This window comes from Pseudomonas sp. TSO6, assembly GCF_056098905.1.
Genome location: NZ_JBLZWV010000061.1, coordinates 1 through 112004, shown reverse-complemented (window position 1 = coordinate 112004; position 112004 = coordinate 1). Strand labels below are relative to the sequence as shown.

The following is a 112004-nucleotide window of genomic DNA, read 5'->3' as shown; positions in this document are numbered from 1 at the left end:
ACAGGGCAAAAGCCAGCATGCCACCGGCCAGCAGTGCCGAGCCAAGGTTGGGCAGGATGATGTAGCGGAAGGTCTGCCAGCCATCGGCGCCCAAATCCATCGACGCTTCAATCAGGCTCTGCGAGGTGCGCCGCAGGCGGGCGATCACGTTGTTGTAGACGATCACCACGCAGAACGTGGCGTGACCGATCACGATGGTGAACACCCCGGGCTCTATCCCCAGGGACTTGAAGGCCGAGAGCAGGGCGATGCCGGTGATGATGCCGGGCAGGGCGATAGGCAGGATCAGCATCAGCGAAATGCTCTCTTTGCCGAAGAAGCTGCGCCGATACAACGCGACCGACGCCAGTGTGCCCAGCACCAGGGCAATCAGCGTGGCCAGGCAGGCCACCTGCAGCGACAGCTTGATCGCCTCCAGTACATCGGGCCGGGCGAAAGCCACACCGATCCACTTCAGGGTAAAGCCCTTGGGCGGGAAGCTGAACGCCGCGTCTTCGGTGTTGAAGGCGTACAGGAAGATGATCAGGATCGGGAAGTGCAGGAATAGCAGCCCGCCCCAAGCCGCCAGTCGCAGCCCTGTTGAAGCTTTTTCAGAGTGCATCGAAGGCCCCCAGGCGCTTGACGATGGACAGGTACACGGCAATCAGCACGATGGGCACCAGGGTGAACGCGGCGGCCATCGGCATGTTGCCGATCGCCCCTTGCTGGGCATAGACCATGCTGCCGATGAAGTAACCGGGTGGGCCGACCAGCTGCGGCACGATGAAGTCACCCAGGGTGAGCGAGAAGGTGAAGATCGAGCCGGCGGCGATGCCTGGGATCGAAAGCGGCAGGATCACCTGCACGAAGGTTTGCCCGGGCCGTGCGCCAAGGTCTGCCGAGGCTTGCAGCAGCGAAGGCGGCAGGCGCTCCAGCGAGGCCTGGATCGGCAGGATCATGAATGGCAACCAGATGTACACGAACACCATGAAGCGCCCCAGGTGGGATGTCGACAGCGTGCTGCCGCCCACCCCCGGCACGGCCAGCACCGCCTGCAGCAGGCCATCCAGGTGCAACTGCTGGACGAACCACTGGGCGACGCCGCCCTTTGCCAGCAGCAGGGTCCAGGCATAGGTCTTGACGATGTAGCTGGCCCACATCGGCATCATCACCGCGATGTAGAAAAACGCCTTGGTCTTGCCGCTGGTGAAGCGCGCCATGTAGTAGGCGATGGGGAAGGCCAGTACCGCGCTGGCCAATGACACGGCCACCGCCATGCCCAAGGTGCGCAGGATGATGTCGAAGTTCGACGGGTTGAACAGCGCGGCGAAGTTGCCCAGGGTCAGGTCCGGGGTCACCGCCATGGTGAAGTCGTCGAAAGTGTAGAAACCTTGCCACAGCAGGTTCAGCAACGAGCCCAGGTAGATTGCGCCGAACCATGTCAGCGGGGGGGCCAGCAGCAGTGCCAGGTACAGGTTCGGGCGCCGGTACAGCAGGTTGGACAGGCTGCGCAGTGTGCTCATGTCAGCGGGCCTCGGTTTCCTGCAGCACCGTCATGGCCTCGCGGGGCCAATGTGCCAGCACCCGTTGCCCGGGCTGCCACACTGGGGGCTGCGCTTGCCAGCGGTCGTTGGCCTGGCTCACCGCCAACAGCTGGCCGCTTTCCAGTTGCAGCTCGAGGCGTGTGGCGCTGCCCTGGTACTGAACATCGCGCAACAAGCCGCTGACCTGCACTTCATGGCTGGTCACCACCGGCTCGCCCAGGCGGATGTGCTCGGGGCGGATGGAGAAGGGCGCCGGGCTGCCGTTGAGCTGCATGGCCAGCTCGCCACGCACCACGTTGGAGGTGCCGACGAATTCGGCGACGAAGGTGGTAGCGGGTTTCATGTACAGGTTGCGCGGGGTGTCGACCTGTTCGATACGGCCGCGGTTGAACACCGCGACCCGGTCGGACATCGACAGGGCCTCGGTCTGGTCGTGGGTGACGAAGATGAAGGTGATGCCCAGTTGGCGCTGCAGCTTTTTCAGCTCGCCCTGCATCTGTTCGCGTAACTTCAGGTCCAGCGCGCCCAGTGGTTCATCCAGCAGCAATACCCGTGGCCGATTGACCAGGGCGCGGGCCAGGGCCACGCGCTGGCGCTGGCCGCCGGACAGCTGCGCTGGCTTGCGCACGCCATAGCCGGCCAGGGCCACCATGGCCAATGCTTCTTCGGCGCGGTTGTGGCGTTCGGCCTTGGCCACACCCTTTACCTTCAGGCCGTAGGCGATGTTGTCCAGCACGTTCATGTGGGGGAACAGCGCGTAGTCCTGGAACACGGTGTTGACGTCGCGCTGGTAGGGCGGCACGCCAGCTGCCTCGACACCGTGGATGCGGATCGAACCACTGGTGGGTTGCTCGAAGCCGGCGATAGGGCCAGGGCAGGCCAAGTAACTTTTAGCGCCCACCCATGATCGCAATGTAATCCTGGGTCCAGCGGCTATACGGCACGAACTTGCCCCCTTGGGCCTGCGGGGTTTTCCAGAAGGCAATCTTGTCGAAATTGTCGAAACCGTTGGTCTTGCACCCCTCGGCCCCCAGCAGCTCGCTGCCGGTGCACGCCGCCGGCACCGCCGGTAACGAGCCGAACCAGGCCGCTACGTCACCCTGCACCTTAGGTTGCAGCGACCAGTCCATCCACTTGTAGGCGCAGTTGGGGTGCTTGGCCTCGCTGTGCAGCATGGTGGTGTCGGCCCAGCCGGTTGCGCCTTCCTTGGGAATGGTCGAGGCCACCGGCTGGTTCTCGGCCTTCAGGCCATTGACCATGTAGCCCCAGGAGCTGGAGGCGACCACGCCTTCGTTCTTCACGTCGCTCATCTGCACCGTGGCGTCATGCCAGTAGCGGTGGATCAGCGGTTGCTGCTGGCGCAGCAGTTCCAGCACGGCCTTGTATTGCTCCTCGTTCAGCTCGTAGGGGTCCTTGATGCCCAGTTCGGGCTTGGTCGACTTCAGGTACAGCGCCGCGTCGGCTATGTAGATCGGCCCGTCGTAGGCCTGCACGCGGCCTTTGTTCGGCTTGCCGTCGGGCAGGTTCTGCGGCTCGAACACCACACCCCAGCTGGTAGGGGCCTGCTTGAAGGTGTTGGTGTTGTACAGCAACACGTTCGGCCCCCACTGATACGGGGTGCCGTACACCTGCTTGTCGACCACGTACCAGCCACCGTCCTGCAGGCGCGGGTCGATGTTCTTCCAGTTGGGGATCAGGGCGGTGTTTATCGGCTGCACGCGCTTGCCCGCGATCAGTCGCAGCGAGGCATCGCCCGAGGCGGTGACCAAGTCATAACCGCCCTTGGTCATCAGGCTGACCATCTCGTCGGAGGTAGCGGCAGTCTTCACGCTGACCTTGCAACCGGTTTCCTTTTCGAAGCCGGTCACCCAGTCGTAGGCCTTGTCGCTTTCACCGCGCTCGATATAGCCGGGCCAGGCAACGATATCCAGGCGCCCCTCGCCAGGCCCCAGGGCCTTGGGCGGTTCGGCAGCCTGCAGGCTGGCGCTGGCCAGCACGGCACCGGTCATGGCGCCGAGCAATGCGGTCTTGTGCACTGACATGGTGTTCCCTCTTTTTGGAGATCTTGTTCGGGGCAGTCATCAAGCAAGCGGTGAAGCAATCGTTATAAGCGTAGTGCGATCGCGCGAGGTATTGGCGATATCGAGTCTAGTTGGCTTTTTGCCAGCCAATGCAACATCCGGAAGCAAATCCGCGATGGCGTGCGTTCTGCCAAGCCTTACTCTGGCGGTTGAATCTTCTTGCGTGGAGACACATGAATGAACACTCGGGGCTTGCTTGATCAACTCCTCAAATCCGGCCAGCAGATGCTCGAAAAACAGGGGGGCGCCAACAAGTCCGGCAGCGCTGGCGGTGGGCTTGGCGGGCTGTTGTCCGGTGCCGGTGGCGGCCTGCTGGGTGGGGGCGCCCTGGGCCTGCTGCTCGGTAGCAAGAAAGCCCGCAAGTACGGCGGCAAGGCCCTGACCTACGGCGGCCTGGCTGCGCTGGGTGTGCTGGCCTACAAAGCCTACGGCAACTGGCAGGCCAATCAGCAGGGGGCCGCAGCCGAACCGCAAACCGTCGACCGCCTGCCGCCTGCCCAGGTCGAGCAGCACAGCCAGGCGGTGTTGCGGGCACTGGTAGCGGCGGCCAAGTCCGATGGCCATATCGACGAGCGCGAACGGGCGCTGATCGAGGGTGAATTTACCCGCCTGGACAGCGACCGTGAACTGCAGCACTGGCTGCATGCCGAGCTGAACAAACCGCTGGACCCGGCCGAAGTGGCCCGCGCCGCGCAAACACCAGAAATGGCCGCCGAGATGTACCTGGCCAGCGTGATGATGGTCGACCAGGAAAACTTCATGGAGCGTGCCTACCTGGACGAACTGGCCCGCCAGCTGCGTCTGGACCCGGGCTTGCGCCAGGAGCTGGAAAGCCAGGTACGGCTTGCTGCTGGCCAATAACGGGGGCTGCGTTGCAGCCCATCGCCGGCAAGCCAGCTCCCACAGGGTTATCACAACCTTCGACATTTCGCTGATACCTGTGGGAGCGGGCGTGCCCGCGAAGGGCTGCACAGCAGCCCCAGTGACATGTCCATCAGCAGCGATGCCTGTTTACCCCTCACTTCACCCGCAAATCTGTAAGGCCTCTGGGCTATACTTCAGCGATTTTTCCCGCTCGTTGTGAATTCCTGAGGGCTGAATGTGAAGAACTGGACCTTGCGCCAACGGATCCTGGCAAGTTTCGCCGTGATCATCGCCATCATGCTGCTGATGATCGTGGCCGCCTACTCGCGGTTGGTGGCCATCGAAACCGCCGAGGAGGCAGTGGGGACCGACAGCATTCCCGGGGTCTACTACAGCTCGATGATCCGCAGCGCCTGGGTCGACAGCTACGTCACCAGCCAGCAACTGGTGGGCCTGTCCAACCACCGTGAAATCACTTCGGCCGACATGGAGCTGTTCAAAAGCTTCGAAGACAGGCTGAAACAGCACATGGCCAGCTACCAGGCCACCATCCAGGACAAAGACGACCAGACCCGCTTCGAGAGCTTCGTGCAACTGGAGGAGAACTACCTCAGGATCGTCAATCAGGTGCTGGAGGCGTACCGCCAGCGCAACTACGCCGAAGCCGAACGGCTGATCATGGAGGTGCTGACGCCGGCCTGGGTGGAAGGGCGCAAGCACCTGAATGAAGTGATCGAATTCAATCGGGCGTCTGCCGAGTCCGCGACCAGCGAGATTGTCAGCGCCGTCAGCACGGCCAAAGGCAGCATGGTGGTTTCGCTGCTGCTGGCAATCGTTGCGGCCGCCATTTGTGGCCTGCTGCTGATGCGTGCCATCACCGCCCCCATGCAGCGTATCGTGCATGCCCTCGACAGGCTGCGCTCCGGCGACCTGAGCATGCGCCTGAGCCTGGACCGCAAGGACGAGTTCGGCGCCATCGAAAGCGGCTTCAACGAAATGGCCGAGGCGCTGGCCAACCTGGTGGCCCAGGCCCAGCGTTCGTCAGTGCAGGTAACCACGTCGGTGACCGAGATCGCCGCCACGTCCAAGCAACAGCAGGCCACCGCCACCGAAACCGCCGCCACCACCACGGAAATCGGCGCCACCTCGCGGGAAATTGCCGCCACCTCGCGTGATCTGGTGCGCACCATGACCGAAGTCACCTCCGCCGCTGATCAGGCTTCCAGCCTGGCCGGCTCTGGCCAGCAGGGGCTGGCGCGGATGGAAGAGACCATGCACCAGGTGATGGGCGCTGCCGACCTGGTCAACGCCAAACTCGGCATCCTCAACGAAAAGGCCAGCAACATCACCCAGATGGTGGTGACCATCGTCAAGGTTGCCGACCAGACCAACCTGCTGTCGCTCAACGCCGCCATCGAAGCGGAAAAGGCCGGTGAGTACGGGCGTGGCTTTGCCGTGGTAGCCACCGAAGTGCGCCGCCTGGCCGACCAGACCGCCGTGGCCACCTACGACATCGAGCAGATGGTGCGTGAAATCCAGTCGGCGGTGTCTGCCGGGGTCATGGGCATGGACAAGTTTTCCGAAGAAGTGCGCCGCGGCATGTTCGAGGTGCAGCAGGTGGGCGAGCAGCTCAGCCAGATCATTCACCAGGTGCAGGCCCTGGCGCCGCGTGTGCTGATGGTCAACGAAGGCATGCAGGCCCAGGCCACCGGTGCCGAGCAGATCAACCAGGCGCTGGCGCAGCTCAGCGATGCCAGTACCCAGACCGTCGAGTCGCTGCGACAGGCCAGCTTTGCCATCGATGAATTGAGCCAGGTGGCCGCCGGCCTGCGTGGCGGCGTGTCGCGTTTCAAAGTCTGAACGCGATGAACGACTTGCCACCGCACGCTGCATCCGCGCACAACGCCAAGGGCGCGTTGTACCTGCAGTTTCGCCTCAGGGAACAGCGCTTTGCCCTGAGCGTGCACGAGGTGATCGAGGTGCTGCCGCGCCAGCCGCTCAAGCCGATTGCCCAGGCACCTGCCTGGGTCGCGGGCATCCTCGCCCATCGTGGCCATCTGGTTCCTGTGATCGACCTTGCCGCGCTGAGTTTCGGCCAGCCGGCGGCGCAGCGCACCAGTACGCGCCTGGTGCTGGTGCATTATCGTGGCAGCCTGCAACTCGGCCTGATCCTGGAGCAGGCCACCGAGACCCTGCGTTGCCACCCGGACGAGTTCCAGCCTTATGGCGTGGACAGCGGCGAAGCCCCGTATCTGGGCCCGGTACGCCAGGATGAGCAGGGCCTGCTGCAGCGCATCGAAGTCAACGATCTGCTGCCTGATGCCGTGCACCACCTGCTGTACACGGATGAGCCGACAGGGATGCCGACATGAACGAACAGCGTTTCTTCCGCTTCTTGCGCGAGCGCATCGGCCTGGACGTTGAGTCGGTAGGTGCGCCCATGGTCGAGCGCGCGCTGCGTCAGCGTTGCGTGGCCGTGGGCGCCGTCGACCTGGACCATTACTGGCTGCGCCTGCAGCAGTTGGCGGATGAGCAACAGGCGTTGATCGAGGCGGTGATCGTCCCGGAAACCTGGTTTTTCCGTTACCCGGAGTCTTTTACCGCCCTGGCCAGCCTGGCACACAAGCGCCTGGCCGAACTGGCCGGGGCCCGCCCACTGCGCCTGCTCAGCCTGCCATGCTCGACCGGCGAGGAACCCTATTCGCTGGCCATGGCCTTGCTCGACGCGGGCATTGCGCCTGGGGCGTTTCTGATCGATGGCATGGATATCAGCCCCAGTTCGGTGACCAAGGCCGGGCAGGCCGTGTATGGGCGCAATGCGTTTCGCGGCAGCGACCTGGGCTTTCGCGAGCGCTACTTCGATGCCCTCGATGAAGGCCACCGCCTGCACGGTCGGGTGCAGCAGCAAGTCAGCCTGCAGGTGGGCAATGTGCTCGACCCCGCGCTGGCCAGCCGCGACGGCCTGTACGACTTCGTGTTCTGTCGCAACCTGTTGATCTATTTTGACGTGCCGACCCAGCAGCGTGTATTCGAGGTGCTCAAGCGCCTGCTGCATCCGCAGGGTGTACTGTTCATCGGGCCGGCCGAAGGCAGCTTGCTGGCGCGGCTGGGCATGCGCCCGCTAGGGATCGCCCAGTCGTTTGCCTATGTGCGCCAGGAGGGTGGCAATGCCCCGTTGGCAGTGGCACCCGTGCAACCCGCACGGCGCACCGTACCGCCGCTGGCCACGGCGGGTTATCCGCCACCCGGCGCGCCGCTGCCGCGCCCGCTGCGTGTACTGCCGATGGCGCCCAAGCCAGCGCCGGCCCGCGAGCATGCGCGTGAGGGCGCGAGCGAGCTGCTGGCCAGCATCGCCCGGCTTGCCAACGCTGGCGCCAGCGAGCAGGCGCGTGCCGAATGCCAGCGCTACCTGGGCCAGTTCGCGCCGTCGGCGCAGGTGTACTACTGGCTGGGGCTGCTCAGTGATACCGAAGGCGATGCGCAGCAGGCGCTGACCCATTATCGCAAAGCCCTGTACCTGGAGCCGCAGCACCCCGAGGCGCTGGTACACCTGGCGGCCTTGTTGGCGTCCCAGGGTGACCTGGCCGGTGCCCGGCGCCTGCAGGACCGCGCTGCACGGGTTGGCAGGGAGCCTGAACGATGAAGGGTGAAATGGCGATGCAGCTGCTGGCCGAAGATGACGCGCACATCGACGACTGCTGGAACCGCATTGGCGTGCACGGCGACAAGCAGTGCCCGCTGCTGGAGCGGCATGTCCACTGCCGAAACTGCGACGTGTATGCGGCTTCGGCCACCCGGCTGCTTGACCGCTACGCGCTGATGCAGGACCACCAGGCTGCGCCGGCGCAGCCAGTGGAGGAAAACACCGGTCGCTCCATGCTGCTGTTCCGCCTGGGCGAAGAGTGGCTGGCGCTGGCCACCGCCAGCCTGGCCGAGATCGCCCCGATGCAGGCCGTACATTCGCTGCCGCATCAGCGCTCGCGCCTGCTGCAGGGGGTTGCCAATGTGCGCGGTGCGTTGGTGCCGTGCCTGTCTCTGGCTGACTTGCTGGGTGTGCAGGCCGACACCGCCGAGCAACGCAGCGGTCGGGCCATGCCACGCATGCTGATTCTGGCGGCCGAGGGAGGGCCGGTAGTGATGGCCGTTGAGGAAATCGACGGTATTCACCGGCTAGACCCACTGCTGCTGGGCGGCGGCCAGGACGTCACCCGCTTTACCGCCGCAGTCCTGCAGTGGCGCGGCCGCAGCGTGCGGGTGCTGGACGATCAACACTTACTGTCTGCCGTGCAGCGGAGCCTTTCATGACCCCAGAGCAAATGCGCGACGCATCGTTGCTCGAACTGTTTAGCCTGGAGGCAGAGGCGCAGACCCAGGTCCTCAGCGCCGGCCTGATGGCGCTGGAGCGCAACCCTACCCAGGCTGACCAGCTTGAGGCTTGCATGCGCGCCGCCCACTCGCTGAAGGGCGCGGCGCGCATCGTTGGGGTGGATGCCGGCGTCAGCGTCGCCCACGTCATGGAAGACTGCCTGGTGGCGGCACAGGAGGGCCGCTTGCGCCTGAGTGCCGAGCACATCGACGCGCTGTTGCAAGGCACCGACCTGCTGATGCGTATCGCCACACCGGGCGACGTCGGGGCGCAGGCGACCCTGCCCGTATTCCTGGCGCAGATGGCCAGCCTGCTCGACCCAGGGGCTGTGGCCATGCCTGCCGTGCCGCCGCCAGTGCCCGTGCTGCCAGACTTGCCGCTGGCAACCTTGCCAGCCGAGCCTATGGCGTTGCCAGTTGATGCTTTGGAGTCCGACCCCGAACCTGCCCCGCGCCGCAAGGCCGGCAAACGCGGCGGCGAAGGTGCCGAGCGGGTGCTACGGGTCACCGCCGACCGCCTCAACAGCCTGCTCGACCTGTCCAGCAAGTCGCTGGTGGAAACCCAGCGGCTCAAACCTTACCTGGCCACCTTGCAGCGGCTCAAGCGCATGCATGGCCAGGGTATGCAGGCGCTTGATGGCCTGCGCATGCAGTTGGAGGACAGTGGCCAGGGCAGCGAGGTGCTCGAAGCCCTAACACAAACCCAGCGTCTGCTGGCCGAAACCCAGCAGATCCTGCAGCAGCAGGCCGCCGATCTGGACGAATTCGGGTGGCAGGCCAGCCAGCGTGCACAGTTGTTGTACGACACCGCCCTGGCCTGCCGAATGCGGCCGTTCGCCGATGTGCTGACCGGCCAGAGCCGTATGGTCCGAGACCTTGGCCGCTCGCTGGGCAAACCGGTACAGCTGGCGGTAGAGGGGGAAAAGACCCAGGTCGACCGCGATGTGCTGGAAAAGCTTGAAGCACCGCTGACCCACCTGCTGCGCAACGCGGTTGACCACGGCATCGAGCTGCCGGAGCGTCGCCTGCTGGCGGGCAAGCCAGAGGAAGGCGTGATTCGCCTGCGCGCCTCGCACCAGGCCGGCATGCTCAGCCTGGAACTGATCGACGATGGTGCCGGCATCGACCTGGAGCGCTTGCGCAGCAGCATTGTCGAGCGCGCCCTGTCGCCTGCCGACACGGTGGCGCGGATGAGTGATGCAGAACTGCTGACGTTCTTGTTCCTGCCCGGCTTCAGCCTGCGCGACAAGGTCACCGAGGTGTCTGGGCGCGGCGTGGGGCTGGATGCGGTGCAACACATGATCCGCGAGCTACGCGGCTCCATCGAGCTGACCCAGGTGGCGGGGCAGGGCTGTCGCTTCCATCTGCAGGTGCCATTGACCCTGTCGGTGGTGCGCAGCCTGGTGATCGAGGTGGGTGGCGAGGCCTATGCCTTCCCGCTTGCCCACATCGAACGCACGCTGGAAGTGACCACCGAGCAGATTGTGCAGATCGAAGGGCGCCAGCATTTCTGGCACGAAGGCCGGCTTATCGGCCTGGTGGCGGCCAGCCAGTTGTTGAACCGGCCTGCCGGCCAGGCGCAAGACGGCAGCCTGCGGGTGGTGGTGATCCGTGAGCGCGAGCAGCTGTACGGCGTGGCCGTGGAGCGGCTGATAGGTGAGCGGGTACTGGTGGTGATGCCGCTCGACCCACGGCTGGGCAAGGTGCAGGACATTTCTTCCGGCGCCTTGCTCGATGACGGCTCGGTGGTGTTGATCGTCGATGTCGAAGACCTGCTGCGTTCGGTGGAGAAACTGCTCAGTACCGGCAGCCTGGAGCGCGTCGAACGCGGGAGCAGCGGCGCCCGTGGTGTGGTGCGCAAGCGCATCCTGGTGGTCGACGATTCGCTGACCGTGCGCGAGCTGCAACGCAAGCTGCTGGGCAACCGTGGCTACGATGTGGCGGTTGCGGTAGATGGCATGGACGGCTGGAACGCCCTGCGCAGTGAGGACTTCGATCTGCTGATCACTGACATCGACATGCCGCGCATGGACGGCATCGAGCTGGTGACCCTGGTGCGTCGCGATCAGCGCCTGCAATCGCTGCCGGTGATGGTGGTGTCCTACAAGGACCGTGAGGAAGACCGACGGCGTGGCCTGGATGCAGGCGCCGACTACTATTTGGCAAAGGCCAGTTTCCACGACGATGCGTTGCTGGATGCTGTGGTGGAGCTGATCGGAGGTGCTCAGGGATGAAGATCGCCATCGTCAATGACATGCCTATGGCCGTCGAGGCGCTGCGTCGGGCGGTCGCCCTGGAGCCTGCGCACCAGGTGGTATGGGTGGCCAGCAATGGCGCCGAGGCGGTGCAGCGCTGCGCCGAGCAACTGCCGGACCTGATCCTGATGGACCTGATCATGCCGGTGATGGACGGCGTGGAGGCCACGCGGCGGATCATGGCCGAAACCCCGTGCGCCATCGTCATCGTCACGGTCGACCGCAAGCAGAACGTGCACCGGGTGTTCGAAGCCATGGGCCATGGCGCCCTCGACGTGGTCGACACCCCGGCACTGGGCGCTGGCGATGCCCGCGAAGCGGCGGCGCCACTGCTGCGCAAAATCCTCAATATCGGCTGGCTGGTCGGCCAGCAGCGCACGCCAGCGGCAAGGCCGGTGGCTACACCGCTGCGTGAGGCCTCGCAGCGTCGCGGGCTGGTGGCGATCGGTTCGTCGGCGGGTGGCCCGGCAGCCCTCGAAGTGCTGCTCAAGGGCTTGCCTGCAGCGTTTCCGGCGGCCATCGTGCTGGTCCAGCATGTGGACCAGGTGTTTGCTGCCGGCATGGCAGAGTGGCTCAGCAGCGCAGCCGGCCTGCCGGTGCGCCTGGCCCGTGAAGGCGAGCCGCCGCAGCCGGGCCAGGTATTGCTGGCCGGCACCAACCACCACATTCGCCTGCTACAGAATGGCCAACTGGCCTACACTGCCGAACCTGTCAATGAAATCTACCGGCCCTCGATCGATGTGTTCTTCGAGAGCGTGGCACGTTACTGGAATGGCGATGCGGTGGGCGTGCTGCTCACCGGCATGGGGCGCGACGGCGCCCAGGGCCTGAAGCTGATGCGTCAGCAGGGGTTTCTGACCATTGCCCAGGACCAGGCCAGCAGCGCAGTGTACGGCATGCCCAAGGCCGCCGCGGCAATCGATGCCGCAGTGGAAATTCGCCCGCTGGAACGCATCGCCGGGCGCTTGATGGACTTTTTCGCAAAATGACGAAATGTATTGAATCACGCCGCCAGAACGGCAGTGATCGGGTGAACAGGTATGAATGACTTACCGATCGAAGGTTTTGCCACCACCAACGAAAACTCGGCGATGGTGCTGCTGGTCGACGACCAGGCCATGATCGGCGAGGCGGTGCGGCGTGGTCTGGCCAATGAAGACAACATCGACTTCCACTTCTGTGCCGACCCGCACCAGGCGGTGGTCCAGGCCATGCGCATCAAGCCCACGGTCATCCTCCAGGACCTGATCATGCCTGGCCTGGACGGCTTGACCCTGGTACGCGAATACCGCAACAACCCGGCCACCCAGGACATCCCGATCATCGTACTGTCGACCAAGGAAGACCCGCTGGTCAAAAGCGCGGCGTTTGCCGCCGGGGCCAACGATTACCTGGTCAAGCTGCCGGACACCATCGAACTGGTAGCGCGCATTCGCTACCATTCGCGCTCCTACCTTACCCTGCTGCAACGCGACGAGGCTTACCGCGCCCTGCGCGTCAGCCAGCAGCAGTTGCTCGACTCCAACCTGATGCTGCAGCGGCTGATGAACTCCGATGGCCTGACCGGGCTGTCCAACCGCCGCCACTTCGACGAGTACCTGGAGCTGGAATGGCGGCGCGCCATGCGTGAACAGCAGCAGTTGTCGTTGCTGATGATCGATGTGGACTATTTCAAGGCCTACAACGACAGCTTCGGCCACCTGGCCGGCGACGAGGCCTTGCGCCAGGTGGCCGAGGCGATCCGTGGCTCATGCTCGCGGCCGACCGACCTGCCGGCCCGCTATGGCGGCGAGGAGTTTGCCCTGGTGCTGCCCAACACCTCGCCAGGCGGGGCACGCCTGGTGGCTGAAAAGCTGCGTCAGACCGTTTTTGGCCTTGGCATCCCGCACAGCGCCCCGGTGGCCGACTCGCACCTGACCGTGAGCATCGGCCTGGCCACCCAGACCCCGGCCGTCGGCAGCCACTGCCGGCAGCTGATTTCGGCGGCGGACAAAGGCTTGTACCAGGCCAAGAACAGCGGGCGTAACCAGGTCGGCATCGCCTAAGTCTCCAGGGCTTACGCCGTCTGTGTGGGAGCGGCCTTGTGTCGCGAAAGGGCCGCACAGCGGCCCCGGCAATATTTGCTGCGAAGCTGAAAACCTGGGGCCGCTGCGCGCCCCTATCGCGACACAAGGCCGCTCCCACATCGATCTACAGGCTACCGCCCGGCGGGTCTGCCGCCGTGCTGCGGACTCGGTTATACTCGCGGGCTTTTCACCGAATTCGTACGAGAGCCGCGCGCCCATGGAAATCCAACCGATTCTGAACACCATCAAGGACCTCACCGAGCGTTCCCAGTCCATTCGGGGGTATCTTTGACTACGATCACAAGCATGACCGCCTGATCGAAGTCAATCGCGAGCTGGAAGACCCAAACGTCTGGAACAAGCCCGAATACGCCCAGGAACTGGGCCGCGAGCTCGCTGCCCTGAAGCAGATCGTCGAAACCCTGGATGAACTGTCCGGTGGCCTGAACGACTGCCGCGACTTGTTGGACATGGCCGTCGAAGAAAAAGACGAAGCCGCTGTCGAGGACGTGACCGCCGAGCTGCAGCGCCTGGAAGAAGCCCTGGCGAAGCTTGAGTTCCGCCGCATGTTCAGCGGCGAGATGGACATGAACAACGCCTACCTGGACATCCAGGCCGGTTCCGGCGGCACCGAAGCCCAGGACTGGGCCAACATTCTGTTGCGCATGTACCTGCGCTGGGCCGACAAGCGCGGTTTCGACGCCACCATCATCGAGCTTTCCGAAGGTGAAGTCGCCGGCATCAAAGGCGCTACCGTGCACATCAAGGGCGAGTACGCCTTTGGCTGGCTGCGCACCGAGATCGGCGTGCACCGCCTGGTGCGCAAGAGCCCGTTCGACTCTGGCGCCCGTCGTCACACCTCGTTCTCGGCGGTATTCGTGTCGCCCGAGATCGACGACAAGGTCGAGATCGACATCAACCCGTCCGACCTGCGTATCGACACCTACCGCTCCTCGGGCGCCGGTGGTCAGCACGTGAACACCACCGACTCCGCGGTACGTATCACCCACGTGCCGACCAACACTGTGGTGGCTTGCCAGAACGAACGCTCCCAGCACGCCAACAAGGACACCGCCATGAAAATGCTGCGGGCCAAGTTGTACGAGCTGGAAATGCAGAAGCGCAACGCCGCTTCGCAAGCGCTGGAAGACAGCAAGTCGGACATCGGCTGGGGTCACCAGATCCGCTCGTACGTGCTCGACGCGTCGCGGATCAAGGACCTGCGTACCAACGTTGAACGCAGCGACTGCAACAAGGTGCTCGACGGTGATATCGACGAATACCTGGAAGCCAGCCTGAAACAGGGCCTGTAAGCTTCACTCCTGCTGAAAGACCCTCGCCTGCGGGCGAGGGCAATGAATTCCCTGATGGAAGATGTGACGACATGAGCGACCTCAAGACCGACTCGCAAGACCTGCAACAGGAAGAAAATGCCCTGATCGCCCTGCGCAAGGAAAAACTTGCCGCCGAGCGCGCCAAAGGCAACGCCTTCCCCAACGACTTCCGTCGCGACAGCTACTGCAACGACCTGCAGAAACAGTACGCGGACAAGACCAAGGAAGAGCTGGAAGCAGCCGCGATTCCGGTCAAGGTTGCCGGCCGTATCATGCTCAACCGTGGCTCGTTCATGGTTATCCAGGACATGACCGGTCGCATCCAGGTCTACGTCAACCGCAAGACCCTGTCGGAAGAAACCCTGGCCGCAGTCAAGACCTGGGACCTGGGCGACATCATCAGCGCCGAAGGCACCCTGGCACGTTCCGGCAAGGGTGACCTGTACGTCGAAATGACCAACGTGCGCCTGCTGACCAAGTCGCTGCGCCCGCTGCCCGACAAGCACCACGGCCTGACCGACACCGAACAGCGTTACCGCCAGCGTTACGTCGACCTGATGGTCAACGAAGAAACCCGCCACACCTTCCGTGTGCGTTCGCAGGTGATCTCGCACATTCGCAAGTTCCTCACCGAGCGTGACTTCCTCGAAGTCGAGACGCCGATGCTGCAAACCATCCCGGGCGGCGCGGCGGCCAAGCCGTTCGAAACCCACCACAACGCCCTGGACATGGCCATGTTCCTGCGTATCGCGCCGGAGCTGTACCTCAAGCGCCTGGTGGTGGGTGGCTTTGAGAAAGTGTTCGAGATCAACCGCAACTTCCGTAACGAAGGTGTTTCGACGCGTCATAACCCCGAATTCACCATGCTCGAGTTTTACCAGGCCTACGCCGACTACAACGACAACATGGACCTCACCGAGGAACTGTTCCGCGAGCTGGCGCAGTTGGTACTGGGCAGCACCGACGTGCCTTACGGCGACAAGGTGTTCCACTTCGGCGAGCCGTTCGTGCGCCTGTCGGTGTTCGACTCGATCCTCAAGTACAACCCGGAACTGACCGCTGCCGACCTGCAGGACGTTGACCGCGCCCGCGACATCGCCAAGAAGGCCGGTGCCAAGGTGCTGGGCCACGAAGGCCTGGGCAAGCTGCAGGTGATGATTTTCGAAGAGCTGGTCGAGCACAAGCTGGAGCAGCCTCACTTCATCACCGAGTACCCGTTCGAAGTGTCGCCGCTGGCTCGTCGCAACGACGACAACCCGGCCGTTACCGACCGCTTCGAGCTGTTCATCGGTGGCCGCGAAATCGCCAACGCCTACTCCGAGCTCAACGATGCCGAAGACCAGGCCGAGCGCTTCCTGGCCCAGGTGGCCGAGAAGGACGCGGGTGACGACGAAGCCATGCACTACGATGCCGACTTCGTGCGTGCGCTGGAGTACGGCATGCCGCCGACCGCCGGTGAAGGCATTGGCATCGACCGCCTGGTGATGCTGTTGACCAACTCGCCGTCGATCCGCGACGTGATCCTGTTCCCGCACATGCGTCCACAGGCCTGAGTGAATTGAACAAGCCGCCTTTCGAGGCGGCTTTTTCTTGCCTGAAGCTTTATTGTCTGTACTGGCTCCATCGCCGGCAAGCCAGCTCCCAAAGGTGCTGCATAGGTCCTGACTATGGTGCGGGCCTGTGGGAGCTGGCTTGCCGGCGATGAGGCCAGTGCAGGCCGCAGATGACTTGAACCGTGAGGTATCCCCCGTGACACCCGCCATGCCTGACCAAGGCGCCGCCGGCATCGCTACCGCCGTCGCCGAAAGCGTGCAATACCAAGGCCGCAAGACTGCCCGCCAAGGCAGCGAACAGCGCCGCCAGCTGATCCTCGACGCCGCCATGCGTATCGTCGTGCGCGATGGCGTGCGCGGTGTGCGCCACCGTGCGGTAGCCGCCGAGGCCGCTGTGCCGCTGTCGGCCACCACCTACTACTTCAAGGACATCGAGGACCTGCTCACCGATACCTTCGCCCAGTATGTCGAGCGTAGTGCCGCCTACATGGCCAAGCTGTGGGCCAACACCGAAGTGGTACTGCGCCAGTTGCTGGCCCAGGGTGACGGCAGCCCGGCGGCACGGGCGCGGCTGGCTGACGAAGTGGCGCGCATGACTGCCGACTATGTTCAGCGGCAACTGCTGAACCGCCGCGACTTCCTGATGGCCGAACAGGCCTTCCGCCAAGAGGCGCTGCTGTGCCCACGCCTGGCTGAGCTGGTGCGTGCCCACGAGCAGATCCTGCTGCACGGCACCCGTCAATTGCTGCAGGTGGTGGGGTCGCGACAACCAGAACAGGACGCCCAGATGTTGACGGCGATTATCGAGCAGATGGAATATCAGGGCCTGCTCAAGGATGCGAACGCGCAAGTCGATGGGCAGATGCTCGCTATGCTTACCCGATACCTGCAGCTGGTGCTGGCATCGGCCTGAGCCGAGACCGATTTTTCAAGGAGAACCTGATGAAAGCCTGGCGTGTGGTGTTGTTGACTCTGTCATTCCTGCTGCTGGGCGGTTGTCTGGTGACCTTCCATGAGCCCTTGCCCAGCAACCAGGCGGCGCCCCAGGCGCTGCTCGGCAAGTGGAGCAGCAAGGACGCCTGGGGCGAGCCGTTGAAGCTGACCATCAGCCGCAGCGGCGGCGGTGCCTACAAGGCGGTGGCCACGGCCAAGGGCAAGGCCCCTGAGGAATACGTGTTCACCGTGTCGCGCCACGGCAACCGCTGGTACCTGTCGGCCGGCGTGCCCAAACGCCTGGGGGGCAACTTCCTGATCGGCGGTTTCGACATCGTCGAGGGCAAGGAGCTGGTGGTCTACAACCTGGATGTCGAGCAGGTGCAGCAGGCGGTGGACAAGAAGGAACTGACCGGGCGCAGCACCGAGGTGCCTGAAGACAACGGCGACGGCGTGCTGATCGATAGCCCCTCGGCGCGGGTGCTGGCGTACCTGGACGACCCGGCCAACTCCGACCTGTTCGTCGAAGTGGCGCGGTTCCAGCGTACTGGCAAGTAGTTACCTGTGCCGGCCTCTTCGCGGCTAAAGCCGCTCCCACAGGTACTGCACCAGGCTTGAGACCTGTGCGGTTCCTGTGGGAGCGGCTTTAGCCGCGAAGAGGCCAGCACAGGCAACACAAGGCTTGGCTCATTGTTGCAATAAGGAGTCCCCAGTGGACGAATACCAGCAAACCATCCGCGCCCTGTCCGACCGCATCGTTGCGGCGCAGACCCCGATCCGGGTGCTGGACGCGGTGAAATGGGACGAAAACATTCGTCAGGGCTTCCTCAAGGCCAAGGGCAAGGAGCCGCCGGCCGTCGACCGTGCCTATTACCAGTCGCGCCCGCTGGCGTTCGACTCCGGCGCGGTCAAGGCCGAGTTCCAGGGCATCGAGCGTGACATCATCCGCCAGCTAGGTCAGTTCAACCCGGTCGGGCAGATCATGAAGCGCATGTGCCGTGAGTACCGCATGGTGGTGCGCATGCTCGAAGCGCGCGGTACCGAGGACTTCGGCCTGATCTCCCAGGAGCTGTATGGCGCTGCCTCCGACGCCTTCCATGCCGGTGACCCGACCCTGGCCGACCTCGGTCTGATGCTGTCGGATTACCTCAACAATATCGATGGCCGGGGCGACCTGAAGGACGAGCCGAAGAACCTCACCGCCAAAGAGGCGGTGGAGATCCTCCAGCGCCGGCTGAACAAGGTGTTCGGCGAGGCCGAGGAAACCATCCGCGTGTTCGAGTCCGACGGTATCGTCGCCGATGCCGCGGCCGGTGCCGACTACATCAAGGTGCGCGCCGATGCCATGTTCAACGCCCGCGACGTGCGCGCCCTGGAGGTGCACGAAGGGCTGGTGCATGTCGGTACCACGCTCAATGGCCTGAACCAGCCGATCTGCACCTTCCTGGCCAAGGGCCCGCCCTCGTCGACGGTGACCCAGGAAGGCCTGGCCATCCTCATGGAAGTGATTGCCTTCGCCTCCTACCCCAGCCGGCTGCGCAAGCTCACCAACCGCACTCGCGCCATCCACATGGTCGAGGAGGGCGCCGATTTCCTCCAGGTGTTCGATTTTTTCCGTGGGCAAGGCTTCGAGATGGCACAGAGCTACAGCAACGCCAGCCGGGTGTTCCGCGGTTCGGTGCCCAATGGCCTGCCATTCACCAAGGACTTGTCCTACCTCAAGGGCTTCATCATGGTTTACAACTACATTCAGTTGGCCGTGAAGAAGGGCAAGCTCGAACAGATCCCGTTGCTGTTCTGTGGCAAGACCACCCTGGAAGACATGCGTACCTTGCGCCAGCTGGTGGAGGAGGGCCTGGTTGCGCCGCCCAAGTACTTGCCCGAGCAGTTCCGCGACCTTAACGCGCTGTCGGCCTGGATGTGCTTCTCCAACTTCCTCAACCACCTGAGCCTGGACCGTATTGAAGCCGACTACGCGAACATTCTCTGAGTGCTGCCGCCTGCTGGCCTTGGGCTTGGTCCTGCTGGGCCTAGGCGGCTGCAGCAGCCTGCTGTTCTACCCCGAGCGTGGTCAGGCCTTTACGCCTGAGCGGGCCAAGCTGGCGTACCGCGATGTAACGTTGACCACAACGGATGGCATCCGCCTGCACGGTTGGTGGTTGCCGGCCAAGGCCGGGGTCGAGGTCAAAGGTACGGTACTGCACTTGCACGGCAACGGCGGCAACCTGCCGGGGCACCTGGGTGGCAGCTACTGGCTGCCGGAGCAGGGCTATCAGGTGCTGATGATCGATTACCGCGGTTATGGCCTGTCGCAGGGGGCGCCAAGCCTGCCAGAGGTGTACGAAGACATCGCCGCCGCCATGGCCTGGCTGGACCAGGCGCCCGAGGTAAAGGGCAAGCCCCTGGTGCTGCTGGGGCAAAGCCTTGGCGGCGCCATGGCCATTCATTACCTGGCGGCCCACCCCGAGCAGCGCCAGCGCTTCAGTGCCCTGGTGTTCGATGGTGTACCGGCCAGTTACCGTTCAGTCGGGCGCTTTGCCCTCAGCACGTCGTGGATGACCTGGCCGTTGCAGGTGCCGCTGTCGTGGCTGGTGCCGGACGGCGACAGTGCAATCCGTTCGATCGAGCAACTGAGCAGCCCGCCCAAGCTGTTCTTCCACAGCATCGACGACAACCTGGTGCCGATGGACAACGGTATTCGCCTGTACCAGCACGCGCCACCACCGCGGGTGCTGCAACTGACCCGCGGTGGCCACGTGCAGACCTTCGCCGACCCCACATGGCGCCAGGTGATGCTGCGTTTCCTCGACGACCCTAGCCATTTCAACGGCCTGCGGCGGCTTGCCGAAGTGCCCAATTTCCCTGACGAGAAGAACAAGCAATGAGTGAAGAACGCAACGCCATCCCGCTGATCCTGACCGGCGTCGGCAGCATCATCGTGACGGTGGGGGCCTTGTGGTACTACGGTTACCTGCATTTCGCCAAACCCGAGGATGCCCTGTTGCTGCAGGACTTCACCATGCTCAAGACCATCCCCGGCGAGGACTACAAGGTTTCGCTGGATCCGGCGCCGCAAGTGGCCCAGTGCGTCGATGGCGTGCTGGTGTTGTTCGACACCGAGCAGAAAGGCCTGACCGGCGTGCTGGTGGACAACCGCAAGCGTGCGGTGCGCTGCATGGGCGAGGAAACCCCGCAGCAGGTGAAGTGAGCCGGCCTTTTCAGCGCCTGTTCCGGCCCATTCGCGGCTAAAGCCGCTCCCACAGGGACCGCTTCAGTTTCGGGGTGGGGCAATACCTGTGGGAGCGGCTTTAGCCGCGAAGAGGCCGGTACAGGCAAAAAAAAGCCCCACGTCGAGCGCGGGGCTTTTTTTCAGCCAGCCAGCCTTACCGCTGAACCTGGCTCACCGAACGGGGTGCCACCGGTTGGTTGTCGTTGGAGATGGTTACCTCCACGCGACGGTTTTGCGCACGGCCCGAGTTGCTGCCGTTGTCCGCTACCGGGTACTCCTTGCCATAGCCCTGGGAGACGATGCGCGCCGGGTCTACGCCGGCACGTACCAGTGCCATGCGTACGCTGTTGGCGCGGCGCTCGGACAGGGTCTGGTTGTAGTTGGCCGAGCCGACGCTGTCGGTGTAGCCCTCGACAATCACCTTGCGCTCCGGGTTTTCCTGGAGGAACTGGGCCAGCTTGGTGACGTTCGGGTAGGCGTTGCTCTTGAGCTCGGCCTTGTTGAAGTCGAACAGCACATCGCCAAAGGTCACCAGCGTACCGCGGTCGGTCTGCTTGGCGTTGAGGCTGTCCTGCAGCTTGGCGATCTGCGCGTCGCGGGCATCCAGCTTGGCCTGTGCGCGTTGGGCCGAGGCATTTTTCAGCTCGCCTTCGGCGGTGCGCAGGGCAATGGTCTGCTTGGCCACTTCAACACGCTGGTTGGTCAGATAGGCCAGTTGGTCGACCTTCTTCTCGTCTTCACGGTCCATGTAGGCCTTGTCGGCCTTGTTCAGCCAGTCCTGGGCGTCCTTGGTCTCCAGTGCCGCGACCTTGCTCGATTGCGGATCGCTCTGCAGCGAGGAGAAGTTGGTGCGGGCCGATTCCAGGTTGGCGTTAGGGTCGTGCGAGCAGGCAGCAAGACCAACGCTGAGGGCCAGCAGGGCGGGAATCATGACGTGTTTGCGCATAGTGTTCATCCTTTGATCGAGTGCGAAGGCTAAGGTTGGCGGGGCAGGGCTCACTGAGCGCTGCGCAGGCCTTCCTCACGTACGTCCTGAACGCCCTGACGGGCATCCTGCACGGCCTTCTGGGCCTTGGCCGCCTGGGCCTTGCGTTCGGCGAGGCGTGCGTCCCACTCGGCCTGTTGGGCCAGGCGCTTGGCCTCGTCGTACTTCTTGTCGTGCATGGCGATTTCGGCTTGCTTGAACTTGTCCTGGGCCGCTTTCATTTCCACGGCAGCGAACTCGGTGCCACCCGCGCTCACGGCGGAGTTCACGGCGGATTGGGTAACGGCATACTGCTCGGTGGGCGGGTTGCCCGCACAGCCGGCCAGGACCAGGCTACTGCCCAGGGCCAGCGCGGCCAGCTTGAACCCGCGCACATGAGTAGATGACAGTTTGCTAGTGCGGGTCTTCATGGTGGTCAGCTCCATTGGATCACTCCTGATAACGACGATGTCCGTAGCAGTCCATCGCTTATTCCCTGACAAAACCGCGCGCTTCAGCTGAACGGTGCACGAGGGCAGTGTGCAGGGTTTTAGCGTGATGGCTATTGGCTCCGACTCGACCGTTTTTGGAATGGTTCAGAAAAAAGTGCACTGAACGAGGAATTATTTCTGACTGATCGGTCAGCGCGATTTGCCTGGAACTTTTGCAGGCAAAGGCGGTATTCCGGGCCTTGCCGAGGCCCGGAACGGTGGGGCGGGTGGTTATCTTTCGCTATCGTCGTCGGTGGTGCTCAGGCTGTGCAGGTGCTGTCGCGAGAGGGACAGAAAGCGCGGAGTAGAGCCGACATCCTCGTACAGCGGGTCACCTTCTTCATCGGTGGCGATGACTTGGTGACCCTGCACATAGGGGAAGCTGGCTTCCAGCTCTTCGAGGGCGGCCGCCACCAGCTCGCCGAGCAGTTCCTCGGCGGTGCGCTTGGGGTACATGTCGATCAGCGCGGCCAGGCGCGCCTCGGATTCCAGGTCCAGATGCAATACATGGCCCGTGCGGCTGAGAGTGCCGGCGGCATTTTGTTCCCAGTGCTGGGCGAGTTCACGGATTTTCATGATGACCTCTGTTGACGCCTGCTAAGGCTGCATTGCATGGGAGTGCTTGCTTTCACTTTAGTTTGCTTTGGCTGATCACGGCTTGCCATTGGCGCTCGGCTGGGGGCACTCTTCGGTAGAGTTGTGTACAAGAGTGCGCCAGAGCCGCGCCAAAGAGAGGGCCAATGACCGATATCGATGTGCGTTTGCGTGAAGATGTCCATGTGTTGGGTGAGCTGCTCGGCGAAACCATTCGCCAGCAGCATGGCGATGCGTTCTTGCAGAAAATCGAAGACATCCGCCACAGCGCCAAGGCCGACCGCCGCGGCCCCGGCGAGCAATTGACCTCGACCCTGGCCGACCTTGCCGAAGAAGACTTGCTACCCGTCGCCAGGGCCTTTAACCAGTTCCTCAACCTGGCCAACATGGCCGAGCAGTACCAGTTGATCCGCCGCCGCGACGCCGGCCAGCCCGAACCCTTCGAGGCCCGTGTGCTGCCCGAATTGCTGGCGCGCCTGAAGCAGGCCGGGCATAGCAACGATGCCCTGGCCCGGCAACTGGCCAAGCTCGACATCCAGCTGGTACTTACCGCACACCCCACCGAGGTGGCCCGCCGCACGTTGATCCAGAAGTACGACGCCATCGCCGGCCAGCTGGCTGCCCAGGACCACCGTGACCTGACCCCGGACGAACGCCATCAGGTGCGTGAACGCCTGCGCCGGCTGATTGCCGAGGCCTGGCACACCGAAGAAATCCGCCGCACCCGGCCGACGCCGGTAGACGAAGCCAAGTGGGGCTTCGCGGTGATCGAGCATTCGCTGTGGCACGCCATCCCCAGCCACCTGCGCAAGGTCGACAAGGCCCTGCTGGATGCCACCGGCCTGCGCCTGCCGCTGGAGGCCGCGCCAATCCGCTTTGCCTCGTGGATGGGCGGTGACCGTGACGGCAACCCCAATGTGACTGCCGCTGTTACCCGGGAAGTGCTGTTGCTGGCGCGCTGGATGGCCGCCGACCTGTTCCTGCGCGACATCGATGCACTGGCCGCCGAGTTGTCCATGCAGCAGGCCAGTGGCGCGTTGCGCGAACGGGTGGGCGACAGTGCCGAACCCTACCGCGTGGTGCTCAAGCAACTGCGCGACCGCTTGCGGGCGACGCGTGCCTGGGCGCATTCGGCATTGACCAGCAGCCAACCGGCCAGCGCCGAAGTGCTGGTGGATAACCGCGACCTGATTGCGCCGCTGGAGCTGTGCTATCAGTCGCTGCACGAATGCGGCATGGGCGTTATCGCCGAAGGGCCGTTGCTCGATTGCCTGCGTCGCGCCGTCACTTTCGGCCTTTTCCTGGGCCGCCTGGACGTGCGCCAGGACGCTGCCCGCCACCGTGACGCGCTGACCGAAATCACCGACTACCTGGGCCTGGGCCGCTATGCCGACTGGGATGAAGATCGCCGCATCGAATTCCTTCAGGCCGAGCTGAAAAACCGCCGCCCGCTGTTGCCCGCGCACTTCAGGCCGCAGGCAGACACCGCCGAGGTGCTGGCCACCTGCCGGGAAGTCGCCGCCGCGCCCGCTGCCTCGCTGGGCTCCTATGTCATTTCCATGGCCGGTGCCGCTTCGGATGTGCTGGCGGTGCAACTGTTGCTCAAGGAAGCCGGCCTGACCCGCCCCATGCGTGTGGTACCGCTGTTCGAGACCCTGGCTGACCTGGACAACGCCGGGCCGGTGATGCAGCGCCTGCTCGGCCTGCCGGGATACCGGGCCGGCCTGCGCGGCCCGCAGGAAGTGATGATCGGCTACTCCGACTCGGCCAAGGATGCTGGCACCACGGCGGCGGCCTGGGCGCAGTACCGGGCCCAGGAAAACCTGGTACGCATCTGCGCCGAACACCAGGTCGAACTGCTGCTGTTCCACGGCCGGGGCGGTACGGTAGGGCGCGGCGGTGGCCCGGCTCACGCAGCGATCCTGTCGCAGCCACCGGGTTCGGTGGCGGGGCGGTTCCGCACCACCGAGCAGGGCGAAATGATCCGCTTCAAGTTCGGTTTGCCGGGCATCGCCGAGCAAAACCTGAACCTGTACCTGGCCGCTGTGCTCGAAGCCACGCTGTTGCCACCGCCGCCCCCGCAACCGGCCTGGCGCGAGGTGATGGACCAGTTGGCTGCTGATGGCGTCAAGGCGTACCGCAGCGTGGTGCGCGACAACCCCGATTTCGTCGAGTACTTCCGCCAGTCGACGCCAGAACAGGAACTGGGGCGCCTGCCGCTGGGCAGCCGCCCGGCCAAGCGCCGGGCAGGCGGGATCGAAAGCCTGCGGGCCATCCCATGGATCTTCGGCTGGACCCAGACCCGGCTGATGCTGCCGGCCTGGCTGGGCTGGGAAACCGCGCTGAGCAATGCCTTGGCCCGTGGCCAAGGTGAGTTGCTAGCACAGATGCGCGAGCAGTGGCCGTTTTTCCGTACCCGCATCGACATGCTGGAAATGGTGCTGGCCAAGGCCGATGCGCAAATAGCCGAGGCCTACGACGAACGTCTGGTGCAACCGGACTTGCTTCCTTTAGGTGCACACCTGCGCGACCTATTGTCGCAGTCTTGCCAGGTGGTACTGGGGCTGACCGGGCAGCAGGTGCTACTGGCGCACAGCCCTGAGACGCTGGAATTCATCAGCCTGCGCAACACCTACCTGGACCCGCTGCACCGCCTGCAGGCCGAGTTGCTGGCCCGCTCGCGCAGCCGCGAAGCCGCTCTGGACAGCCCGTTGGAGCAGGCCTTGCTGGTGACCGTGGCGGGTATTGCCGCGGGGCTGCGCAATACCGGCTGAAGGTGTGCCCAAGCCAGCAGGGGTGAGTGGCGTGCAGGCCATGCACGGATAAGGGGAGGGTGGTTGCGCCGGGCGCAACCACATGCCCGGTCGGCCACAAGTGGCGCATTCCTGCAACTTTGGGACGCTTGTATGGCTGCCGGGCGCTGTGTATCTTGAGCAGCCTTCTGACCGTTTTATGGTCATACCCGATTTTCCGGACTTGGCCCTGGTTGCCGAATCCATTGAATTTCATAAAAAAATTTGAGGAGCACAAGATGCGCGTAATTCTGCTGGGAGCTCCCGGGGCCGGTAAAGGTACTCAGGCAAAGTTCATCACCGAAAAGTTCGGTATTCCACAGATCTCCACCGGCGACATGCTGCGTGCCGCCGTCAAGGCCGGCACCCCGCTGGGCCTGGAACTGAAGAAAGTCATGGATGCCGGCCAGCTGGTCTCCGACGAGCTCATCATCAGCCTGGTCAAGGAGCGCATCGCCCAGCCTGATTGCGCCAACGGCTGCCTGTTCGACGGCTTCCCACGCACCATCCCGCAGGCCGAAGCCATGGTCTCTGCCGGTGTCGACATCGACGCCGTGGTCGAAATCGCCGTGGACGACGAAGAAATCGTCGGCCGCATGGCTGGCCGCCGCGTACACCTGGCCTCGGGCCGTACCTACCACATTCAGTTCAACCCGCCGAAAGTGGAAGGCAAGGACGACGTCACTGGTGAAGACCTGATCCAGCGCGACGACGACAAGGAAGAAACCGTTCGTCATCGCCTGTCGGTCTACCACACCCAGACCAAGCCGCTGGTGGAGTTCTACCAGAAGCTGTCGGCCGCCAATGCCGGCAAGCCGAAGTACAGCCACATTGAAGGTGTCGGTTCGGTCGACGCCATCACTGCCAAGGTCCTGGCAGCCCTGAGCTGATCAGCGCCTGACGCCCCCCGACAACGGCCCGCTAGCGGGCCGTTGTCGTTTCCGGCCTGCGATCCACGGCCTGGCGCTCCTACAGGGACCGCGCCAGGCCACCTGCAAAGGCCGCACAGCGCCCCTTCGGGACACAACGCCGCTGCTGCTCTATACTGCCGCTCTTTTCATTCGCACCTGGATACCCGTTCGATGACCACCCTGCTGGCCCTGGATACCGCCACCGAAGCCTGTTCCGTCGCGCTGCTGCATGACGGCAAGGTAACCAGCCATTACGAGGTGATCCCGCGTCAGCACGCGCAGAAGCTGCTGCCGATGATCAAGCAGTTGCTGGCCGAATCCGGCGTTGCGCTGAATGCACTGGATGCCATCGCCTTTGGCCGTGGCCCGGGCGCCTTCACCGGCGTGCGCATTGCCATTGGTGTGGTCCAGGGCCTGGCCTTCGCGCTGGAGCGCCCGGTGCTGCCGGTGTCCAACCTGGCCGCGCTGGCCCAGGGTGCCTTGCGCGAGCAGGGCGTGCAGCAGGTGGCGGCTGCCATCGATGCGCGCATGGATGAAGTGTACTGGGGCTGCTACCAGGCCACGGCCGGCGAAATGCGCCTGGTCGGCCGCGAGGCGGTGTTGCCGCCCGAACAGGTAGCGCTGCCGGCGGGCAGCAGTGGCGAGTGGTTCGGTGCCGGTACCGGATGGGGCTATGCCGAGCGCCTGGCGATACAGGTGGCGGCCAGCAACCCTGGCGCCTTGCCCAATGCGCTGGACATTCTCAGCCTGGCTACCTTCGCCTGGGCTCGTGATGAGGCAATCGTTGCCGAGCAGGCGCAACCGGTCTATCTGCGCGATAATGTAGCTACGCCCAAGAAGCACTGAGTGCTGTTCGTCGGTTATCGCCGATCACTCTAAAACCTTTTGCGCGATCTGTGGTCCAGTTATCAGTCAAGCATTAGCGACGGAACCCTGATGCTGCTAAATTGCCATCATTGGTCCTGAGTGCTCATGCCATGCGTATCGACGGTTTCTCATCGCAGTCCTACCCGGTCAAGCGCACCCCGCGCAAGGCACCGGCGCGTGACGAGGCCATCGATGATGCCGAGCTGATAGATGACAGCCAGGGCGCCCCCGTGGATGCCACCGCCCGCCGCCGCAGCGGTGGCCTGCCAGCCCGCCAGCAAGACATGGTCTTCCCCCGCGCCCGTGACCGGCGCACCGCCACTGCCTTGGCCAGCTACCTGAGCACCGCCGGTTTCACCGACTGGGACATGGAAGTACTGGGGCTCGACCTGTACATTTAGTGGATGAGTCCACCACCACTGCCTTACTTTCTCGGTTGCCCGTCCTGGAGCGAAAACGCCTGGCGCGACTACCTCTATCCCGCCGACGCCACCAGCAACGAAATGCTTGGCCTCTACAGCCAGGTGTTCAACGCCGTCGAGGGCAATACCACCTTCTATGCACGCCCCGCCCCCGGCACCATTGCCCGCTGGGCGCAGGTGATGCCCGGGCACTTCCGTTTCACCGCCAAGTTTCCCCGGGACATCAGCCACGAGGGTGACCTGCGTGATCAACTGGAGCCTGCCTTCGACTTCACGCGGCTGATGGCACCGCTGGGCAAGCGCGTTTCGCCGTACTGGCTGCAGTTGCCGGCCCAGTTCGGCCCGGGGCGCCTGGGCGAGCTTTGCCACTTCCTCGACGAAATCGGCTTGCCGGTGGCCGTGGAAGTGCGCAACCAGGCCTTCTTCGCCAAGGGTGAAGAAGAACGCCTGCTCAACCGCCTTCTGCACGAACGTGGCGTGGAGCGCATCTGCCTGGACCCGCGTGCGTTGTTTAGCTGCACCTCGCGCGACCCTGCCGTGCTGCATGCGCAGTCGAAGAAGCCCAAGGTGCCGCCCCGCCCGGCGGCCTTCAGCCAGCACCCACAGGTGCGCTTCATCGGCCACCCGGAGCTGGAGGCCAATCACTCCTTCCTCAGCCCCTGGGTAGAGAAAGTCGCCGACTGGATCGAAGAAGGCCGCAACCCCTACATATTCCTGCACACCTCGGACAATCGCCTGGCTGCGGCGTTGGCCCAGCATTTCCATCAACGCCTGATGGCACGCCTGCCAGGTCTTGCACCTTTGCCGGAATTGCCGCGCGCGCCCGAGGTCGAACAACTGGGCTTACTCTGACCTTTCCCTGACTGCCGGAGGTTGAACCATGGATGTGCAAACCCTGCGAGCCGAAGCCTTCAAGGCTTTACACGAGCATGAAGGCGCGTTCGTCATCCCCAACCCGTGGGATGCCGGCTCCGCCAAGCTGCTTGCCAGCCTGGGTTTCGAGGCGCTGGCCACCACCAGTGCCGGCCTGGCGTTCAGCCTGGGCCGGCCAGACGCCGAAGGCGCCTTGAGCCTGGACGATACCCTGGACAATGCCGGCGAGATCGTCGATGCCACTGCGTTGCCAGTGGCCGCGGACCTTGAGAACGGCTTCGGCGACATGCCTGAAGATTGTGCCCAGACCATCTTGCGTGCGGCCGAAATCGGCCTGGTAGGTGGTTCCATCGAAGATGCCAGTGGCCGCAGTGATGCGCCCATCTATGACCTGGGACTGGCCGTGGAGCGCGTACGCGCCGCCGTGCAGGCTGCGCGTAGCCTGCCATTCCCTTTCACCCTGTGCGCCCGGGCAGAAAACCTGCTGCATGGCCGCATGGACCTCGACGACACCATCCTGCGCCTGCAAGCCTATGCCGAGGCCGGCGCCGATGTGCTCTATGCCCCCGGGCTGCGCACCGTCGAAGAAGTCCGTGCGGTGGTACAGGCGGTCGCCCCGCGGCCGGTGAATGTACTGATGGGCATGGCGGGTGTGCCGCTGAGCGTGAACCAGTTGCAGGACCTGGGCGTGCGGCGCATCAGCGTCGGCTCGTCGCTGGCCCGTGCTGCGCTGGGGGCCTTCCACCGTGCCGCGCTGGAAATTCGCAACGAGGGTACGTTCGGCTACGGTGAGCAGGCACTGTCGTTTGCCCAGCTCAACGACCTGTTCCGCCGCTGATGCGGGCAATGCTGGCGCTGCTGGCCGGCCTATTGGTGCTGGTCGGCCTGGCCTGGCACTTCGGCTGGCGCCTGCCTGCCGTGTGGAACCCCTGGGCGCCGCTGGACGTGCGCCAGCCGCCCAACCTGCTGACGCCGTACAAGCTTTCACGCCTGCGCGATGACCCGGCCTTGTGCCGGCAGGCACTGGAAACCAGCCAGCTGCGCTACCAGGCGCAAGCCGACAGCCCGGCCTCGGCCAACTGCCCATTGCAGAACGTGTGGCGTATCGAGGGCGGTCAGGCGCGGCTAAGCAGCAGCTTCCTGGCCAGTTGCCCGCTGGCGGTGGCCTACGCGCTGTTCGAGAACCATGGCTTGCAGCCGGTGGCGCAGCGTGTGCTGGGCCAACCAGTGACCCAGGTCGATCACCTGGGCAGCTTTGCCTGCCGCAATGTCTACCACCGCAAGCAGGGTCGCCTGAGCCAGCACGCTACGGCAAATGCGCTGGACATCAGCGGCTTTCGCCTACAGGACGGTCAGCGCATCGTGCTGGCGCGCGACTGGCAGGCGGGTGGGCAGAAGGCAGAGTTCTTGCGGCAGGTGCAGCAGGCGGCTTGCGAGAGCTTCAGCACGGTACTGGGGCCGGATTACAACGCCGCGCACCACAATCACTTCCACCTGGACATGGGGCGCTGGCAGATCTGCCGTTAGCTTCAGGCGTGAACGCGCACGTTGTTCAGCACCACCGGGCGCGCCCAGTGGATGTCGAACTCCAGGTCGTTTTGTTGTTTGGCCAGGGTGGCGTCGTCGAACGGTTCGGGTGCCGGGTCCAGCAGGTTGGTCTCGAACTCGGCAATGGGCAGGAACAAGGACCGCGGGGCAGGGCCCGGGCCGGGCTCGGCAATCGGATGGCCCTGGCTCATCACCACCGGGCGCATCCAGCTGTTGCTGGTGTCGAGCTGGCGCTGCTGTTCAATCAGTTCCATGGCACTGAACGGCTCAGGCGCAGGCGGCAGCAGGCTGGCTTCAAGCTCTGCCTTGGGCAAGAACAGCGGCTCGGGCGGTGTTACCTCGGTGTCCAGCACCGGGCAGGCGCGCTGGGCGTCGATCAGGGCCAGCGCACGGGCGCCGCCTATGGGTTCGCCGCTGTCGTGGTCGTACTGCACGAACGACTGGCTGACGCTGTCTACGGGCTCTTCCTGCTGCTCGGCCATGGCCCGGGCAAAGAAATCCTGCCACAGGTGGCTGACGCCCCCGAGTGCCTGGGTGTTGTGCTGACTGTAGTTGCCGACAGGCGACAAATAGGTCAAGCCGATAGGAAGAGTATCTGACATGGCAGTCGCGCGCGTTGTGCTCTGGCAGAATAGCGGGATATTGCCTGTATCGGCCGTGGCTGCTGATTCATTAAGGCTTGGTTTGATTTTTTAGGTGTGGACGATGGAAGAGCAAGGCACGGGTATCAGGGTCGAGGCGATGTCGGCTGAGTATGCGGAGCAGGCCAAGGTGTGGGCTGAACGCCTAAGCCTGCCGCTACAGGACGAGAGCGCCGGCTTCGCCGTGCAGGTGGGCGCCGAGGGTTTGCAGATCCAGCAGCTTGGGCCGCAGGCACCAGGGCCGGTGCGGGTGGACTTTGTCGAAGGCCAGGCCGCGCACCGGCGCCAGTTTGGTGGTGGCAACGGGCAGATGATCGCCAAGGCCGTGGGCATTGCCCAAGGTGTGCGGCCACAAGTGCTGGATGCCACGGCAGGCCTTGGCAAGGATGCGTTTGTGCTGGCCAGCCTGGGCTGCCAGATGACCCTGATCGAGCGCCAGCCGCTGATTGCCGCGCTGCTGGAAGATGGCCTGGCGCGGGCGCGCTCGGATGACGAGGTGGGCCCGATCGTCGGGCGCATGCGCCTGCTGACCGGCAACGCCATCGAGCGCATGCGCGCCTGGGAAGGCGAAGCGCCGCAGGTGATCTACCTCGACCCGATGTTCCCGCACCGCGACAAGAGCGCCCTGGTGAAAAAGGAAATGCGCGTGTTCCGGCCCTTGGTGGGGGACGACCTGGATGCTCCGGCCCTGCTCGAAGCGGCCCTTGCGCTGGCCAGCCACCGGGTGGTGGTGAAGCGCCCGCGCAAGGCGCCGATTATCGAGGGGCCGAAGCCGAGCCATAGCCTGGAGGGCAAGTCGAGCCGGTATGACATATATCCGAAGAAGGCGTTGAAGGCCTAATCCTGACGCAGGCGTCTCAGACGTTCTAGCAGCTCTTGGTCTACCTGATCTTCCGGAATGGAAGGGTCAATGGTTGTAGGGCTGCTAAGTATTTTTTTAGCTAGATTACTGGTAGGACCGGCATGGACTGGAATGTGCCCATGCAGTTCTCGCGTAAGGTGGGTAGTGTCATAATTAAAACGCCCGTTTTTGTCCCGTGACAAAAGGCCCAGTCTTGCGCGTTGCTGATCAAGCTTGTTTATTTCATCGAATGCGTGTTCTGTTGTACGGGGAAGGCCATTAGTAAGTCCGCCGTCTAGCTTACTCTCAGCTCGGAGTTGGCGCTTCTTGATAGAATTTGACAGCGCATTGTATTCATTTTTAGATAGGTTAGGGCTCGCTTCATTCAGGCGTGGAGCCAGTTTTTGGTACGAATAGCCCTGATTAAACCGTTTGAACAGCCCTCGGAAAAATCTGCCGGTAGGGTCCACCCTGTTGATGGGGTCGTTGCCGCAATAAGCATAGGTGTTAAGGCCACCTCTTGCGAACGGCGACAAACTGTCCGGACTGAGAAAGCGCATCAGCCCTGGATTGAACAGACGGTGACCATTACCCAGCAAGTAGCCTATGGCAGGGGGTAGCCAAGTTTGCCCGGTAAAGCGAGACAGTATCTGGTGAGCGGCCGGTAAACTATCATCGCCATAAGGGCTGTAGGCAATGTCCGTTTGGCTTCCTGCATGGGCGGTAACTGTTGACGCTTGGGCATCGGTGGCCAAAAGCTGTGTTTGCGTGGATTGGCTGTTCGTTTCGCACAGGTTCTGGTTATTTGCGCTGACAACTGAATAATGAGCACTCCCTGAGTGCACTGTCGAAAGTTTGCTGACCTTATAGAAGAGTTTAAGTGTTTGCGTGGACATGGTGGTGCGCTCATGGGGGGCTACATGAGAGTGTGTCAAGAGGATGCCTGGTCGGATACTGGCAAAAATGTCAGGTAGTACGCCGGTGGGGGCGCGGTCAATGGCATACGCGCGCCTACAAAGTGACCGCGTGTGCCAGAAGATGCTTTCAGGGTTGGTACGCTCGCAAGAATACCCCCACCACTTCGCGCACATGCGCCTCGGCCTCGTCGCCCTCCAGCGGCCCCGCGCACCCCAGCAGCAAGCGGTAATCCGGTGCCCCCTTGACCAGGCAGAAGAAGTGCTCCGCCGCACGCAGCGGGTTGTCGATGCGCAACAGCCCGCGCTCATCCGCGCCGCGCAGCAGCGCTTCCATCCCCGCCAGCACGCGCTTGGGCCCGGCTTCGTAGAAGTATTCGCCAAAGCTTGGGTCCAGGCTGCCCTGGGCCATGATCAGGCGGCTGAGCTTGACCGCTTCGTCGCTGCTGATCAGTGCCTGGAAGCCACGGGCAATGGTCAACAGTACCTCCTCCACCGGTGCCCCCTCGGGATACTCGAACAGCAGGTCAGGTAGCTGGATCTGGCAGGTGGCCATGACTGCCGAACAGAACAGGGTCTGCTTGTCGGTGAAGTGGCTGTACACGGTGAGTTTTGAAACACCTGCCGCCGCAGCGACCGCATCCATGCTGGTGTTGGCGTAACCAAGGCTGAGGAACAGGGCCTTGGCCGCTTCGAGAATCGCCTCGCGCTTGACCAGGTCCTTTGGCCGGCCTGGGCCGATGGGTGCGTCGTTGGGCATTGTGGTCTGCATCTTGTTGAAGGATCACCATCTTAACGGGTCGGGCGCGATCCGGCTAAAACCAGGTCACATTGCCTGCTGTCTGCCAGCGGACAGTTGCTCGACAGTGATGTCTTTGCTCAGGCATCAGTGCTGTTTGTTTTCGTGCAACATAACCTGGCCAAGCTGCTGGAGCGCGGCAGGTTAGACGGCATCTCCATTGCCGAGGTGATCGGCATCTACGATGTGCTGGGCGGCAATGGTGACGCGGCCATCCGCCAGGCGGCGCAGGTGGGTCGAGCTGCTGGTACCCGAGCTGCAGCAACTCGGCGCCGACAAGACCGAATGCGACCCCAGCCGCCAGCACGAAACACTCTGAAATAGTCGGGGCCGGTGTCGTCGCGGCGAGCGAACAGGGGGGGGATTTTTGGCGCCTGTGAGATCGAGCGCCGCCCGCGCGGCGCATCGCGAGCTGCGCTCGCTCCTACGTTTGTTTCGGGCCAGTAGCGCCTGTGACAGGCGCGCGCGACCGCCTTGTTAGTGCGACGGGATATCCAGCCAAACTCCAAAGCGTTCGCGCATAAATACAACAGGACTAACTGGCCCGAAACAAAGGTAGGAGCGAGCGCAGCTCGCGATGCGCCGCGCGGGCGGCGCTCGATCTCTCAGGCGCCAAAAGACTCCAGCCGTACCCCTGAAAAACCACAGCAAACCCTTCCCGGCACCGGCGGCCTGATTTAATATACTTTCCAGTACAAATATTCGAAGTGCCCTCCGCGAAAGGATTCATCATGTTGCGCCATGCCTTGTCCATCGCCTTGCCCGCCGTTGCCGCGTTGCTACTGACGGCATGCGGTCAGGAAGCCACCCCGCCTGCCGCGCCGCGTCCGGCGCTGGTGGTGCAGCCGCAGCCGGCCGAAGCGGCTGCCGACAGTTACCCCGGCGAAGTACGTGCGCGCTTCGAGCCGGACCTGGCCTTCCGCATTGGCGGCAAGGTCACCAAGCGCCTGGTGGAGGAGGGGCAGCGGGTCAAGGCCGACCAGCCGCTGGCTGAGCTGGACCCGCAGGACGTCCGCCTGCAACTGGAAGCCAACCGCGCCCAGATGGCGGCTGCCGAGGCCAACCTGGCGCTGGTGCGCGCCGAGCGTGACCGCTACCAGAAGCTGCTGGACCGGCAGATGGTCAGCCATTCCCAGTTCGACAATGCCGAAAACCTGTACCGCGCCGGCCTTGCCCGGCTGAAACAGGCCAAGGCCGAGTTCGACGTGGCTGGCAACCAGGCCGAATATGCCGTGCTGCGCGCGCCGCAGGCCGGGGTGGTTGCCAAGCGTCAGGTCGAAGTGGGCCAGGTGGTTGCCGCCGGGCAAACCGTGTTCACCCTGGCCGCCGATGGCGAGCGCGAAGTGGTGATCGGCCTGCCGGAGCAGCAGTTTGCCCGCTTTGCGGTGGGCCAACCGGTGAGCGTGGAGCTTTGGTCGCACCCGCAAGAGCGCTTCCAGGGGCGCATCCGCGAATTGTCGCCAGCCGCCGACCCACGCTCGCGCACCTTCGCTGCGCGCATCGCCTTTACCTCGACTGCCACGCCGGCGGAACTGGGCCAGAGTGCCCGGGTGTTCATCGCTCACGAGGGGCTGATCCCGTTGGCAGTGCCGCTGTCAGCGGTTACTGCGGAAAACGGCCAGGCCTATGTGTGGCGGGTCAACAAGGACAGCCGCCTCGAGCGGGCCGTGGTGCGCCTGGGGGCGTACGGCAGCGACAGCGTGCCAGTGCTCGAGGGCCTTGCCCCCGGCGACTGGGTGGTCGCCGCCGGTGGCCATGTACTGCGTGAGGGCCAGGAAATACGCCCTGTGGACCGCAGCAACCGTGTTGTGAAGCTGACGGCCAAGGAGTAAGTCCCGATGGGTTTCAACCTTTCTGCCTGGGCGCTGCGCAACCGCCAGATCGTCCTGTTCCTGATGATCCTGCTGGCGGCCATTGGCGCCATGTCCTACACCAAGCTCGGCCAGAGCGAGGACCCGCCATTCACCTTCAAGGCCATGGTCATTCGTACCCTGTGGCCGGGCGCCAGCGCCGAGGAAGTGTCGCGCCAGGTCACCGAACGTATCGAGAAGAAGCTGATGGAAACCGGCGAGTACGAGAAGATTGTCTCGTTCTCGCGCCCCGGCGAATCGCAAGTCACCTTCATGGCCCGCGACTCGCTGCATTCCAAGGACATCCCCGAGTTGTGGTACCAGATCCGCAAGAAGGTCGCGGACATTCGCCACACCCTGCCACCGGAGATCCAGGGCCCGTTCTTCAACGATGAGTTCGGCACCACCTTCGGTAATATCTATGCGCTGACCGGTAAGGGCTTCGACTACGCGGTGCTCAAGGATTATGCAGACCGCATCCAGATCCAGCTGCAGCGGGTCAAGGATGTGGGCAAGGTCGAGCTGGTGGGCCTGCAGGACGAGAAAATCTGGATCGAGCTGTCCAACCTCAAGCTGGCCACCCTCGGCGTACCCCTGGAGGCTGTGCAGCAGGCCCTGCAGGAGCAGAACGCGGTGAGCACCGCCGGCTTCTTCGAGACGCCCAGCGAGCGCCTGCAACTGCGGGTGAGCGGGCGCTTCGACAGCGTCGAGCAGATTCGCCAGTTTCCCATCCGCGTAGGTGACCGCACGTTCCGCATCGGCGATGTGGCCGAAGTGCACCGTGGCTTCAATGACCCACCCGCGCCACGTATGCGCTTCATGGGCGAGGATGCCATTGGCCTGGCCGTGTCGATGAAGGACGGCGGCGACATCCTGGTACTGGGCAAGGCCCTGGAAGGCGAATTCGAGCGCGTGGCGCGCAACCTGCCGGCCGGCATGGAGTTGCGCAAGGTCTCGGACCAACCTGCGGCGGTCAAGGCCGGTGTGGGCGAATTTGTCCAGGTGCTGGTGGAGGCGCTGGTCATCGTGCTGCTGGTGAGCTTCTTCTCGCTGGGCCTGCGCACCGGCCTGGTGGTGGCGCTGGCCATCCCCCTGGTACTGGCCATGACCTTCGCCGCCATGCACTATTTCGGCATCGGCCTGCACAAGATTTCCCTCGGCGCGCTGGTGCTGGCGCTGGGCTTGCTGGTGGACGACGCGATCATTGCCGTGGAAATGATGGCGATCAAGATGGAGCAGGGTTACGACCGGCTCAAGGCAGCCAGCTATGCCTGGAGCAGCACTGCCTTCCCAATGCTGACCGGTACCCTGATCACTGCGGCAGGCTTCTTGCCCATCGCCACTGCTGCTTCCAGCACTGGCGAATACACCCGCTCGATTTTCCAGGTGGTGACCATCGCCCTGTTGACCTCGTGGGTGGCGGCGGTGGTGTTTGTGCCGTACCTGGGCGAGCGCCTGCTGCCAGACCTGGCCAAGCTGCACGCTGCGCGTCATGGCAAGGACGGCCACGCGCCAGACCCTTACGCCACGCCGTTCTACCAGCGTGTGCGGCGGGTGGTGGAGTGGTGCGTGCGGCGGCGCAAGACGGTGATCCTGCTGACCATCGCGGCCTTTGTCGGCAGTATCCTGCTGTTCCGCTTCGTGCCCCAGCAGTTCTTCCCGGCCTCCGGGCGCCCGGAGCTGATGGTTGACCTGAAGCTGGCCGAAGGCGCCTCGCTGGCCAATACCGCCGAGCGGGTCAAGCAATTGGAGGCACTGCTCAAGCAGCAGGACGGCATCGATAACTACGTGGCCTACGTGGGCACCGGCTCGCCGCGCTTCTACCTGCCGCTGGACCAGCAACTGCCTGCAGCCAGCTTTGCCCAGTTCGTGGTGCTGGCCAAGTCGATGGAGGACCGCGAGCGCTTGCGCAGCTGGCTGATCAGCACCGTGGACCAGCAATTCCCCGACCTGCGTGCCCGGGTCACGCGCCTGGAAAACGGCCCGCCCGTGGGCTACCCGGTGCAGTTCCGGGTCACCGGCGAGCATATCGAGAAGGCCCGTGCGCTGGCCCGCGAAGTGGCCGACAAGGTGCGCGAGAACCCGCATGTGGTGAACGTGCACCTGGACTGGGAAGAACCCAGCAAGGCCGTGTTCCTCGAAATCGACCAGGACCGCGCCCGCGCCCTGGGCGTGAGCACCGCGCACCTGGCCAGCTTCCTGCAAAGCTCGTTGACCGGCACCACGGTCAGCCAGTACCGCGAGGACAACGAGCTGATCGAGATCCTGCTGCGCGGCACCCAGCAGGAGCGCGGTGACCTGGGTAACCTCGGCAGCCTGGCGTTGCCGACCGACAATGGCCAGAGCGTGGCGCTGTCGCAGGTAGCGACCCTGGAGTACGGCTTCGAGGAAGGCATCATCTGGCACCGCAACCGCCTGCCCACGGTGACCGTGCGCGCCGATATCTACGACAAGGAGCAACCGGCCACGCTGGTGAAACAGATCGAGCCGACCCTGCAGGCGATACGCGCCAAGCTGCCGGACGGCTACCTGCTGGAAGTGGGCGGCACGGTTGAAGACTCCGAGCGTGGGCAGAAGTCGGTGAACGCCGGCATGCCGCTGTTCGTGGTAGTGGTGCTGAGCCTGCTGATGATCCAGCTGCGCAGCTTCTCGCGCACGGTAATGGTGTTCCTCACCGCACCGCTGGGGCTGATTGGCGTGACCCTGTTCCTGCTGGTGTTCCGCCAGCCGTTCGGTTTTGTCGCCATGCTGGGCACCATTGCCCTGGCGGGCATGATCATGCGCAACTCGGTGATTCTGGTGGACCAGATCGAGCAGGACATTGCGGCAGGGATGGAGCGTTGGCAGGCGATCATCGAAGCCACAGTGCGGCGCTTCCGGCCAATCGTGCTGACTGCGCTGGCGGCGGTGCTGGCGATGATCCCGTTGTCGCGTAGCGTGTTCTACGGGCCGATGGCGGTGGCGATCATGGGTGGCCTGATCGTGGCCACGGCGTTGACCCTGTTGTTCCTGCCGGCGTTGTATGCGGCGTGGTTCAGGGTGAAGAAAACCTGACTGACCTCACCGCCCCTGTACGAACAGCCTTGCGCTGCGAAGAGGCCGGTGCAGCAAATGAAAATTCATCTTGCTGTCCCGGCCTCTTCGCAGCACAAGGCTGTTCGTACAAGGGTACTGCGGCCGTTGCGGATCAGAGGGCGCCGAAGACCTTCTTGGCCAGGCTGGTAGCGGCCTGCGCCGGGTTCTGGCGAATGCTCTGCTCCTGCTTGCCAATCATCTCGAACAGGCCGTCCAGCGCCTTCTCGGTCACGTAGTTCTCGATGCTGGCGCTCTTGGCGTCGACCACACCCAGTGCCACCGCCTGCCCGGCGAAGTTGTTGTACTGCTGGGCCAGGCCGACCTTGTCGGTGGCTTGCTTGACGATTGGCAGGAACTTGGCGCGGATCTGCTCGCGGCTGCTCTTGTTCAGGTACTGCGTGGCCGAGTCGTCACCGCCGCTGAGGATGCCTTTGGCATCGGTCACGCTCATGTTCTTCACGGCATCGACCAGAATCGCCTGGGCCTGCGGCACGGCGGCTTCGGCGGCCTTGTTCATGCTGGCTTCAAGGGCATCGACCTGTGCACCTTTGCCGAACATCTTCATGGCCTTGGCCGCTTTGCCCAGGTTGCCCGGCAACTCGATGCGCACGTCGGGGTTATTGCTGAAACCGCCCGGGGTGCTCAACTGCTTGACGGCCAGCTGCGCACCCTGGGTCAGGGTATCTTTCAGGCCGCCAGTGGCGTCTTTCTGGCTCAGGTCGCCCAGCGACAGGGCCAGTGCGCTGGCCGACAGCAGCAGGCCGGCGCACAGGGTGGAAAAACGCAGGGAAGTGCGGATCATGAAGCTTTCCTTGTAAACAGATGAATACGGGTGTCAGCGAACCTGGTCGACCTTGATGCGTACAGTTTTCGGGTCACTGCCGTCGAGCATGACACCATGGTGTTCGGTGTTGATGAACAACAGCTTGCCATCCAGCTCGATGCGCGCACTCACCGCATAGCGGTGGCCGGCTTTGACCTGGGCTGGGTCGTAGCTGAGGTGGAACGGCAGCGGCACATTGCCTTTGACCGGGCCGGCCTGGCGGGCGAGGGTCACGGCAGGGGCGTCCATCAGCGAAACATCCTGCAGCTCCACGCTCAAGGTAGCCGCAGGCGGCAGGGCGATACGCTGCAGGTAGAAGACTTCGCCGTCCAGGCTGGCCTGGGTGGATGGGCTTTGGCTGGAACAGGCTGCGAGCAGGGATGCGCAACACAGCATAAAGAGCTTTTTCATGGAATCTCCATAGGTCCTTGGAGCTGGCTTGTGGCCAACCCCAGGGACTTTAGCGGATTTTCCCGGTAGATGAACCGTTAGAGGGTCGAAGTTTCCAGGCCATCGTCACGGTGCAGGGCCACCTGGCGGATCGACAGGCGCAGCTCGGCCGACAGCACACGCTTGGCCACGCCCTCGGCCAGCTCGGCGAGCTTGTCGTGATAACCCAGCTTGCCTTGCCCGTCTGCATGCACCACGCCTTGCTGGAGCAGGGTCTGGATGAAGTGGCGGAACAGCGTCTTGTCGAAGAACTCAGGTGCATTCAGGCCATGCAGGATCGACAGGCGCTGGGCCATCATCACGCAGAGGTCTTCCAGCGCTTCGGCGCTGAGTGTGTTTTGCCCGCTGTTGAGCAGCAGCGAGGTGGCCATGTAGAAGCGCTGCAGGGTCTGGGTGATGGTGCGGGCGAGCAGGGTCAGCAGCACGAACTGCCGCGAGCTGGGCGCCGGGCGTACGTACACGTCGTTCTCCTGGCGCAGCAGGCCTTGCTCGACCAGCGCGGCCAGCCATTGGTCGATCACCTCGTCCAGTTGCTCTGGCGTCCAGCGCAGGAACAGTTCGGCCTGCAGGTATGGGTACAACGCGTGCACATACTGGCCCAGCAGTTCGCGGCTCATGCGCGAGCTGCTGAGGAAGAAGCTGGCCAGCAGCGCCGGCAGGGCGAAAATGTGCAGCACGTTGTTGCGGTAATAGGTCATCAGTACCGCATTGCCCTCATCCAGGTAGAGGATGCGGCCCAGGGCGTCCTTCTGCTCGGCCACCAGGTTCATGCTGCGCACGTGTTCGATCAGTGCCTGGCCGTCGCCGTCGGGCAGGGTGGTGTGCGGCGAGTAGGGCACCTGGTGCAACAAGGCCAGGTAAAGGTCGAGCACGCGGGTCAGGGCGCGTTCGTCCAGGGCCAGGCGGCTGGTGGACAGCAGCGCCAGGGCCACTAGGTTGACCGGGTTGATGGCGGCCGCCTCGTTGAGGTGACGGGCCACGGTTTCGCCCAGGCGGGTAGTGGCGGCGTTGAGCCAGGCCGGGCGGTACTGCGGGCCGTGATCCTGTTCACGCCAGCCGGGGTGTTGCTCATCGAGGAAACCGGCGAGACGGATCGGTTCACCGAAGTTGACGTAGACCTGGCCAAAGCGCTGCCTGAGCGCGCCAAACACCTTGAAGATGTCGAACACCGACTCCTTCTTTTTGCTGGCACCGCGCAACTCGCCCAGGTAGGTGCGGCCTTCGAGCACGCGCTCGTAGCCGATGTACACCGGCACGAACACGACCGGCGTGCGTGACGAGCGCAGGAAGCTGCGCAGGGTAATGGCCAGCATCCCGGTACGCGGCTGCAGCATGCGCCCGGTACGCGAGCGGCCACCTTCGACGAAGTACTCGACCGGAAAACCTTTGGTGTACAGGGTATGCAGGTACTCGTTGAACACGGCGGTGTACAGCGGGTTGCCCTTGAACGTGCGGCGCATGAAGAAGGCGCCGCCACGGCGCAGCAGGTTACCCACCACCGGCATGTTGAGGTTGATGCCTGCGGCCACGTGCGGTGGGGTAAGGCCGTTGCGGAACAGCAGGTACGACAGCAGCAGGTAATCGATGTGGCTGCGGTGGCACGGCACGTAGATCACTTCGTGGCCGGGTGCTATGCCCTGAACCTGTTCGATATGGTTGACCTTGATGCCGTCGTAGATCTTGTTCCAGAACCAGCTGAGCACCACTTCGAGAAAGCGGATGACCGTGTAGGTGTAGTCCGAGGCGATCTCGTTGCCATAACGCAGTGCCTGTGCTTCGGCCTTGGCCAGCGGCAGGTTCTCGCGTTGGGCCTCGTCGGCGATGGCCTGGCGCACCTGCGGGGCATGGATCAGGCCTTTGACCAGGTTGCGCCGGTGCGAGATATCCGGGCCGATGACGGCGGTCTTGAGGTTGCGAAAATGCACGCGCATCAGGCGCTGGGCCATGCGCACGGTGCGCTCGTGGCCCTTGTTGTGCTGCACCAGTTCGCGCAGGTGGATGGGCGCGGAGAACTGCACCCGGGTCTTGCGCCCCAGGATCAGCACGGTCAGCAGCCGGCGCAAACGCCCGGTCACCGCCCAGCTGTCGGCGAACAGCAGCTTCCATGGGCTGGACTCACTGGCCGGCGTCTGGCCCCAGAACACGCTGACCGGGATGATCTGCGCATCTTCTTCGGCATGCTGGCTGACGGCAGCCACCAGGCGCTCAAGCGTGGGCGGGGCGCCGCTTTTGTCCTGGCGGCCAAGCCAGTCCGGGTCGGGGGTCAGGTAGAAGAACCCGGCCGGCTCCTGCAGCGGGCCGACAGCCACCGGCAGCACCGGGCGCGGCAGCCCCGCCTTGGTGCACTCGTGGTCGAGCACGGCCAGGTCGGTGAGCGCGGGCGAGGGCAGCGCATAGAACACCGGCCGACTGCGGTCGAGGTTGAGGGACATGGAAGACTGGTTGATGGTCTCGGAGCGCACCCACAGGTACAACAGGCGACGCAGGCCGCCGAAGATCAGGCGGTGCAGGGGGGAACGGGTCATGGGGTGAGTGCCCTGGGTGTGATTTTCAGGTGAGTATCCAGCTATTTAGTCTGCCGTATCGGCGTAAGTTCAGCAAAAAACGGCCAACGGCGGGACCGTCATCAATTTTTTTTGTTCTGTGTCATATACTCGGCCTGCCACTTGCAGGATATTTCAGCAAGCGGCGTTGGCACGGGGCCGTGAGCTCATGCCTACAAGGCGATCTTCACAATAAAAATCCGGAGTAGTTCAGATGTCGTCTCGTGAGACTGGGAATGTAAAGTGGTTCAACGATGCCAAAGGCTTTGGCTTCATTCAGCGCGAAGGTGGTGCGGATGTGTTCGTCCATTATCGGGCGATCCGCGGTGAGGGGCATCGTTCCCTGGTCGAGGGGCAGCGGGTTGAGTACTCCTGCGTGCAGGGCCAGAAAGGCCTGCAAGCCGAGGACGTAGTAGGGCTCTGAGCCTCAAGCTGTAAGCCTCAAGCTGCAAGTGACCGTGTACTTGCAGCCTGATGCGATCCGTCTTGGCGCTTGCAGATCAAAGCTTGTAGCTCAAGAAGTGCGCCAGGTGATTTCCTCTTCACCGTCGGCGCTGATGCGGACCCAGCGGTCGGCATCTTCTTCCCCGTCTTCCTCGACCCAGCCACCCGGCGCGCAGCGCACTTCCACACCCAGTGCGGCGAATGCAGCGCGGGCGCAGGCGATATCATCCGCCCATGGCGTCTGATCGCTTTCCAGGTACAGGCTGTTCCATTTCCCTACAGCCTTGGGTAGCCAGGTGACTGGAATGTTACCGGCCTTGCATTTGAACGTCTGGCCTTTCTGCTGCCATTCGCTGCACGGGCCAATCGCCTGGGCGAGCCACTCGGCAATCTGCTTGTGGTCGACGTCGGCGTCCTTCAGGTAGATCTCGATATCGGGTTGGCGCATAAGGGCTCCGGGTGTGCTCAGTCTTGGCGCACGAAATAGTCATAACGCATTGAAACCGTGACCTCGAACGGCTCGGGCTGGTCGATCACCCTGGCTCGTTTTTCGGCGCTGGCGCGCCACCCGTGCGGGGTCATCGCCAGCAGGTCGGCGCGTGCCTTGGGCACGGCCAGGCTCAGGCGGAACTCGAGCGTTTCGCTGTGGGCGTGGGCCATGCCTTCGGGGACGAGGGCCAGGTGCTTGTCGTCGGCGTAAGGGCGTACTTCATCGTACAGCACCTCGCGCAACTCCATCAGGTGGCCGCTGGTCGGGCCCACCCGCATCAGGCCACCGCCGGGGCTGAGCAGGCGCTTGGCCTCGGCCCAGTCCAGCGGGCTGAACACGCTGGCGATGAACTGGCAGCTGGCGTCGGCCAGCGGCACGCGGGCCATGCTGGCGACCATCCAGGTAACCTGGGGCGCGCGGCGGCAGGCACGCTTGACCGCCTCGCGGGAGATGTCCAAAGCGTAGCCGTCGGCAGCCGGCAGGGCCTGGGCCAGCAGCGCGGTGTAGTAACCCTCGCCGCAGCCGATGTCCAGCCAGGCGCCGGGCTGGCGCTCGGCGGCCAGCTCGGCCAGGCGGCGGGCTACCGGGGCGTAGTGCCCAGCGTCGAGGAAGTCGCGGCGGGCCTCGACCATGGCCTGGTTGTCACCTGGGTCGCGGCTGTTCTTGTGCTGCACCGGCAGCAGGTTCAGGTAACCCTGGCGGGCGCGGTCGAAGCGGTGGCCGGCCGGGCACACCACACTGTTGTCGAGCCGGCTCAGCGGCGCCTGGCAAAGGGGGCAGGCGAGCATCAGGCGAGCAACCGAACCAGAGTCTGATAGTAGATTTCGGTCAGCAGGTCGAGGTCGCTGGCCAGGATCCGCTCGTCCACCTGGTGAATGGTGGCGTTGACCGGGCCAAGCTCGACCACCTGGGTGCCCATGGTGGCGATGAAACGGCCATCGGAGGTGCCGCCGCTGGTGGATGGCTGGGTATCGCGGCCGGTGACGCCCTTGATGCTGTGTGCCACGGCGTCGAGCAGTTCACCAGGTTCGGTGAGGAACGGCAGGCCAGAAAGCGCCCAGTCGATCGACCAGTCCAGTTCATGCTTGTCGAGAATCGCCGACACCCGCGCCTGCAGGCCTTCGACAGTCGACTCGGTGGAGAAGCGGAAGTTGAACAGCGCGGTCAGGTCGCCCGGTACCACGTTGGTGGCGCCGGTGCCGGAATTGAGGTTGGAGATCTGGAAGCTGGTCGGCGGGAAGAACGCGTTGCCTTCGTCCCAGTGCTCGGCTGCCAGTTCCGCCAAGGCCGGGGCGGCCAGGTGGATCGGGTTACGTGCCAGGTGCGGGTAGGCCACGTGGCCCTGCTTGCCGCGCACGGTCAGCTTGGCACCCAGCGAGCCACGGCGGCCGTTCTTGACCACGTCACCCAGCAGGGTGGTGCTGGAGGGTTCGCCGACGATGCACCAGTCCAGGCGTTCGTTGCGTGCTTTCAGGCGCTCGACCACTGCCTTGGTGCCGTGGTGGGCCGGGCCTTCCTCGTCGCTGGTGATCAGGAAGGCGACCTTGCCGCGGTGGTTCGGGTAGTCGTGCACGAAGCGCTCGCTGGCGATCACCATGGAGGCCAGGCTGCCTTTCATGTCGGCGGCGCCGCGGCCGCAGAGCATGCCGTCAGCGTCGATCAGCGCTTCGAACGGTTCGTGCTGCCATTGCTGCACCGGGCCGGTGGGCACCACGTCGGTGTGGCCGGCAAAGCACAGCACCGGGCCGTCCTGGCTGCCGTGGGTGGCCCAGAAGTTGTCTACGTCTTCAATGCGCATCGGCTCGAGCTCGAAGCCCACGGCGCCCAGGCGTTTCATCATCTGCGCCTGGCAGTCGGCGTCGACAGGGGTGACCGAGGGGCGACGGATCAGGTCGCAGGCCAGTTGAAGGGTAGGCGAGAGCTCGGCAGGGGCCGTCATGGGGGACTCCGGGGCAAGGCAAGGCGGGGAAATCTGAGGGGCGTTATCTTATATCAAACCGAAGGGCCAATGGGGCCGCTTTGCGGCCCTGTCGCGACGCAAGGCCGCTCCCACAAGCGATCGCGGGTAATCTGGCTGCCGCGGTCCCCTGTAGGAGCGGCCTTGTGCCGCGAAAGGGCTGCAAAGCAGCCCCGGCAATCTCAAGCCTGTTGCGGCTCGGCAGCCTTCTCCACTGGCTTGGGCAGCGAAGACAGCAACGCCATCACCAGCGCCGCCACATAAGGCAACGACTGCACCAGCAGCATCGCCACCCAGAAGCGCATGTCCGAACTCGGTAGCCCCTGCACCAGGTAGATACCCAGCGCCGCGCCCCACAGCAGCAACATGATGAACAGCTCTTCCCGCGCTTCGGAAAGTGCCACCAGCAGCCCATGGCTGTCGGCATTCTTTGGCGTGCGGAAGAACGGCATGCTGCTGGTGAAGAAACCGTACAGCACCGCCTTGGCAATGGTATGCGACAGCGCCAGCCCGGCCAGGGCTGCGGCAAAGGCGTCCTTGAGGTTGACCCCCACTGCGCGGCGGTAAAGGAAGATGATCTTGCCGACCTTGAAGAAGAACAACGCCAGCGGCGGGATGGCGAAGATCATCAGCGGCGGGTCGACCCGGTGCGGCACGATGATCATCGCCGCCGACCACAGCAGCGCGCCTATGGTGAAGAAGATGTTCATGCCGTCGGCGACCCACGGCAGCCAGCCGGCCAGGAAGTGGTAGCGCTGGCCGCGGGTCAGCTCGCTGCCCTTGCCGCGCAGCAGTGCACTGGCGTGGTGCTTGATGATCTGGATGGCGCCGTAGGCCCAGCGGAAGCGCTGCTTCTTGAAGTCGATGAAGGTGTCGGGCATCAGGCCCTTGCCGTAGCTGTTGTGGGCGTAGGCGGCCGACAGGCCCTTCTCGAACACGCGCAGGCCCAGCTCGGCGTCCTCGCAGATGCACCATTCGGCCCAGCCCAGCTCTTCCAGTACCGTGCGCCGGGTCATGGTCATGGTGCCGTGCTGGATGATGGCGTCACGGTCGTTGCGGGTGACCATGCCGATGTGGAAGAAGCCCTTGTACTCGCTGTAGCACAGCTTCTTGAAGGCGCTTTCGTGCTGGTCGCGATAGTCCTGCGGCGACTGCACCACGGCAATTTTCGGGTCGGCGAAATGCGGCACCATGTGCTTGAGCCAGTTGCGGTCGACGCAGTAGTCCGAGTCGATCACTGCGATCACCTCGGCGTCCTTGGCCGTATGCGGGAGCAAGTAGTTCAGCGCGCCGCCCTTGAAGCCGGCCAGTGGCGCGACGTGGAAGAACTTGAAGCGCTCGCCGAGCTTCTCGCAGTGGGCCTTCAGCGGCTCCCATACGGCCGGGTCCTTGGTGTTGTTGTCGATCACCAGCACTTCGTAGTCGGGGTAGTCCAGCGCGGCCAGGGCGTCGAGGGTCTGCTTTACCATCTCGGGTGGCTCGTTGTAGCACGGCACATGCACCGACACCTTGGGCCGGTAGGCGCTGTCGGCCTGCACCGGCAGGAACTCGCGTCGGCGCTTGTGTATCCATACTGCCTCGGCCAGTTCATGGGCCTCGGTCAGCAGCACGATGAACACGCCCAGCGCGCCAAGGGCAAGCAGCACGCCCACGGTGAGGCTGAACCAGGTGCTGTATTGCTGGCTGTAGTCATAGGCAATCCACACCAGCACCGACCCGCACAGGAAGGTGATGAAGGTGAGGAATGTGCGGCCGCGCTGGCGCAGCGCCGAGCCGTCGATGAACAGCACCATCAGCGCAATCATCGCCAGCACCACCGACGCTACCGCCAGGGCACGCCACTGCGGGATCGCCACCACGGGGCCGTCGAAGTTGAATTTTTGCTGGCGCTCGGCGTTGTACACGCCCCAGTAGGCGCCCACCGAGCCTTCGTCGCTGGCCTTCCACGGCTGGTCATAGGCTTCGATGACGAAGTAGTTGTAGCCACGGCGGTTGAGGGTGTTGACCAAGGTGCGCAGGTAGATGGCCTGGTCGGCCTGGCTGGCATCGGCACCCCCGCGCATGCGACCGTTGCTCGGCCAGCCGACCTCCGACAGCAGCAGCGGTTTGCGCGGGAACTGGTGCTTCAGCTCACGGGCGCGGTCGAGCACGAACTCGACCGAATCCTTCATCGGCACGAATTCCCAGTAGGGCAGGATGTGCGCGGCAATCAGGTCGACGTGCTTGGCGATCTCCGGGTTTTCCTTCCAGATGTGCCATTGCTCACTGGTGGTCACCGGTACCTTGACGGCTGCGCGTACCCGGTCCAGGTATTTGATCAGGTTTTCCGGGGTGACTTCTTCCCGGAACAGCGCCTCGTTGCCGACCACTACCCGCACCACGCTGCGCGACGTGTTGGCCAACTGGATGGCCGTGGCGATTTCGCGTTCGTTGCGCTCCAGGTCCGGGCTGATCCATATCCCCAGGGTCACGCGCAGGCCGAATTCCTCGGCCAGACGCGGGATGTCGGCCTGGGTGCCCTCCACCGTATAGATACGGATGCTGTCGGTCAGTTTGCTCAACTGCTCCAGGTCCTGGCGCATCTCGTCGTCAGTGGGGTACTGGCCCTTCTGCGGGCTTTCACCCAGGCGGAACGGCGAATACGAAAAGCCAGAGATCTGCTCTGGCCAGGCGGGGGCGGAGACCGGGCGGTTGATCAGTGCCCAGAACCCGGTGAACAGCGCGGCGATGGCCAGCACCACAACCAGGTTCAGGCCGAATTTACGTGAAGACATTGTCGTCCATTTGTGTCGAAGTGATAGGACATTAAAGCAGGGTTGGTAGTGTCTTTCCTAACGATGCAGGCCATGGGCCCGCTGGCATATAATGCGCGCCGGTTTTTTGGGGTATGAACATGAGCACAGATGATCCACGCTTCGCCGGCGTTGCCCGGCTGTATGGCGACCAGGGGCTGCAACGCCTGGGCCAGGCCCATGTGGGCGTGGTCGGTATTGGCGGGGTTGGCTCATGGGTGGCCGAAGCGCTGGCCCGCAGCGGCGTGGGTGAAATTTCCCTGTTTGATCTGGACGACGTCTGCGTCAGCAACACCAACCGCCAGGCCCATGCCCTGGAAGGGCAGGTGGGGCGGCCCAAGGTGGAGGTCATGGCTGAGCGCCTGCGGGCGATCAACCCGGCATGCACGGTGCATGCGGTGGCCGACTTCGTCACCCGTGAAACCATGGCCGAGCACATCCACGAGCAACTTGACTGTGTAATTGACTGCATCGACAGCGTCATGGCCAAGGCTGCGTTGATTGCCTGGTGCCGGCGGCGCAAGATCGCCATCGTGACCACAGGTGGCGCTGGTGGTCAGATCGACCCGACACAGATCCAGATCGCCGACCTGAACAAGACCTTCAACGACCCGCTGGCCTCGCGGGTGCGCTCCACCCTGCGCCGCGATTACAACTTCTCGCGCAATGTCAGCCGCAACTATGGTGTGCCGTGCGTGTTCTCCAGCGAACAGCTGCGTTACCCCAAGGGCGATGGCAGCGTTTGCCTGCAGAAGAGCTTCGTGGGTGAGGGTGTAAGGCTGGACTGCTCGGGTGGCTTTGGCGCGGTGATGATGGTGACCGCGACCTTTGGCATGGTGGCGGCGAGCAAGGCGATCGAGAAGCTGGTGGCAGGTGCGCGGCGGCCTTCGGAACGTATCAAGCCTGAGTAATCATTCACAGGCCAACTCGGTCCTTGTAGGAGCGGCCTTGTGCCGCGAAAGGGGCGCGTAGCGGCCCCATTTCAGCCTCTCCACGAAGATTGCTGGGGCCGCTGGGCGGCCCTTTCGCGGCACAAGGCCACTCCTACAGGGAGCAGCGTATGCCCTGGATTTAGCGGGTAGACGCCAATTCTGCCATCCGCTGCAACACCGCATGCAGCCCATTGCTGCGTGACGGCGAGAGCTGGCGCTCTAGCCCCAGTTGGGTGAACCACTCGCGCAGATCAAGCCTGGCCAGCTCTTGACTGGTCAAACCCTGCACTCGCACCAGCAACAACGCCAGCAGCCCGCGCAACAAGCGTGCATCGCTACTGGCCTTGAACCGCCACTGCCCATCGACGAGTTCGGCCACCAGCCAGACCAGGCTTTCGCAGCCATGCACCCGGTTGGCTTCGGTCTTGTCAGTCTCGGCCAGTGGTTCCAGGCGGTCGCCCCACTGCATCAGCAGCCGGGCGCGCTGTTCCCAGCCCTTGCCTTGCTCAAACGCTTCCAGCGCCTGGCGCGCCTGTTCCGGCATGCTCATCGCAGCAACTCCAGGCCCTGATCAAGCGCAGCGAAGAAGCGCTGCAAGTCGTCGCTGTCGTTGTACAAGCCCAGCGATACGCGGATTGCGCCCTCCAGTCCCAGCCCTTGCAAGAGCGGCATGGCGCAGTGGTGTCCGGCACGCACGGCTATCCCTTGCTCGGTGAGCAGGTGGGCGATATCGGCGTTGTGCACGCCCTCGATGACGAAGCTGGCCAGCGCCGTCTGCGGTGCCCCCAATACCCGCACGCCCTCACGGTCAGCCAGGCCGCGCAGCAAATGCTGGTGCAGGCTGGTTTCGTGGGCTTCGACAGCCTGGGCGTCGAGGCTGGCCAAATAATCCAGGGTCGCCCCCAGGCCTATCACCCCGGCGATTGGCGGCGTACCCGCCTCGAACCCCAGCGGTGCGGGGCGGAAGCTGGCGCTCTGGTACTCGGCCAGTTGCACCATCTCGCCACCGAACTGCCAATGGCGCAGCAGCTCCAGCGCCCTAGTGTGGCCGTACAGCACGCCAACCCCATCCGGGCCGTACAACTTGTGGCTGGAGAACACATAGAAGTCGCAGCCCAGTTGCTGCACATCGTGGCGACCATGCACCACGCCCTGGGCACCGTCGACCACGGTCAGCGCGCCTTGTGCGCGGGCATGGGAAAGCAGGGCCGGCAGCGGTTGCCATGTACCCAGTACGTTGGACAGCTGGCTGACGGCGAGCACCCGGGTGCGCGGGCCTATCAGTTGCAGTGCCTGGTTCAGGTCGATGCGGCCAAATGCATCCAGCGGCAGTATCACCAGGCGCAGGTTGCGCCGGCGTGCCAGCTGTTGCCAGGGCAGCAGGTTGGCATGGTGCTCCAGCGCGCTGATGGCAATTTCGTCACCGGCTTCGAAGCGGTGCTCAAGGCCATAGGCCAGCAGGTTCAAGGCCGAGGTGGCACCGTGGGTGAACACGATCTGCCGTGAGTCCGCAGCATTCAACCAGGCGGCGACCTTGTCGCGGCTGGTTTCGAAGGCCTGGGTCGCCAGTGCACCGGGCAGGTGCTGGGCACGGTGTACGTTGGCCGCGCCATGGCCGTAGTAATGGCTCAAGGCATCGATCAGGGCTTGCGGCTTTTGGGTGGTAGCGGCGCTGTCCAGATAGGTCTGGTGCTGCCGTTGCAGGGCGGCGATGGCGGGGAAGTCGGCACGCCAGGGGGAGGGCTGGAACATGTTCACGGGGCCTGGAATGAAAATCGGGTCTGGCGTGGTGCCAGACCCGATCTTAACATTTCAAACGCCGAGCATGCTCAGTTGTGAGCGTGCAGGGCCTCGTTCAGCTCGATGGCCGACTTGTGGGTCTTGCACTCTACCGCGCCGTTCAGCGAGTTGCGGCGGAACAGCAGGTCGGTCTGGCCGGCCAGGTCGCGGGCCTTGACCACTTTGACCAGCTCGTTGTTTTCGTCCAGCAGGTTCACCTTGGTGCCAGCGGTGATGTACAGGCCGGCTTCAACGGTGTTGCGGTCGCCCAGCGGGATGCCGATACCAGCGTTGGCGCCGATCAGGCAGCCTTCACCCACCTTGATGACGATGTTGCCGCCACCGGACAAGGTGCCCATGGTCGAGCAACCGCCGCCCAGGTCGGAACCTTTGCCAACGAATACGCCGGCGGACACGCGGCCTTCGATCATGCCCGGGCCTTCGGTGCCAGCGTTAAAGTTGACGAAGCCTTCGTGCATGATGGTGGTGCCTTCGCCGATGTAGGCGCCCAGGCGCACACGGGCGGTATCGGCGATGCGCACGCCGGCCGGGACCACGTAGTCGGTCATCTTCGGGAACTTGTCCACCGAGAACACTTCCAGCAGCTCGCCCTTCAGACGCGCTTCCAGTTGCAGCTCGGCCAGTTCGGCCAGGTCGACCGCGCCCTGGTTGGTCCAGGCTACGTTCGGCAGCAGCGGGAAGATGCCAGCCAGGCTCAGGCCGTGTGGCTTGACCAGACGGTGCGACAGCAGGTGCAGCTTGAGGTAGGCCTCCGGGGTGGAGGTCAGGGCAGCGTCTTCGGCGAGCAGGGTGGCGACCAGCGGCTTGTGGCTTTCGGCCAGGCGGGTCAGCAGGGCGGCCTGGGCAGCATCCACGCCTTTCAGGGCTTCGGCCAGTTTCAAGGCCTGGCCGTTGCTGAAGGCGATGGCCTGGTTGCCACCTTCGTAACCGAGAACAGGGGCCACAGCGGCAACCAGCTCGGCGCTCGGGTTGAGCAGCGGTTGTGCGTAGAACACTTCCAGCCAGGCGCCCTGGCGGTTCTGGGAGCCGACACCAAAGGCCAGGCTGAACAGGGTATTGGACATGTGATTACCTCGTGCGAAATAGGGTGGGGGCTCAGGCCAGGGCAGCGGCGTACAGGTCCGGCTTGAAGCCGACCAGGGTGCGCGCGCCAAGGTCCAGCACCGGGCGTTTGATCATCGACGGCTGGGCCAGCATCAGCTCGACGGCCTTGGCCTGGTCGAGGTCTGCCTTGCTGGCGTCGTCCAGCTTGCGGAAGGTGGTGCCGGCACGGTTGAGGATGACTTCCCAGCCGTGTTCGTCGCACCAGCGGTTCAGGCTGTCGCGGTCGATGCCTTGGGTTTTGTAGTCATGGAATTCGTAGGCGATGGCTTTGTCTTCGAGCCAGGTACGCGCCTTTTTCATGGTGTCACAGGCTTTGATGCCGTAGAGCGTGTAGGTCATTGTGTACATTGGGGTTACAAGTCGCCCCAATCTCTCCGTTTTTCGATGTCAGTCGCGGGATTATGCGGGAACGATCCTCGCGGCGCCACGCCCGTGGCGCCCCTGTTTATTGATCAGGATGTGTTCAAGCGACCAGGCGCTGGACCGATCCGATGATCTCATCGCCGTGTTGCTGTTCGGCGGTGCGCAGATCGAAGGCCGTCTGCAGGTTGAGCCAGAACTCAGGGGTGGTGTCCAGGCAGATGGACAGACGCAGTGCCATGTCGGCGGAAACACCGCCCCGTTCGCGCAGGATGTTGTTGACGGTTGGCGTTGCTACACCCAACGCCCTGGCCAGAGCCGCGGCGCTGAAGCCCATCTCCTTCTGGAAGTCCTCCCGCAGGATTTCACCCGGATGGATTGGACGCATACCGTTCTTGAGCATGATGCACCTCAGTGGTAATCGACAATTTCAACGTTAATTGGCCCGTGTTCTGTCCAGGTGAAGCACAGCCGCCATTGGTCATTTACACGGATACTGTGTTGGCCGGCGCGGTTGCCGCTCAGTGACTCGAGGCGATTGCCAGGTGGCGACCTAAGGTCTCGCAACTCTGTTGCGGCATCGAGCATGGCCAGTTTGCGCTCCGCGACTGACTTGATAACTGACCAACGCCGTGTCTTTCCCGTAGTGAAGAGCGCTTCCGTGTCGGCACAGCTAAAGCTTTGAATCATGAGCTTGAACGCTTAACGTTATTCGTTAATATCGATTATACGACGGGATCGCTGTAGTTCAAGCCTTCATTAACGGGGCACGCGACTCGCAAGCCCCGGTCACATTAGCTGGGTATCATCATGTTACATATTCCCCCGTCACCTGCGACTATCGTGCAGCGGTCCCGAACTGTCGGTCGCCGCTAACATATTGTTCCAATGGCGATGTTTCGCCTTGCTATCGTTTCTGGTTCACAAAGGAAGCTTTCCCGGATGCAGTCCGCCTACACCGTCCTCATCCTGCTGACGCTGGTCAGCCTGTCGAAGCTGGTCGGCCGCATGATTCCGCTGCCCCTGCCGCTGGTACAGATCGCTGCCGGTGCCTTGCTGGCCCTGCCGACCCTGGGCCTGCACGTGGCCCTGGACCCCGAGTTGTTCCTGTTCCTGTTCTTGCCGCCGCTGCTGTTTGCCGATGGCTGGCGCATTCCCAAGCGTGAGTTGTGGCGCATTCGCGGGCCAGTGGTGGCGCTGGCCGTTGGTCTGGTGCTGTTCACCGTGGTCGGGGCCGGCTATTTCATTCACTGGCTGCTGCCGAGTATCCCCCTGCCGGTAGCGTTCGCCCTGGCGGCGGTACTCTCGCCGACCGATGCCGTGGCGGTTTCGGCCATCGCCCAGGACCGCCTGCCCACCCCGCTGATGCACATGCTGCAGGGGGAGGCCCTCATGAACGATGCATCGGGCCTTGTCACCTTCAAGTTCGCCCTCGCGGCGGCGATCACCGGGGTGTTCTCGCTGACTGATGCAAGCTTCAGTTTCGTCCTGGTGGCGCTTGGCGGCCTCGCGGTGGGTGTGGGCCTCAGCTGGCTGGTGGGCCGCCTGCGCGCCTGGATGATCGCCCGCGGTTGGGACGACCCGGCCACCCACGTGGTGTTCATGTTGTTGCTGCCATTCGCCGCCTACGTGCTGGCAGAGCGCCTGGGCGTGTCGGGCATCCTGTCGGCGGTGGCGGCCGGCATGATGCAAAGCTGGCTTGACTTGCTGCCGCGGCAGACCAGCACCCGCCTGCTCAACCGCAGCGTGTGGTCGCTGCTGGAGTTCGCCTTCAATGGCCTCATCTTCCTGCTATTGGGCCTGCAGTTGCCGGACATCATCAAGGCGGTGGTCAGCCACGAAGCCACCGTGTGGCCGACCCTGGCCTACCGATGCCTGGACGTGGTGGCGATCTTTGCTGCCCTGATCCTGCTGCGGTTCATCTGGGTGCAGAGCATCTGGCGCTCGATCGGCGTGGTGCGCCGCTGGCGCGGCAAACCGGCGCTGGTGCTGATGCCTACGGCGCGCTCCTGCTGGCTGCTGACCCTGGGCGGTGTGCGCGGTGCGGTGACCCTGGCGGGTGTGATGTCGGTACCGTTGCTGATGGGCGCGGGCAAGGCCTTCCCTGAGCGTGACTTGCTGATCTTCATTGCCGCCGGGGTGATCCTGCTGTCGTTGATCAGCGCCTGCATCGCGCTGCCGATATTGCTGCGCGGGGTGACCAAAAGCCCGGACGAGCGCTTGCACCAGGAAGTGCAGGAAGCCTGGCGGCGCACGGCCGAGGCGGCGATCCATGCCCTGGAGGCAGAAGAAGTGATCGAGGCCAATGCCCCGCAGGATGCTGCGCAGGCAACCTTGGCGACCGAGCTGAAGGCGCGCTTGATGGCTGAGTACCGGGATGAGCTGAACAGCTACAACGACAGTGCCGAAGCCAAGGCCCTGGCCGACCAGATGGACTTGCTGGAGCGGCGCTTGCGCTTGCGTGCGCTGAGGGCGCAGCGGCTGGAGCTGTATAACCTGCATCGCCAGCACCTGGTGGGGGATGAGGTGGTGCGGCAGGTGCTTGGGGAGCTGGATATGAGCGAGGCCAACCTGGGGCAGGTCAGGTAGACCCGCAGGGGGCCGCTTTGCGGCCCTGTGGGAGCGAGTTCACTCGCGAATCAGGCGACACGGTGTATGGCACCGGCTGCGCCGGTGTTCGCGGGTGAACCCGCTCCCACAGGTTCTGCACAGAATTAAAGCATTGCTGAATCAGCGGTTCTGCAGGAAGGCACGAATCCGCTCGGCCGCCTCGATGCATTCGGCCAGCGGTGCCACCAGCGCCATGCGCACACGCCCTGCGCCCGGGTTCACGCCATCCACATCACGCGACAGGTACGACCCCGGTACCACCGTCACATGCTGGGCTTCGAACAGGTCGCGGGTGAACTCGGCATCACACCCCGGCACCTTGGCCCACAGGTAGAAGCTGCCGTCCGGGCGCTGCACGTCCAGCACCGGCTGCAGGATGTCCAGCACGGCATCGTACTTGGCGCGGTACTGGTCGCGGTTCGCGCGTACATGCGCCTCGTCCTGCCAGGCGGCGATGCTGGCCAGCTGGGTTTGTACCGGCATGGCGCAGCCGTGGTAGGTGCGGTACAGCAGGAACGGTTTGATGATCTCGGCATCGCCAGCCACGAAGCCCGAGCGCAGGCCCGGCAGGTTGGAGCGCTTGGACAGGCTGTGGAACACCACGCAGCGCTTGAAATCACTGCGGCCGAGCTCGGTGCAGGCGGTCAGCAGGCCCGGTGGTGGCGCGTCTTCATCGAAGTAAAGCTCGCTGTAGCACTCGTCGGCAGCGATCACGAAGTCGTGTTCGTCGGCCAGGGCGATCAGCTTCTTCAGGGTGTCCATCGGCACCAGCGCGCCGGTGGGGTTGCCCGGCGAGCACAGGAACAGGATCTGGCAGCGCTTCCACACCTCGGCCGGTACGGCGTCGAAGTCAGGGTTGAAACCGTTGTTTTCCAGGCACGGCAGGTAGTGCGGGGTAGCCCCGGCCAGCAGCGCTGCGCCTTCGTAGATCTGGTAGAACGGGTTCGGGCTGATCACCAGGCCGTCATCGGCACGGTTGACCACCGCCTGGGTGAAAGCGAACAGCGCTTCACGGGTGCCATTGACCGGCAGGATGTGACGGTCGGCATCCAGCCAGCCGGCTGGCACGCCAAAGCGACGCTCGCACCACTGGCCGATCGCCTGGCGCAGGCCCGGCAGGCCGATGGTGCTGGGGTATACCGCCAGTTTGTCGAGGTTGTCGGCCATGGCCTGGGCGACGAATGCCGGAGATTCGTGCTTTGGCTCACCGATTGACAGGGCGATGGCGCGTTTGTCTGCCGCAGGCTTCCCGCTGCCCAGCAGGGCACGGAGTTTCTCGAACGGGTAGGGCTGAAGCTGGGTCAAGGCATGGTTCATCGGCGCAAGGTCTCGTCAATCGTCTAGTCGTTAAAAGGTCACGCGGGTAGGGCTGGCATCGCTGGCCTGGCCGGCCTGCAACTGCTGGACGATGGCCTCCTGCAGGCGGCTGCACAGCTGCGGGTCGGACAGCGGCTGGTTGTCGGCGTCAGTGATGAAGAACACGTCTTCCACCCGTTCGCCGAGGGTGGCGATCTTGGCGTTCTGCAGCGACAGGTCGAACTCCAGGAAGATCCGCCCCAGCCGGGCCAGCAGGCCTGGGCGGTCTGGTGCGGTGATTTCGAGGATGGTCACCGGCCGCTGGGCATCGTTGAGGATGGTCACCTGCGGCGGGAAGTTGAAGTGTTTGAGCTGGCGCGGTACCCGGCGCTGGATGATGGTCGGGTAGTCCTCGGGGTTGCGCAGCGCTTCGGTCAGGCCGTCGCGAATCTGCTTGACCCGCTGCGGGTTGTCGCCGATAGAGCCGCCGTCGTTGTCCAGCACGATGTAGGTGTCGAGGGTGAACTGGCTGCTCGACGTGATGATGCGTGCATCGTGGATGTTCAGGTTCAGCTGCGACATGGCCGCCACCGTCACGGCGAAGAAATCGTGCTGGTCAGGGGCGTAGATGAAGATCTGCGTGCCGCCTTCGAACTCGCGCTGGGTGGTTTCCTTGATCAGCACCAGCGGCCCGCCATCGGCCGGTTGCTGCAGGATCGCGTCCGTGTGCCAGGCCACATCGCCGGCGTTGTGCTTGAGAAAGTAGTCATCGCCCAGCTGCGACCACAGTTGCTCGACATCGTCCGGGTCGGTGCCCTCGCGTACAAGGATGTCCAAGGCTGCAGACTGGGTCTGGCGAATCTGTTCTTCGCGGTCCAGCGGGTTTTCCAGGCCGCGGCGCAGGGCGCGCTTGGTCTCGCTGTAGAGCTGGCGCAGCAGGCTGGCCCGCCACGAATTCCACAGGCTGGGGTTGGTGGCGTTGATATCGGCCACGGTCAGCACGTACAGGTAGTCCAGGCGCGTCTCGTCGCCCACGTGCAGGGCAAAGTCGTTGATCACCTGCGGGTCGGACAAGTCCTTGCGCTGGGCGGTGGTCGACATCACCAGGTGGTTTAGCACCAGCCAGACGATCAGCCGGCTGTCCCAGGCCGGCAACTGGTGGCGCTCGCAGAACTTCTGCGCATCCACCGCGCCCAGCTCCGAATGGTCGCCCTGGCGACCTTTGCCGATGTCGTGGTAGAGGCCGGCCAGGTAGATCAGCTCGGGCTTGGGCAGGCGCCCCATCAGCTTGCTTGCCAGCGGGAATTTCTCGGACACCGGCGTGTACTGCAGCTTGCGCAGGTGCTTGATGAGGTTGAGCGTGTGCGCATCGACCGTATAGATGTGGAACAGGTCGTGCTGCATCTGCCCGACGATCAGGCCGAACTCCGGCAGGTAGCGGCCAAGGATGCCGTAGCGGTTCATCCGCCGCAGGTTGCGGTGGATGCCGATTTCGCACTTGAACAGCTCGATGAACAGGCTGGTGTTGCGGATATCGGTGCGGAAGGTGTCGTCGATCAGGTGGCGGTGCTCACGCAGCAGGCGCACCGTATCGGCACGCACGCCCTTGATTTCGGGGTGCTGGGCCATCAGCACGAAGATTTCCAGCATGGCGAACGGTGTGCGCTTGAACACGTTCGGGTTGGTAGCCTCGATATAGCCGTCATGCAGGCGAAAGCGTGCATTCAGCGGCTGGGTGGTGCCGCTGTCTTCGTCGGCGAGGATGACCTCTTCGAAGTGCTGAATGATCAGGTCGCACAACTGGCTGATGCTCATCACCACCCGGTAGTACTGCTGCATGAACTGCTCGATTGCCCGCTTGGGGTTCTCGTCGCTGTAGCCCAGCAGTGCGGCGAGGCTGCGCTGGTGGTCGAACAGCAGGCGGTCCTCGGCGCGACCGGCCAGCATGTGCAGGGCGTAGCGCACTTTCCACAGAAAATCCTGGGACGAAGCCAGCAGTTCGTTCTCGCTTTCCAGCAAGAAACCTTCGCCGGCCAGCGCGTGCAGGTTCAGGGTGCCGTACTGGCGGCGGGCCACCCAGAGCACCGTCTGGATGTCGCGCAGGCCACCGGGCGAGCCCTTGACGTTGGGTTCGAGGTTGTACTCGGTGTCGTTGTACTTGTGGTGACGGGCCTTGAGCTCGGCGCGTTTGGCCAGGAAGAAGTCTTTGCTCGGCCACATGTGCGCGGTGCTGGTCACCTCCAGCATGCGCTGGCGCAGGGCTTCGGGCCCGGCAATGGTGCGGCTTTCCATCAGGTTGGTAATCACCGTCAGGTCGGCGCGGGCCTGTTCGGCGCACTCGTCGACGGTGCGCACGCTCTGGCCCACTTCCAGGCCGATGTCCCACAGCAGGGTGAGAAAACGCTCAATGGCGTTGCGGTACTGCTCGTGCTCGGCGGCGCCCAGTAAAATGAGCAGGTCGATGTCTGAATGCGGGTGCAGTTCACCACGCCCGTAGCCACCCACTGCGACCAGGGCGATACCGCTGTGGTCGCCCCAGTCGAACTGGTTCCAGGCCTGTTGCAGGATATTGTCGACGAGCCAGGCGCGGGCTTCGATCAGCGGGCGGATTTCGTCGCCACTACGAAAACGCTTGTCGAGCACCTCGCCGGCCTGGCGGATGGCTTTCTTGAAGGCGGCGATGGGGCTCGCCTTGAGGGCCAGTTCCGCCTGGAACTGGCCGCGATCGAACAGCTCGGGGTCCACCTGGGGCATCGCGTCACGTTCCTGTCGTCGGGTGGCCTGTCTCGGTGCGGTCAGGCCGAGGTGCGCGGGATGGTGTCGTCCTTGCGCAGGGTGAAGATCTCGTAGCCGGTAGCAGTCACCACCAGGGTGTGTTCCCACTGAGCCGAGAGCTTGCGGTCCTTGGTGATGGCGGTCCAGCCGTCGCCCAGCACCTTGGTGTCGGCCTTGCCCTGGTTGATCATCGGTTCGATGGTGAAGGTCATGCCTTCTTTCAGTTCCATGCCGGTGCCGGCGCGGCCGTAGTGCAGGATCTGCGGCTCTTCGTGGAATACCTTGCCGATGCCGTGGCCGCAGAACTCGCGCACCACCGAGAAGCCGTTCTTTTCAGCGTGCTTCTGGATCACTTCGCCGATATCGCCCAAGCGGCAGCCCGGCTTGACCAGCTCGATGGCCTTGTACATGCACTCCTGGGTAACCTTAGACAGGCGCTCGGCCCACACCGGCACGGTACCGACGTGGAACATGCGGCTGGTATCGCCGTGGTAGCCGTCCTTGATCACGGTGACGTCGATGTTCAGCGTGTCACCGTCCTTGAGCGGCTTTTCGTTGGGGATACCGTGGCAGACCACATGGTTGATCGAGGTGCAGATCGACTTCGGGTAGCCCTTGTAGTTGAGGGGCGCCGGGATGGCCTGCTGGACGTTGACGATATAGTCGTGGCACAGGCGGTCGAGCTCTTCGGTGGTAACACCGGGCTTGACGTGCTCCTCGATCATTTCCAGCACCTCGGCGGCCAGGCGGCCGGCGATGCGCATCTTCTCGATGTCTTCTGCGGTCTTGATGTTGACGGTCATTACAGGCTCTCTACGGCGCCGCACGCGGCGCGAACAAACGGGAAAGGCCGGATTCTAGCAGAGCAGGGCGGCATTCTGTCGGGATAAAGGCGGCCATGCTGCTGTCTACAGGAGGCATTCTGGCCTGTTTGGCGGGGCGCTGCAAAAACCGCTGACAGACGCAACCTCATTCGGGTTTCGTTCGCTCGCGGTCTGTGGTATAACATGCGCCGCTTTCGGGGACGACCCCGTGAGCTTAAACCCACACACGTGTCGACACGATGACCTGGGTGCCCCGGATTTTCGAATTTGCGGGTTGGTCATTGGGATGCGTGGAGGCCCAACCCGACTTATCAAGGAACTATCATGTCCCAAGTCAACATGCGCGATATGCTGAAGGCCGGTGTGCACTTCGGCCACCAGACCCGTTACTGGAACCCGAAAATGGGCAAGTACATTTTCGGCGCGCGTAACAAGATCCACATCATCAACCTGGAAAAAACCCTGCCAATGTTCAACGAAGCTCTGGCTTTCGTAGAGCGTCTGGCTCAGGGCAAGAACAAGATCATGTTCGTCGGCACCAAGCGTTCCGCCGGCAAGATCGTCGCCGAGCAAGCTGCTCGTGCCGGTTCGCCATACGTTGACCACCGCTGGTTGGGCGGCATGCTGACCAACTACAAAACCATCCGTGCTTCGATCAAGCGTCTGCGCGACCTGGAAACCCAGGCCGAAGATGGCACCTTTGCCAAGCTGACCAAGAAAGAAGCCCTGATGCGTTCGCGCGATCTGGAAAAGCTGGACCGCAGCCTGGGTGGTATCAAGGACATGGGCGGTCTGCCTGATGCCCTGTTCGTGATCGACGTTGATCACGAGCGCATTGCTATCACCGAAGCTAACAAGCTGGGCATCCCGGTTATCGGCGTTGTCGATACCAACAGCAGCCCGGAAGGTGTTGACTACATCATCCCAGGCAACGACGACGCCATCCGCGCCATCGAGCTGTACATGACTTCGATGGCCGACGCCATCATCCGCGGCCGCAACAACGTTGCTGGCGGCACCGAAGTCTATGTTGAAGAAGCGGCTGCACCTGCTGCTGAGTAATAGGCGCTAGCGTCTACTTGGCACGCAAAAAGGGGGCTTTGCCCCCTTTTTGCCACCTTGAAATCCTGCTGTCAGCAAGGGCCCCGCATTATGGGTTGGCTGAGATAACAACAGCGGATTCGCAGAATTTAACGCCCGTGTCGAGCGGGTGGAATGGTTGAAAAACTTTCCAAGAGGATTTTGAAATGGCAGCAATTACTGCAGCGCTGGTAAAAGAACTGCGCGAGCGTACTGGCGAAGGCATGATGGATTGCAAGAAAGCCCTGGAAAAGGCTGGCGGCGACATCGAAAAAGCCATTGACGACATGCGTGCCTCGGGCGCCATCAAGGCCGCCAAAAAGGCTGGCAACGTCGCTGCTGAAGGCGCTATCGCGGTCAAGGCCGACGGTAAATCCGCCGTTCTGCTGGAAGTGAACTCGCAGACCGACTTCCTGGCCCTGCAAGACGACTTCAAGAACTTCGTTGCCGAAAGCCTTGAAGAAGCCTTCGCCCAGAAGCTGACCGACGCTGCTCCGCTGATCGCATCGCGTGAAGCTGCTCGTGAAGCCCTGGTTGCCAAGTGTGGCGAAAACGTCAACATCCGTCGCCTGGTGCGCGTTGAGGGTGACGTTGTTGGTGCCTACCTGCACGGCAACAAGATCGGCGCTGCCGTCGTTCTGAAAGGCGGTGACGTCGAGCTGGCTAAGAGCATTGCCATGCACGTTGCAGCGTCGAACCCTGAGTTCCTGGATTCGTCGGAAATCTCCGCCGAGGCCATCGAGCGCGAGAAGAATGTCTTCCTGCAGCTGAACGCCGACAAGATCGCCGGCAAGCCGGAAAACATCGTTGAGAACATGATCAACGGCCGTATCACCAAGTTCAAAGCCGAAGCTTCGCTGAAAGAGCAGGCTTTCGTCATGAACCCAGAAGTCAAGGTTGGCGAGCTGGCCAAGAAAGCCGGCGCTGAAATCGTTTCGTTCACCTACTTCAAAGTAGGTGAAGGCATCGAGAAGCCAGTCGACGACTTCGCTGCTGAAGTTGCTGCTCAGGTAGCTGCTGCCAAGCAGTAAGACAGCCCCGTCTGTCGCCCCAAAGAGGCTGCCCGCTCACGCGCGCAGCCTCTTTGTCAAAGCGGGAGCGGTTTACGAGACCGTTGCTCGCTGACGCAGTCGCTGCGTCACGTTAGAGTTACATGCAGGCTCAAGCAGCCCGCCAGAATTTTTTACAAACGCCGCAGGAGAGATTCGCAATGGCTCAGCAGGGCAGTGGTCATCAGGCTCGCTATAAACGCATTCTACTCAAACTTAGCGGCGAGGCCCTGATGGGCTCGGAAGAGTTCGGGATCGACCCAAAAGTCCTGGATCGCATGGCGCTGGAAGTCGGCCAACTGGTCGGCATCGGTGTTCAGGTAGGTCTGGTGATCGGCGGTGGCAACCTGTTCCGTGGTGCGGCGCTCAGTGCAGCCGGCATGGACCGCGTCACCGGCGACCACATGGGCATGCTGGCGACCGTAATGAACGCCCTGGCCATGCGCGACGCGCTGGAGCGGGCGAACATTACCGCCATTGTCATGTCGGCTATTTCCATGGTTGGCGTGACCGATCACTATGATCGCCGCAAAGCCATGCGCCACCTGAACGCCAAAGAAGTCGTAATTTTCGCTGCCGGTACCGGCAACCCGTTCTTCACTACCGACTCTGCTGCCTGCCTGCGCGCCATCGAAATCGATGCCGACGTGGTATTGAAGGCAACCAAGGTCGATGGTGTATACACTGCTGATCCATTCAAGGACCCGCATGCCGAGAAGTTCGATCATCTGACCTACGATGAAGTGCTGGATCGCAAGCTGGGTGTGATGGATCTGACGGCAATCTGTCTCTGCCGCGACCACAAGATGCCGCTGCGCGTCTTCAATATGAACAAGCCCGGCGCCCTGCTGAACATCGTGCACGGCGGCGCGGAAGGAACCCTGATCGAGGAAGTTCAAAAATGATCAACGCTATCAAGAAAGACGCCCAAGACCGCATGGGCAAGTCCATCGAGGCGCTGGGTCGTCACCTGGCGGCGATCCGTACCGGTCGTGCCCACCCAAGCATCCTGGACAGCGTCAAAGTCACTGCCTGGGGTAGCGAAATGCCGCTGAACCAGGTCGCTGCGATCAGCGTCGAAGATGCCCGCACCCTGAAGATTGTCGCTCACGACAAGAACCTCAGCGCTGCCATTGAGAAGGCGATTCTTACCTCCGACCTGGGCCTGAACCCGTCCAGCGCCGGCACCACCATTCGCGTGCCGATGCCAGCCCTGACCGAGGAAACCCGCAAGGGCTACACCAAGCAGGCCAGCGGTGTGTGCGAGGATGCCAAGGTAGCCGTGCGCAACGTGCGCCGCGACGCCCTGGCCGACCTGAAGAAGCTGACCAAGGACAAGGAAATCAGCGAGGACGAAGAACGTCGCGCCGCTGACGAGATCCAGAAGCTTACCGACAAGTTCGTTGCCGAAGTCGATGCTGCCTTCAAGGCCAAGGAAAAGGACCTGATGGCCGTCTAAGGCCGGGGTTTCTTAATGGAAAAGACCAAGCCAGTGGCGCCGTCCTCGGTGCCGCGTCATGTCGCGATCATCATGGATGGCAACAACCGCTGGGCGAAAAAACGCCTGCTGCCCGGCGTTGCCGGGCACAAGGCGGGTGTCGACGCCGTTCGCGCGGTCATCGAGGTGTGTGCCAAGTCCGGGGTCGAGGTATTGACCCTGTTCGCGTTCTCAAGCGAAAACTGGCAGCGCCCCGCCGAAGAGGTCGGTGCGCTGATGGAGCTGTTCTTCTCGGCCCTGCGCCGTGAAGCCAAGCGCCTCAACGAGAACAACATCAGCTTGCGCATCATCGGTGACCGCTCGCGCTTCCATCCCGAGCTGCAGGCTGCCATGCGCGAGGCCGAGGCACTGACCGCCGGCAACAACCGCTTCATCCTGCAGATCGCGGCCAACTACGGTGGCCAGTGGGACATCGCCCAGGCCGCACAGCGGCTGGCGCGGGAAGTGCAAGCCGGGCACCTGCGCCCGGAAGACATCACCCCGGGTTTGCTGCAGACCTGCCTGGCGACTGGCGAGCTACCGCTGCCGGACCTGTGCATTCGCACCGGTGGCGAGCACCGCATCAGCAATTTCCTGTTGTGGCAGCTGGCCTACGCCGAGTTGTACTTCTCCGACCTGTACTGGCCGGACTTCAAACACGAGGCCATGCGCAATGCCCTGGCCGATTTCGCTTCGCGCCAGCGCCGCTTCGGTAAGACCAGCGAGCAGGTCGAGGCTGGAGCTCGTGCTTAATGCTTAAACAACGCATCATTACTGCGCTGATCCTGCTGCCGATCGCGCTGGGTGGCTTCTTCCTGCTCAACGGCGGGGATTTCGCCCTGTTCATCGGCTTCGTGGTGACCCTTGGCGCCTGGGAGTGGGCCCGCCTGGCCGGGCTGATGGCCCAGCCGCTGCGTATCGCCTATGCCGCGGTGGTCGCTGGCGCGCTGATGCTGCTGTACATCCTTCCGGAGCTGGCGCCCTGGGTGCTGGGTGCTGCGGTGATCTGGTGGGGGCTGGCCACCTGGCTGGTGCTTACCTACCCGCGCAGCAGCGAGCTGTGGGCCAGTGCGGCCTGCCGGTTGCTGATCGGCCTGCTGGTATTGCTGCCGGCCTGGCAGGGGCTGGTGCTGCTCAAGCACTGGCCGCTGGGCAACTGGCTGATCCTGTCGGTCATGGTGCTGGTGTGGGCTGCCGATATTGGCGCCTACTTCTCTGGCAGGGCTTTCGGCAAGCGCAAGCTGGCCCCGCAGGTCAGCCCGGGCAAGAGCTGGGAAGGCGTGTATGGCGGCCTGGCGGTCAGCCTGGCAATTACGTTGGCGGTCGGCATCAGCCGCGACTGGGGTTTCGGCCAGATCCTGCTGGGCCTGCTGGGTGCCGCGCTGCTGGTCATGGCCTCGGTGGTCGGTGACCTCACAGAAAGCATGTTCAAGCGCCGTTCCGGCATCAAGGACAGCAGCAACCTGCTACCTGGCCATGGCGGTGTACTCGACCGCATTGACAGCCTTACGGCGGCGATCCCGATTTTCGCCGTGCTGTTGTGGGCTGCCGAATGGGGTGTGATGTGAGCCGCCCGCAACGTATTACCGTACTCGGGGCCACCGGCTCCATCGGCCTGAGCACGCTGGATGTGATTGCGCGCCACCCTGATCGCTATCAGGTGTTCGCCCTCAGCGGGTATTCGCGGATCGACGAGTTGCTGGCCCTGTGTGTACGCCATCGCCCTGCGTTCGCGGTAGTGCCGAGCGCCGAGGCGGCCGTACGGCTGCGCGAAACCCTGGCAGCGGCCGGCTGCGCCACCGAGGTGCTGGAAGGCGAGGCCGGGCTCTGCCAGGTGGCTTCGGCAGCGGAAGTGGATGCAGTGATGGCAGCGATTGTCGGTGCCGCCGGCCTGCGCCCGACCTTGGCTGCCGTGGAGGCGGGCAAAAAGGTGTTGCTGGCCAACAAGGAAGCCCTGGTGATGTCCGGTGCGCTGTTCATCGAGGCAGTGCGGCGCAGCGGCGCCGTATTGTTGCCGATCGATAGCGAGCACAATGCGATCTTCCAGTGCATGCCCGGCGACTACGCTCGCGGCCTGAGCGCGGTTGGCGTGCGTCGGATTCTGTTGACGGCTTCCGGTGGCCCGTTCCGCGAGACACCGGTCGAGGCGTTGCTCGATGTGACGCCGGAGCAAGCCTGTGCGCACCCCAACTGGTCGATGGGGCGCAAGATTTCCGTGGATTCGGCCAGCATGATGAACAAGGGGCTCGAACTGATCGAGGCTTGCTGGTTGTTCGATGCCGCACCGGCCAAGGTCGAGGTGGTGGTGCACCCACAGAGTGTCATCCACTCCCTGGTCGATTACGTGGACGGCTCGGTATTGGCGCAGCTGGGTAACCCGGACATGCGCACGCCCATCGCCAATGCCCTGGCCTGGCCTGAGCGCATCGATTCCGGGGTGGCTCCGCTGGACCTGTTTGCCATCGCCCGTCTGGATTTCCAGGCGCCCGACGAACAGCGCTTCCCTTGCCTGCGCCTGGCGCGGCAGGCTGCCGAGGCCGGCAACAGCGCACCCGCCGTACTCAATGCGGCCAACGAAGTGGCGGTCGAGGCATTTCTTGAGCGGCGTATCCGCTTCCCGGAGATCGCGGGTATGATCGAACAGGTGCTCGATCAGGAGCCCGTTGTGCCGCTGCCGTCGCTGGACGCGGTGTTCGCCGCCGACCAGCGTGCCCGGGAGCTTTCCCGTGAGTGGCTGAGGCGTCACGGTCGCTGATGCAAGCCCGCCCAGGTTCGTGAGGGGGTTGGCATGATGCCGGCCCGCTGAACATCATTCGGAGATGGACATGACAGCGCTCTACATGATTATCGGCACCCTCGTGGCTTTGGGTGTGCTGGTCACTTTCCATGAATTCGGCCACTTCTGGGTGGCACGCCGCTGCGGCGTCAAGGTGCTGCGCTTCTCGGTGGGCTTCGGCACGCCGCTGCTGCGCTGGCATGACCGCCATGGCACCGAATTTGTGGTCGCAGCAATTCCGCTGGGCGGCTACGTGAAGATGCTCGACGAGCGCGAGGGCGAGGTACCGCCTGCGCTGGCTGATCAGTCGTTCAACCGCAAGTCCGTGGGCCAGCGTATCGCGATTGTCGCGGCGGGCCCGATTGCCAACTTCCTGCTGGCCATCCTGTTCTTCTGGGTGCTGGCGATGCTGGGTACCCAGCAGGTCCGTCCCGTGATCGGTACGGTCGATGCTGGCAGCCTGGCAGCATCGGCCGGGCTGACCGCAGGTCAGGAAATCGTTTCTATCGACGGCAAGCCGACCAACGGTTGGTCGGCGGTCAACCTGCAGCTGGTTCGTCGCCTGGGCGAAAGCGGCACGTTGCAGGTTGGCGTGCGCGACGAAGGCGCCACGGCCGAGCGCCAGCTGCAGGTCAAGCTGGACAGCTGGCTCAAGGGTGCTGACGAGCCGGACCCTATCCAGTCCTTGGGGCTGCACCCTTGGCGCCCGGCGATGGTGCCGGTGCTGGCCGAGATTGATCCGAAGGGGCCGGCTGCCGCTGAGGGCCTCAAGACAGGCGACAAGCTGCTGAGTGTCGATGGCGTGCCGGTGACGGAATGGCAGCAGGTTGTCGACAGCGTACGTGCCCGCCCGGACGCCAAAGTGGTCGTGCGTGTGGAGCGCGACGGCGCTGCCCTGGAGGTGCCGGTGACCCTGGCACGCAAGGGTGAGGGCAAGGCTGCCGGTGGCTATCTTGGCGCCGGGGTAAAAGGTGGCGAATGGCCTGCCAGCATGCTCCGCGAAATCAGCTACGGCCCGCTCGAGGCAGTGGGTGAGGGCTTGTCCCGTACCTGGAACATGAGCGTGCTGACCCTTGAATCGCTGAAGAAAATGCTGTTCGGGGAGCTCTCGGTAAAAAACTTGAGTGGACCGATAACCATTGCTAAAGTGGCGGGCGCTTCAGCCCAGTCCGGCGTGGGGGATTTCCTGAATTTCCTGGCCTACCTGAGCATAAGCCTGGGGGTTCTTAACTTGCTGCCCATCCCGGTACTGGATGGGGGGCATTTGCTGTTTTACCTGGTCGAGTTGGCGCGCGGTCGTCCGCTGTCAGATCGGGTGCAAGGTTGGGGGGTCCAGATCGGTATCAGTTTGGTCATAGGGGTGATGTTGCTCGCCCTGATCAACGATCTGGGTCGACTATAAAGCTTCGCTCAATTGCGAACCTGCCGCGTTGTCGCGGCAGGTTGTTTATTGCCAGTTGGAATAAAAGGACTTCATGAAACGTCTGCTGCTAACTGCGGTCATGTCCGCACTGATGATCGCTGAAGTTCACGCCGAGTCCTTCACCATCTCCGATATTCGCGTCAACGGCCTGCAGCGGGTTTCCGCTGGCAGTGTCTTCGGTGCCTTGCCGCTGAACGTCGGCGATCAGGCCGATGACCGCCGCCTGGTGGACTCGACCCGTTCCCTGTTCAAGACCGGGTTCTTCCAGGACATCCAGCTGAACCGCGATGGCAATGTGCTGATCATCAACGTGGTCGAGCGCCCGTCGGTGTCGAGCATCGAGATCGAAGGCAACAAGGCGATCAGCACCGAAGACCTGATGAAGGGCCTGAAACAATCGGGCCTGGCCGAAGGCGAGATCTTCCAGCGTGCCACCCTTGAAGGTGTGCGTAACGAGCTGCAGCGCCAGTACGTGGCCCAGGGCCGCTATTCGGCCGAGGTCGACGCCGAAGTCGTGCCGCAGCCGCGCAACCGCGTGGCGCTGAAGATCAAGATCAACGAAGGCACCGTCGCTGCCATCCAGCACATCAACATCGTTGGCAACAACGTGTTCGATGATGACACCCTGGGCCAGCTGTTCGAGCTGAAGACCACCAACTGGCTGTCGTTCTTCAAGAACGACGACAAGTATGCCCGCGAAAAACTGTCCGGTGACCTGGAGCGCCTGCGCTCGTACTACCTGGACCGCGGCTACATCAACATGGACATCGCTTCCACCCAGGTGTCCATCACGCCAGACAAGAAACACGTCTACATCACTGTCAACATCAACGAAGGCGAGAAGTACACCGTTCGCGACGTGAAGCTGTCCGGTGACCTGAAAGTGCCGGAAGACCAGGTCAAGTCGCTGCTGCTGGTGCAGCCGGGCCAGGTGTTCTCGCGCAAGGTGATGACCACCACCTCCGAGTTGATCACCCGCCGTCTGGGCAACGAAGGCTACACCTTCGCCAACGTCAACGGCGTGCCACAGCCGAACGACCAGGACCACACGGTCGACATCATGTTCGTGGTCGACCCGGGCAAGCGTGCCTACGTCAACCGCATCAACTACCGCGGCAACACCAAGACCGAAGACGAAGTGCTGCGTCGCGAAATGCGCCAGATGGAAGGCGGCTGGGCTTCGACCTACCTCATCGACCAGTCCAAGACCCGCCTGGAGCGGCTGGGCTTCTTCAAGGAAGTCAACGTCGAGACCCCGCCGGTGCCAGGCACTGACGACCAGGTCGACGTCAACTACAGCGTCGAAGAGCAAGCCTCTGGCTCGATCACCGCCAGCGTCGGTTTCGCCCAGAGCGCCGGCCTGATCCTCGGTGGTTCGATCAGCCAGAGCAACTTCCTCGGTACCGGTAACAAGGTGTCCATCGGCCTGACCCGTTCGGAATACCAGACCCGCTACAACTTCGGCTTCGTGGACCCCTACTTCACTGCCGATGGCGTCAGCCTGGGTTACAACGCCTTCTACCGCAGCACCGACTACGACGACCTCGACGTCGATGTGGCCAGCTATGCGGTGGACAGCCTGGGTGCCGGCGTCAGCCTGGGCTACCCGATCAGCGAAACCTCGCGCCTGACCTATGGCCTGAGCGTGCAGCAGGACAAGATCAAGACCGGTAAGTACACCGTTGACGAGATCTTCGATTTCCTTGACCAGGAAGGCGAGAATTTCCTGAACTTCAAGGCCTCGATCGGCTGGTCCGAGTCCACCCTCAACAAAGGCGTGCTGGCCACCCGTGGTCACTCGCAAAGCCTGACCCTGGAATCCACCATTCCGGGCAGCGACCTGTCGTTCTTCAAGCTCGACTACCGTGGCCAGCTGTTCCAGCCGATCAGCAACGACTACACCCTGCGCCTGCACACCGAGCTGGGCTATGGTGATGGTTATGGCAGCACCTCGGGCCTGCCGTTCTACGAGAACTACTTCGCAGGTGGCTTCAACTCTGTCCGTGGCTTCAAGGACAGCAGCCTTGGCCCGCGCAGCACCCCGAGCCGTGGGGCAGACGATCCCAACGGTAAGCCGGGTACTATCCGTGACCCGGATCAGGATCCGTTGCCGTTCGGCGGTAACGTGCTGGTACAGGGTGGTGTCGAGTTGCTGTTCCCGCTGCCGTTCGTCAAGGACCAGCGTTCGCTGCGCACCTCCGTGTTCTGGGACGTGGGTAACGTGTTCGACACCAATTGCGGCAACAAGCCTGATTGCGAGAAGGTCGGCTTCTCGGGCATGGCCAGTTCGGTCGGCTTGGGTGTGACCTGGATTACCGCACTGGGCCCGTTGAGCTTCAGCCTGGCAATGCCGGTCAAGAAGCCGGACGATGCCGATACCCAGGTGTTCCAATTCTCTCTGGGCCAGACCTTCTAAGGTCGGCCCTTGCTTAATGACAACGGTTTATCCAGGAGTGCATCGTGCGTAAATTGGCTCAACTGGCCGTAGTGGCCGCGGCGCTGGTCGCCACCCCGGCATTCGCCGAAATGAAGGTTGCCGTGCTGAACTATCAGATGGCCCTGCTCGAATCGGATGCCGCCAAGAAATACGCGGTCGATGCCGAGAAGAAGTTCGGTCCGCAACTGACCAAGCTGAAAAGCCTGGAAAGCAGCGCCAAGGGCATCCAGGACCGCCTGATCAAGGGCGGCGACAAGATGCAGCAGCAGGAGCGTGAGCGCCTGGAGCTCGAGTTCAAGCAAAAGGCCCGTGACTTCCAGTTCCAGTCCAAGGAACTGAACGAAGCCAAAGCCGTTGCTGACCGCGACATGCTCAAGCAGCTGAAGCCGAAGCTGGATGGTGCTGTCGAGGAAGTGATCAAGAAGGGCGGTTTCGACCTGGTCCTCGAGCGTGGTGCGGTCATCGATGTCAAACCTCAGTACGACATCACCCGCCAGGTCATCGAGCGCATGAACCAAGCCCGTTGATATGAGTGTGACCATGACGCTAGGCCAGCTGGCCGAGGCCCTCGGTGCCACCCTCAAGGGGCCCGAGGCGTTGCAGATTACCGGGCTGGCCACCTTGCAGGAGGCAGGCCCCGGTCAATTGAGCTTCCTCGCCAACCCGCAGTACCGCAAGTACCTGGATAACTGCCAGGCGGGTGCGGTATTGCTCAAGGCTGCGGATGCCGAAAGTTTCGCTGGCAATGCCCTGATCGTGGCCGACCCGTACCAGTCGTATGCGCGTATTTCCCACTTGTTCGACCCCAAACCCAAGGCTGTGGCGGGAATCCATCCCAGCGCCGTGGTGGCTGAGGACGCGCAGGTGGACGCCAGCGCCAGCATCGGGCCGTTCGCGGTGATCGAAAGCGGTGCGCACATCGAGGCTGATGTCTGCATCGGCGCGCATTGCTTCATCGGGGCGCGTTGCGTTGTAGGTGAAGGCGGCTGGCTGGCGCCGCGGGTGACGTTGTATCACGACGTCGTGATCGGCAAGCGCGTGGTCATCCAGTCGGGTGCTGTGATCGGCGGCGAAGGCTTCGGCTTTGCCAATGAGAAGGGTATCTGGCGCAAGATCGCCCAGATCGGCGGTGTCACCATTGGTGATGACGTGGAAATCGGCGTCAATACTGCCGTCGACCGTGGTGCGCTGTCCGACACGCGGATCGGCGACGGGGTCAAGCTCGACAACCAGATCCAGATCGCCCACAACGTGCAGATCGGTGACCACACGGCCATGGCCGCTTGTGTGGGCATTTCCGGCAGTACGCGCATCGGCAAGCATTGCATGCTGGCCGGGGGAGTGGGCCTGGTAGGGCACATTGATATTTGCGATAACGTATTTGTTTCAGGGATGACAATGGTAACCCGTTCGATCACTGAACCCGGTTCCTATTCATCCGGCACAGCCATGCAGCCTTTGGCTGACTGGCGCAAGAGCGCTGCGCGGATCCGCCAGCTGGATGACATGGCCAAGCGTCTTCAGCAGCTGGAAAAACGCGTCGATACCGTGACCTCAGGTGGCCTGCCGACATCAGAAGGCTGATACCATTCCCTGAGCAAGAGTGAACAGTCGCTAGCTGGCTCCTCTTTGGATTGCTAAAGGAGCGTGTGGTCAGCACCTGCGCTCCCTATTCTTATTACAGGCTTCCCCCCCGAAATGATGGACATCAACGAGATTCGCGAATACCTGCCTCACCGTTACCCGTTCCTGCTGGTGGACCGGGTGACGGATCTGGACTTCGAGGCCCAGAGCATTCGTGCCTACAAGAATGTCAGCATCAACGAGCCGTTCTTCAACGGCCATTTCCCGGCGCACCCGATCATGCCGGGCGTTTTGATCATTGAAGCCATGGCCCAGGCGGCCGGCATCCTCGGTTTCAAGATGCTCGATGCCAAACCCGCTGATGGCACCCTGTACTACTTCGTCGGTTCCGACAAGCTGCGCTTCCGTCAGCCGGTACTGCCGGGTGACCAGTTGGTGCTGGAAGCCAAGTTCCTCAGCCGCAAGAGCATGATCTGGAAGTTTGAATGCCGCGCCCTGGTCGACGGCAAACCGGTTTGCTCGGCACAGATCACATGCGCGGAACGCTCCCTATGAATTCGATTGATCCTCGGGCCATTATCGACCCGTCGGCCAAGCTGGCCGATGGTGTCGAGGTCGGCCCTTGGTCGATCGTTGGCCCCGATGTGGAAATCGGGGAGGGTACCGTTATCGGCCCGCATGTTGTGCTCAAAGGGCCGACCCGCATCGGCAAGCACAACCGTATCTTTCAGTTTTCCTCGATTGGCGAAGATACCCCGGACCTCAAGTACAAGGGTGAACCGACGCGCCTGGTGATCGGCGATCACAATGTGTTCCGCGAAGGGGTGACCATCCACCGCGGCACCGTTCAGGACCGTGCGGAAACCACCGTGGGCGACCACAACCTGATCATGGCCTATGCCCACATCGGCCACGACAGCGTCATTGGCAACCACTGCATCCTGGTCAACAACACGGCCCTGGCCGGCCACGTGCACGTAGGCGACTGGGCGATCCTGTCCGGCTATACCCTGGTGCATCAGTACTGCCATATCGGTGCCCACGCGTTTTCCGGCATGGGCACGGCTATCGGCAAGGACGTCCCGGCCTTCGTCACCGTGTTCGGCAGCCCGGCCGAAGCCCGCAGCATGAACTTCGAGGGCATGCGCCGCCGCGGTTTCAGCGACGAGGTGATCCACGTGCTGCGCCGTTGCTACAAGATTGTCTATCGTCAGGGCCTGACCGTCGAAGACGCGCTCAAGGAGCTGGCCGAAATGGCCGCGAAACACCCTGAGGTCGAACTGTTCCGTCAGTCGATCGTGAATTCCGCCCGCGGCATCACCCGCTGACATGGCCCCGCTTTGCGTAGCCTTGGTCGCAGGTGAGGCCAGCGGCGATATTCTTGGTTCAGGCTTGATGCGTGCCCTCAAGGCACGCCACCCCGACGTACGTTTCATTGGCGTTGGCGGCCCGTTGATGGAAGCCGAAGGCCTGCAATCATACTTCCCCATGGAGCGCCTGGCGGTCATGGGGCTGGTCGAAGTGCTGGGGCGCCTGCGCGAGCTGCTCAAACGCCGCAAGCTGCTGATCCAGACACTGATCGACGAAAAGCCGGATGTGTTCATCGGCATCGACGCCCCCGACTTCACCCTCAACATTGAACTCAAGCTGCGCCAGGTCGGAATCAAGACCGTGCACTACGTCAGCCCGTCGGTCTGGGCCTGGCGGCAGAAGCGCGTACTGAAGATTCGCGAAGGCTGCGACCTTATGCTGACGCTGCTGCCGTTCGAGGCGCGGTTCTATGAAGAGCAGGGGGTACCGGTGCGCTTTGTCGGTCACCCGCTGGCCGACACCATACCGCTTGAAACCGACCGCCCGGCAGCACGTGCTGCGCTGGGCCTGCGCGAGGGGCCGGTGGTTGCACTGATGCCTGGCAGCCGGGGTGGCGAGGTAGGGCGCCTGGGGGCGTTGTTCCTCGACGCCGCCGAGCGCCTGCAGCAGCAGGTGCCAGGCGTGCACTTCGTGCTGCCCTGCGCCAACGCCGCGCGGCGTGCCCAGGTCGAACAAATGCTCGAAGGGCGCCAACTGCCACTGACCCTGCTCGATGGCCAGTCGCACCAGGCCCTGGCGGCCTGTGATGCAGTACTGATCGCCTCGGGCACCGCCACCCTCGAAGCGCTGCTGTACAAGCGGCCAATGGTGGTGGCCTACCGCCTTGCGCCCTTGACCTACTGGATCCTCAAGCGCCTGGTGAAGAGCCCTTACGTGTCCCTGCCAAACCTGCTCGCCCAGCGTGAACTGGTGCCCGAACTGTTGCAGGACGCCGCCACCAGCGATGCCTTGGCCAACACCCTTGCGCCGCTGGTGCGCGATGGCAGCCAGCAGACCGAACGTTTCGACGAAATTCACCGCACCCTGCGCCGTGACGCCTCCAACCAGGCGGCCGAGGCGGTATTGGCCTTGCTCAAGGACCGCTGACATGCAAATTGGACTGGACTTCAACCTGGTCGAAGACCTGGTCGCCGGCGTCGACGAAGTGGGCCGCGGGCCGCTGTGCGGCGCGGTGGTGACCGCGGCGGTGATCCTTGATCCGGCGCGCCCGATCCTCGGCCTGAACGATTCGAAGAAACTCACCGAAGCCAAGCGCGAGGCGTTGTTCGACGAGATCTGTGAAAAGGCCTTGAGCTTCTGCATCGCCCGCGCCGAGGTCGACGAAATCGACCGCCTGAACATCCTGCAGGCCACGATGCTGGCCATGCAGCGTGCGGTGGAGGGTCTGCACATTACGCCGAAGCTGGCCCTGATCGATGGCAACCGCTGCCCGAAGCTGGCCGTGCCGGCGTCGCCGGTGATCAAAGGCGATAGCCAGGTGCCGGCTATTGCAGCTGCCTCGATCCTGGCCAAGGTAACCCGTGACCGTGAGATGAGCGCGTTCGAGCTGATCTACCCAGGGTATGGCATGGGTGGGCACAAAGGTTACCCGACCCCGGTGCACCTTGAAGCGCTCGCGCGCCTGGGGCCTACGCCCATCCATCGGCGTTCCTTTGCCCCGGTGCGTGCGGCCTGGGAAGCGCGCGAAGGGCTGCGAAGCAGCCCCAAAATCCCCGCCCATTTAAGCTACAATCCCGCCCTTGTCGTTAAGCACTGCTACAGGATCTTCCATGTCGGTTCCCTTCGTTCACCTGCGCGTCCACTCCGAATTCTCGCTGGTCGACGGCCTGGTGCGGATCAAACCGCTGGCCAAGGCGCTGGCCGGGATGAACATGCCGGCGGTGGCGATCACCGACCAGAGCAACATGTGCTCGCTGGTGAAGTTCTACAAGACTGCCATGGGTGCGGGCATCAAGCCGATCTGTGGTGCCGACCTGTGGCTGGCCGGTGCCGATCCGGAGGCGCCGCTGTCGCGCATCTGCTTCCTGGCCATGGACGCCAAGGGCTATCGCAACCTCACCGAGCTGATCTCGCGCGGCTGGACCGATGGCCAGCGTAACGGGTTGGTCATCCTCCAGCGTGAATGGATCGCCCCCGCCAGCGAGGGCCTGATTGCCCTGTCAGCGGGCAAGGAGGGCGATATCGGCATGGCCTTGTTGTCCGGCCGGCATGAAGAAGCCCAGGCCCTGCTGCAAGACTGGATGGGCATGTTCCCCGAGCGCTTCTACGTTGAAGTGCAGCGCACCAACCGCGCCCGCGATGAAGAATACGTGCACGCGGCGGTGGCCCTGGCCGACAAGCTTGGCGCCCCGCTGGTGGCCACCAACGACGTGCGTTTCATCAAGCAGGCGGACTTCGACGCCCACGAAACCCGCGTTTGCATTGGCGAGGGCTGGACCCTTGACGACCCGCGCCGCCCGCGTGGCTACAGTGACCAGCAATACCTGAAATCGTCCGAGGAAATGGCCGAGCTGTTCAGCGACCTGCCCGACGCCATCGCCAACACCGTCGAGATCGCCAAGCGCTGCAACATTCAGGTGCAGCTGGGCAAGCACTTCCTGCCCGACTTCCCCACACCGAACGGTATGGGCATTGACGACTACCTGCGGCTTGTGTCCCACGAAGGCCTGGAAGAGCGCCTGGCGGTGTTGTGGCCGAAAGACACCACACCCAATTACGAAGAGAAGCGCCAGGTGTACCTGGACCGCCTGAAGTTCGAGCTGGATATCATCATCCAGATGGGCTTCCCCGGTTACTTCCTGATCGTGATGGACTTCATCAAGTGGGCCAAGAACAACGGCGTGCCGGTCGGACCTGGCCGTGGTTCGGGTGCGGGCTCGCTGGTGGCCTACGTGCTGAAGATCACCGACCTCGACCCACTGGCCTACGACTTGCTGTTCGAGCGCTTCCTCAACCCTGAACGGGTTTCCATGCCCGACTTCGACGTCGACTTCTGCATGGATGGCCGGGATCGGGTGATCGAATACGTGGCCGATGCCTACGGGCGCAATGCGGTCAGCCAGATCATCACCTTTGGTACCATGGCCGCCAAGGCGGTAGTGCGAGACGTGGCGCGGGTGCAGGGCAAGTCATACGGGCTGGCCGACCGCCTGTCGAAGATGATCCCGTTCGAAGTGGGCATGACCCTGGAGAAGGCCTACGAGCAGGAAGAAATCCTGCGCGACTTCCTCAAGGGCGACGAGGATGCCCGCGAAATCTGGGACATGGCGCTGAAGCTGGAAGGCGTCACCCGGGGTACCGGCAAGCACGCCGGTGGTGTGGTTATCGCGCCGACCAAGCTCACCGATTTTTCGCCGATCGCCTGTGACGAAGAGGGCGGCGGCCTGGTAACCCAGTTCGACAAGGACGACGTCGAGGCCGCCGGCCTGGTCAAGTTCGACTTCCTCGGCCTGCGGACCCTGACCATCATCAAGTGGGCGATGGAGATCATCAACCGCGAGCAGGCCAAGAAAAACCTGCCAGATCTCAACATCGACTTCATCCCGCTGGATGACCGCAAGACTTACGAGCTGCTGCAAAAAGCCGAAACCACTGCGGTGTTCCAGCTTGAATCCCGTGGCATGAAGGAGCTGATCAAGAAGCTCAAGCCCGACTGCCTCGAAGACCTTATCGCACTGGTAGCGCTGTTCCGCCCGGGCCCGCTGCAGTCGGGCATGGTGGACGACTTCATCAACCGCAAGCACGGCCGAGCCGAGCTGGCCTACCCGCACCCCGATTACCAGTATGACGGCCTGCAGCCGGTGCTGGCGCCTACCTACGGCATCATCCTGTACCAGGAACAGGTGATGCAGATCGCCCAGGTGATGGCAGGCTACACCCTCGGTGGTGCAGACATGCTGCGCCGGGCCATGGGTAAGAAAAAACCCGAGGAAATGGCCAAGCAGCGTGGTGGCTTCATCGAAGGTTGCGCCAACAACGGCATCGATGCCGACCTGGCCGGTAACATCTTTGACCTGGTGGAAAAGTTTGCGGGTTATGGCTTCAACAAATCCCACTCCGCCGCCTATGGCCTGGTGTCCTACCAGACCGCCTGGCTGAAAACCCACTTCCCGGCGCCGTTCATGGCTGCCGTGCTGTCGGCGGACATGCACAACACCGACAAGGTGGTGGTGCTGGTCGAGGAGGTGCGCAGCATGAAGCTGCGCCTCGACGCGCCGGATGTGAACTTTTCCGACTTCAAGTTCACCGTCAACAACGATGGCCGTATCGTCTATGGCCTGGGCGCCATCAAGGGTGTCGGCGAAGGCCCGGTGGAAGCGATCGTCGAGGCGCGTGCCCAGGGCGGGCCGTTCAAGGACCTGTTCGACTTCTGTGAGCGCATCGACCTCAAGCGGGTCAACAAGCGCACCCTGGATGCGCTGGTGCGCAGTGGCGCACTGGACCGTCTTGGCCCGCACTTCCATGATGAGATCAAGGCCTACCAGGCCAACATCGACATCAACCGAGCAACCTTGCTCTCGGCACTGGGTGAGGCGATCAAGGCTGCAGAGCAGGCGGCTCACACCGCTGACAGCGGCCATGTCGACCTGTTCGGCAGCATGTTCGACGAGGTGGAAGTCGACGTCTATGCCAACCACCGCAAGGTGCGCGAGCTGACCCTCAAGGAGCGCCTGAAGGGCGAGAAGGACACCCTTGGCCTGTACCTCACCGGCCACCCGATCGATGAGTACGAGACCGAGATCCGCCGCTTCGCCCGCCAGCGCATCATCGACCTCAAGCCGTCGCGCGAAACCCAGACTATCGCCGGCATGATCATTGCCCTGCGGGTAATGAAGAACAAGAAGGGCGACAAGATGGGCTTCGTCACCCTGGATGACCGCTCCGGGCGCATCGAGGCTTCGCTGTTCGCCGATTCCTTCATGGCGGCACAGTCCTTGCTGCAGGCCGATGCGATGGTGGTCGTCGAAGGCGAGGTCAGCAACGACGACTTCTCCGGCGGCCTGCGCCTGCGGGTGAAGCAGGTGATGACCATGGAAGATGCGCGCACCAAGCTGGCGGAGAGCCTGCGCCTGAAGGTGGCACACGAGGCGCTCAAGGGCGACCGGCTGAAGTGGCTGGGTGAACTGATCACCCGCCATCGCGGTGCTTGCCCGATCACCCTGGAGTACACCGGCAGCGACGCCAAGGCCATGCTGCAGTTCGGTGAGCAGTGGTCTATCGACCCGGCCGATGGGCTGATTCAGGCGCTGCGTGACCAGTTCGGGCGTGAGAACGTCTTCCTGCAATATCGTTGAATCGACAAAAAATTTAATCTCGACCTGAATGCGCCTGATCCCTTAAGGTAGGGCGCCAAACGGATCAACCGGCCGGCCGCCTGGCCGTAGACCCAAGACGGATGACTATGAACCCGAATTTTCTCGATTTCGAACAGCCGATTGCCGACCTGCAAGCCAAGATCGAAGGCCTGCGCCTGGTAGGTAACGACAACTCGCTGAACATCAGCGATGAAATTGCCCGTCTGCAAGACAAGAGCAACACACTGACCGAAAGCATCTTCGGCAACCTGACCAGCTGGCAGATCGCCCGCCTGGCACGTCACCCGCGTCGTCCTTACACACTGGACTACCTGGAGCACATCTTCACCGAGTTCGAAGAGCTGCACGGTGACCGCAACTTCTCCGACGACGCCGCCATCGTCGGTGGTACCGCGCGCCTGGATGGCAAGCCGGTCATGGTCATCGGCCACCAGAAGGGCCGTGAAGTGCGCGAGAAGGTACGCCGCAACTTCGGTATGCCGCGCCCTGAAGGCTACCGCAAGGCTTGCCGCCTGATGGAAATGGCCGAGCGCTTCAAGATGCCGATCCTGACCTTCATCGACACCCCGGGTGCCTACCCGGGTATTGATGCCGAAGAGCGCAACCAGAGCGAGGCAATCGCCTGGAACCTGCGCGTGATGGCGCGCCTGAAAACCCCGATCATTGCTACCGTGATCGGTGAGGGTGGTTCTGGCGGTGCACTGGCCATCGGCGTGTGCGACCAGCTGAACATGCTGCAATACTCCACCTACTCGGTGATCTCGCCGGAAGGCTGCGCGTCGATCCTGTGGAAGACTGCCGACAAGGCGGCCGATGCCGCTGAGGCCATGGGCATCACTGCCGAGCGCCTGAAGAGCCTGAACATCGTCGACAAGGTCATCCAGGAGCCGTTGGGCGGCGCCCATCGTGACCCGGTGAAAGTGTCGGAAAGCATCCGTGCTGACCTGATCGAACAGCTGGACATGCTCGGCAAGTTCGATAACGACGCGCTGCTGGCTCGCCGTTACGAGCGCCTGATGAGCTACGGCCTCTGACATACCGCCGGGGCCGCTCTGTGGCCCATTCGCCGGCAATCTCAAGCCATGTGAGGCCCTCATGATCACCCTCACCCCCTGGCTGCAAGCCCCCACCTGGTGCATAGCCTTCTCCGGTGGCCTCGACTCCACCGTGCTCCTGCACCTGCTGGCCACTCACGCCCGCAACCTCGCTTCCCCCCCGCTGCGCGCCATCCATATCCACCACGGCCTGCAAGCCGCGGCCGACGCCTGGCCTGCCCACTGCCAAGCCATCTGCGACAACCTTGGCATCGAACTTCAGGTCATTCACGTCCAGGTCACTCCCGGCGCCAGCCTCGAACAGGGGGCCCGCGACGCTCGCTATGCCGCTTTCAAACAGTCCCTCGGCCCTGGCGACATTCTGTTCACCGGGCAGCACCGCGATGACCAGGCCGAAACCCTGTTGTTCCGCCTGTTGCGCGGCGCCGGGTTGCGTGGCCTGGCGGCGATGCCCGGGCAGCGGGCGCTAGGGCAGGGCACCCTGGTCAGGCCGTTGCTGGGTCGTTCACGCCAGCAACTGCATGACTATGCCAAGGCGAACGGGCTTGCCTGGATTGAAGACCCGTCAAACACCGACACACAATTTGCCCGCAACTACCTGCGCGGCGAAGTGTTCCCGCAGTTGCAACAACGTTGGCCACAGGCCAGCCAGAATCTCGCGCGCGCCGCAGAGCACCTGGGTGAAGCCCTGGGCCTGCTGGATGAACTGGCCCAGGGCGACCTGGCGCCTGCGCAGGAGGGGTCGTCCGTCGCCTGGTCGGGCCTGGACTCCCTTGGCCTGGCCACGCTCATGGCGCTGTCGCCAGCCCGTCAGCGCAATGCCTTGCAATACTGGCTGAGCCGGCGCACCCGTTTGCCCGACACCCGGCATTGGGCCGGCTGGGCAGACCTGCGCGATGCTGCCGCCGATGCCCGGCCGGTCTGGCAGCTTGCCGATGGGCAGTTGCTGCGCAGCGATGGCCGCATCTGGTGGCTGAGCGGCGACTGGCTGCAACAGCCTGTCGGAGAAATGGCCTGGCCGAATTCAACGTTGCCCCTGGTACTGCCAGGTAACGGCAGGGTGCGTCTTGATGTCGCCGTGCCAATGGCTGGTCTGCGCATTGCCTACCGCCAGGGCGGCGAAATGCTGGAGGTTCCCGGCCGCGGCCGGCGCGATCTCAAGCGTCTGCTCAATGAGCGGCGGGTGCCGTATTTCCTGCGTCCGCGCCTGCCGTTGCTGTATCAGGGTGAGCACCTGCTGGCGGTGGCCAACCTGCCCGGGCTGGTGCAGGCGGATTGCCAGCTGCAGTGGCAGTTGCCGACGAGCGCGCAAGGTTTGAGATGAAGGGTACATTCCGGTAGACTACCCTCCCTTCTTGATACAACTTCTGTGGCTTCCGCGAAAACACAGGGGTTGCCGGTTACCAAGCAGTTTTTTGCTGGGCTGATTCTGAAAATGACGAGCGAGCTCCATGCCGGGGATACCCCTGGTCTGTACAGACGCGACAGTTTTTCGAGATGCACTGTGACTGACGCAGGTGATCGGGGGCTTCGGCCTTCCTTCGCTTTCTCCGGCGGCGCTGGCCGCCTTAACGCAGACTTCTAGGGTTTTTCATGACGCGCTACATATTCGTCACGGGCGGTGTTGTTTCTTCATTGGGGAAAGGCATTGCCTCGGCTTCCCTGGCGGCCATCCTGGAAGCGCGGGGCCTGAAGGTCACCATGCTCAAGCTGGATCCGTACATCAACGTCGATCCGGGCACCATGAGCCCGTTCCAGCACGGTGAAGTGTTCGTCACCCACGATGGCGCCGAGACTGACCTCGACCTGGGCCACTACGAGCGGTTCATCCGCACCACCATGACCCAGAACAACAACTTCACCACTGGTCGCATTTACGAGCACGTGCTGCGTAAAGAGCGTCGTGGTGACTACCTGGGCGCGACCATCCAGGTCATCCCGCACATCACCGACGAGATCAAGCGTCGCATCATCAAGGGTGCCGGCGATGCCGACGTGGCCCTGGTGGAAATCGGCGGTACCGTCGGCGACATCGAGTCGCAGCCGTTCCTCGAAGCCATCCGCCAGTTGCGTTTCGAAGTCGGCGCCAAGCGCGCGATGCTGATGCACCTGACGCTGGTTCCGTACATCGCCACTGCTGGCGAGACCAAGACCAAGCCGACCCAGCACTCGGTCAAGGAGCTGCGCTCCATCGGCCTGCAGCCTGACGTGCTGGTATGCCGCTCCGATCACCCGATCGACAGCTCGTCGCGCCGCAAGATCGCCCAGTTCACCAACGTTGAAGAGCGTGCGGTGATTGCGCTGGAAGACGCCGATACCATCTACAAGATCCCGGGCATCCTGCATGCTCAGGGCCTGGATGACTTCGTCACCGAGCGCTTCGGCCTGCAGTGCAACAGCGCCGACCTGTCCGAGTGGGACAAAGTGGTCGACGCCAAGCTCAACCCAGAGCACGAAGTGACCATCGCCATGGTCGGCAAGTACATGGAGCTGCTGGATGCGTACAAATCGCTGATCGAAGCGATGAGCCACGCCGGCATCACCAACCGCACCAAGGTCAACCTGCGCTACATCGATTCGGAAGACATCGAGAACCAGGGCACCAGCCTGCTCGAAGGCGCCGACGCCATTCTGGTGCCGGGCGGTTTCGGCCTGCGCGGCGTGGAAGGCAAGATCACTGCGGTGCAATACGCCCGTGAGAACAAGGTACCGTACCTGGGTATCTGCCTGGGCATGCAGGTGGCCGTGATCGAGTTCGCCCGTAACGTGATGGGCTGGAAAGACGCCAACTCCACCGAATTCGACCGCAACAGCGGCCACCCGGTAGTCGGCCTGATCACCGAGTGGGCTGATGCCACCGGTGCCGTCGAGACCCGTACCGAGGCTTCCGACCTGGGTGGCACCATGCGCCTGGGCGCACAGGACTGCCAGCTGGCCGCCGGCTCCAAGGTGCACGACTGCTACAACAAGGACGTGATCACCGAGCGTCACCGTCACCGCTACGAAGTGAACAACAACCTGCTGCCGCAACTGGTCGATGCCGGCCTGGTGGTTTCCGGTCGTTCCGAAGACGGCGCGCTGGTGGAAGTGGTCGAGTCCAAGGACCACCCATGGTTCGTCGCCTGCCAGTTCCACCCGGAATTCACCTCCACCCCGCGTGACGGCCACCCGCTGTTCAGTGGTTTCGTCAAGGCAGCCCTGGCTCAGAAGAACAAGGCCTGATCAATGACCCAGAAGATCATTCGCGTCGGTAACATCGAGATCGCCAACGACAAGCCGTTCGTCCTGTTCGGCGGCATGAACGTCCTGGAATCCCGTGACCTGGCAATGAAGGTCTGCGAAGAGTACGTGCGGGTGACCGAGAAGCTCGGTATCCCGTACGTGTTCAAGGCCAGCTTCGACAAGGCCAACCGTTCGTCGGTGACGTCCTACCGTGGTCCGGGCATGGAAGAAGGGCTGAAGATCTTCGAAGAGATCAAGCGCACCTTCAACGTGCCGGTGATCACCGACGTGCACGAGCCTTACCAGGCCGAGCCCGTCGCCAAGGTGTGCGACATCATCCAGCTGCCGGCCTTCCTGTCGCGGCAGACCGACCTGGTGGTGGCCATGGCCAAGACCGGCGCGGTGATCAACATCAAGAAGGCCCAGTTCCTCGCACCCCAGGAAATGAAACACATCCTGGCCAAGTGCGCTGAGGCCGGTAACGACCAGTTGATCCTCTGCGAGCGTGGTTCGAGCTTCGGCTACAACAACCTTGTAGTGGACATGCTCGGCTTCGGCATCATGAAGCAGTTCGAGTACCCGGTGTTCTTCGACGTGACCCACGCCCTGCAGATGCCGGGTGGTCGCAGCGATTCCGCCGGTGGCCGCCGCGCCCAGGTCACCGACCTGGCCAAGGCCGGCATGAGCCAGGGCCTGGCCGGCCTGTTCCTCGAAGCCCACCCCGACCCGGACAACGCCAAATGCGATGGCCCATGCGCCCTGCGCCTGGACAAACTGGAGCCATTCCTGGCCCAGCTCAAGCAACTGGACGACCTGGTGAAAAGTTTTCCGACGGTAGAAACCGCGTAAAGCTCATTTCTCGGGTAAAGTACCGCCCGATCCACCCCTGACCAATCGGTCAGGGGCTCCCTTCACCCGGCCTGCCCACTGCAAAGTCCGCCTGGTGAACGGCAAGAATTTCTTAAGCTAGGTTGTTTTCGTCAATTCTGGAGTGCTTACAACAATGGCAAAAATCGTCGACATCAAAGGTCGTGAAGTTCTCGATTCGCGTGGCAACCCCACCGTGGAAGCCGATGTACTGCTCGACAACGGCATCATCGGCAGCGCTTGCGCGCCGTCCGGTGCTTCCACCGGCTCGCGCGAAGCGCTGGAGCTGCGTGATGGCGACAAGAGCCGTTACCTGGGCAAGGGCGTGCTGAAAGCCGTCGGCAACATCAACGGCCCGATCCGTGACCTGCTGCTGGGCAAGGACCCTTCCGACCAGAAGGCCCTGGACCGCGCCATGATCGAACTGGACGGTACCGAGAACAAGGCCAAGCTGGGCGCCAACGCCATCCTGGCTGTTTCCCTGGCTGCCGCCAAGGCCGCTGCCCAGGACCAGGACCTGCCGCTGTACGCGCACATCGCCAACCTGAACGGCACCCCGGGCCAGTACTCGATGCCGGTTCCGATGATGAACATCATCAACGGTGGCGAGCACGCCGACAACAACGTCGACATCCAGGAGTTCATGGTTCAGCCGGTTGGCGCCAAGACCTTCTCCGACGGCCTGCGCATGGGTACCGAAATCTTCCACCACCTCAAAGCCGTGCTGAAGGCCCGTGGCCTGAACACCGCCGTGGGTGACGAAGGTGGTTTCGCGCCTAACCTGGCTTCCAACGAAGACGCCCTGGCTGCCATCGCCGAAGCGGTCGAAAAAGCCGGCTACAAGCTGGGCACCGACGTGACCCTGGCACTGGACTGCGCGGCTTCCGAATTCTACGAAGACGGCAAGTACAACCTGTCCGGCGAAGGCAAGTCGTTCGACGCCGAAGGCTTCGCCGAGTACCTGAAAGGCCTGACCGAGCGCTTCCCGATCATCTCGATCGAAGACGGCCTGGACGAGTCCGACTGGGCTGGCTGGAAGATCCTCACCGACAAGATCGGCGAGAAGGTACAGCTGGTTGGCGACGACCTGTTCGTGACCAACACCAAGATCCTCAAGGAAGGCATCGAGAAGGGCATCGGTAACTCGATCCTGATCAAGTTCAACCAGATCGGCTCGCTGACCGAAACCCTGGAAGCCATCCAGATGGCCAAGGCTGCCGGCTACACCGCGGTGATCTCGCACCGTTCCGGTGAAACCGAAGACTCGACCATTGCCGACCTGGCCGTGGGTACTGCTGCCGGCCAGATCAAGACCGGTTCGCTGTGCCGTTCCGACCGCGTTTCCAAGTACAACCAACTGCTGCGCATCGAAGAGCAACTGGGTGCCAAAGCGGTTTACCGTGGTCGTGCCGAGTTTCGCGGCTAAGCAAGAGATGGTAAAAAGACAGCAGCCGGAGCTGTAGGACGTTCGTACTGAACGTTACTTCGTTCCAACGGGTTTCTGTCTACGAAGCCTGGCCTCGGCCAGGCTTCGTGCTATTTGAGACCCCGAAATGCATAGTGTGCGGCGGTCTTTTTAACCTGGATACCTAGATGCGCAGTCCTTATTGGTTGTTCCTCGTCCTGCTCCTGCTGCTGGGTGGCCTGCAGTACCGCCTGTGGGTGGGTAATGGCAGCCTGGCGCAAGTGACCGAGCTGAAGCAGCAGATTGCCGAGCAGCATGCCGAAAACGAGCGGCTGCTGGAGCGTAACCGTGTGCTCGATGCCGAAGTGCTGGAGCTGAAAAAAGGCATGGAGACCGTTGAAGAGCGGGCTCGCCACGAATTGGGAATGGTCAAAGAGGGCGAAACCCTCTTCCAGTTGCCACAGAAATGATCGATACCTTGCCGGCCTTCTGGGCCGTGATTCCTGCTGCGGGCGTTGGTGCCCGCATGGCTGCCGACCGCCCCAAGCAATACCTGGAGCTGGCCGGGCAGACCCTTCTCGAGCACAGCCTCGACTGTTTTCTTGGCCACCCGGGGCTTAACGGCGTGGTGGTCAGCATTGCTGAAGATGACCCGTTCTGGCCCACCCTGCGTTGCGCCAGCGACTCGCGCATCCAGCGCGCAGCGGGCGGGCGTGAGCGCGCCGATTCGGTGCTTAATGCGTTGCTGTTGCTGCATGCCCAGGGGGCCTCGGACAGCGACTGGGTGCTGGTGCACGATGCCGCGCGGCCGAACCTTGCGCGCAGCGACCTGGACAAGTTGTTGTCGGAACTGGCAAGCGACCCGGTGGGTGGCCTGCTGGCCGTGCCTGCCCGCGACACCCTCAAGCGTGCGGACAGCAATGGGCGGGTGAGCGCCACCGTGGACCGCAGCACTATCTGGCAGGCTTACACCCCGCAGATGTTCCGCCTTGGGGCGTTGCACCGGGCGCTGGCCGAGTGCCTCGTGTCGGACGTGGTGGTGACCGATGAGGCCTCTGCCATCGAATGGTCCGGCCATGCGCCGCGGCTGGTGGAAGGGCGCAGTGACAACATCAAGGTCACCCGCCCCGAAGACCTGGAATGGTTGCGCCAGCGCTGGGCGGGCAGGCGCTGAAATCGCCGGGTCCGCCTCGCGGCCCAATCGCCGGCAAGCCAGCTCCCACAGTATCTCCACAGACCTGAGGGAATCGCGGTTACTGTGGGAGCTGGCTTGCCGGCGATTGGGCCGCGAAGCGGACCCCTTTGCAATCAGATCCCGCGATATTCCGGCAACCCCGCCAACCCTTCCTTCAGGTAATCCACCAGCCGCCGCACCTTCGGCGACAGGTGCCGCTGCTGCGGATACAGCGCCCACACTGCCGTATTTGGCGGCTGGTGCGCCTCCAGCAAGGACACCAGCGCACCACTGTTCAGGTGCTCCAGCACGTAGTAATCCGGCAACTGGCACAACCCGATCCCTTGCAGCGCTGCGTCCAGCACTGCCTGGCCACTGTTGCAGCGCCAGTTGCCCTGTATCCGCTGGCTGATCTCGCGGCCGTCCTGTTGCAATGCCCACAAGTCCGAACTGCCCACCAGGCAATTGTGCCGCGCCAGTTCCGACAGGCTGTGCGGCCGGCCATAACGTTCCAGGTAGGCCGGCGAGGCGCACAGGTACATGCGCCGCGGCGCCAGGCGCGTGGCCACCAGCCGGGAATCGGCCAGGCGGCCCAGGCGGATGGCCAGGTCCATGCCCTCATGCAGCAAGTCGAGGGTGTGGTTGCTCAGTTCCACATCCACCCGCAACTGCGGGTATAGCGCCATGAACCGTGTTACCAGCGGCACGATGAAGCGCTCGCCGTAGGCGACCGCGCAGGTCATGCGCAGCAACCCTTTGGGTTCGCTGGCCAGGTCACCCATGGCGCGCAGGGCTTCCTCGCGGCCATCCTGCAGGCGCTGGCAATGCTGCAGAAAAGTCTGCCCGGCCTCGCTCAGGGTGACCCGGCGGGTGCTGCGGTACAGCAGGCGCGTCTGCAGGCGCTCCTCCAGTCGCGCGATCTGGCGGCTGATGTGCGACGACGAAACCCCCAGGCGTTCGGCTGCTGCCGTGAACTGGCCCGATTCGGCCACGGCGACGAACTCATCGATGCCTTCCCAGCGGCTACTCATGGATTGTCCCTGTGTGGCAATAATGTTTTGTCTTTGGCCGGATTATTCATCAAAAGGCGGTGAATTACACTGTGAGTCTGAATCGACCCTCTGTCTGGAGACCTTTGATGATCAAGTCCCGTGCTGCCGTAGCCTTCGAAGCCAAGAAACCCCTGGAAATCGTCGAAGTCGACGTGGCCATGCCCAAGGCCGGTGAAGTGCTGCTGCGTGTGGTCGCCAGTGGTGTCTGCCACACCGATGCCTACACCTTGTCCGGTGCCGACCCGGAAGGCATCTTCCCGTCGATCCTCGGCCATGAAGGCGGCGCGATCGTCGAAGCGGTGGGCGAGGGCGTGACCTCGGTGGCCGTGGGCGACCACGTGATCCCGCTGTACACCCCGGAATGCGGCAAGTGCAAGTTCTGCCTCTCGGGCAAGACCAACCTGTGCCAGGCCATCCGCGCTACCCAGGGCAAGGGCCTGATGCCGGACGGCACCACGCGCTTCTCGTACAAGGGCCAGCAGCTGTTCCACTACATGGGCACCTCGACCTTCTCCGAGTACACCGTGCTGCCGGAGATCTCCGTGGCCAAGATCCAGAAAGAAGCACCACTGGAAAAGGTCTGCCTGCTGGGCTGTGGCGTCACCACCGGTATCGGCGCGGTGCTCAACACCGCCAAGGTCAAACCCGGTGACACCGTGGCCATCTTCGGCCTGGGCGGCATCGGCCTGTCGGCAGTGATCGGTGCGGTCAAGGCCAAGGCCTCGCGCATCATTGCCGTCGACATCAACCCGGCCAAGTTCGAGATCGCCCGCCAACTGGGTGCCACCGACTGCATCAACCCGAAAGAATACGACCGCCCGATCCAGGAAGTGATCGTCGACCTCACCGACGGCGGGGTGGACTTCTCCTTCGAGTGCATTGGTAACGTGCAACTGATGCGCGCTGCCCTGGAATGCTGCCACAAGGGTTGGGGCGAGTCGGTCATCATCGGCGTAGCCGGTGCCGGGCAGGAAATCGCCACCCGTCCGTTCCAGCTGGTCACCGGCCGCGTCTGGCGTGGTTCGGCGTTTGGCGGCGTGCGTGGCCGCAGCGAGCTGCCAAGCTACGTGGAAATGTCTGAAAAAGGCGAGATTCCGCTGGATACCTTCATCACCCATACCATGGGCCTGGAGGACATCAACAAAGCCTTTGACCTGATGCATGAAGGCAAGAGCATCCGCAGCGTGATCCACTTCTGAGAGGCGTGCCATGAGCCTGGATAACATCTCCTGCCAGAAGAGCTTCGGCGGCTGGCACAAGCGTTACCGGCATCACTCCAAGGTGCTGGGCTGCGACATGGTGTTTGCCGTGTACCTGCCACCGCAGGCCGAGCAGGGCGAGAAGCTGCCGGTGCTGTACTGGCTTAGCGGCCTTACCTGCACCGACGAGAACTTCATGCAGAAGGCCGGCGCCCAGCGCATGGCTGCGGAGCTTGGGCTGATCATCGTGGCCCCCGACACCAGCCCGCGTGGCGAGCAGGTGCCGGGCGACCCGGACGGCGCGTGGGACTTCGGCCTGGGGGCCGGCTTCTACCTCAACGCCACCCAGCAACCCTGGGCCCAGCACTACCGCATGCACGACTATGTGGTGGAGGAGTTGCCGGCGCTGATCGAGGCGCACTTCCCGGCGTCGGGCGAGCGTAGCATCAGCGGCCACTCCATGGGTGGGCACGGCGCGCTGGTGTGCGCCTTGCGCAACCCGGGGCGCTACCGCTCGGTGTCGGCGTTTTCGCCGATCAGCAACCCGATGGATTGCCCGTGGGGCGAGAAGGCCTTCAGCCGCTACCTGGGTGAAGACCGGGCGCGCTGGCGCGAGTGGGATGCCAGCGTGTTGCTGGCCGAAACCCCTGCTGGCCAATGCCCGCCGTTGCTGGTCGATCAGGGCGACCGTGACGACTTCCTCGAAAAGCAGCTCAAGCCTGAAGCGCTGGAGCAGGCGGCACGCAAAGGGGGGCATGAAATGACCCTGCGTTTGCAGCCGGGCTACGACCATAGCTACTACTTCATTGCCACCTTCATCGAGGATCACCTGCGCCATCATGCGGTGGCACTTAAGCGGGTGTAAGGCGTAGCTGGGGTGTTTGCCTCATCGCCGGCAAGCCAGCTCCCACAGGTACTGTGCATGGCTTGAGGGCCAGGTGGGCCAGGTGGGAGCTGGCTTGCCGGCCATGGGCTGCGAAGCAGCCCCAATGCTTCAAAAGCAGGTAGAATCACGCCCTGACTCATTCAGGGCGTTTTTCTATGCGTATTGGCCATGGCTACGATGTGCACCGTTTCTGCGACGGTGATTTCATTACCCTGGGCGGGGTGCGTATCCCCCACAAATACGGCCTGCTGGCCCATTCCGACGGCGACGTGCTGCTGCACGCCCTGAGCGATGCCTTGCTGGGCGCCGCGGCGCTGGGCGATATCGGCAAGCACTTCCCCGACACCGACCCACAATTCAAGGGTGCCGACAGCCGCGTGCTGCTACGTCATGTAGTCGGCATCGTCAAGGCCAAGGGCTGGAAGGTCGGCAATATCGACGCCACCATCGTCGCCCAGGCGCCGAAGATGGCCCCGCACATCGAGACCATGCGCCAGCTCATCGCCGAAGACCTGCAGGTCGAACTCGACCAGGTCAACGTCAAGGCCACCACCACTGAAAAGCTGGGCTTCACCGGCCGTGAGGAGGGGATTGCCGTGCATTCGGTCGCCCTGCTGCTGCCGGCATGACCGAACTGGAACTGCTGGGCCCGCGCGCATCGGGCGAACCCTTGGGCACTGCCGTCCTCAAGGCGGTGGCTGAAGACTTCCAGGTCGATGAAGTGCTGGGCATTCCGCTTTCCGGCCAAGGCGAGCACCTGTGGCTGTGGGTCGAAAAGCGTGACCTGAACACCGAAGAGGCTGCCCGCCGCCTGGCGCGCGCCGCAGGCGTGCCGGTGCGTTCGATCAGCTACGCGGGGCTCAAGGACCGTCAGGCCCTGACCCGCCAGTGGTTCAGCCTACACCTGCCGGGCAAGGCCGACCCGGACCTGTCGCGCGCTGAAGATGCCAGCCTGCGCGTGCTCAAGCAGGTGCGCCACCAGCGCAAGCTGCAGCGTGGCGCGCATTCGGCCAACGGCTTCACCCTGCGCCTGACGGCCCTAACTGCCGACCACCAGGCTGTGGATGCCCGCCTGGCACAGCTCAAGCAGCACGGTGTGCCCAACTATTTCGGCACCCAGCGCTTCGGTCACGGCGGGGGCAACGTCCATGACGCGCTCGACTGGGCCGCCCGCAAAGCATTACCCGAGCAGCGCAACGTGCGTTCGCGGCTGCTTTCGGCCGGGCGCAGCTACCTGTTCAACCAGGTGCTGGCGGCACGTGTCGCCGAAGGTCGCTGGGCGCAGGCCCAGGTCGGCGACCTGCTGGCGTTCACCGACAGCCGTAGCTTCTTCCCGGCTGGCGAGGCGGAATGCGCCGACCCACGCCTGGCGATTCTCGACCTGCACCCGACCGGCCCGATGTGGGGTGAGGGCGACTCGCCTGCAAGCGGCCCCACCGCGCAGCTGGAAAATGCCGTCGGCGCACGGCAGCCGGCACTTTGCCAGTGGTTGGCGCAGGCGGGCATGGATCACGAACGGCGTATTTTGCGGCTCCCTATTGGCGGCCTGACATGGCATTATCCCGAGCCTGATATCCTGCAACTGGAATTCGTCCTGCCGGCCGGATGCTTCGCCACCGTAGTGGTGCGCGAAGTCTTGGATCTGGTGTCGGCAGGGCAGACGGACAGCCCATGCGTATTCTGATTTCGAACGACGACGGTGTTACCGCACCCGGCCTCGCCGCGCTGCACGCTGCGCTGGCGGATTATGCCGAGTGCGCGGTGATCGCCCCGGATCAAGACAAGAGCGGCGCCAGCAGTTCACTGACGCTGGACCGGCCACTGCACCCGCAGACCCTGGCCAACGGCTTCATCAGCCTCAACGGCACACCGACCGACTGTGTGCACCTGGGGCTCAATGGGCTGTTGCCGCAGGTGCCGGACATGGTCGTGTCGGGGATCAACCTTGGTGCCAACCTGGGTGATGACGTCTTGTACTCCGGTACGGTCGCCGCTGCGTTGGAAGGCCGCTTCCTGGGCACCACATCGCTGGCGTTTTCGCTGTTGTCGCGTCAGCCCGACAACCTGCCGACGGCGGCCTACATCGCCCGTCGCCTGGTCGAGGCACAGTCGCGTCTGGTGCTGCCGCCACGCACTGTCCTCAACGTCAATATCCCCAACCTGCCGCTGGAGCACATCCGTGGCATCCAGCTCACCCGCCTCGGTCACCGGGCGCGGGCGGCGGCACCGACCAAGGTGGTCAACCCGCGCGGCAAGGAAGGCTACTGGATCGCAGTGGCCGGTGATGCCGAAGATGGCGGCCCTGGCACCGACTTCCATGCAGTGATGCAAGGCTTCGTCTCGATCACGCCGCTGCAGCTTGACCGTACCTTCAATGATGCCTTCGAGCAGCTCGACGGTTGGCTGGAGGGCGTGCTCTGATGCGCGAGGACGATATGCTGCGGCGTGGCATCGGCATGACCTCCCAGCGTACCCGGGAGCGTCTGATCCAGCGCCTGTGCGAAGAGGGTGTGTCGAACACCAAGGTGCTCGACGTGATCCGGCGTACTCCGCGTCACCTGTTCGTCGACGAGGCACTCGCGCATCGTGCATACGAAGACACCGCGTTGCCGATCGGCCACAACCAGACCATCTCCCAGCCCTTCATGGTTGCCCACATGAGCGAGCTTCTGCTCGAGGCCGGTCCGTTGGACAAGGTGCTGGAGATCGGCACTGGTTCGGGTTACCAGACGGCGATCCTTGCCCAACTGGTGGAGCGGGTATTCTCGGTTGAGCGTATCAAGGTGCTACAGGACCGGGCCAAAGAGCGCCTGGTGGAGCTGAACCTGCGCAATGTGGTATTTCGCTGGGGTGATGGTTGCGAAGGCTGGCCGGCGCTGGCGCCGTACAACGGCATCATCGTCACGGCAGTGGCGCCGGAAGTGCCGCAGGCACTGCTTGACCAACTGGCACCTGGTGGCCGCATGGTGATCCCGGTGGGGCCGGCCGGCGAAACCCAGCAACTGATGCTGATCGTGCGCGAGGAGCATGGATTCTCCCGCCGAGTGCTGGGGGCAGTGCGCTTCGTACCGCTGCTCAATGGCCCGCTGGCCTGAGCACTGCGTCGAGCCGGGCGCTGGCGGTGTGAGCTGCGCGGTATTTTTGCGCCGGCGGCGAATTCTTGCAGCTTCGCCCTGTCTATCTGGCGGAGCGAAGCGCTAGCACGCAGCGCACACCGTGGCTTTGCTACAGCCTTTTGCATCAGCCTGCCATTACTGGCCGGCTTGGTTATAATTGCAACAATATTGCATTTCTTGTCTTCATATCGTATTTCGGCACCATGAGGGGAGCGCGGGTGGGTCACACAGTCATTCGGCAGCGCAAGGATGGGTCGGGTTTCAAGCTTCTGGTGATTGCACTGGCCATGGGCACGCTACTGGTGGGTTGCTCGAGCACCAGTAACACCAGCGCGCGAGTGGTCGACCGCAACAACAGCGTGCCCAAGCGCCCGGCGGTAACGTCCGGGCAGTACGTCGTCAAGCCGGGTGACACGCTGTTCTCCATCGCCTTCCGCTACGGCTGGGACTACAAGGAGCTGGCTGCGCGCAACGGCATCGCGGCGCCTTATACCATCCGCCCGGGCCAGGCGATTCGTTTCAGCAGTGGTTCGAGCAGCAGTACCACGGTGGTGACCAACCCGTCCTCGTCGAGCCGCACCACGGTCACGCGGCGGCCTGTGGGCAGCACTGCCACGGTGCCTGCCAGCACCGGCAAACCGGCTACGCCGGCACCCTCCACCAGCTCGCCAGTGGTTGCCACCGTGCCCGCTGCGGAGCGCGCGGTAGGCGGCTGGACCTGGCCTGCCAACGGCGTGCTGATTGGAAAATTTGCTTCAAACGGTAGTTTGAATAAAGGCATTGATATCGCCGGTGATTTGGGACAGCCTGTTTTTGCTGCGTCTGATGGTGCGGTGGTTTACGCCGGGAGTGGTTTGAGGGGCTACGGCGAGCTGATCATCATCAAACACAGCGATACCTACGTCAGTGCCTACGGTCATAACCGCAGGCTGTTGGTTCGGGAGGGGCAGCAGGTCAAGGCAGGGCAGTCGATTGCTGAAATGGGGTCTACGGGCACAGATCGGGTGAAGCTGCATTTTGAGATTCGCCGCCAGGGCAAACCCGTCGATCCACTCCAGTTCCTGCCACGCCGTTGATCGTTGTACCCGGCCTGTTCCTGTGATGTAGAGGGGACAGGCTCCAGCGCTGCCAGGGATCAAGGTGCCGCTCGAGTCTGAGTTCGAACTCAGCAAAGGACTATAACAATGGCTCTCAGTAAAGAAGTGCCGGAGTTTGACATCGACGATGACGTCCTCCTCATGGAGACGGGCATCGTTTTGGAAACGGATGTGGTGTCAGACGAACCTGCTGTATCTTCGGTTCGGACGAGGGCCAAGTCGGGCTCTTCGCTCAAGCAACACAAGTACATCGATTACACCCGGGCGCTGGATGCCACCCAGTTGTATCTCAACGAGATCGGCTTCTCGCCGCTGCTTTCGCCGGAAGAAGAAGTGCACTTTGCGCGCCTGTCGCAGAAGGGCGACCCCGCTGGCCGCAAGCGCATGATCGAAAGCAACCTGCGCCTGGTTGTAAAAATTGCCCGTCGTTACGTGAACCGCGGCCTGTCGCTGCTCGACCTGATCGAGGAGGGCAACCTGGGGCTGATCCGTGCGGTCGAGAAGTTCGACCCGGAGCGTGGTTTCCGTTTCTCGACCTATGCGACCTGGTGGATTCGCCAGACCATCGAACGGGCGATCATGAACCAGACCCGCACCATCCGCCTCCCCATCCACGTGGTGAAGGAACTGAACGTCTACTTGCGCGCCGCACGCGAGCTGACCCAGAAACTCGACCACGAACCCTCCCCGGAAGAAATCGCCACGCTGCTGGAGAAGCCGGTCGCCGAGGTCAAGCGCATGCTGGGCCTGAACGAGCGGGTGTCTTCCGTGGACGTGTCGCTTGGCCCGGATTCGGACAAGACCCTGCTCGATACCCTGACCGACGACCGCCCCACCGACCCGTGCGAACTGCTGCAAGATGACGACCTGTCGCAGAGCATCGACCAGTGGCTGGGCGAGCTGACTGACAAACAGCGGGAAGTGGTAGTGCGTCGCTTTGGCCTGCGTGGGCATGAGAGCAGCACCCTGGAGGACGTAGGCCTGGAGATTGGCTTGACCCGGGAACGGGTACGGCAGATCCAGGTAGAGGGGCTCAAGCGCTTGCGAGAGATCCTTGAGAAGAACGGCCTGTCCAGCGAGTCGCTGTTCCAGTAGCGAAGGCCTGTCACACAAAACGCCCCGATGACCTCGGGGCGTTTTTGTGTGTGTCATTTGAGAATGTCGGGGGCGCTGCGCGCCCCATTCGCAGCACAAGGCTGCTCCTACAAGAGACCGTGATTGCCTGCATGATCGCGTATCCCTGTAGGAGCAGCCTTGTGCTGCGAATGGGCTGCAAAGCAGCCCCCAAAATCTGCCGGGTAAAACAGATATCTAATGTGTACTGCGCTACCCCAGTAACATTGCGTGTAAGCCTTTTCTTACTTGTTTTGTAAGCTATCTATGCAAGTCGCAGTAAATCATTGTCGTTTTCAGCCCCGGTATTTTTACAACCCATTGAAAAGCATGGCTTATTCGGCTGTGAGGAAATGTGTCCCCTGTAATACCTTGTGAGGTCTCGCGCTTGCCCGCCCGGCTGAACCCGCTAGTATTCGAACTGTGCACAGGGACATGCACAGGCATTCAGGACGAAGGCCAAGGACATCGCAAGAAGCGATTTCATCAGGAAGATGTTTGGGACAAGCAGGGACTACGGAAAAAAATGTGGGCGGGTCAAACCGCCCCTTTTTTTGTCTGCAGAAAAACAAAAAAGGCCCCGAGGGGCCTTTTTCGTGTCCGGGCGCTATCAGCGCTCCAGGTCTGCAATCTTGCCAGTCTTGCCGTCCCACTCTTCAGCGTCAGGCAGGGCATCCTTGCGCTCGGTGATGTTTGGCCAGACTTCCGCCAGTTCGGCGTTCAGCTCGATGAAGTTCTCCATCCCGGCAGGGATTTCGTCTTCCGAGAAGATGGCTTGCGCCGGGCATTCCGGTTCGCACAGCGCGCAATCGATGCACTCGTCCGGGTGAATGACCAGGAAGTTCGGGCCTTCGTAGAAGCAGTCCACCGGACAGACTTCCACGCAGTCGGTGTATTTGCATTTGATGCAGTTGTCGGTGACGACGAAGGTCATTTCTAGTTCTCTCCTCAGGCGACGGCGGCGGCCCTTCCTCTCAGGGCCGCGCGGTTTACAGGTATGTGGCTGCAGGCCAGGCTAATAACCTGCAGCACCAGCAAACCGCGGCGGATTCTACCAGCTTGTAGTGGGCGCCGTTATAACAGGTTCTTTAGTTGATATAGCATTTCGATAGCTTGGCGCGGGGTCATGTCGTCCAGCTGCAGCTTGCCCAGCTTCTCGATGGCCGGGTGTGGCAGGCTGGCGAACAGATCGCTCTGGTGCGGTACTTGTGGCACATCCCTGGCCTTTTCGGCCGGGGCGTGTTCATGCGGCAGGCTGGTGGTTTCCAGGCGCGCCAGGTGTTCGCGAGCACGCTGGATCACGACCCCCGGCACGCCGGCCAGTTGTGCCACGGCCAAGCCGTAGCTCTGGCTGGCAGGGCCAGGCAGTACATGGTGCAGGAACACGATGCGCTCGTTGTGCTCGGTTGCATTCAGGTGCACGTTGGCCACCAGCGGCTCATTCTCCGGCAGCACGGTGAGCTCGAAGTAGTGGGTGGCGAACAGGGTATAGGCGCGCAACTGGGCCAGGCGCTCGGCGGCAGCCCATGCCAGCGACAGGCCGTCGAACGTACTGGTGCCGCGGCCCACTTCGTCCATCAGCACCAGGCTGCGGTCGGTCGCGTTGTGCAGGATGTTGGCGGTTTCGCTCATCTCGACCATGAAGGTCGAGCGCCCGCCGGCCAGGTCGTCGCTGGAGCCGATGCGGGTGAAGATGCGGTCGACCAGCGACAGTTCGCAGCTGGCCGCCGGCACGAAGCTGCCAATGTGCGCCAGCAGCACGATCAGGGCGGTCTGGCGCATGTAGGTGGATTTACCGCCCATGTTCGGGCCGGTGATGATCAGCATGCGCGTGCTGTTGTCCAGGCCCAGGTCGTTGGCCACGAACGGGGTGGTCAGTACCTGCTCCACGACCGGGTGGCGGCCTTGCTCGATACGCAGGCACGGCTCGTCGACGAAGCGCGGGCAGTTCAGGTCGAGGTTCAGCGCACGTTCGGCCAGGTTGCTGAGCACATCCAGTTCGGCCAGGGCGGCGGCGCTGTCTTGCAGCGGCGCCAGGTGGCTGATCAGGGTTTCCAGCAGGGCGTCGTAGAGCATCTTCTCACGGGCCAGGGCGCGGCTCTTGGCCGACAGCGCCTTGTCCTCGAATACTTTCAGCTCGGGGGTGATGAAGCGCTCGGCGCCCTTGAGGGTCTGACGGCGGATGTAGTCGCCCGGCGCCTGCTCGGCCTGCTTGGTCGGCAGCTCGATGAAGTAGCCGTGCACGCGGTTGTAGCCGACCTTCAGGTTGGCAAGGCCGGTGCGGGCCTTTTCACGGGTTTCCAGGTCGATCAGGAACTGGCCGGCGTTCTCGCTGATCGCCAGCAGCTCGTCCAGCTCGTTGTCATAGCCGGTCTTGAGTACGCCGCCGTCGCGGATCACCGCTGGCGGGTTGTCGATGATCGCCCGCTCCAGCAGGCTGGCCAGCTCCGGGTAGGTGCCGGTAATGGCCGCCAGGCGCGCAAGGTGCGGCGCCTCCAGCTCGCTCATGGCATTCTGCAGTTCTGGCAAGGCACCCAATGCATCGCGCAGGCGCGCCAGGTCGCGAGGGCGGGCATTGCGCAGGCCGATTCGGGCGAGGATCCGCTCGATGTCGCCAATTTCCTTCAGCTGCGGCTGCAGCTTCTCGAAGCTGTAGCTGTCGAGCAGGCAGCGGATCGAGTCCTGGCGTGCCTGCAATACCTTGAGGTCGCGCAACGGGCGGTTCAGCCACCGGCTCAGCAAGCGGCTGGCCATGGCAGTCTGGCAGCGGTCGACCACCGATTGCAGGGTGTTGTCACGCCCGCCCGCCAGGTTGACGTCCAGCTCCAGGTTGCGACGGCTGGCGCCATCGAGGATGACCGTGTCGTCCAGGCGTTCGTGGCGCAGGCTGCGCAGGTGCGGCAGGGCGGTGCGCTGGGTTTCCTTGGCGTAGGTCAGCAGGCAGCCGGCGGCGCCGATGGCCAGGGTCAGCTTGTCACAGCCAAAGCCCTTGAGGTCCTTGGTCGCGAACTGCTGGCACAGGGCCTTGCGCGCCGAATCGCGGTCGAAGTCCCACGGCGCACGGCGGCGGGCGCCCGGGCGTTTTTCGGCGGGCAGGTCGCGTGGCCAGTCGTCAGGGATCAGCAGCTCGACCGGGTTGAGGCGCTCAAGCTCGGCCAGCAGGTTCTCCCAGCCTTTGATTTCCTGCACGCTGAAATTGCCGCTGGTGATGTCCAGCACGGCCAGGCCGAACAGGCGTTCGTCACCGAGCAGCGCGGCAATCAGGTTGTCGCGACGCTCGTCCAGCAGCGCCTCGTCGCTGACCGTGCCTGGGGTGATGATGCGCACCACCTGGCGCTCCACCGGGCCCTTGCTGGTGGCCGGGTCGCCAATCTGTTCGCAGATCACCACCGATTCGCCCAGCTTGACCAGCTTGGCCAGGTAGCCTTCCAGCGAATGGAACGGAATCCCGCACATGGGGATGGACTGGCCGGCCGACTGACCGCGCGCGGTCAAGGTGATGTCCAGCAGTTTCGCGGCCTTCTTCGCATCTTCGTAGAAGATTTCGTAGAAGTCGCCCATGCGGTAGAACATCAGCTGGTCCGGGTGCTGGTTCTTCAGCTTCCAGTACTGCTGCATCATTGGGGTGTGTGCGGAAAGATCGGAAATTGCTTTATTCATCAAAGGCTTAGAAAGTAGGTCTCAACATTGTGGGGCAAATTGGGGCGTTCCGTGTTGCGTGCGCGGCGCCGAGACCCACCTGATTTTTCAAGCCGCATAGGGTACCACGGCAACCGCACGGGCAGTACCTGCACGTCCTGGCCAGGATTGAAGTGAGGGCATATTGACAGCACGGCGTCCCCATGGAGAATTGGCGGCTTTTTAACATCAGGGAAGACCTGCCGGAATCGACTGCGGTGGTGTGTGACCCACCTAACAGTGATTGCAATCGGGTTGATTAAAGCAGTGAGCCGAATTCGATTTGATGTCGATGCAGTTTTTTGCATCTCTCTCGATACCCGGGGTGACCGGCGTAAACTATTCACAGAAACTATCGCTCGGCAGCTGGACAATGAGGTGGTTTTTCATATCGTCCAGAAAAACAGCGATCCCGCGCGTGGTTGCTACGAGTCGCATCAGCAACTGGCTCGCCATGCGCTGGAAAACGGCCTGGATAGAATTTTGATTTTCGAGGACGATGCCAAGGCCTATGAATTTACGGCTACGCGGGTTCGCTGGGTAAACCGCTTCATGCAGAAGCGGCCTTTCGAGGCTCTGCACCTGGGCTACTCCATGGGGCGGACGTGGCTGACCTGGTTTCCGTTTATCGCCAGGGGGCGGGTGGTCGCGTTGCACGCCTATGTGTTGTCGCGCCAAGGCTGCCGGATCCTGGCCGACACGCCCTACGATGGCACGCCGGTGGATGTGGTGGTCAAACACAGGATCCGCCAGCATTGCGTATTCCCCATGATGTTCCGCCAGCATGCTGCCGCTGTTACCGGCAGTGATCTGGAGCAGGTGGTACGCAATGAAGATGAATGGTGGGAGCGCAACTGGGCCAAGCATCGTCGTTCACCGGCGAAGAACATCTGGCGCACCGTGCTTCGGTTGAACTTCTGATATGACCGAATGGCTCAGGCTTGTGCTGTGCCGGCTGTACAGGCACAAGCCTGTCGAAGTCGAGCGCGTGTTTGTCGGCGAAATCGTCATTTCACGGCAGGCCTGTTGCCGTTGTGGTCGCAGGCTTCGCGAGCTGGCCGAATATCAGTGAAACACACAAGCTGGTAGGGTAGGTGCAGCCTTCCAGGAGCCCGACATGGACCCGATCACCACACTTGCCACCCGCCTGGGTGAACACCTGCGCCGTTTCAATGCACAGGTGGCTACCGCCGAATCCTGCACCGGCGGTGGCATTGCCGAAGCCATCACCCGTATACCTGGCAGCTCGGCCTGGTTCGAGGTTGGCTACGTGACATATTCCAACGCCCAGAAAACCCGCCTGTTGGGCGTGCCCGAGGCCTTGTTCGGCCAGGTGGGCGCAGTCAGCCAGGAAGTGGTCGAAGCCATGGTACGCGGTGCCCAGGCCGCCAGCGGCGCGCGCTTCGCCGTGGCGGTGAGCGGCGTGGCCGGGCCGGACGGTGGTTCGCCGGCCAAACCGGTAGGTACCGTATGGCTCGCCTGGGGTGACGGCAACCGGGTGTTCAGCGAGCGCCGCCAGTTCGACGGTGACCGCGAGGCGGTGCGCCGACAGACGGTGAGCGCCGCGTTAGACGGCTTGTTACAGCTTGGTGCCGAGTAAATCGACGACAGGGGTTTGCGCGGGCGCCTGCCTGTGGAATAATACTGGCTACTTATACAGGTATTCCGGCCATCAGGGCCAAGTCGAACACGTGAGGATTTCAATGGACGACAACAAGAAGCGCGCCTTGGCTGCGGCCCTGGGTCAGATCGAACGCCAATTCGGCAAAGGCGCAGTCATGCGTATGGGTGACCATGAGCGCCAAGGCATTCCGGCCATCTCCACCGGCTCCCTGGGCCTGGATATTGCCCTCGGCATCGGCGGCCTGCCAAAAGGCCGTATCGTCGAGATCTATGGCCCGGAATCGTCGGGTAAGACCACGCTGACCCTGTCGGTCATCGCCGAAGCCCAGAAAAGCGGTGCCACCTGCGCCTTCGTCGATGCCGAACACGCCCTCGACCCTGAGTACGCCGGCAAGCTGGGCGTCAACGTCGACGACCTGCTGGTCTCGCAGCCGGACACCGGCGAACAGGCCCTGGAAATCACCGACATGCTGGTGCGCTCCAACGCCGTTGACGTGATCATCGTCGACTCCGTGGCCGCGCTGGTACCCAAGGCCGAGATCGAAGGCGAAATGGGTGACATGCACGTGGGCCTGCAGGCTCGCCTGATGTCCCAGGCCCTGCGCAAGATCACCGGTAACATCAAGAACGCCAACTGCCTGGTCATCTTCATCAACCAGATCCGTATGAAGATCGGCGTGATGTTCGGCAGCCCGGAAACCACCACCGGTGGTAACGCCCTGAAGTTCTACGCCTCGGTGCGTCTGGACATCCGCCGTACCGGTGCGGTCAAGGAAGGCGACGAGGTGGTCGGTAGCGAAACCCGCGTCAAGATCGTCAAGAACAAGGTTTCGCCGCCGTTCCGTCAGGCCGAGTTCCAGATTCTGTACGGCAAAGGTATTTACCGTAATGGCGAGATCATTGACCTGGGTGTGTCCCAAGGCCTGATTGAGAAGTCGGGTGCCTGGTACGCCTACCAGGGCAACAAGATCGGTCAGGGCAAAGCCAACGCTGCCAAATACCTGGCCGAGAACCCGGCTATTGGTACCGAGATCGAGAAGCAGATTCGTGAGAAGCTGCTGAAAGCCGGTGCTGCCGCTGAAGCCAACAAAGCTGCCGCCGTTGATGCCAGCGCCGACGATGTGGCTGACGCCGAAGCCGGTTATTGATTGCGCGGTAGATAGCCAATATGTCCGCCGTACTCGACACCCCCGTCGCCATTCGGCGGACAGCCATGGACCTGCTCGCGCGACGTGAGCACGGTCGCGTCGAGCTGACGCGCAAGTTGCGTCAGCGCGGCGCTTCGGATGAGCTGATCGAGCCTGAGCTCGACCGGCTCGCCGAAGAAGGGCTGCTTTGCGAAGCCCGCTACCTCGAAAGCTTCATCAGGTACCGTTCCAGCGCTGGCTATGGCCCTTCGCGTATTCGTGAGGAGCTGGGCCAGCGTGGTCTGGCGCGTGCTGATATCGAGCAGGCATTGCGCGAGAGCGAGGTGGACTGGCGCGAGCGCATGCGTGATGTGTGGCAGCGCAAGTTTGCCGGGCAGCACCCGCAGGATCCGCGCAGCCGTGCCCAGCAAACCCGTTTTCTGGCTTACCGGGGTTTCCCCATGGACTTGATCGGCCGCCTGCTCAGTGGACGTGATCTCGACGATTACTGACCACTCTGATTGTTTAGTGCCTGTGAGATCGAGCGCAGCTCGCGATGCGCCGCGTGGGCGGCGCTCGGTCGCGCAGGCGATAAAACTGTCGTGGCGAACGCTTCAACGCCCCGCATCAGCTCACCTTCAACGCCTCCCTGGCCCGCTGCGTGGTATGCATTGGCTGAGGCTTGGCCCAGTTTTCCGGCAAGTTGATGAAATCCACCAGCTCGCGCAGCCGGCCCTGGTCGCGGCCATTGAAGGCGAATGACAGCCGGGTCAAATGGTTGAAGTTGCCCACTTCATGTTCGGCACTGCTATCCGCTTGCTGATGATACTTGCCACTCAGGCGCAAGTCGGCAAAGCCTTCCTGAATATCAAACAGCGCTGCTTCGCTGAGCGGGTGGTGCATGCGGATCACGAACTGGTTTTTCAGCCAGCGGCTGGAGTGGTAGTTGCTGTAGAACTGGTTGATTTCCTCCACGGCCTCATCGGCACTGTGCACCAGGCGCACCAGCTTCAGGTCGCTGGGCAGGATGTAGCGGTTTTCTTCCAGCTGACGGCTGATGAAGTCCAGGCAGTCGCGCCAGAAGCTGCCGCCGGGCGAGTCCAGCAGCACCACCGGCACCAAAGGGCTCTTGCCGGTCTGGATCAGCGTCAGCACTTCGAGCGCTTCATCCAGGGTGCCGAAGCCGCCCGGGCACAGCACCAGGCCATCGGCCTCCTTGACGAAGAACAGCTTGCGGATAAAGAAGAAATGGAAGGGCAGCAGCTTGTCGGTGCCGCCCACGGTGGGGTTGGCGTGTTGCTCGAAGGGCAGGGTGATGTTGAAACCCAGGCTGTGGTCGCTGCCAGCGCCTTCGTGGGCGGCGGCCATGATGCCGCCGCCGGCACCGGTGATGACCATCAGGTCGGAGCGCGCCAGGGTGGCGCCCAGCTCGCGGGCCAGGGCGTACATGGGGTGCTCCAGCGGGGTACGCGCCGAGCCGAACACGGTCACCTTGCGCCGGCCCTTGTAGCGCTGCAGTGTGCGGAACGCCTGGTCCAATTCGCGTAGGGCCTGCAGGGTGATCTTGGCGCTCCAGCGGTCACTGTCGTCATGGGCCATGCGCAGGACGGTCAGCATCATGTCGCGGTACAGCGGCAGGTTGGGGCTGTTGGGGGCCACCAGTTGCAGTTGTGCGTCGATGTTGCTCAGGTCGATATTGTTGTCACGGAAGTGGCTGAATAGCAGCTCATTCGCTTGGTAAGGCATGCAACGTCTCCTTCTGCACCAATACCTCTGACCTCAATCTAGACCCTTGCGCCGGATCGTGCCGGGCTGTTTCGCGCAGCCGCCCGTCGGTATGTGGCCACTGGAAGCAGGGGTTTGGTTAACTGGTAAAGCGAAACGTATCGATGCAGGAGGTGGCGGTATGCATCGCTTGATCATCGAGATTGACCGGCAGCTCTACCAGCAGCTGGAGAATGCGGCTCAGGTGCATCACTTGAGCCTTGAGGACGAGTGCTGCCGCAGGTTGGCAGGCTTGGAGTGCCAGTCGCGCTACTTGCAGGCGTTACTGGCCGAGATGCGCGCCGATGCCGCCGAAGGGCACTGGCGCGCCCGCGAGGACGAGAAGGTGTAGCTTGAACAGCTGCTGTTACTTCTTCTTGTTGCCGGCCGTGCAGCTGGCATTGTCGAAAGCCTGGTCCATGATTGGCTGATTGGTCTTGTAAACCGTGAAGCGGTAGACCATGACAGCGCCCTTGGACATCAGGTTGCGGAAGCCGCTGTTGCGACAGACGCTGTCGCCCAGCTGGCTGCGTACCTGCGCGGGATTGGCCTGCATGCGTTCGGCGTGGCTCTGGCGTACGCTCAGGTGGTTGACCAGCGCCTTGCCTTCCACCGTGTAGCCTTGATCGAGGATGTCCTCGTTGATCGCGCGCGGGGTACCGACGCTGCTTTCTTTGGCGACCTTTTGCAATGTCCGGTTCAGGTCGTAATCCTGCTTGGAGGCTGCCTGGGCTGCCAGGGGCAGAGCGAGTAGCAGGCTCAGGGCGGGGACGATAAGGCGCAGCATGAATCTCTCCTGGTTCGATGACTGGCGCTTTGACATGCGCAGGTCTGCAGTGTTCCATAAAACGATACTGTGACTGCAATTGGGCAGTGGTGCGCCCCATCGCGGGCAAGCCGGCCCCACAGGGGCACGGCAAGCGTCGATTATAAGGCGCGCCTTGCCAGCTGCACAGCAAATGCCCCCTGTTCTGGTAAACTGGCCGCCTGGTTTTTTTCGAGTCATCCTTGTGCCCATTTCCTACCTGTCCAGAGGCCTGCCGGCATGAGCCACGCGGTAGCGCGCCTGCGCGCCGAACGCCTGGCCCGCAGCAACAAGCCTTTCATCGCCCGTGGCTCGCGTGCCGAGCGCTGCGCGGATTGCCGGGTCATCGCCACCCATTGCCTGTGTGCCTGGAAGCCTCGGGTGCAGGCCGAGTCTGGTGTGTGCCTGCTGATGCATGACACCGAGCCGTTGAAGCCCACCAACACCGGCTGGCTTATTGCCGACCTGATCGAAGACACCTGGGCCTTCGGCTGGCAGCGCACCTCGGTCGACGAGCGCTTGCTGGCCCTGCTGGACGACCCGCGCTGGCAGCCCTATATCGTCTTCCCCGGTGAGTTCGTGGCCGAGCAGCGGGTAGTCAGCGAGGTGGTGCGCGAGCCGGGCAAGCGCCCGCTGTTCATCCTGCTGGATGCCACCTGGACCGAAGCCCGCAAGATGTTCCGCAAAAGCCCGTACCTGGACCGCTTTCCGGTGTTGAGCCTGCAGGCCGAGCAGATGTCGCGCTATCGCCTGCGGCGCTCCAAGCGCGACGATCACTTCTGCACGGCAGAGGTCGCAGCCATGTGCCTGGACCTGGCCGGCGACAGCCAGGCCTCGCAGGCGCTGGATGCCTACCTGGATGTGTTCAGCCTGCATTACCTGAGCGGCAAGCGGCGCCTGCCGCTGGATGATCAGGACGACACCCACCAGCGTTTGCATACCTTCCTATAGTCCAAGGGGCACAACCCCTGCTTTGGTTCATAATGACGGGGCTGGCAGCCAGGGTGGGCGAGACGGCAGGGCGAATGGCTTGACCACCCTTGACCGTGCTCGGCATCCTTGGCGCCGATTCCCCGCCGGGCGCTTCTCTTCCCCGAGCGTCTGGCATAGAACAGGATCCTTAGATCGATGGCCACTTACGAAATCCTGATTGCCGATGACCACCCGTTGTTTCGTGGCGCCCTGCGCCAGGCCGTTACCCTCGGCCTGGGCCCGGATGTGCGCCTGGTCGAAGTCGCGAGCATTGCCGAACTGGAAACCCGCCTGAGCGAAAAAGCCGACTGGGACCTGGTGCTGCTGGACTTGAACATGCCGGGTGCTTATGGTTTTTCCGGGCTGGTACTGCTGCGCGGGCAATACCCGCAGATCCCTGTGGTGATGGTGTCGGCACAGGAGGAGGCCGCGGTGGTGGTCAAGTCCCGCGAGTTTGGCGCCAGTGGCTTCATTCCCAAGTCCAGCACTCTCGAAGTGATCCAGGACGCCGTGCGCAAGGTGCTCGATGGCGAGGTCTGGTGGCCGCCGCAGGCGTTCGAAAAGGTCGATGTCTCGGCCGAGGCCAAGGCCGCAAGCGAGGGGCTGGCCAGCCTCACGCCGCAGCAGTTCCGCGTGCTGACCATGGTCTGCGAAGGCCTGCTGAACAAGCAGATTGCGTATGAACTGAGTGTCTCCGAGGCCACGATCAAGGCCCACGTGACTGCAATATTCCGCAAGCTGGGCGTGCGTACCCGCACCCAGGCCGCGCTGCTGCTGCAACAACTTGAATCGGTTGCCAGCAACTGACTGCGCGTGGCTTCACGCTTTTTTGACCCGAGCCGGTCTAGTCTGCTGGCCTTTCTGTTGTGAAGTGACTCACATGACATCGCCATTCAAGGGCCAGACCGGCCTGAAACGTATCTTCAACGCCGCCGGCTACTCGCTGGATGGCCTGCGTGCCGCCTTCAAGGGTGAGGCCGCATTCCGCCAGCTGGTGCTGCTTAACGTACTGCTGATCCCGATTGCCTTCTGGCTGCCGGTCAGCCGTGCCGAGCGGGCGATCATGATTGCGGTGTGCCTGTTGGGGCTGATCGTCGAGCTGTTCAACTCGGCGGTGGAGGCGGCCATCGACCGTATCTCGCTGGAGCGCCACCCGCTGTCGAAAAACGCCAAGGACATGGGCAGCGCCGCGCAACTGGTGGCACTGACCATGGTGGCGCTGGTGTGGGGCGTGATCCTGCTTTAAGCGATCGGCGGCAGCACGATTTCATCACTGCGGGTATAGCCCGCGGTGAAGTTGCGGCACAGTTCCAGAAATTCGCGCATGGCCGAGGTCTGGTACTTCTGTTTGTGCCAGATGAAATAGAACTGGCGCATCAGGTCCAGTTCCGGGGTTTCCACCGGTACCAGGCTTCCCCGGCGGAAGGCGTCCCGCAGGGCCAGGCGCGAAATGCAGCCAATCCCCAGGCCCGACTCCACCGCGCGTTTGATTGCTTCAGTGTGTTCCAGCTCCAGGCGGATGTTGAGGTTGGCGCGGTGGTGGCGCATGGCCTGGTCGAAGGTCAGGCGCGTGCCTGAGCCTTGCTCGCGTAATATCCACGCCTCTTGCGACAGGTTTTCGATATCAGCCCGGCCCGGCTTGGCCAGTGGATGCTGCGGCGCGCAGAACACCACCAGTTCGTCCTCGACCCAGGGCTGCACTTCCAGGTCGGGGTGGTTGCAGTCACCTTCGATTAGACCCAGATCAATTTCGTAGTGCGCGACCTGTTGCACGATATGCACTGTGTTCTGTACATGCAGCTTGACCTGGCTTTCCGGGTGGGTCTGCATGAAGCTGCCGATCAGCAGGGTGGCCAGGTAGTTGCCGATGGTCAATGTGGCGCCGACCGCCAGCGAACCGAAACCGGACTTGCCGTTAAGCAGGTCTTCGATTTCCTTGGCCTGGTCGAGCAGGGCCACCGCCTGTGGCAACAATTGATGGCCAAGGGCGTTGAGCGCCAGGCGCTTGCCGGCACGGTCGAACAGCTGGCAGCTCGATTGCCGCTCCAGTTCGGTGATGGAAGTGCTGGCGGCCGACTGCGACAACGCCAGCAGGCTAGCGGCCCGGGAGACGCTTTGGTGCTGTGCGACGGCGACGAAGACTTGCAGTTGACGGAGTGTGAATCGCATATCGATATAACCGATAACACATATCTTGATAATCCAGTTAACAGATATTGTCGCTGCCCCTAAACTATCGCGCAACTGCGCGTTTTGCGCGCCGCGTTTTTCTTCAGGAGCCCCATCGATGAGCAACATGAACCACGAACGTGTCCTCAGTGTGCACCACTGGAACGACACCCTGTTCAGCTTCAAGTGCACCCGCGACCCGGGGCTGCGCTTCGAGAACGGTCAGTTCGTGATGATCGGCCTGCAGCAGGAAAGCGGCCGTCCGCTCATGCGTGCCTATTCCATCGCCTCGCCGAACTGGGAAGAGCACCTGGAGTTCTTCAGCATCAAGGTACCTGACGGCCCACTGACCTCGCAGCTGCAGCACCTGAAGGAAGGCGATGAGATCATCATCAGCAAGAAGCCTACCGGTACCTTGGTGCTCGACGACCTGAATCCGGGCAAGCACCTGTATCTGCTGAGCACCGGCACTGGCCTGGCGCCGTTCATGAGTGTCATCCAGGACCCGGAAACCTACGAGCGCTTCGAAAAAGTGATCCTGGTACACGGCGTGCGTTACGTGAACGAAGTGGCTTATCGCGAGTTCATCACCGAGCACCTGCCGCAGAACGAGTTCTTCGGTGAGTCGGTCCGCGACAAGCTGATCTACTACCCGACCGTGACCCGCGAGCCTTTCGAAAACCAGGGCCGCCTGACCGACCTGATGCGCAGCGGCAAGCTGTTCAGCGACATCGGCCTGCCACCGATCAACCCGCAGGACGACCGTGCGATGATCTGCGGCAGCCCGAGCATGCTCGACGAGACCAGCGAAGTGCTGGACAGCTTCGGCCTGAAAGTCTCCGCCCGCATGCGCGAGCCGGGTGACTACCTGATCGAGCGTGCCTTCGTCGAGAAGTAAAACGCAGGCTGGTACAAGAAGGCGACCCTCGGGTCGCCTTTCTTATGCCTGTGATTTTTGCATTGCTTGTGCCGGCGATGAGGCCGGCCCCTATTCGACGCGAGTTTCGCCGCTGTACACCAGAATCTCCCGGCAGCGTTTGCACAGGTACCGACGCCCCTGGCGCACCAGCTTGTGCCGCTGTGCGGTAAACGGGAAATCACCCTGCGGGCACGGGCAGCGGTAGATGTAGCGGGTTACCACGCGCCGTTGCACTTCATAGTTGTGGCAACGGTTGGGTGGCAGCTCATACACCCCGCGCATGATCAATTGCCACTCTTCGCCATGGGCCTGGATGCGGTCGCCAAACAACTGGTGGGCCACCAGGTGCGCCACTTCGTGGGCAACGGTCTGGCGCAGGAAGTCCTCCTGGTTTTCCCGGTAGAGCTGCAGGTTGAAGCGCAGCAGGTTCTCGTGCAGGTGGGCGACGCCGGCTTTTTGCCCGCGCAGCTTGAAGCTGACTTCCGGGCGCGGGAAGGGGCGTTTGAAAAAGGTTTCGGCTTGCTGGTAACAGGTTTCGACGCGTTGTTTGAGCAGCTCGGGCATGGTGGGGCGGTTCTCCTGACCGGGCATTATGCCGCAAGCATCGGCGGCCTGCCGTGCCACCGGTCTGCGCACAGCCAGAGGCCGCCTTGCGGCGGCCCCTGGTTGATGCCCCAGTGTTGGTTGAGTCTGTTCTAGTTGGTGTAGACGGGCCCCACGCCCAGTCCCCAGATAATTACCGTGGCAGCCATGATCGCCACCAGTACCACAAGGCCCACTGCCAGCACCGAGCTGGAGAACAGGAAGCCTTCGTCGGACGGTATGTTCATGAACGTCGGCAAGCCGACATACAGCAGGTACACCGTGTAGCAGATAGCAGCAGTGCCGATCAGCATGCCCAGCCAAAGGTGCGGGTACAGCGCCGCCAAGCCGCCGATGAACAACGGTGTGGCGGTGTAGGTGGCAAAGGCGATGCACTGTGCCATGGACGGATTGGCATCGTAGGTGCGGGCCATCCAGTGGATGAACGCGCCCATTACCGCCACCCCGCCGAGCATGGCCAGGTACGACATGATGCTCATCCAGATGGCGCTTTCCATGGTGAGCATCACGGCTGGCCGGTCACCGATTACCCAGCCCACCTGGGTAGTGCCGATGAATGCGGAAACGGCAGGGATCGCCGCCAGGATCAAGGTGTGCGTCAGGTACATGTGGCTGATGGTTTCTTCTTCGCCACGAATTTCCCGCCATTCCTGATCGGGATGGGTAAACAGCCCCACAACGTGATGAATCATGCCGATCACTCCTCTCAATGTTGCCAAACGCCCCCCAGATGGAGCGCAAGCGGCCCGAGGCCCGAACACCGATGCAAGCGGTAATGTGGCCTTATGTCGCAGTATAGGAAGCGGCTACCGGCACGAACCGCGCTTTTTAGAGCAAATTGCGCTGTCAGGGGGGCTGTTGATTACATCGAAGTCTTTATCGGAATGCCTACAGCGATGCTGCGTTTGTGCGTAAAATAGCCGGCTTTTGTCACACCTCGCGGATCCAAGCGCTATGGGCACCCTCTCGGTCAACCAGAACAAACTGCAAAAACGCCTGCGTCGTCTCGCCGGCGAAGCCATCACCGACTTCAACATGATCGAGGATGGCGACAAGGTCATGGTCTGCCTGTCTGGCGGCAAGGACAGCTACACCATGCTCGACGTTCTGTTGCACCTGCAGAAGGTGGCACCGATCAAGTTCGAGATCGTCGCGGTGAACATGGACCAGAAGCAGCCAGGCTTCCCTGAGCACGTGCTGCCGGCCTACCTCAAAGAGCTGGGCGTCGAGTACCACATCGTCGAGAAAGACACCTACTCGGTGGTCAAGGAGCTGGTACCCGAGGGCAAGACCACGTGTTCGCTGTGCTCGCGCCTGCGCCGTGGCACCCTGTACACCTTCGCCGACGAAATCGGCGCGACCAAGATGGCGCTGGGGCACCACCGCGACGATATCGTCGAAACCTTCTTCCTCAACATGTTCTTCAACGGTGCGCTCAAGGGCATGCCGCCGAAGCTGCGCGCCGACGACGGCCGCAATGTGGTGATCCGCCCGCTGGCCTACTGCAGCGAGAAGGACATCCAGGCCTACTCGGACATGAAGGAATTCCCGATCATCCCGTGCAACCTGTGTGGCTCGCAGGAAAACCTGCAGCGCCAGGTGGTCAAGGACATGCTGGTGGAGTGGGAGCGCAAGCACCCGGGCCGTACCGAGAGCATCTTCCGTGCCCTGCAGAATGTGGCGCCGTCGCAACTGGCGGACCGCAACCTGTTCGACTTCATCGGCCTGAAGATCGACGAAAACGCCACGCCGCGTTTCCTCGACGTGCTGAACATCTGAGCCCATGCGCGATTACCAGTGGCTGCATGAGTACTGCCTGAACCGCTTTGGCTCGGCCCAGGCGCTGGAGGCCTTCCTGCCGCAACCGCGCACAGCTGTGCAACTGCGCGGTATCAGCGACGACCGCTACCTGTCGACCCTGGCCCTGCGCGTGTTCCGCGCGGGGCTCAAGCACAGCCTGGTGGATGCCAAGTGGCCAGCATTCGAGCAGGTGTTTTTCGGCTTCGACCCGGAGAAGGTCGTGCTGATGGGCGCCGAGCACCTGGAGCGGCTGATGCAGGACGAGCGCATCATCCGCCACCTGGGCAAGCTCAGGAGCGTACCGCGCAATGCGCAGATGATCCTCGACGTGACGAAGGAGAAGGGCAGCTTTGGCGCTTTCATCGCCGACTGGCCGGTGACCGACATTGTCGGCTTGTGGAAGTACCTGGCCAAGCACGGCAACCAGCTGGGCGGGCTGTCGGCGCCGCGCTTTTTGCGCATGGTTGGCAAGGATACCTTCATCCCTACCGATGACATGGCGGCGGCGTTGATTGCACAGAAGGTGATCGACAAGCAGCCGACCAGTCAACGCGACCTGGCCTTGGTGCAACAGGCGTTCAACCAGTGGCATGAAGAAAGTGGGCGGCCGCTGTGCCAGTTGTCGGTGATGCTGGCGCATACCGTCAACCATTGAGATCGTCGGGGCCGCTGTGCGGCCCATCGCCGGCAAGCCAGGCTCCCACAGGTGTTGCACAGCATTCAGAACCTGTGATGGCTCTGTGGGAGCTGGCTTGCCGGCTGTGCGGCCCATCGCCGGCAAGCCAGGCTCCCACAGGTGTTGCACAGCATTCAGAACCTGTGAGGACTTTGTGGGAGCTGGCTTGCCGGCGATTGGGCTGCAGGGCAGCCCCCGAATTCAACTCCCTTCGCCCGCCATGCGCCGCTCATGCTGGAACTTCCAGCGCACATACAGCAGCCCGGCAATGAACAACCCCAGGCTCGCCAGCACTTCAACCCAGCCAAACACCGCCCGCGCCGGGTCGAACGCCGCCAGCACGCCCTTGATGAAATAGATATTCACCACGAAACAGGCCCAGGCATGTGCCCGGGCGCTGCCTGTCAGCATGCCCGGCAACAACAGCAGCAGTGGCACCAGCTCGATTGCCAGAATCACCCCGACTCGCGCCCCATGCAGGTTGGCGAACCACAGGTTGTTCACCAGCAGCAGGCCGATCAGGCCGAAGAAAAACGCCAGGCTCAACGCCCGTGTCAGGCGCAGGCGCGGTGCCAGCCATTCCAGCGGCGGCAACACCTTGGGCTTTTTAGCCACGCGCGGCCTCCAGGGCCTTGGCCGTGGTCGCCAGGCGTTGTCCCAGAGCTCGGCACAGGGCAATTTCGTGCTGATCAAGCTCACGCTTGCCATCGGCCCCCGCATGGTGGCTGGCGCCGTAAGGGGTGCCGCCGCCGCGGGTTTCCAGCAAGGCCGACTCACTGTACGGCAGGCCCATCACCAGCATGCCGTGGTGCATCAACGGCAACATCATCGACAGCAGGGTGGTTTCCTGGCCACCGTGCAAACTGGCGGTAGAGGTGAACACGCCCGCCGGCTTGCCGACCAGTTCACCGCCCAGCCACAGGCTGCTGGTGCCATCCAGGAAGTACTTCAGCGGCGCTGCCATGTTGCCAAAGCGGGTCGGGCTGCCCAGTACCAGGCCTGCGCAGTGGCGAAGGTCGTCCAGGGTGGCGTACAGCGCACCACTGGCCGGAATGTCCGGGGCCACCGCTTCACATTCGGTAGAGATAGCGGGCACCGTGCGCAGGCGTGCCTCCATGCCGGCCAGTTCGATGCCGCGGGCGATGTGCCGGGCCATTTCGCTGGTCGAGCCATGGCGGCTGTAATACAGCACCAGGATGTAGGGGGCGCTCACGGCAGGATCTCCAGCACTTTTTCGGGCGGGCGACCTACCACGGCCTTGTCGCCGGCAACCAGAATCGGCCGTTCGATCAGTTTGGGGTGCTGAGCCATGGCCTCGATCAGTTGCGCGTCGGTCAGTGCCGGGTTGGCCAGGTTCAGCGCTTTGTATTCGTCCTCGCCGGTACGCAGCAATTGGCGTGGGGCGATGCCCAGCTTGTCGAGCAGTGCCTTGAGTGTGGCGGCGTCGGGCGGGGTTTCCAGATAGCGCACGATGGTCGGCGCCAGCCCACGGGCTTCGAGCAGTTCCAGCGCGCCGCGGGATTTCGAGCAGCGCGGGTTATGATAGAGCGTCAGGTCAGTCATGTCGGGTCGCATCCAGCTGGGTGTGGCGGCTATTCTAACCGCAGCGACTGACCAATTTGCTTTAAAACTCGAGAAGGATTGACCCATGGCAAGGCGTCTGGCAGCAGTACTGGCCATCACCGCGAGCCTGTTGCTCGGTGGTTGCGGTGCCGATTATGGCGTGGACCAACACGGTAATACGGTTAAGGCCGAACAGATCGAAGGGCACTGGCTGGTGCTCAACTATTGGGCCGAATGGTGCGGACCGTGCCGTACCGAAATCCCGGAATTGAATGCGGCGGCCAAGCAGTGGGCGGCCGATGGTATCAAAGTGGTGGGGGTGAACTTCGATGGCTTGCAAGGGCAGGACCTGAAACAGGCCTCTGAAACCCTGGGCATCGGTTTTACCGTACTGGCCCAGGACCCGGCCGAGCGCTATGACCTGCCGCGCAGCGAGGCGTTGCCGGTCACCTACATCATCGATGACAAGGGCAAGGTGCGCGAACAGCTGCTGGGTGAGCAGACCCTGGAAGGGTTGCAGGCCAAGATCAAGGCCCTGAAAGGCGCCTGAAGTCAGCCTGTGCCGACCCTATCGCCGGCAAGCCAGCTCCCACAGTTACTGCACAGCATATGAACCCTGTGC

At 63.0% G+C, this 112004-nt stretch carries 107 protein-coding genes and 3 pseudogenes (1 of these 110 running past the window's edge); 73 read left to right on the top strand and 37 right to left on the bottom strand.

Annotated elements, in window-relative coordinates:
- From ACN6NG_RS23745 to ydcS, 4 genes and pseudogenes are all read right to left on the bottom strand, one after another.
- Window positions 1-601, bottom strand: partial view of an ABC transporter permease gene (locus ACN6NG_RS23745; RefSeq protein ID WP_063426516.1) — the 5' portion only. 206 nt of this gene lie to the left of the window's left edge; 601 of the gene's 807 nt are visible here — the first part of the coding sequence; it begins with the start codon at window positions 599-601; its stop codon lies beyond the left edge, outside the window.
- A complete protein-coding gene (locus tag ACN6NG_RS23740; RefSeq protein ID WP_059394631.1) occupies window positions 591-1502 on the bottom strand; it encodes an ABC transporter permease in 912 nt (303 codons plus the stop codon). The genes ACN6NG_RS23745 and ACN6NG_RS23740 overlap by 11 nt, the downstream gene beginning before the upstream one ends.
- A gap of 1 nt (window position 1503) precedes the next feature.
- Window positions 1504-2400: pseudogene (locus ACN6NG_RS23735) on the bottom strand (ABC transporter ATP-binding protein); the annotation flags it as partial.
- A gap of 13 nt (window positions 2401-2413) precedes the next feature.
- A complete protein-coding gene (gene ydcS / locus ACN6NG_RS23730; protein ID WP_063426521.1) occupies window positions 2414-3565 on the bottom strand; it encodes a putative ABC transporter substrate-binding protein YdcS in 1152 nt (383 codons plus the stop codon).
- A 216-nt stretch (window positions 3566-3781) separates the two neighbouring features.
- Between ydcS and ACN6NG_RS23725 the strand changes: the two genes are divergently transcribed.
- The 15 genes from ACN6NG_RS23725 to ACN6NG_RS23655 all read left to right on the top strand — a co-directional run bounded on the left by ACN6NG_RS23725 (window position 3782) and on the right by ACN6NG_RS23655 (window position 20182).
- Complete coding sequence (locus ACN6NG_RS23725) at window positions 3782-4465, top strand: tellurite resistance TerB family protein (RefSeq protein ID WP_063426523.1); 684 nt, start codon at window positions 3782-3784, stop codon at window positions 4463-4465.
- A 240-nt stretch (window positions 4466-4705) separates the two neighbouring features.
- Complete coding sequence (locus ACN6NG_RS23720) at window positions 4706-6328, top strand: methyl-accepting chemotaxis protein (RefSeq protein WP_063426525.1); 1623 nt, start codon at window positions 4706-4708, stop codon at window positions 6326-6328.
- Between the two features lie 5 nt (window positions 6329-6333).
- Window positions 6334-6840, top strand: a complete 507-nt coding sequence (locus ACN6NG_RS23715; protein WP_059394628.1) for a chemotaxis protein CheW — start codon at window positions 6334-6336, stop codon at window positions 6838-6840.
- Window positions 6837-8111 carry a CheR family methyltransferase gene (locus ACN6NG_RS23710; protein ID WP_474316528.1) on the top strand — a complete coding sequence of 425 codons (1275 nt, stop codon included), beginning with the start codon at window positions 6837-6839 and terminating at the stop codon, window positions 8109-8111. The genes ACN6NG_RS23715 and ACN6NG_RS23710 overlap by 4 nt, the downstream gene beginning before the upstream one ends.
- A complete protein-coding gene (locus tag ACN6NG_RS23705) occupies window positions 8108-8773 on the top strand; it encodes a chemotaxis protein CheW (protein WP_474316524.1) in 666 nt (221 codons plus the stop codon). Before ACN6NG_RS23710 ends, ACN6NG_RS23705 begins: the two co-directional genes overlap by 4 nt.
- Window positions 8770-11067, top strand: a complete 2298-nt coding sequence (locus ACN6NG_RS23700; protein ID WP_474316522.1) for a response regulator — start codon at window positions 8770-8772, stop codon at window positions 11065-11067. Before ACN6NG_RS23705 ends, ACN6NG_RS23700 begins: the two co-directional genes overlap by 4 nt.
- A complete protein-coding gene (gene wspF / locus ACN6NG_RS23695; RefSeq protein ID WP_016501205.1) occupies window positions 11064-12077 on the top strand; it encodes a Wsp signal transduction system protein-glutamate methylesterase WspF in 1014 nt (337 codons plus the stop codon). The genes ACN6NG_RS23700 and wspF overlap by 4 nt, the downstream gene beginning before the upstream one ends.
- A 51-nt stretch (window positions 12078-12128) precedes the next feature.
- A complete protein-coding gene (gene wspR, locus ACN6NG_RS23690; RefSeq protein WP_049274413.1) occupies window positions 12129-13133 on the top strand; it encodes a Wsp signal transduction system regulator diguanylate cyclase WspR in 1005 nt (334 codons plus the stop codon).
- A gap of 238 nt (window positions 13134-13371) precedes the next feature.
- Window positions 13372-14467, top strand: a protein-coding gene (gene prfB / locus ACN6NG_RS23685; RefSeq protein ID WP_114942480.1) for a peptide chain release factor 2 whose coding sequence is annotated in 2 segments (ribosomal slippage) — window positions 13372-13443 and window positions 13445-14467 — 1095 coding nt in all. Because the reading frame shifts where the segments join, the coding sequence is not laid out codon by codon here.
- A 71-nt stretch (window positions 14468-14538) separates the two neighbouring features.
- Entirely contained in the window at window positions 14539-16041 is a 1503-nt protein-coding gene (lysS, locus tag ACN6NG_RS23680; protein WP_016501201.1) for a lysine--tRNA ligase, read from the top strand.
- Between the two features lie 208 nt (window positions 16042-16249).
- A complete protein-coding gene (locus ACN6NG_RS23675; RefSeq protein WP_474316518.1) occupies window positions 16250-16954 on the top strand; it encodes a TetR/AcrR family transcriptional regulator in 705 nt (234 codons plus the stop codon).
- Between the two features lie 29 nt (window positions 16955-16983).
- Window positions 16984-17532, top strand: coding sequence for a hypothetical protein (locus ACN6NG_RS23670; RefSeq protein WP_063426535.1), 549 nt, complete (start codon window positions 16984-16986; stop codon window positions 17530-17532).
- Between the two features lie 154 nt (window positions 17533-17686).
- Complete coding sequence (locus ACN6NG_RS23665) at window positions 17687-18964, top strand: flavohemoglobin expression-modulating QEGLA motif protein (protein ID WP_063426537.1); 1278 nt, start codon at window positions 17687-17689, stop codon at window positions 18962-18964.
- A complete protein-coding gene (locus ACN6NG_RS23660) occupies window positions 18936-19859 on the top strand; it encodes an alpha/beta hydrolase (protein ID WP_063426539.1) in 924 nt (307 codons plus the stop codon). The genes ACN6NG_RS23665 and ACN6NG_RS23660 overlap by 29 nt, the downstream gene beginning before the upstream one ends.
- Entirely contained in the window at window positions 19856-20182 is a 327-nt protein-coding gene (locus ACN6NG_RS23655) for a hypothetical protein (protein WP_016501197.1), read from the top strand. The genes ACN6NG_RS23660 and ACN6NG_RS23655 overlap by 4 nt, the downstream gene beginning before the upstream one ends.
- Window positions 20183-20357: 175 nt before the next feature.
- On the opposite strand, the gene lptF is transcribed toward ACN6NG_RS23655, so the two are convergent.
- The 3 genes from lptF to ACN6NG_RS23640 form a co-directional block, all read right to left on the bottom strand.
- Complete coding sequence (lptF, locus tag ACN6NG_RS23650) at window positions 20358-21149, bottom strand: lipotoxin F family OmpA-related lipoprotein LptF (protein ID WP_063426541.1); 792 nt, start codon at window positions 21147-21149, stop codon at window positions 20358-20360.
- A gap of 50 nt (window positions 21150-21199) precedes the next feature.
- A complete protein-coding gene (locus tag ACN6NG_RS23645; protein ID WP_014592166.1) occupies window positions 21200-21613 on the bottom strand; it encodes a DUF4398 domain-containing protein in 414 nt (137 codons plus the stop codon).
- 276 nt (window positions 21614-21889) lie between these two features.
- On the bottom strand, window positions 21890-22234 hold the full coding sequence (locus ACN6NG_RS23640) for a hypothetical protein (RefSeq protein WP_016501195.1): 345 nt from the start codon (window positions 22232-22234) through the stop codon (window positions 21890-21892).
- Window positions 22235-22398: 164 nt separating this feature from the next.
- On the opposite strand from ACN6NG_RS23640, the gene ppc reads away from it, so the two are divergent.
- The 7 genes from ppc (at window position 22399) to ACN6NG_RS23605 (ending at window position 29644) form a co-directional block, all read left to right on the top strand.
- Window positions 22399-25026 (top strand): phosphoenolpyruvate carboxylase, encoded by a 2628-nt coding sequence (gene ppc / locus ACN6NG_RS23635; protein WP_474316513.1) that lies wholly within the window; start codon window positions 22399-22401, stop codon window positions 25024-25026.
- A gap of 257 nt (window positions 25027-25283) precedes the next feature.
- On the top strand, window positions 25284-25934 hold the full coding sequence (gene adk, locus ACN6NG_RS23630; RefSeq protein ID WP_474316512.1) for an adenylate kinase: 651 nt from the start codon (window positions 25284-25286) through the stop codon (window positions 25932-25934).
- A gap of 192 nt (window positions 25935-26126) precedes the next feature.
- Window positions 26127-26801, top strand: a complete 675-nt coding sequence (tsaB, locus tag ACN6NG_RS23625; protein ID WP_474316509.1) for a tRNA (adenosine(37)-N6)-threonylcarbamoyltransferase complex dimerization subunit type 1 TsaB — start codon at window positions 26127-26129, stop codon at window positions 26799-26801.
- A gap of 131 nt (window positions 26802-26932) precedes the next feature.
- A complete protein-coding gene (locus tag ACN6NG_RS23620; RefSeq protein ID WP_132843717.1) occupies window positions 26933-27223 on the top strand; it encodes a hypothetical protein in 291 nt (96 codons plus the stop codon).
- Between the two features lie 3 nt (window positions 27224-27226).
- A complete protein-coding gene (locus ACN6NG_RS23615; protein ID WP_474316507.1) occupies window positions 27227-28096 on the top strand; it encodes a DUF72 domain-containing protein in 870 nt (289 codons plus the stop codon).
- A gap of 28 nt (window positions 28097-28124) precedes the next feature.
- The gene (locus ACN6NG_RS23610) at window positions 28125-28955 is read left to right on the top strand and encodes an isocitrate lyase/PEP mutase family protein (protein ID WP_474316505.1); all 831 of its coding nucleotides are present in this window, start codon (window positions 28125-28127) and stop codon (window positions 28953-28955) included.
- On the top strand, window positions 28955-29644 hold the full coding sequence (locus tag ACN6NG_RS23605) for an extensin-like domain-containing protein (protein ID WP_353455748.1): 690 nt from the start codon (window positions 28955-28957) through the stop codon (window positions 29642-29644). The genes ACN6NG_RS23610 and ACN6NG_RS23605 overlap by 1 nt, the downstream gene beginning before the upstream one ends.
- Before the next feature lie 2 nt (window positions 29645-29646).
- Here the strand turns inward: ACN6NG_RS23605 and ACN6NG_RS23600 are convergent, their stop codons facing one another.
- On the bottom strand, window positions 29647-30267 hold the full coding sequence (locus tag ACN6NG_RS23600; protein ID WP_063426551.1) for a hypothetical protein: 621 nt from the start codon (window positions 30265-30267) through the stop codon (window positions 29647-29649).
- Window positions 30268-30370: 103 nt separating this feature from the next.
- Between ACN6NG_RS23600 and ACN6NG_RS23595 the strand changes: the two genes are divergently transcribed.
- Window positions 30371-31147, top strand: a complete 777-nt coding sequence (locus tag ACN6NG_RS23595) for a class I SAM-dependent methyltransferase (protein WP_353455747.1) — start codon at window positions 30371-30373, stop codon at window positions 31145-31147.
- Here the strand turns inward: ACN6NG_RS23595 and ACN6NG_RS23590 are convergent.
- On the bottom strand, window positions 31144-32043 hold the full coding sequence (locus ACN6NG_RS23590) for an RHS repeat-associated core domain-containing protein (RefSeq protein WP_353455746.1): 900 nt from the start codon (window positions 32041-32043) through the stop codon (window positions 31144-31146). The two genes, ACN6NG_RS23595 and ACN6NG_RS23590, sit on opposite strands and share 4 nt — an antisense overlap.
- Before the next feature lie 148 nt (window positions 32044-32191).
- A complete protein-coding gene (locus ACN6NG_RS23585) occupies window positions 32192-32833 on the bottom strand; it encodes a TetR/AcrR family transcriptional regulator (protein WP_353455745.1) in 642 nt (213 codons plus the stop codon).
- Window positions 32834-32974: 141 nt separating this feature from the next.
- On the opposite strand from ACN6NG_RS23585, the pseudogene ACN6NG_RS23580 reads away from it, so the two are divergent.
- The 3 genes and pseudogenes from ACN6NG_RS23580 to ACN6NG_RS23570 all read left to right on the top strand — a co-directional run.
- Window positions 32975-33094 (top strand): annotated as a pseudogene (locus tag ACN6NG_RS23580) (hypothetical protein); the annotation flags it as partial.
- A gap of 497 nt (window positions 33095-33591) precedes the next feature.
- The gene (locus ACN6NG_RS23575; RefSeq protein WP_043202647.1) at window positions 33592-34692 is read left to right on the top strand and encodes an efflux RND transporter periplasmic adaptor subunit; all 1101 of its coding nucleotides are present in this window, start codon (window positions 33592-33594) and stop codon (window positions 34690-34692) included.
- 6 nt (window positions 34693-34698) lie between these two features.
- A complete protein-coding gene (locus ACN6NG_RS23570) occupies window positions 34699-37764 on the top strand; it encodes an efflux RND transporter permease subunit (RefSeq protein ID WP_063426559.1) in 3066 nt (1021 codons plus the stop codon).
- Between the two features lie 133 nt (window positions 37765-37897).
- Here ACN6NG_RS23570 and ACN6NG_RS23565 read toward each other — a convergent pair whose 3' ends face one another.
- From ACN6NG_RS23565 to plsB, 3 genes are all read right to left on the bottom strand, one after another.
- Window positions 37898-38587 (bottom strand): DUF4197 domain-containing protein, encoded by a 690-nt coding sequence (locus ACN6NG_RS23565; protein WP_016501182.1) that lies wholly within the window; start codon window positions 38585-38587, stop codon window positions 37898-37900.
- A gap of 33 nt (window positions 38588-38620) precedes the next feature.
- The gene (locus ACN6NG_RS23560; protein ID WP_474316499.1) at window positions 38621-39019 is read right to left on the bottom strand and encodes a YbaY family lipoprotein; all 399 of its coding nucleotides are present in this window, start codon (window positions 39017-39019) and stop codon (window positions 38621-38623) included.
- A 77-nt stretch (window positions 39020-39096) separates the two neighbouring features.
- Window positions 39097-41583 (bottom strand): glycerol-3-phosphate 1-O-acyltransferase PlsB, encoded by a 2487-nt coding sequence (plsB, locus tag ACN6NG_RS23555; RefSeq protein WP_474316496.1) that lies wholly within the window; start codon window positions 41581-41583, stop codon window positions 39097-39099.
- A gap of 232 nt (window positions 41584-41815) precedes the next feature.
- Here plsB and ACN6NG_RS23550 point away from each other — a divergent pair, with 232 nt between their 5' ends.
- A complete protein-coding gene (locus ACN6NG_RS23550; RefSeq protein WP_016501179.1) occupies window positions 41816-42025 on the top strand; it encodes a cold-shock protein in 210 nt (69 codons plus the stop codon).
- A gap of 90 nt (window positions 42026-42115) precedes the next feature.
- Here the strand turns inward: ACN6NG_RS23550 and ACN6NG_RS23545 are convergent, their stop codons facing one another.
- The 4 genes from ACN6NG_RS23545 to ACN6NG_RS23530 form a co-directional block, all read right to left on the bottom strand.
- Window positions 42116-42493 carry a hypothetical protein gene (locus ACN6NG_RS23545; RefSeq protein ID WP_016501178.1) on the bottom strand — a complete coding sequence of 126 codons (378 nt, stop codon included), beginning with the start codon at window positions 42491-42493 and terminating at the stop codon, window positions 42116-42118.
- A gap of 17 nt (window positions 42494-42510) precedes the next feature.
- A complete protein-coding gene (locus tag ACN6NG_RS23540; RefSeq protein ID WP_063426565.1) occupies window positions 42511-43323 on the bottom strand; it encodes a putative RNA methyltransferase in 813 nt (270 codons plus the stop codon).
- A complete protein-coding gene (gene dapE / locus ACN6NG_RS23535; RefSeq protein ID WP_086978742.1) occupies window positions 43323-44474 on the bottom strand; it encodes a succinyl-diaminopimelate desuccinylase in 1152 nt (383 codons plus the stop codon). The genes ACN6NG_RS23540 and dapE overlap by 1 nt, the downstream gene beginning before the upstream one ends.
- Before the next feature lie 200 nt (window positions 44475-44674).
- Window positions 44675-47266, bottom strand: coding sequence for a glycosyltransferase (locus tag ACN6NG_RS23530; RefSeq protein ID WP_016501175.1), 2592 nt, complete (start codon window positions 47264-47266; stop codon window positions 44675-44677).
- 119 nt (window positions 47267-47385) lie between these two features.
- Here ACN6NG_RS23530 and tcdA point away from each other — a divergent pair, with 119 nt between their 5' ends.
- Window positions 47386-48195, top strand: coding sequence for a tRNA cyclic N6-threonylcarbamoyladenosine(37) synthase TcdA (tcdA, locus tag ACN6NG_RS23525; protein WP_169725100.1), 810 nt, complete (start codon window positions 47386-47388; stop codon window positions 48193-48195).
- 160 nt (window positions 48196-48355) lie between these two features.
- On the opposite strand, the gene ACN6NG_RS23520 is transcribed toward tcdA, so the two are convergent.
- From ACN6NG_RS23520 to graT, 6 genes are all read right to left on the bottom strand, one after another.
- Entirely contained in the window at window positions 48356-48766 is a 411-nt protein-coding gene (locus tag ACN6NG_RS23520; protein WP_059394610.1) for a SufE family protein, read from the bottom strand.
- Window positions 48763-49968, bottom strand: coding sequence for a cysteine desulfurase (locus tag ACN6NG_RS23515; RefSeq protein ID WP_258911999.1), 1206 nt, complete (start codon window positions 49966-49968; stop codon window positions 48763-48765). The genes ACN6NG_RS23520 and ACN6NG_RS23515 overlap by 4 nt, the downstream gene beginning before the upstream one ends.
- A 77-nt stretch (window positions 49969-50045) precedes the next feature.
- A complete protein-coding gene (gene dapD, locus ACN6NG_RS23510) occupies window positions 50046-51080 on the bottom strand; it encodes a 2,3,4,5-tetrahydropyridine-2,6-dicarboxylate N-succinyltransferase (protein ID WP_016485200.1) in 1035 nt (344 codons plus the stop codon).
- 31 nt (window positions 51081-51111) lie between these two features.
- Entirely contained in the window at window positions 51112-51459 is a 348-nt protein-coding gene (locus tag ACN6NG_RS23505; protein ID WP_003252272.1) for an ArsC family reductase, read from the bottom strand.
- A 124-nt stretch (window positions 51460-51583) separates the two neighbouring features.
- Window positions 51584-51883: a type II toxin-antitoxin system antitoxin GraA gene (gene graA / locus ACN6NG_RS23500; protein WP_003252274.1), complete on the bottom strand. Its 300-nt coding sequence runs from the start codon at window positions 51881-51883 to the stop codon at window positions 51584-51586.
- Between the two features lie 8 nt (window positions 51884-51891).
- Window positions 51892-52170, bottom strand: a complete 279-nt coding sequence (gene graT / locus ACN6NG_RS23495; protein ID WP_081238120.1) for a type II toxin-antitoxin system toxin GraT — start codon at window positions 52168-52170, stop codon at window positions 51892-51894.
- Between the two features lie 252 nt (window positions 52171-52422).
- On the opposite strand from graT, the gene ACN6NG_RS23490 reads away from it, so the two are divergent.
- On the top strand, window positions 52423-54069 hold the full coding sequence (locus tag ACN6NG_RS23490) for a Na+/H+ antiporter (protein WP_063426575.1): 1647 nt from the start codon (window positions 52423-52425) through the stop codon (window positions 54067-54069).
- Between the two features lie 141 nt (window positions 54070-54210).
- Here the strand turns inward: ACN6NG_RS23490 and dapC are convergent, their stop codons facing one another.
- The 3 genes from dapC to map are packed head-to-tail and all read right to left on the bottom strand — an operon-like array spanning window position 54211 to window position 58964.
- Window positions 54211-55407 (bottom strand): succinyldiaminopimelate transaminase, encoded by a 1197-nt coding sequence (dapC, locus tag ACN6NG_RS23485; protein ID WP_353455742.1) that lies wholly within the window; start codon window positions 55405-55407, stop codon window positions 54211-54213.
- A gap of 30 nt (window positions 55408-55437) precedes the next feature.
- Complete coding sequence (locus ACN6NG_RS23480) at window positions 55438-58140, bottom strand: [protein-PII] uridylyltransferase (RefSeq protein WP_063426579.1); 2703 nt, start codon at window positions 58138-58140, stop codon at window positions 55438-55440.
- Window positions 58141-58181: 41 nt separating this feature from the next.
- Window positions 58182-58964 (bottom strand): type I methionyl aminopeptidase, encoded by a 783-nt coding sequence (gene map, locus ACN6NG_RS23475; protein WP_063426581.1) that lies wholly within the window; start codon window positions 58962-58964, stop codon window positions 58182-58184.
- 345 nt (window positions 58965-59309) lie between these two features.
- Between map and rpsB the strand changes: the two genes are divergently transcribed.
- The 23 genes and pseudogenes from rpsB (at window position 59310) to ispD (ending at window position 85220) form a co-directional block, all read left to right on the top strand.
- Window positions 59310-60047 (top strand): 30S ribosomal protein S2, encoded by a 738-nt coding sequence (gene rpsB / locus ACN6NG_RS23470; protein ID WP_016501167.1) that lies wholly within the window; start codon window positions 59310-59312, stop codon window positions 60045-60047.
- A gap of 185 nt (window positions 60048-60232) precedes the next feature.
- Window positions 60233-61096: a translation elongation factor Ts gene (gene tsf / locus ACN6NG_RS23465; RefSeq protein ID WP_474316483.1), complete on the top strand. Its 864-nt coding sequence runs from the start codon at window positions 60233-60235 to the stop codon at window positions 61094-61096.
- Between the two features lie 179 nt (window positions 61097-61275).
- Complete coding sequence (pyrH, locus tag ACN6NG_RS23460; protein ID WP_009686950.1) at window positions 61276-62019, top strand: UMP kinase; 744 nt, start codon at window positions 61276-61278, stop codon at window positions 62017-62019.
- Window positions 62016-62573, top strand: a complete 558-nt coding sequence (gene frr / locus ACN6NG_RS23455) for a ribosome recycling factor (RefSeq protein WP_043202602.1) — start codon at window positions 62016-62018, stop codon at window positions 62571-62573. The genes pyrH and frr overlap by 4 nt, the downstream gene beginning before the upstream one ends.
- A 15-nt stretch (window positions 62574-62588) precedes the next feature.
- Window positions 62589-63344 (top strand): polyprenyl diphosphate synthase, encoded by a 756-nt coding sequence (gene uppS, locus ACN6NG_RS23450; protein WP_016485210.1) that lies wholly within the window; start codon window positions 62589-62591, stop codon window positions 63342-63344.
- Entirely contained in the window at window positions 63344-64159 is an 816-nt protein-coding gene (locus ACN6NG_RS23445; RefSeq protein ID WP_063426585.1) for a phosphatidate cytidylyltransferase, read from the top strand. Before uppS ends, ACN6NG_RS23445 begins: the two co-directional genes overlap by 1 nt.
- On the top strand, window positions 64156-65346 hold the full coding sequence (gene ispC / locus ACN6NG_RS23440; protein ID WP_016501163.1) for a 1-deoxy-D-xylulose-5-phosphate reductoisomerase: 1191 nt from the start codon (window positions 64156-64158) through the stop codon (window positions 65344-65346). The genes ACN6NG_RS23445 and ispC overlap by 4 nt, the downstream gene beginning before the upstream one ends.
- Window positions 65347-65416: 70 nt before the next feature.
- The gene (rseP, locus tag ACN6NG_RS23435; protein ID WP_474316479.1) at window positions 65417-66769 is read left to right on the top strand and encodes an RIP metalloprotease RseP; all 1353 of its coding nucleotides are present in this window, start codon (window positions 65417-65419) and stop codon (window positions 66767-66769) included.
- A 73-nt stretch (window positions 66770-66842) separates the two neighbouring features.
- Window positions 66843-69206, top strand: coding sequence for an outer membrane protein assembly factor BamA (gene bamA, locus ACN6NG_RS23430; RefSeq protein ID WP_169725101.1), 2364 nt, complete (start codon window positions 66843-66845; stop codon window positions 69204-69206).
- A 44-nt stretch (window positions 69207-69250) separates the two neighbouring features.
- Window positions 69251-69754 (top strand): OmpH/Skp family outer membrane protein, encoded by a 504-nt coding sequence (locus tag ACN6NG_RS23425; RefSeq protein ID WP_012270843.1) that lies wholly within the window; start codon window positions 69251-69253, stop codon window positions 69752-69754.
- A gap of 1 nt (window position 69755) precedes the next feature.
- Window positions 69756-70811 (top strand): UDP-3-O-(3-hydroxymyristoyl)glucosamine N-acyltransferase, encoded by a 1056-nt coding sequence (gene lpxD / locus ACN6NG_RS23420; RefSeq protein ID WP_474316476.1) that lies wholly within the window; start codon window positions 69756-69758, stop codon window positions 70809-70811.
- Window positions 70812-70925: 114 nt separating this feature from the next.
- Window positions 70926-71366 (top strand): 3-hydroxyacyl-ACP dehydratase FabZ, encoded by a 441-nt coding sequence (gene fabZ / locus ACN6NG_RS23415; RefSeq protein ID WP_008094893.1) that lies wholly within the window; start codon window positions 70926-70928, stop codon window positions 71364-71366.
- Window positions 71363-72139 (top strand): acyl-ACP--UDP-N-acetylglucosamine O-acyltransferase, encoded by a 777-nt coding sequence (lpxA, locus tag ACN6NG_RS23410; protein WP_016501159.1) that lies wholly within the window; start codon window positions 71363-71365, stop codon window positions 72137-72139. Before fabZ ends, lpxA begins: the two co-directional genes overlap by 4 nt.
- A 1-nt stretch (window position 72140) precedes the next feature.
- Window positions 72141-73268 carry a lipid-A-disaccharide synthase gene (gene lpxB / locus ACN6NG_RS23405; protein WP_474316472.1) on the top strand — a complete coding sequence of 376 codons (1128 nt, stop codon included), beginning with the start codon at window positions 72141-72143 and terminating at the stop codon, window positions 73266-73268.
- A 1-nt stretch (window position 73269) separates the two neighbouring features.
- Window positions 73270-73848: pseudogene (rnhB, locus tag ACN6NG_RS23400) on the top strand (ribonuclease HII); the annotation flags it as partial.
- A gap of 103 nt (window positions 73849-73951) precedes the next feature.
- Window positions 73952-77476: a DNA polymerase III subunit alpha gene (gene dnaE, locus ACN6NG_RS23395; protein ID WP_197863499.1), complete on the top strand. Its 3525-nt coding sequence runs from the start codon at window positions 73952-73954 to the stop codon at window positions 77474-77476.
- A 107-nt stretch (window positions 77477-77583) separates the two neighbouring features.
- Window positions 77584-78531 carry an acetyl-CoA carboxylase carboxyltransferase subunit alpha gene (locus ACN6NG_RS23390; RefSeq protein WP_474316467.1) on the top strand — a complete coding sequence of 316 codons (948 nt, stop codon included), beginning with the start codon at window positions 77584-77586 and terminating at the stop codon, window positions 78529-78531.
- 61 nt (window positions 78532-78592) lie between these two features.
- On the top strand, window positions 78593-79876 hold the full coding sequence (tilS, locus tag ACN6NG_RS23385; RefSeq protein WP_353457289.1) for a tRNA lysidine(34) synthetase TilS: 1284 nt from the start codon (window positions 78593-78595) through the stop codon (window positions 79874-79876).
- A 269-nt stretch (window positions 79877-80145) separates the two neighbouring features.
- Complete coding sequence (locus ACN6NG_RS23380) at window positions 80146-81774, top strand: CTP synthase (protein WP_019472202.1); 1629 nt, start codon at window positions 80146-80148, stop codon at window positions 81772-81774.
- 3 nt (window positions 81775-81777) lie between these two features.
- Window positions 81778-82623, top strand: a complete 846-nt coding sequence (gene kdsA / locus ACN6NG_RS23375; RefSeq protein ID WP_016501152.1) for a 3-deoxy-8-phosphooctulonate synthase — start codon at window positions 81778-81780, stop codon at window positions 82621-82623.
- Between the two features lie 154 nt (window positions 82624-82777).
- On the top strand, window positions 82778-84067 hold the full coding sequence (eno, locus tag ACN6NG_RS23370) for a phosphopyruvate hydratase (protein ID WP_019472204.1): 1290 nt from the start codon (window positions 82778-82780) through the stop codon (window positions 84065-84067).
- A gap of 167 nt (window positions 84068-84234) precedes the next feature.
- The gene (gene ftsB / locus ACN6NG_RS23365; protein WP_004375443.1) at window positions 84235-84516 is read left to right on the top strand and encodes a cell division protein FtsB; all 282 of its coding nucleotides are present in this window, start codon (window positions 84235-84237) and stop codon (window positions 84514-84516) included.
- Window positions 84513-85220: a 2-C-methyl-D-erythritol 4-phosphate cytidylyltransferase gene (gene ispD / locus ACN6NG_RS23360; protein ID WP_063424686.1), complete on the top strand. Its 708-nt coding sequence runs from the start codon at window positions 84513-84515 to the stop codon at window positions 85218-85220. Before ftsB ends, ispD begins: the two co-directional genes overlap by 4 nt.
- A gap of 134 nt (window positions 85221-85354) precedes the next feature.
- On the opposite strand, the gene ACN6NG_RS23355 is transcribed toward ispD, so the two are convergent.
- Complete coding sequence (locus ACN6NG_RS23355; RefSeq protein WP_023048356.1) at window positions 85355-86251, bottom strand: LysR substrate-binding domain-containing protein; 897 nt, start codon at window positions 86249-86251, stop codon at window positions 85355-85357.
- Between the two features lie 107 nt (window positions 86252-86358).
- Between ACN6NG_RS23355 and ACN6NG_RS23350 the strand changes: the two genes are divergently transcribed.
- The 8 genes from ACN6NG_RS23350 (at window position 86359) to rpoS (ending at window position 93665) form a co-directional block, all read left to right on the top strand.
- A complete protein-coding gene (locus tag ACN6NG_RS23350) occupies window positions 86359-87471 on the top strand; it encodes an S-(hydroxymethyl)glutathione dehydrogenase/class III alcohol dehydrogenase (RefSeq protein WP_016501148.1) in 1113 nt (370 codons plus the stop codon).
- Between the two features lie 10 nt (window positions 87472-87481).
- Window positions 87482-88336 carry an S-formylglutathione hydrolase gene (gene fghA / locus ACN6NG_RS23345; RefSeq protein ID WP_063424688.1) on the top strand — a complete coding sequence of 285 codons (855 nt, stop codon included), beginning with the start codon at window positions 87482-87484 and terminating at the stop codon, window positions 88334-88336.
- A gap of 176 nt (window positions 88337-88512) precedes the next feature.
- Window positions 88513-88986 carry a 2-C-methyl-D-erythritol 2,4-cyclodiphosphate synthase gene (ispF, locus tag ACN6NG_RS23340; RefSeq protein WP_063424690.1) on the top strand — a complete coding sequence of 158 codons (474 nt, stop codon included), beginning with the start codon at window positions 88513-88515 and terminating at the stop codon, window positions 88984-88986.
- Window positions 88983-90041 (top strand): tRNA pseudouridine(13) synthase TruD, encoded by a 1059-nt coding sequence (gene truD, locus ACN6NG_RS23335; protein ID WP_474316458.1) that lies wholly within the window; start codon window positions 88983-88985, stop codon window positions 90039-90041. The genes ispF and truD overlap by 4 nt, the downstream gene beginning before the upstream one ends.
- Entirely contained in the window at window positions 90029-90778 is a 750-nt protein-coding gene (gene surE, locus ACN6NG_RS23330; protein WP_016501144.1) for a 5'/3'-nucleotidase SurE, read from the top strand. The genes truD and surE overlap by 13 nt, the downstream gene beginning before the upstream one ends.
- A gap of 35 nt (window positions 90779-90813) precedes the next feature.
- Window positions 90814-91452 carry a protein-L-isoaspartate(D-aspartate) O-methyltransferase gene (locus tag ACN6NG_RS23325; RefSeq protein WP_015269209.1) on the top strand — a complete coding sequence of 213 codons (639 nt, stop codon included), beginning with the start codon at window positions 90814-90816 and terminating at the stop codon, window positions 91450-91452.
- A 239-nt stretch (window positions 91453-91691) separates the two neighbouring features.
- Window positions 91692-92549, top strand: a complete 858-nt coding sequence (locus ACN6NG_RS23320) for a peptidoglycan DD-metalloendopeptidase family protein (protein ID WP_474316619.1) — start codon at window positions 91692-91694, stop codon at window positions 92547-92549.
- Window positions 92550-92657: 108 nt separating this feature from the next.
- A complete protein-coding gene (gene rpoS / locus ACN6NG_RS23315) occupies window positions 92658-93665 on the top strand; it encodes an RNA polymerase sigma factor RpoS (RefSeq protein WP_009686059.1) in 1008 nt (335 codons plus the stop codon).
- 628 nt (window positions 93666-94293) lie between these two features.
- Here rpoS and fdxA read toward each other — a convergent pair.
- Window positions 94294-94617: a ferredoxin FdxA gene (gene fdxA, locus ACN6NG_RS23310; protein WP_012270863.1), complete on the bottom strand. Its 324-nt coding sequence runs from the start codon at window positions 94615-94617 to the stop codon at window positions 94294-94296.
- A 140-nt stretch (window positions 94618-94757) separates the two neighbouring features.
- Complete coding sequence (mutS, locus tag ACN6NG_RS23305) at window positions 94758-97331, bottom strand: DNA mismatch repair protein MutS (RefSeq protein ID WP_016501142.1); 2574 nt, start codon at window positions 97329-97331, stop codon at window positions 94758-94760.
- A 297-nt stretch (window positions 97332-97628) separates the two neighbouring features.
- On the opposite strand from mutS, the gene ACN6NG_RS23300 reads away from it, so the two are divergent.
- From ACN6NG_RS23300 to recX, 5 genes are all read left to right on the top strand, one after another.
- Window positions 97629-98282 (top strand): hypothetical protein, encoded by a 654-nt coding sequence (locus tag ACN6NG_RS23300; protein ID WP_353457293.1) that lies wholly within the window; start codon window positions 97629-97631, stop codon window positions 98280-98282.
- Between the two features lies 1 nt (window position 98283).
- Window positions 98284-98433, top strand: coding sequence for a hypothetical protein (locus ACN6NG_RS23295; RefSeq protein ID WP_155737839.1), 150 nt, complete (start codon window positions 98284-98286; stop codon window positions 98431-98433).
- A 45-nt stretch (window positions 98434-98478) separates the two neighbouring features.
- Window positions 98479-98961 (top strand): CinA family protein, encoded by a 483-nt coding sequence (locus ACN6NG_RS23290; protein ID WP_049275392.1) that lies wholly within the window; start codon window positions 98479-98481, stop codon window positions 98959-98961.
- A gap of 103 nt (window positions 98962-99064) precedes the next feature.
- Window positions 99065-100132, top strand: coding sequence for a recombinase RecA (gene recA / locus ACN6NG_RS23285; RefSeq protein ID WP_063424698.1), 1068 nt, complete (start codon window positions 99065-99067; stop codon window positions 100130-100132).
- 20 nt (window positions 100133-100152) lie between these two features.
- The gene (gene recX, locus ACN6NG_RS23280; RefSeq protein ID WP_353457286.1) at window positions 100153-100623 is read left to right on the top strand and encodes a recombination regulator RecX; all 471 of its coding nucleotides are present in this window, start codon (window positions 100153-100155) and stop codon (window positions 100621-100623) included.
- A 115-nt stretch (window positions 100624-100738) separates the two neighbouring features.
- Here the strand turns inward: recX and ACN6NG_RS23275 are convergent, their stop codons facing one another.
- The gene (locus ACN6NG_RS23275; protein WP_353457285.1) at window positions 100739-101857 is read right to left on the bottom strand and encodes an LOG family protein; all 1119 of its coding nucleotides are present in this window, start codon (window positions 101855-101857) and stop codon (window positions 100739-100741) included.
- 160 nt (window positions 101858-102017) lie between these two features.
- On the opposite strand from ACN6NG_RS23275, the gene ACN6NG_RS23270 reads away from it, so the two are divergent.
- Entirely contained in the window at window positions 102018-102227 is a 210-nt protein-coding gene (locus ACN6NG_RS23270) for a hypothetical protein (RefSeq protein WP_338746320.1), read from the top strand.
- A gap of 15 nt (window positions 102228-102242) precedes the next feature.
- Here the strand turns inward: ACN6NG_RS23270 and ACN6NG_RS23265 are convergent, their stop codons facing one another.
- Window positions 102243-102662 carry a quorum-sensing-regulated virulence factor family protein gene (locus ACN6NG_RS23265; RefSeq protein WP_063424704.1) on the bottom strand — a complete coding sequence of 140 codons (420 nt, stop codon included), beginning with the start codon at window positions 102660-102662 and terminating at the stop codon, window positions 102243-102245.
- A gap of 258 nt (window positions 102663-102920) precedes the next feature.
- Between ACN6NG_RS23265 and ACN6NG_RS23260 the strand changes: the two genes are divergently transcribed.
- The 3 genes from ACN6NG_RS23260 to ACN6NG_RS23250 all read left to right on the top strand — a co-directional run bounded on the left by ACN6NG_RS23260 (window position 102921) and on the right by ACN6NG_RS23250 (window position 104898).
- Window positions 102921-103631, top strand: a complete 711-nt coding sequence (locus ACN6NG_RS23260; protein ID WP_016501134.1) for a tRNA-uridine aminocarboxypropyltransferase — start codon at window positions 102921-102923, stop codon at window positions 103629-103631.
- A gap of 177 nt (window positions 103632-103808) precedes the next feature.
- On the top strand, window positions 103809-104459 hold the full coding sequence (gene erdR, locus ACN6NG_RS23255; protein ID WP_003252375.1) for a response regulator transcription factor ErdR: 651 nt from the start codon (window positions 103809-103811) through the stop codon (window positions 104457-104459).
- Between the two features lie 73 nt (window positions 104460-104532).
- Window positions 104533-104898, top strand: coding sequence for a diacylglycerol kinase (locus ACN6NG_RS23250; protein WP_010952700.1), 366 nt, complete (start codon window positions 104533-104535; stop codon window positions 104896-104898).
- On the opposite strand, the gene finR is transcribed toward ACN6NG_RS23250, so the two are convergent.
- Window positions 104895-105821, bottom strand: a complete 927-nt coding sequence (finR, locus tag ACN6NG_RS23245) for a LysR family transcriptional regulator FinR (protein ID WP_353457282.1) — start codon at window positions 105819-105821, stop codon at window positions 104895-104897. The two genes, ACN6NG_RS23250 and finR, sit on opposite strands and share 4 nt — an antisense overlap.
- Before the next feature lie 118 nt (window positions 105822-105939).
- Here finR and fpr point away from each other — a divergent pair, with 118 nt between their 5' ends.
- Window positions 105940-106719 carry a ferredoxin-NADP reductase gene (gene fpr, locus ACN6NG_RS23240; RefSeq protein WP_016501130.1) on the top strand — a complete coding sequence of 260 codons (780 nt, stop codon included), beginning with the start codon at window positions 105940-105942 and terminating at the stop codon, window positions 106717-106719.
- A gap of 90 nt (window positions 106720-106809) precedes the next feature.
- Here fpr and ACN6NG_RS23235 read toward each other — a convergent pair whose 3' ends face one another.
- Both ACN6NG_RS23235 and ACN6NG_RS23230 read right to left on the bottom strand, forming a co-directional pair.
- Window positions 106810-107304, bottom strand: a complete 495-nt coding sequence (locus ACN6NG_RS23235) for a SprT family zinc-dependent metalloprotease (protein WP_016501129.1) — start codon at window positions 107302-107304, stop codon at window positions 106810-106812.
- A gap of 131 nt (window positions 107305-107435) precedes the next feature.
- Complete coding sequence (locus tag ACN6NG_RS23230; protein WP_016501128.1) at window positions 107436-108035, bottom strand: Yip1 family protein; 600 nt, start codon at window positions 108033-108035, stop codon at window positions 107436-107438.
- A 262-nt stretch (window positions 108036-108297) separates the two neighbouring features.
- On the opposite strand from ACN6NG_RS23230, the gene ttcA reads away from it, so the two are divergent.
- Entirely contained in the window at window positions 108298-109122 is an 825-nt protein-coding gene (gene ttcA, locus ACN6NG_RS23225) for a tRNA 2-thiocytidine(32) synthetase TtcA (protein WP_016501127.1), read from the top strand.
- Window positions 109123-109126: 4 nt separating this feature from the next.
- Window positions 109127-109798 (top strand): DNA-3-methyladenine glycosylase I, encoded by a 672-nt coding sequence (locus tag ACN6NG_RS23220; protein WP_016501126.1) that lies wholly within the window; start codon window positions 109127-109129, stop codon window positions 109796-109798.
- 222 nt (window positions 109799-110020) lie between these two features.
- On the opposite strand, the gene ACN6NG_RS23215 is transcribed toward ACN6NG_RS23220, so the two are convergent.
- From ACN6NG_RS23215 to arsC, 3 genes are read right to left on the bottom strand one after another with little or no spacing between them, the layout of a single operon-like run.
- Window positions 110021-110434, bottom strand: coding sequence for a DUF2069 domain-containing protein (locus ACN6NG_RS23215; RefSeq protein ID WP_016501125.1), 414 nt, complete (start codon window positions 110432-110434; stop codon window positions 110021-110023).
- Entirely contained in the window at window positions 110427-111032 is a 606-nt protein-coding gene (gene wrbA, locus ACN6NG_RS23210) for an NAD(P)H:quinone oxidoreductase (RefSeq protein ID WP_016501124.1), read from the bottom strand. The genes ACN6NG_RS23215 and wrbA overlap by 8 nt, the downstream gene beginning before the upstream one ends.
- A complete protein-coding gene (arsC, locus tag ACN6NG_RS23205; protein WP_474316444.1) occupies window positions 111029-111382 on the bottom strand; it encodes an arsenate reductase (glutaredoxin) in 354 nt (117 codons plus the stop codon). Before arsC ends, wrbA begins: the two co-directional genes overlap by 4 nt.
- An 85-nt stretch (window positions 111383-111467) precedes the next feature.
- Between arsC and ACN6NG_RS23200 the strand changes: the two genes are divergently transcribed.
- On the top strand, window positions 111468-111932 hold the full coding sequence (locus ACN6NG_RS23200) for a TlpA disulfide reductase family protein (protein WP_059396235.1): 465 nt from the start codon (window positions 111468-111470) through the stop codon (window positions 111930-111932).
- The last annotated feature ends 72 nt before the right edge of the window (window positions 111933-112004 follow it).

Bases quoted from the DNA above. Each gene is read 5' to 3' on its own strand.
- ACN6NG_RS23200 (WP_059396235.1), top strand. From the start codon at position 111,468: ATGGCAAGGCGTCTGGCAGCAGTACTGGCCATCACCGCGAGCCTGTTG.
- ACN6NG_RS23250 (WP_010952700.1), top strand. From the start codon at position 104,533: ATGACATCGCCATTCAAGGGCCAGACCGGCCTGAAACGTATCTTCAAC.
- ACN6NG_RS23355 (WP_023048356.1), bottom strand. From the start codon at position 86,251: ATGAGTAGCCGCTGGGAAGGCATCGATGAGTTCGTCGCCGTGGCCGAA.
- ACN6NG_RS23655 (WP_016501197.1), top strand. From the start codon at position 19,856: ATGAGTGAAGAACGCAACGCCATCCCGCTGATCCTGACCGGCGTCGGC.
- ACN6NG_RS23270 (WP_338746320.1), top strand. From the start codon at position 102,018: ATGCATCGCTTGATCATCGAGATTGACCGGCAGCTCTACCAGCAGCTG.
- recA (WP_063424698.1), top strand. From the start codon at position 99,065: ATGGACGACAACAAGAAGCGCGCCTTGGCTGCGGCCCTGGGTCAGATC.
- ACN6NG_RS23290 (WP_049275392.1), top strand. From the start codon at position 98,479: ATGGACCCGATCACCACACTTGCCACCCGCCTGGGTGAACACCTGCGC.
- graT (WP_081238120.1), bottom strand. From the start codon at position 52,170: ATGATTCAAAGCTTTAGCTGTGCCGACACGGAAGCGCTCTTCACTACG.
- ACN6NG_RS23740 (WP_059394631.1), bottom strand. From the start codon at position 1,502: ATGAGCACACTGCGCAGCCTGTCCAACCTGCTGTACCGGCGCCCGAAC.
- rseP (WP_474316479.1), top strand. From the start codon at position 65,417: ATGACAGCGCTCTACATGATTATCGGCACCCTCGTGGCTTTGGGTGTG.
- tsf (WP_474316483.1), top strand. From the start codon at position 60,233: ATGGCAGCAATTACTGCAGCGCTGGTAAAAGAACTGCGCGAGCGTACT.
- adk (WP_474316512.1), top strand. From the start codon at position 25,284: ATGCGCGTAATTCTGCTGGGAGCTCCCGGGGCCGGTAAAGGTACTCAG.
- ACN6NG_RS23565 (WP_016501182.1), bottom strand. From the start codon at position 38,587: ATGATCCGCACTTCCCTGCGTTTTTCCACCCTGTGCGCCGGCCTGCTG.
- fdxA (WP_012270863.1), bottom strand. From the start codon at position 94,617: ATGACCTTCGTCGTCACCGACAACTGCATCAAATGCAAATACACCGAC.
- ACN6NG_RS23575 (WP_043202647.1), top strand. From the start codon at position 33,592: ATGTTGCGCCATGCCTTGTCCATCGCCTTGCCCGCCGTTGCCGCGTTG.
- lysS (WP_016501201.1), top strand. From the start codon at position 14,539: ATGAGCGACCTCAAGACCGACTCGCAAGACCTGCAACAGGAAGAAAAT.
- erdR (WP_003252375.1), top strand. From the start codon at position 103,809: ATGGCCACTTACGAAATCCTGATTGCCGATGACCACCCGTTGTTTCGT.
- ACN6NG_RS23540 (WP_063426565.1), bottom strand. From the start codon at position 43,323: ATGCTCGCCTGCCCCCTTTGCCAGGCGCCGCTGAGCCGGCTCGACAAC.
- map (WP_063426581.1), bottom strand. From the start codon at position 58,964: ATGACCGTCAACATCAAGACCGCAGAAGACATCGAGAAGATGCGCATC.
- ACN6NG_RS23325 (WP_015269209.1), top strand. From the start codon at position 90,814: ATGACCTCCCAGCGTACCCGGGAGCGTCTGATCCAGCGCCTGTGCGAA.
- ACN6NG_RS23445 (WP_063426585.1), top strand. From the start codon at position 63,344: ATGCTTAAACAACGCATCATTACTGCGCTGATCCTGCTGCCGATCGCG.
- ACN6NG_RS23230 (WP_016501128.1), bottom strand. From the start codon at position 108,035: ATGATTCATCACGTTGTGGGGCTGTTTACCCATCCCGATCAGGAATGG.
- dapD (WP_016485200.1), bottom strand. From the start codon at position 51,080: ATGTCCAATACCCTGTTCAGCCTGGCCTTTGGTGTCGGCTCCCAGAAC.
- ACN6NG_RS23590 (WP_353455746.1), bottom strand. From the start codon at position 32,043: ATGTCCACGCAAACACTTAAACTCTTCTATAAGGTCAGCAAACTTTCG.
- eno (WP_019472204.1), top strand. From the start codon at position 82,778: ATGGCAAAAATCGTCGACATCAAAGGTCGTGAAGTTCTCGATTCGCGT.
- dapE (WP_086978742.1), bottom strand. From the start codon at position 44,474: ATGACGGCCCCTGCCGAGCTCTCGCCTACCCTTCAACTGGCCTGCGAC.
- truD (WP_474316458.1), top strand. From the start codon at position 88,983: ATGACCGAACTGGAACTGCTGGGCCCGCGCGCATCGGGCGAACCCTTG.
- ACN6NG_RS23610 (WP_474316505.1), top strand. From the start codon at position 28,125: ATGGATGTGCAAACCCTGCGAGCCGAAGCCTTCAAGGCTTTACACGAG.
- graA (WP_003252274.1), bottom strand. From the start codon at position 51,883: ATGCTCAAGAACGGTATGCGTCCAATCCATCCGGGTGAAATCCTGCGG.
- ttcA (WP_016501127.1), top strand. From the start codon at position 108,298: ATGGGCACCCTCTCGGTCAACCAGAACAAACTGCAAAAACGCCTGCGT.
- bamA (WP_169725101.1), top strand. From the start codon at position 66,843: ATGAAACGTCTGCTGCTAACTGCGGTCATGTCCGCACTGATGATCGCT.
- rpoS (WP_009686059.1), top strand. From the start codon at position 92,658: ATGGCTCTCAGTAAAGAAGTGCCGGAGTTTGACATCGACGATGACGTC.
- ACN6NG_RS23570 (WP_063426559.1), top strand. From the start codon at position 34,699: ATGGGTTTCAACCTTTCTGCCTGGGCGCTGCGCAACCGCCAGATCGTC.
- lpxB (WP_474316472.1), top strand. From the start codon at position 72,141: ATGGCCCCGCTTTGCGTAGCCTTGGTCGCAGGTGAGGCCAGCGGCGAT.
- ACN6NG_RS23615 (WP_474316507.1), top strand. From the start codon at position 27,227: ATGAGTCCACCACCACTGCCTTACTTTCTCGGTTGCCCGTCCTGGAGC.
- ACN6NG_RS23560 (WP_474316499.1), bottom strand. From the start codon at position 39,019: ATGAAAAAGCTCTTTATGCTGTGTTGCGCATCCCTGCTCGCAGCCTGT.
- ACN6NG_RS23530 (WP_016501175.1), bottom strand. From the start codon at position 47,266: ATGTCTTCACGTAAATTCGGCCTGAACCTGGTTGTGGTGCTGGCCATC.
- fabZ (WP_008094893.1), top strand. From the start codon at position 70,926: ATGATGGACATCAACGAGATTCGCGAATACCTGCCTCACCGTTACCCG.
- rpsB (WP_016501167.1), top strand. From the start codon at position 59,310: ATGTCCCAAGTCAACATGCGCGATATGCTGAAGGCCGGTGTGCACTTC.
- ACN6NG_RS23710 (WP_474316528.1), top strand. From the start codon at position 6,837: ATGAACGAACAGCGTTTCTTCCGCTTCTTGCGCGAGCGCATCGGCCTG.
- ACN6NG_RS23380 (WP_019472202.1), top strand. From the start codon at position 80,146: ATGACGCGCTACATATTCGTCACGGGCGGTGTTGTTTCTTCATTGGGG.
- finR (WP_353457282.1), bottom strand. From the start codon at position 105,821: ATGCGATTCACACTCCGTCAACTGCAAGTCTTCGTCGCCGTCGCACAG.
- ACN6NG_RS23490 (WP_063426575.1), top strand. From the start codon at position 52,423: ATGCAGTCCGCCTACACCGTCCTCATCCTGCTGACGCTGGTCAGCCTG.
- ftsB (WP_004375443.1), top strand. From the start codon at position 84,235: ATGCGCAGTCCTTATTGGTTGTTCCTCGTCCTGCTCCTGCTGCTGGGT.
- ACN6NG_RS23480 (WP_063426579.1), bottom strand. From the start codon at position 58,140: ATGCCCCAGGTGGACCCCGAGCTGTTCGATCGCGGCCAGTTCCAGGCG.
- uppS (WP_016485210.1), top strand. From the start codon at position 62,589: ATGGAAAAGACCAAGCCAGTGGCGCCGTCCTCGGTGCCGCGTCATGTC.
- ACN6NG_RS23545 (WP_016501178.1), bottom strand. From the start codon at position 42,493: ATGCGCCAACCCGATATCGAGATCTACCTGAAGGACGCCGACGTCGAC.
- wspR (WP_049274413.1), top strand. From the start codon at position 12,129: ATGAATGACTTACCGATCGAAGGTTTTGCCACCACCAACGAAAACTCG.
- ACN6NG_RS23515 (WP_258911999.1), bottom strand. From the start codon at position 49,968: ATGTTCCAGCCCTCCCCCTGGCGTGCCGACTTCCCCGCCATCGCCGCC.
- frr (WP_043202602.1), top strand. From the start codon at position 62,016: ATGATCAACGCTATCAAGAAAGACGCCCAAGACCGCATGGGCAAGTCC.
- fghA (WP_063424688.1), top strand. From the start codon at position 87,482: ATGAGCCTGGATAACATCTCCTGCCAGAAGAGCTTCGGCGGCTGGCAC.
- dapC (WP_353455742.1), bottom strand. From the start codon at position 55,407: ATGAACCATGCCTTGACCCAGCTTCAGCCCTACCCGTTCGAGAAACTC.
- ACN6NG_RS23675 (WP_474316518.1), top strand. From the start codon at position 16,250: ATGCCTGACCAAGGCGCCGCCGGCATCGCTACCGCCGTCGCCGAAAGC.
- ACN6NG_RS23585 (WP_353455745.1), bottom strand. From the start codon at position 32,833: ATGCAGACCACAATGCCCAACGACGCACCCATCGGCCCAGGCCGGCCA.
- ACN6NG_RS23715 (WP_059394628.1), top strand. From the start codon at position 6,334: ATGAACGACTTGCCACCGCACGCTGCATCCGCGCACAACGCCAAGGGC.
- ACN6NG_RS23520 (WP_059394610.1), bottom strand. From the start codon at position 48,766: ATGAGCATGCCGGAACAGGCGCGCCAGGCGCTGGAAGCGTTTGAGCAA.
- ACN6NG_RS23725 (WP_063426523.1), top strand. From the start codon at position 3,782: ATGAACACTCGGGGCTTGCTTGATCAACTCCTCAAATCCGGCCAGCAG.
- ACN6NG_RS23595 (WP_353455747.1), top strand. From the start codon at position 30,371: ATGGAAGAGCAAGGCACGGGTATCAGGGTCGAGGCGATGTCGGCTGAG.
- dnaE (WP_197863499.1), top strand. From the start codon at position 73,952: ATGTCGGTTCCCTTCGTTCACCTGCGCGTCCACTCCGAATTCTCGCTG.
- lptF (WP_063426541.1), bottom strand. From the start codon at position 21,149: ATGCGCAAACACGTCATGATTCCCGCCCTGCTGGCCCTCAGCGTTGGT.
- ACN6NG_RS23550 (WP_016501179.1), top strand. From the start codon at position 41,816: ATGTCGTCTCGTGAGACTGGGAATGTAAAGTGGTTCAACGATGCCAAA.
- ispD (WP_063424686.1), top strand. From the start codon at position 84,513: ATGATCGATACCTTGCCGGCCTTCTGGGCCGTGATTCCTGCTGCGGGC.
- ACN6NG_RS23670 (WP_063426535.1), top strand. From the start codon at position 16,984: ATGAAAGCCTGGCGTGTGGTGTTGTTGACTCTGTCATTCCTGCTGCTG.
- ACN6NG_RS23705 (WP_474316524.1), top strand. From the start codon at position 8,108: ATGAAGGGTGAAATGGCGATGCAGCTGCTGGCCGAAGATGACGCGCAC.
- ppc (WP_474316513.1), top strand. From the start codon at position 22,399: ATGACCGATATCGATGTGCGTTTGCGTGAAGATGTCCATGTGTTGGGT.
- surE (WP_016501144.1), top strand. From the start codon at position 90,029: ATGCGTATTCTGATTTCGAACGACGACGGTGTTACCGCACCCGGCCTC.
- ACN6NG_RS23220 (WP_016501126.1), top strand. From the start codon at position 109,127: ATGCGCGATTACCAGTGGCTGCATGAGTACTGCCTGAACCGCTTTGGC.
- ACN6NG_RS23600 (WP_063426551.1), bottom strand. From the start codon at position 30,267: ATGTCAGATACTCTTCCTATCGGCTTGACCTATTTGTCGCCTGTCGGC.
- ACN6NG_RS23275 (WP_353457285.1), bottom strand. From the start codon at position 101,857: ATGCCTTACCAAGCGAATGAGCTGCTATTCAGCCACTTCCGTGACAAC.
- ACN6NG_RS23390 (WP_474316467.1), top strand. From the start codon at position 77,584: ATGAACCCGAATTTTCTCGATTTCGAACAGCCGATTGCCGACCTGCAA.
- kdsA (WP_016501152.1), top strand. From the start codon at position 81,778: ATGACCCAGAAGATCATTCGCGTCGGTAACATCGAGATCGCCAACGAC.
- ACN6NG_RS23505 (WP_003252272.1), bottom strand. From the start codon at position 51,459: ATGACCTACACGCTCTACGGCATCAAAGCCTGTGACACCATGAAAAAG.
- ACN6NG_RS23645 (WP_014592166.1), bottom strand. From the start codon at position 21,613: ATGGAGCTGACCACCATGAAGACCCGCACTAGCAAACTGTCATCTACT.
- pyrH (WP_009686950.1), top strand. From the start codon at position 61,276: ATGGCTCAGCAGGGCAGTGGTCATCAGGCTCGCTATAAACGCATTCTA.
- ACN6NG_RS23640 (WP_016501195.1), bottom strand. From the start codon at position 22,234: ATGAAAATCCGTGAACTCGCCCAGCACTGGGAACAAAATGCCGCCGGC.
- arsC (WP_474316444.1), bottom strand. From the start codon at position 111,382: ATGACTGACCTGACGCTCTATCATAACCCGCGCTGCTCGAAATCCCGC.
- ACN6NG_RS23235 (WP_016501129.1), bottom strand. From the start codon at position 107,304: ATGCCCGAGCTGCTCAAACAACGCGTCGAAACCTGTTACCAGCAAGCC.
- ACN6NG_RS23700 (WP_474316522.1), top strand. From the start codon at position 8,770: ATGACCCCAGAGCAAATGCGCGACGCATCGTTGCTCGAACTGTTTAGC.
- lpxD (WP_474316476.1), top strand. From the start codon at position 69,756: ATGAGTGTGACCATGACGCTAGGCCAGCTGGCCGAGGCCCTCGGTGCC.
- ACN6NG_RS23265 (WP_063424704.1), bottom strand. From the start codon at position 102,662: ATGCTGCGCCTTATCGTCCCCGCCCTGAGCCTGCTACTCGCTCTGCCC.
- ispF (WP_063424690.1), top strand. From the start codon at position 88,513: ATGCGTATTGGCCATGGCTACGATGTGCACCGTTTCTGCGACGGTGAT.
- recX (WP_353457286.1), top strand. From the start codon at position 100,153: ATGTCCGCCGTACTCGACACCCCCGTCGCCATTCGGCGGACAGCCATG.
- wspF (WP_016501205.1), top strand. From the start codon at position 11,064: ATGAAGATCGCCATCGTCAATGACATGCCTATGGCCGTCGAGGCGCTG.
- ACN6NG_RS23350 (WP_016501148.1), top strand. From the start codon at position 86,359: ATGATCAAGTCCCGTGCTGCCGTAGCCTTCGAAGCCAAGAAACCCCTG.
- ACN6NG_RS23295 (WP_155737839.1), top strand. From the start codon at position 98,284: ATGACCGAATGGCTCAGGCTTGTGCTGTGCCGGCTGTACAGGCACAAG.
- tilS (WP_353457289.1), top strand. From the start codon at position 78,593: ATGATCACCCTCACCCCCTGGCTGCAAGCCCCCACCTGGTGCATAGCC.
- fpr (WP_016501130.1), top strand. From the start codon at position 105,940: ATGAGCAACATGAACCACGAACGTGTCCTCAGTGTGCACCACTGGAAC.
- ACN6NG_RS23260 (WP_016501134.1), top strand. From the start codon at position 102,921: ATGAGCCACGCGGTAGCGCGCCTGCGCGCCGAACGCCTGGCCCGCAGC.
- tsaB (WP_474316509.1), top strand. From the start codon at position 26,127: ATGACCACCCTGCTGGCCCTGGATACCGCCACCGAAGCCTGTTCCGTC.
- lpxA (WP_016501159.1), top strand. From the start codon at position 71,363: ATGAATTCGATTGATCCTCGGGCCATTATCGACCCGTCGGCCAAGCTG.
- ACN6NG_RS23620 (WP_132843717.1), top strand. From the start codon at position 26,933: ATGCGTATCGACGGTTTCTCATCGCAGTCCTACCCGGTCAAGCGCACC.
- plsB (WP_474316496.1), bottom strand. From the start codon at position 41,583: ATGACCCGTTCCCCCCTGCACCGCCTGATCTTCGGCGGCCTGCGTCGC.
- ACN6NG_RS23605 (WP_353455748.1), top strand. From the start codon at position 28,955: ATGCGGGCAATGCTGGCGCTGCTGGCCGGCCTATTGGTGCTGGTCGGC.
- ydcS (WP_063426521.1), bottom strand. From the start codon at position 3,565: ATGTCAGTGCACAAGACCGCATTGCTCGGCGCCATGACCGGTGCCGTG.
- tcdA (WP_169725100.1), top strand. From the start codon at position 47,386: ATGAGCACAGATGATCCACGCTTCGCCGGCGTTGCCCGGCTGTATGGC.